The organism is Pseudomonas xanthosomatis (assembly GCF_019139835.1).
In the GTDB taxonomy this organism is placed as follows: domain Bacteria; phylum Pseudomonadota; class Gammaproteobacteria; order Pseudomonadales; family Pseudomonadaceae; genus Aquipseudomonas; species Aquipseudomonas fakonensis.
Window position 1 is genome coordinate 3,581,569 of the sequence record NZ_CP077075.1, and the last position, 115,343, is coordinate 3,696,911.

87 protein-coding genes and 2 pseudogenes (2 of these 89 only partly in view) are annotated in these 115,343 nt (G+C 64.9%); 47 read left to right on the top strand and 42 right to left on the bottom strand.

Going from position 1 to position 115,343, the window contains the following annotated elements:
• Both KSS93_RS16045 and KSS93_RS16050 read left to right on the top strand, forming a co-directional pair.
• On the top strand, positions 1-2,404 hold the 3' portion of the coding sequence (locus KSS93_RS16045) for a hypothetical protein (RefSeq protein WP_217884969.1). It extends 179 nt beyond the left edge of the window; 2,404 of the gene's 2,583 nt are visible here — the last part of the coding sequence; its start codon lies beyond the left edge, outside the window; the stop codon is at positions 2,402-2,404.
• Between the two features lie 122 nt (positions 2,405-2,526).
• A complete protein-coding gene (locus KSS93_RS16050) occupies positions 2,527-7,371 on the top strand; it encodes a SpvB/TcaC N-terminal domain-containing protein (protein WP_217884970.1) in 4,845 nt (1,614 codons plus the stop codon).
• Positions 7,372-7,747: 376 nt separating this feature from the next.
• Here KSS93_RS16050 and KSS93_RS16055 read toward each other — a convergent pair whose 3' ends face one another.
• The 3 genes from KSS93_RS16055 to xthA form a co-directional block, all read right to left on the bottom strand.
• Positions 7,748-10,693 carry an RHS repeat-associated core domain-containing protein gene (locus KSS93_RS16055; RefSeq protein ID WP_217884971.1) on the bottom strand — a complete coding sequence of 982 codons (2,946 nt, stop codon included), beginning with the start codon at positions 10,691-10,693 and terminating at the stop codon, positions 7,748-7,750.
• Positions 10,694-10,803: 110 nt separating this feature from the next.
• On the bottom strand, positions 10,804-11,121 hold the full coding sequence (locus tag KSS93_RS16060; protein ID WP_217884972.1) for a DUF2388 domain-containing protein: 318 nt from the start codon (positions 11,119-11,121) through the stop codon (positions 10,804-10,806).
• 81 nt (positions 11,122-11,202) lie between these two features.
• A complete protein-coding gene (gene xthA / locus KSS93_RS16065; protein WP_217884973.1) occupies positions 11,203-12,015 on the bottom strand; it encodes an exodeoxyribonuclease III in 813 nt (270 codons plus the stop codon).
• A gap of 163 nt (positions 12,016-12,178) precedes the next feature.
• Here xthA and KSS93_RS16070 point away from each other — a divergent pair, with 163 nt between their 5' ends.
• From KSS93_RS16070 to KSS93_RS16080, 3 genes are read left to right on the top strand one after another with little or no spacing between them, the layout of a single operon-like run.
• The gene (locus tag KSS93_RS16070) at positions 12,179-12,820 is read left to right on the top strand and encodes a GNAT family N-acetyltransferase (protein WP_217884974.1); all 642 of its coding nucleotides are present in this window, start codon (positions 12,179-12,181) and stop codon (positions 12,818-12,820) included.
• A 52-nt stretch (positions 12,821-12,872) separates the two neighbouring features.
• Entirely contained in the window at positions 12,873-14,615 is a 1,743-nt protein-coding gene (locus KSS93_RS16075; RefSeq protein ID WP_217884975.1) for an autotransporter assembly complex protein TamA, read from the top strand.
• Positions 14,612-18,286, top strand: a complete 3,675-nt coding sequence (locus KSS93_RS16080; protein ID WP_437182048.1) for a translocation/assembly module TamB domain-containing protein — start codon at positions 14,612-14,614, stop codon at positions 18,284-18,286. Before KSS93_RS16075 ends, KSS93_RS16080 begins: the two co-directional genes overlap by 4 nt.
• Before the next feature lie 86 nt (positions 18,287-18,372).
• Here the strand turns inward: KSS93_RS16080 and alkB are convergent, their stop codons facing one another.
• Positions 18,373-19,017 carry a DNA oxidative demethylase AlkB gene (gene alkB / locus KSS93_RS16085; protein ID WP_217884977.1) on the bottom strand — a complete coding sequence of 215 codons (645 nt, stop codon included), beginning with the start codon at positions 19,015-19,017 and terminating at the stop codon, positions 18,373-18,375.
• 104 nt (positions 19,018-19,121) lie between these two features.
• A complete protein-coding gene (locus tag KSS93_RS16090; protein ID WP_217884978.1) occupies positions 19,122-19,559 on the bottom strand; it encodes a carboxymuconolactone decarboxylase family protein in 438 nt (145 codons plus the stop codon).
• A gap of 209 nt (positions 19,560-19,768) precedes the next feature.
• Between KSS93_RS16090 and KSS93_RS16095 the strand changes: the two genes are divergently transcribed.
• A complete protein-coding gene (locus tag KSS93_RS16095; protein ID WP_217884979.1) occupies positions 19,769-20,227 on the top strand; it encodes a nucleoside deaminase in 459 nt (152 codons plus the stop codon).
• Positions 20,224-21,420: a CynX/NimT family MFS transporter gene (locus tag KSS93_RS16100; protein ID WP_217884980.1), complete on the top strand. Its 1,197-nt coding sequence runs from the start codon at positions 20,224-20,226 to the stop codon at positions 21,418-21,420. Before KSS93_RS16095 ends, KSS93_RS16100 begins: the two co-directional genes overlap by 4 nt.
• Here the strand turns inward: KSS93_RS16100 and pdxR are convergent.
• Together pdxR and KSS93_RS16110 are read right to left on the bottom strand one after the other, a co-directional pair.
• Positions 21,413-22,846, bottom strand: a pseudogene (pdxR, locus tag KSS93_RS16105) (MocR-like pyridoxine biosynthesis transcription factor PdxR). The gene KSS93_RS16100 and the pseudogene pdxR overlap by 8 nt on opposite strands.
• A gap of 164 nt (positions 22,847-23,010) precedes the next feature.
• Positions 23,011-23,334 (bottom strand): hypothetical protein, encoded by a 324-nt coding sequence (locus KSS93_RS16110; RefSeq protein WP_217884981.1) that lies wholly within the window; start codon positions 23,332-23,334, stop codon positions 23,011-23,013.
• A gap of 248 nt (positions 23,335-23,582) precedes the next feature.
• On the opposite strand from KSS93_RS16110, the gene KSS93_RS16115 reads away from it, so the two are divergent.
• The gene (locus KSS93_RS16115) at positions 23,583-24,164 is read left to right on the top strand and encodes a flavin reductase family protein (protein ID WP_217884982.1); all 582 of its coding nucleotides are present in this window, start codon (positions 23,583-23,585) and stop codon (positions 24,162-24,164) included.
• A gap of 6 nt (positions 24,165-24,170) precedes the next feature.
• Here KSS93_RS16115 and KSS93_RS16120 read toward each other — a convergent pair whose 3' ends face one another.
• The gene (locus KSS93_RS16120) at positions 24,171-24,893 is read right to left on the bottom strand and encodes a DUF899 domain-containing protein (protein WP_217884983.1); all 723 of its coding nucleotides are present in this window, start codon (positions 24,891-24,893) and stop codon (positions 24,171-24,173) included.
• A gap of 199 nt (positions 24,894-25,092) precedes the next feature.
• Complete coding sequence (locus tag KSS93_RS16125) at positions 25,093-25,752, bottom strand: HAD family hydrolase (protein ID WP_217884984.1); 660 nt, start codon at positions 25,750-25,752, stop codon at positions 25,093-25,095.
• Between the two features lie 102 nt (positions 25,753-25,854).
• Between KSS93_RS16125 and lexA the strand changes: the two genes are divergently transcribed.
• From lexA to KSS93_RS16145, 4 genes are read left to right on the top strand one after another with little or no spacing between them, the layout of a single operon-like run.
• On the top strand, positions 25,855-26,463 hold the full coding sequence (gene lexA, locus KSS93_RS16130; protein ID WP_496198604.1) for a transcriptional repressor LexA: 609 nt from the start codon (positions 25,855-25,857) through the stop codon (positions 26,461-26,463).
• On the top strand, positions 26,463-27,083 hold the full coding sequence (gene imuA, locus KSS93_RS16135; protein WP_217884986.1) for a translesion DNA synthesis-associated protein ImuA: 621 nt from the start codon (positions 26,463-26,465) through the stop codon (positions 27,081-27,083). The genes lexA and imuA overlap by 1 nt, the downstream gene beginning before the upstream one ends.
• Before the next feature lie 6 nt (positions 27,084-27,089).
• On the top strand, positions 27,090-28,508 hold the full coding sequence (locus KSS93_RS16140) for a Y-family DNA polymerase (RefSeq protein WP_217884988.1): 1,419 nt from the start codon (positions 27,090-27,092) through the stop codon (positions 28,506-28,508).
• Positions 28,505-31,585, top strand: coding sequence for an error-prone DNA polymerase (locus KSS93_RS16145; protein WP_217884989.1), 3,081 nt, complete (start codon positions 28,505-28,507; stop codon positions 31,583-31,585). The genes KSS93_RS16140 and KSS93_RS16145 overlap by 4 nt, the downstream gene beginning before the upstream one ends.
• Positions 31,586-31,609: 24 nt before the next feature.
• On the opposite strand, the gene KSS93_RS16150 is transcribed toward KSS93_RS16145, so the two are convergent.
• From KSS93_RS16150 to KSS93_RS16160, 3 genes are all read right to left on the bottom strand, one after another.
• Positions 31,610-32,167 carry a TetR/AcrR family transcriptional regulator gene (locus KSS93_RS16150; RefSeq protein WP_217884991.1) on the bottom strand — a complete coding sequence of 186 codons (558 nt, stop codon included), beginning with the start codon at positions 32,165-32,167 and terminating at the stop codon, positions 31,610-31,612.
• A 175-nt stretch (positions 32,168-32,342) separates the two neighbouring features.
• Complete coding sequence (locus KSS93_RS16155; protein ID WP_217884992.1) at positions 32,343-34,343, bottom strand: peptidase U32 family protein; 2,001 nt, start codon at positions 34,341-34,343, stop codon at positions 32,343-32,345.
• A gap of 144 nt (positions 34,344-34,487) precedes the next feature.
• Positions 34,488-34,868 (bottom strand): RidA family protein, encoded by a 381-nt coding sequence (locus tag KSS93_RS16160; RefSeq protein ID WP_217884994.1) that lies wholly within the window; start codon positions 34,866-34,868, stop codon positions 34,488-34,490.
• Between the two features lie 167 nt (positions 34,869-35,035).
• Here KSS93_RS16160 and KSS93_RS16165 point away from each other — a divergent pair, with 167 nt between their 5' ends.
• Positions 35,036-35,731, top strand: coding sequence for a tRNA (adenine(22)-N(1))-methyltransferase (locus KSS93_RS16165; protein ID WP_302474047.1), 696 nt, complete (start codon positions 35,036-35,038; stop codon positions 35,729-35,731).
• Positions 35,732-36,000: 269 nt separating this feature from the next.
• On the opposite strand, the gene KSS93_RS16170 is transcribed toward KSS93_RS16165, so the two are convergent.
• Positions 36,001-36,258, bottom strand: a complete 258-nt coding sequence (locus KSS93_RS16170) for a DUF2790 domain-containing protein (RefSeq protein ID WP_217884996.1) — start codon at positions 36,256-36,258, stop codon at positions 36,001-36,003.
• Positions 36,259-36,373: 115 nt separating this feature from the next.
• Here KSS93_RS16170 and KSS93_RS16175 point away from each other — a divergent pair, with 115 nt between their 5' ends.
• Both KSS93_RS16175 and KSS93_RS16180 read left to right on the top strand, forming a co-directional pair.
• Positions 36,374-37,306: a LysR family transcriptional regulator gene (locus KSS93_RS16175; RefSeq protein ID WP_217884998.1), complete on the top strand. Its 933-nt coding sequence runs from the start codon at positions 36,374-36,376 to the stop codon at positions 37,304-37,306.
• A gap of 83 nt (positions 37,307-37,389) precedes the next feature.
• The gene (locus KSS93_RS16180) at positions 37,390-38,106 is read left to right on the top strand and encodes a DNA-binding protein (RefSeq protein ID WP_217884999.1); all 717 of its coding nucleotides are present in this window, start codon (positions 37,390-37,392) and stop codon (positions 38,104-38,106) included.
• Positions 38,107-38,483: 377 nt separating this feature from the next.
• Here the strand turns inward: KSS93_RS16180 and KSS93_RS16185 are convergent, their stop codons facing one another.
• The 3 genes from KSS93_RS16185 to KSS93_RS16195 all read right to left on the bottom strand — a co-directional run bounded on the left by KSS93_RS16185 (position 38,484) and on the right by KSS93_RS16195 (position 40,833).
• Entirely contained in the window at positions 38,484-39,038 is a 555-nt protein-coding gene (locus tag KSS93_RS16185; protein WP_217885000.1) for a YbhB/YbcL family Raf kinase inhibitor-like protein, read from the bottom strand.
• Positions 39,039-39,084: 46 nt separating this feature from the next.
• Positions 39,085-39,411: a hypothetical protein gene (locus tag KSS93_RS16190; RefSeq protein WP_217885001.1), complete on the bottom strand. Its 327-nt coding sequence runs from the start codon at positions 39,409-39,411 to the stop codon at positions 39,085-39,087.
• A 111-nt stretch (positions 39,412-39,522) separates the two neighbouring features.
• Positions 39,523-40,833, bottom strand: coding sequence for an MFS transporter (locus tag KSS93_RS16195; RefSeq protein WP_217885002.1), 1,311 nt, complete (start codon positions 40,831-40,833; stop codon positions 39,523-39,525).
• Positions 40,834-41,634: 801 nt separating this feature from the next.
• Between KSS93_RS16195 and KSS93_RS16200 the strand changes: the two genes are divergently transcribed.
• Positions 41,635-43,311: an MFS transporter gene (locus KSS93_RS16200; RefSeq protein WP_217885003.1), complete on the top strand. Its 1,677-nt coding sequence runs from the start codon at positions 41,635-41,637 to the stop codon at positions 43,309-43,311.
• A 53-nt stretch (positions 43,312-43,364) separates the two neighbouring features.
• Here the strand turns inward: KSS93_RS16200 and KSS93_RS16205 are convergent, their stop codons facing one another.
• The 11 genes from KSS93_RS16205 to pnuC form a co-directional block, all read right to left on the bottom strand.
• Entirely contained in the window at positions 43,365-43,931 is a 567-nt protein-coding gene (locus KSS93_RS16205) for a hypothetical protein (protein ID WP_217885004.1), read from the bottom strand.
• Between the two features lie 84 nt (positions 43,932-44,015).
• Positions 44,016-44,402, bottom strand: coding sequence for a VOC family protein (locus tag KSS93_RS16210; protein ID WP_217885005.1), 387 nt, complete (start codon positions 44,400-44,402; stop codon positions 44,016-44,018).
• Between the two features lie 124 nt (positions 44,403-44,526).
• Positions 44,527-46,710 (bottom strand): LTA synthase family protein, encoded by a 2,184-nt coding sequence (locus KSS93_RS16215; RefSeq protein ID WP_437182127.1) that lies wholly within the window; start codon positions 46,708-46,710, stop codon positions 44,527-44,529.
• A 628-nt stretch (positions 46,711-47,338) separates the two neighbouring features.
• Positions 47,339-48,607 (bottom strand): fibril amyloid transporter FapF, encoded by a 1,269-nt coding sequence (gene fapF / locus KSS93_RS16220; protein WP_217885007.1) that lies wholly within the window; start codon positions 48,605-48,607, stop codon positions 47,339-47,341.
• A gap of 46 nt (positions 48,608-48,653) precedes the next feature.
• Positions 48,654-49,394 carry a fibril amyloid subunit FapE gene (gene fapE, locus KSS93_RS16225; RefSeq protein ID WP_217885008.1) on the bottom strand — a complete coding sequence of 247 codons (741 nt, stop codon included), beginning with the start codon at positions 49,392-49,394 and terminating at the stop codon, positions 48,654-48,656.
• 33 nt (positions 49,395-49,427) lie between these two features.
• Positions 49,428-50,117: a fibril amyloid maturation endopeptidase FapD gene (fapD, locus tag KSS93_RS16230; RefSeq protein ID WP_217885009.1), complete on the bottom strand. Its 690-nt coding sequence runs from the start codon at positions 50,115-50,117 to the stop codon at positions 49,428-49,430.
• 113 nt (positions 50,118-50,230) lie between these two features.
• On the bottom strand, positions 50,231-51,454 hold the full coding sequence (gene fapC / locus KSS93_RS16235; RefSeq protein ID WP_217885010.1) for an amyloid-like fimbrin subunit FapC: 1,224 nt from the start codon (positions 51,452-51,454) through the stop codon (positions 50,231-50,233).
• Positions 51,455-51,505: 51 nt separating this feature from the next.
• Positions 51,506-52,075: a fibril amyloid subunit FapB gene (gene fapB, locus KSS93_RS16240; RefSeq protein ID WP_217885011.1), complete on the bottom strand. Its 570-nt coding sequence runs from the start codon at positions 52,073-52,075 to the stop codon at positions 51,506-51,508.
• A gap of 1 nt (position 52,076) precedes the next feature.
• Complete coding sequence (fapA, locus tag KSS93_RS16245; RefSeq protein ID WP_217885012.1) at positions 52,077-52,529, bottom strand: functional amyloid chaperone FapA; 453 nt, start codon at positions 52,527-52,529, stop codon at positions 52,077-52,079.
• A gap of 288 nt (positions 52,530-52,817) precedes the next feature.
• Positions 52,818-53,369, bottom strand: a complete 552-nt coding sequence (locus tag KSS93_RS16250) for an AAA family ATPase (RefSeq protein ID WP_217885013.1) — start codon at positions 53,367-53,369, stop codon at positions 52,818-52,820.
• Entirely contained in the window at positions 53,366-53,932 is a 567-nt protein-coding gene (pnuC, locus tag KSS93_RS16255) for a nicotinamide riboside transporter PnuC (RefSeq protein ID WP_217885014.1), read from the bottom strand. Before pnuC ends, KSS93_RS16250 begins: the two co-directional genes overlap by 4 nt.
• Before the next feature lie 219 nt (positions 53,933-54,151).
• Between pnuC and KSS93_RS16260 the strand changes: the two genes are divergently transcribed.
• Complete coding sequence (locus KSS93_RS16260) at positions 54,152-55,420, top strand: DUF2599 domain-containing protein (RefSeq protein ID WP_217885015.1); 1,269 nt, start codon at positions 54,152-54,154, stop codon at positions 55,418-55,420.
• A gap of 249 nt (positions 55,421-55,669) precedes the next feature.
• Here the strand turns inward: KSS93_RS16260 and KSS93_RS26960 are convergent, their stop codons facing one another.
• Both KSS93_RS26960 and KSS93_RS26965 read right to left on the bottom strand, forming a co-directional pair.
• Entirely contained in the window at positions 55,670-56,404 is a 735-nt protein-coding gene (locus KSS93_RS26960; RefSeq protein ID WP_437182128.1) for a methyl-accepting chemotaxis protein, read from the bottom strand.
• Between the two features lie 138 nt (positions 56,405-56,542).
• Positions 56,543-57,304, bottom strand: a pseudogene (locus tag KSS93_RS26965) (cache domain-containing protein); the annotation flags it as partial.
• Between the two features lie 299 nt (positions 57,305-57,603).
• Between KSS93_RS26965 and KSS93_RS16270 the strand changes: the two are divergent.
• Both KSS93_RS16270 and KSS93_RS16275 read left to right on the top strand, forming a co-directional pair.
• Entirely contained in the window at positions 57,604-58,434 is an 831-nt protein-coding gene (locus tag KSS93_RS16270) for an undecaprenyl-diphosphate phosphatase (protein WP_217885017.1), read from the top strand.
• Positions 58,434-58,832 carry a DUF1294 domain-containing protein gene (locus KSS93_RS16275; protein WP_217888753.1) on the top strand — a complete coding sequence of 133 codons (399 nt, stop codon included), beginning with the start codon at positions 58,434-58,436 and terminating at the stop codon, positions 58,830-58,832. The genes KSS93_RS16270 and KSS93_RS16275 overlap by 1 nt, the downstream gene beginning before the upstream one ends.
• A 21-nt stretch (positions 58,833-58,853) precedes the next feature.
• Here KSS93_RS16275 and KSS93_RS16280 read toward each other — a convergent pair whose 3' ends face one another.
• Complete coding sequence (locus tag KSS93_RS16280; protein WP_217885018.1) at positions 58,854-60,386, bottom strand: FAD-dependent oxidoreductase; 1,533 nt, start codon at positions 60,384-60,386, stop codon at positions 58,854-58,856.
• A 179-nt stretch (positions 60,387-60,565) separates the two neighbouring features.
• On the opposite strand from KSS93_RS16280, the gene KSS93_RS16285 reads away from it, so the two are divergent.
• Complete coding sequence (locus KSS93_RS16285; protein WP_217885019.1) at positions 60,566-61,705, top strand: MexC family multidrug efflux RND transporter periplasmic adaptor subunit; 1,140 nt, start codon at positions 60,566-60,568, stop codon at positions 61,703-61,705.
• A gap of 9 nt (positions 61,706-61,714) precedes the next feature.
• Positions 61,715-64,840: a multidrug efflux RND transporter permease subunit gene (locus KSS93_RS16290; RefSeq protein WP_217885020.1), complete on the top strand. Its 3,126-nt coding sequence runs from the start codon at positions 61,715-61,717 to the stop codon at positions 64,838-64,840.
• Positions 64,841-64,933: 93 nt separating this feature from the next.
• Here the strand turns inward: KSS93_RS16290 and KSS93_RS16295 are convergent, their stop codons facing one another.
• Positions 64,934-65,755 carry an aldo/keto reductase gene (locus tag KSS93_RS16295; RefSeq protein WP_217885021.1) on the bottom strand — a complete coding sequence of 274 codons (822 nt, stop codon included), beginning with the start codon at positions 65,753-65,755 and terminating at the stop codon, positions 64,934-64,936.
• Positions 65,743-66,648, bottom strand: coding sequence for a LysR family transcriptional regulator (locus KSS93_RS16300; protein WP_217843438.1), 906 nt, complete (start codon positions 66,646-66,648; stop codon positions 65,743-65,745). The genes KSS93_RS16295 and KSS93_RS16300 overlap by 13 nt, the downstream gene beginning before the upstream one ends.
• Positions 66,649-66,768: 120 nt before the next feature.
• On the opposite strand from KSS93_RS16300, the gene KSS93_RS16305 reads away from it, so the two are divergent.
• The 3 genes from KSS93_RS16305 to KSS93_RS16315 all read left to right on the top strand — a co-directional run bounded on the left by KSS93_RS16305 (position 66,769) and on the right by KSS93_RS16315 (position 69,736).
• Positions 66,769-67,467: a CoA transferase subunit A gene (locus KSS93_RS16305; RefSeq protein ID WP_217885022.1), complete on the top strand. Its 699-nt coding sequence runs from the start codon at positions 66,769-66,771 to the stop codon at positions 67,465-67,467.
• Positions 67,468-67,504: 37 nt separating this feature from the next.
• Positions 67,505-68,161 (top strand): CoA transferase subunit B, encoded by a 657-nt coding sequence (locus KSS93_RS16310; protein ID WP_217885023.1) that lies wholly within the window; start codon positions 67,505-67,507, stop codon positions 68,159-68,161.
• 156 nt (positions 68,162-68,317) lie between these two features.
• Positions 68,318-69,736 carry a short-chain fatty acid transporter gene (locus tag KSS93_RS16315; RefSeq protein WP_217843441.1) on the top strand — a complete coding sequence of 473 codons (1,419 nt, stop codon included), beginning with the start codon at positions 68,318-68,320 and terminating at the stop codon, positions 69,734-69,736.
• A gap of 940 nt (positions 69,737-70,676) precedes the next feature.
• On the opposite strand, the gene mobA is transcribed toward KSS93_RS16315, so the two are convergent.
• The 3 genes from mobA to KSS93_RS16330 all read right to left on the bottom strand — a co-directional run bounded on the left by mobA (position 70,677) and on the right by KSS93_RS16330 (position 75,617).
• On the bottom strand, positions 70,677-71,252 hold the full coding sequence (gene mobA / locus KSS93_RS16320) for a molybdenum cofactor guanylyltransferase MobA (RefSeq protein WP_217885024.1): 576 nt from the start codon (positions 71,250-71,252) through the stop codon (positions 70,677-70,679).
• 61 nt (positions 71,253-71,313) lie between these two features.
• A complete protein-coding gene (locus tag KSS93_RS16325; protein ID WP_217885025.1) occupies positions 71,314-74,436 on the bottom strand; it encodes a multidrug efflux RND transporter permease subunit in 3,123 nt (1,040 codons plus the stop codon).
• 11 nt (positions 74,437-74,447) lie between these two features.
• Positions 74,448-75,617 carry an efflux RND transporter periplasmic adaptor subunit gene (locus KSS93_RS16330; RefSeq protein WP_217885026.1) on the bottom strand — a complete coding sequence of 390 codons (1,170 nt, stop codon included), beginning with the start codon at positions 75,615-75,617 and terminating at the stop codon, positions 74,448-74,450.
• 189 nt (positions 75,618-75,806) lie between these two features.
• Here KSS93_RS16330 and KSS93_RS16335 point away from each other — a divergent pair, with 189 nt between their 5' ends.
• The 5 genes from KSS93_RS16335 (at position 75,807) to yiaY (ending at position 81,646) form a co-directional block, all read left to right on the top strand.
• Positions 75,807-76,508: a response regulator gene (locus tag KSS93_RS16335; protein WP_217885027.1), complete on the top strand. Its 702-nt coding sequence runs from the start codon at positions 75,807-75,809 to the stop codon at positions 76,506-76,508.
• Between the two features lie 6 nt (positions 76,509-76,514).
• Positions 76,515-77,816, top strand: a complete 1,302-nt coding sequence (locus KSS93_RS16340) for an ATP-binding protein (protein WP_217885028.1) — start codon at positions 76,515-76,517, stop codon at positions 77,814-77,816.
• Between the two features lie 125 nt (positions 77,817-77,941).
• Complete coding sequence (locus KSS93_RS16345; protein WP_217885029.1) at positions 77,942-78,379, top strand: PACE efflux transporter; 438 nt, start codon at positions 77,942-77,944, stop codon at positions 78,377-78,379.
• A 183-nt stretch (positions 78,380-78,562) separates the two neighbouring features.
• Entirely contained in the window at positions 78,563-80,122 is a 1,560-nt protein-coding gene (ilvA, locus tag KSS93_RS16350) for a threonine ammonia-lyase, biosynthetic (protein WP_217885030.1), read from the top strand.
• A gap of 375 nt (positions 80,123-80,497) precedes the next feature.
• Entirely contained in the window at positions 80,498-81,646 is a 1,149-nt protein-coding gene (gene yiaY, locus KSS93_RS16355) for an L-threonine dehydrogenase (RefSeq protein WP_217885031.1), read from the top strand.
• 189 nt (positions 81,647-81,835) lie between these two features.
• On the opposite strand, the gene KSS93_RS16360 is transcribed toward yiaY, so the two are convergent.
• The 3 genes from KSS93_RS16360 to KSS93_RS16370 all read right to left on the bottom strand — a co-directional run bounded on the left by KSS93_RS16360 (position 81,836) and on the right by KSS93_RS16370 (position 86,630).
• A complete protein-coding gene (locus KSS93_RS16360; RefSeq protein WP_217885032.1) occupies positions 81,836-83,032 on the bottom strand; it encodes a DUF8534 domain-containing protein in 1,197 nt (398 codons plus the stop codon).
• Between the two features lie 64 nt (positions 83,033-83,096).
• On the bottom strand, positions 83,097-83,564 hold the full coding sequence (locus KSS93_RS16365) for a VOC family protein (RefSeq protein WP_217885033.1): 468 nt from the start codon (positions 83,562-83,564) through the stop codon (positions 83,097-83,099).
• A gap of 1,446 nt (positions 83,565-85,010) precedes the next feature.
• Entirely contained in the window at positions 85,011-86,630 is a 1,620-nt protein-coding gene (locus tag KSS93_RS16370) for an NADP-dependent glyceraldehyde-3-phosphate dehydrogenase (protein ID WP_217885034.1), read from the bottom strand.
• A gap of 139 nt (positions 86,631-86,769) precedes the next feature.
• On the opposite strand from KSS93_RS16370, the gene KSS93_RS16375 reads away from it, so the two are divergent.
• Positions 86,770-89,013 (top strand): putative bifunctional diguanylate cyclase/phosphodiesterase, encoded by a 2,244-nt coding sequence (locus KSS93_RS16375; RefSeq protein ID WP_217885035.1) that lies wholly within the window; start codon positions 86,770-86,772, stop codon positions 89,011-89,013.
• Positions 89,014-89,028: 15 nt separating this feature from the next.
• Here KSS93_RS16375 and KSS93_RS16380 read toward each other — a convergent pair whose 3' ends face one another.
• The gene (locus tag KSS93_RS16380) at positions 89,029-92,862 is read right to left on the bottom strand and encodes a dermonecrotic toxin domain-containing protein (protein ID WP_217885036.1); all 3,834 of its coding nucleotides are present in this window, start codon (positions 92,860-92,862) and stop codon (positions 89,029-89,031) included.
• Positions 92,863-93,138: 276 nt separating this feature from the next.
• Here KSS93_RS16380 and KSS93_RS16385 point away from each other — a divergent pair, with 276 nt between their 5' ends.
• The 7 genes from KSS93_RS16385 to KSS93_RS16415 all read left to right on the top strand — a co-directional run bounded on the left by KSS93_RS16385 (position 93,139) and on the right by KSS93_RS16415 (position 100,295).
• Positions 93,139-94,293 carry a GNAT family N-acetyltransferase gene (locus KSS93_RS16385; protein WP_217885037.1) on the top strand — a complete coding sequence of 385 codons (1,155 nt, stop codon included), beginning with the start codon at positions 93,139-93,141 and terminating at the stop codon, positions 94,291-94,293.
• Between the two features lie 28 nt (positions 94,294-94,321).
• Entirely contained in the window at positions 94,322-95,440 is a 1,119-nt protein-coding gene (locus KSS93_RS16390; protein ID WP_217885038.1) for a glycosyltransferase family 61 protein, read from the top strand.
• 366 nt (positions 95,441-95,806) lie between these two features.
• The gene (gene eppA / locus KSS93_RS16395; protein ID WP_217843468.1) at positions 95,807-95,983 is read left to right on the top strand and encodes an EPS-associated small membrane protein EppA; all 177 of its coding nucleotides are present in this window, start codon (positions 95,807-95,809) and stop codon (positions 95,981-95,983) included.
• Between the two features lie 219 nt (positions 95,984-96,202).
• A complete protein-coding gene (locus tag KSS93_RS16400; protein ID WP_217885039.1) occupies positions 96,203-96,748 on the top strand; it encodes a polysaccharide biosynthesis/export family protein in 546 nt (181 codons plus the stop codon).
• A gap of 27 nt (positions 96,749-96,775) precedes the next feature.
• Positions 96,776-97,891 (top strand): hypothetical protein, encoded by a 1,116-nt coding sequence (locus tag KSS93_RS16405; protein ID WP_217885040.1) that lies wholly within the window; start codon positions 96,776-96,778, stop codon positions 97,889-97,891.
• Between the two features lie 20 nt (positions 97,892-97,911).
• Positions 97,912-99,477, top strand: coding sequence for a GumC family protein (locus KSS93_RS16410; protein ID WP_217885041.1), 1,566 nt, complete (start codon positions 97,912-97,914; stop codon positions 99,475-99,477).
• Positions 99,478-99,488: 11 nt separating this feature from the next.
• Entirely contained in the window at positions 99,489-100,295 is an 807-nt protein-coding gene (locus KSS93_RS16415) for a CpsD/CapB family tyrosine-protein kinase (RefSeq protein ID WP_217885042.1), read from the top strand.
• A gap of 77 nt (positions 100,296-100,372) precedes the next feature.
• On the opposite strand, the gene galE is transcribed toward KSS93_RS16415, so the two are convergent.
• The 3 genes from galE to KSS93_RS16430 all read right to left on the bottom strand — a co-directional run bounded on the left by galE (position 100,373) and on the right by KSS93_RS16430 (position 105,685).
• Positions 100,373-101,371 carry a UDP-glucose 4-epimerase GalE gene (gene galE / locus KSS93_RS16420; RefSeq protein ID WP_217885043.1) on the bottom strand — a complete coding sequence of 333 codons (999 nt, stop codon included), beginning with the start codon at positions 101,369-101,371 and terminating at the stop codon, positions 100,373-100,375.
• 208 nt (positions 101,372-101,579) lie between these two features.
• Positions 101,580-104,153, bottom strand: a complete 2,574-nt coding sequence (locus KSS93_RS16425; RefSeq protein WP_217885044.1) for a cellulase family glycosylhydrolase — start codon at positions 104,151-104,153, stop codon at positions 101,580-101,582.
• Entirely contained in the window at positions 104,150-105,685 is a 1,536-nt protein-coding gene (locus KSS93_RS16430; RefSeq protein ID WP_217885045.1) for an O-antigen ligase family protein, read from the bottom strand. The genes KSS93_RS16425 and KSS93_RS16430 overlap by 4 nt, the downstream gene beginning before the upstream one ends.
• Before the next feature lie 199 nt (positions 105,686-105,884).
• On the opposite strand from KSS93_RS16430, the gene KSS93_RS16435 reads away from it, so the two are divergent.
• The 10 genes from KSS93_RS16435 to KSS93_RS16480 all read left to right on the top strand — a co-directional run.
• Positions 105,885-107,261 carry an oligosaccharide flippase family protein gene (locus KSS93_RS16435; RefSeq protein ID WP_217885046.1) on the top strand — a complete coding sequence of 459 codons (1,377 nt, stop codon included), beginning with the start codon at positions 105,885-105,887 and terminating at the stop codon, positions 107,259-107,261.
• 60 nt (positions 107,262-107,321) lie between these two features.
• The gene (locus KSS93_RS16440) at positions 107,322-107,534 is read left to right on the top strand and encodes a hypothetical protein (protein ID WP_225917200.1); all 213 of its coding nucleotides are present in this window, start codon (positions 107,322-107,324) and stop codon (positions 107,532-107,534) included.
• Positions 107,531-108,988: an FAD-dependent oxidoreductase gene (locus KSS93_RS16445; protein WP_217885047.1), complete on the top strand. Its 1,458-nt coding sequence runs from the start codon at positions 107,531-107,533 to the stop codon at positions 108,986-108,988. The genes KSS93_RS16440 and KSS93_RS16445 overlap by 4 nt, the downstream gene beginning before the upstream one ends.
• 106 nt (positions 108,989-109,094) lie before the next feature.
• Positions 109,095-109,712, top strand: a complete 618-nt coding sequence (locus tag KSS93_RS16450; RefSeq protein WP_217885048.1) for an acyltransferase — start codon at positions 109,095-109,097, stop codon at positions 109,710-109,712.
• On the top strand, positions 109,705-110,661 hold the full coding sequence (locus KSS93_RS16455; RefSeq protein ID WP_217885049.1) for a glycosyltransferase family 2 protein: 957 nt from the start codon (positions 109,705-109,707) through the stop codon (positions 110,659-110,661). Before KSS93_RS16450 ends, KSS93_RS16455 begins: the two co-directional genes overlap by 8 nt.
• Positions 110,662-110,670: 9 nt before the next feature.
• Positions 110,671-111,189, top strand: coding sequence for a serine O-acetyltransferase (locus KSS93_RS16460; RefSeq protein WP_217885050.1), 519 nt, complete (start codon positions 110,671-110,673; stop codon positions 111,187-111,189).
• 3 nt (positions 111,190-111,192) lie between these two features.
• On the top strand, positions 111,193-112,170 hold the full coding sequence (locus KSS93_RS16465) for a glycosyltransferase family 2 protein (protein ID WP_217885051.1): 978 nt from the start codon (positions 111,193-111,195) through the stop codon (positions 112,168-112,170).
• A 119-nt stretch (positions 112,171-112,289) separates the two neighbouring features.
• Entirely contained in the window at positions 112,290-113,264 is a 975-nt protein-coding gene (locus KSS93_RS16470; protein ID WP_217885052.1) for a DUF535 family protein, read from the top strand.
• Positions 113,265-113,297: 33 nt separating this feature from the next.
• Complete coding sequence (locus KSS93_RS16475) at positions 113,298-114,500, top strand: glycosyltransferase family 4 protein (protein WP_217885053.1); 1,203 nt, start codon at positions 113,298-113,300, stop codon at positions 114,498-114,500.
• On the top strand, positions 114,497-115,343 hold the 5' portion of the coding sequence (locus KSS93_RS16480) for a glycosyltransferase family 2 protein (RefSeq protein WP_217885054.1). 344 nt of this gene lie beyond the right edge of the window; 847 of the gene's 1,191 nt are visible here — the first part of the coding sequence; it begins with the start codon at positions 114,497-114,499; the stop codon falls past the right edge of the window. Before KSS93_RS16475 ends, KSS93_RS16480 begins: the two co-directional genes overlap by 4 nt.

The following is a 115,343-nucleotide window of genomic DNA, read 5'->3' on the forward strand; positions in this document are numbered from 1 at the left end:
CCAGCGTATCTGGCAGGATGTCGAGCTGCCGGTAGGTGGACCGGATGACGAGGAGGAGGCGGACTGCGTGCTGGGCGGCCGCTATAACGCCAGTTGGTTCGATGAATGTACCTTGACCGTCTACCAGCTCGAGGGCGACCAGGAACAGGCCGAACTGTACCGCAAGCCAATGCGTGGCAACCCGCCAGGCCCGCAGACGCCGATATTGGCGGACCCGACCTGGCACCAACTGACGCCGGAAGCGGTCGCGATTCCACCTGGTGTAAAGCGTATTCGTGTTGCCTTGGAAACTCCCGGCACACCCCAGGCGGCCTTGCTGTACGTGCGTGATGTGCGGCTGACCTGGCGCTTGCCGGCGTTCGGCAGTGCCGGTGGGTTACGCCTGATCGTCGACCCGCAGGGCGCCAATATCCAGCAGGACGCGCCTCCATTCAAATTGTTCCATGGCGCGACGCACCGGTTGGAGGCCAAAGTTTCGGCGGGTGATACCTGGGACGGGCAGAAGGCGAGCCTGCTCTGGCGTAGCGAAGGCGTCGGGCTTCCGGTCCAGTACGGGGTTGAAGCTGACCCTGTGCTGAACATCGATGATTCCGACCAGGAGGATCGCTACCAGGTGCTATCCAATGCGGCGCCTGCCACCTGGCAACTGCTTGCCGACAGTGACCCGCAGCTGTTGTCCGGGGCGCTGACTGTAGGCTTGGGCAGCTACTGGCATGCGCCGCTGCATGGCCTTGACTTGAGCATCGGCGATGGCCGGTATGAGGTGGCCAAGGTGGTATGGGATGGTGTTGTACCGATTATCGAACAGCAGAACACTACGGTGCTGACCGCCACCTTGAGCAACCCGTTCGCGCCTGCGCGGCTGCCGCAGGGCAGGGAGGTGGCCTGGCTGCTCGATGGCCGCGAGTACCAGCGCACCACAAGTAATGCCGACGGTGTGGCGCAGTTGCGGTATAGCCCGAAGGCAGGCGAGCAGGGGGCCGACAACCGGGTCGAGTTCACTGTGGCCTGTGTTGATGAGTTGGGGCAGAGAAGTCAGCAAGTGCTGAACTTCCCGGTGTTCGAAGAGACGCCGTGGCTTGAGGAATTGGAGGTATTGCTCGATGGCAGACCGCTTGCCGGACTCGAAGGGTCGCCATTGATCAATTTGTTCGCCGGTACCCACGATCTGCTGCTCAGGCCCAGGCGGCCCGACAGCTATTTCGATGGCAAGCCGATCAGGTTGCAGTGGCCTGATGACGGGGCTGCGCAACGGGGCATCAGCTTCACCCCAACGACCGAGCAGAGCATGACGGCGGGGGGCATTCACTGGACTCTGCAAAGTGGTAGCGAATGTGGAGATTTCCTGCTGGAAGCCGTGCAAGCGAGCTTGGGGACGCCGCTTTCGCTGGCAGGGGCGCAACTGTCGACCCAAATCGCAGATCATGTCGAACTGAGGCTCGATGATCTACCAGTGAAACCTGACGACTTGAAGGTTTTCCGGCGTCGCACGCCTCACAAGGTGCAGTTGATGCCCAAAGCTGAAAGCCCATTGGCGCAAGGCGGGTATGAGGCTTGGTTAACCTTCGTCGAGGACAGTTTTGCCGAGGACGGACTGAAGTCCGAGCCGGCTTATGGGCACAAACGTGCGCTGGACAGCCGTGGTCTTGAGTGGGTGCTGACCGGGCAGGAGATCAGTGGTGGGTTTACCTTGCAATGCCATGTTGAGCGTTTGAGAACGTCGCTTGCACTGACCGATAATGTGCTGCTGTCGCAAAATGCCAATGATGATTATGAATTTTGGTCGGATGATGGATCGCCCGGCAGATTTGAGGCGGGACGAATAAATCGAATTAAATTGGAGCCAAAACTATCGTACGTGGGCATGCCATTGTTTTCGAGTTTGTATTTTCTCCCCGGGAGTGTTACCAGTGCTAGTGCTTTTCCTAATTATGGTGTCCCGAATCATTCGTTGGCCTCATGGGTGGTAGAACCTTACGGTTACGGTACTTTCACTCTGCAAGCTGAAGTGCCGGGCTACGACGAGCGTGTAACCATGGCCTGTACGTCAGTATTGACAGGCCTGGAGGATGAGTTGGCGCTGACGTTTGATGGCATGTCGGTGGAACATCATGACTGGTTGAGGTTTACCAATGATCAGACGCACGAAGTGGCTATCGTAGCCCGCGAGGGAAGCGCGTTGGACGAGGCGAACTTGCTGATTGCACTGGAGTACCATGTCATGGACTCGCCTGGGGAGTTGCAAGTAACGATTACGCCATCAAGCGCCCGCGAGATGACGGCGGACGGGCTGAAGTGGTCTGTGAAGGCCAATGGGCAGGCGGGTACGCATTTAAAGTTAAGGTTTGTAGTTTCCGATGCCGGCCCTGCGTTGGAAGTTGATGCCGCCATCAGTAATACCTGACACCCGTTTTCGTTTCTTTATTTTAACCTGAGAGGCTTGTCAGTTGTGACGGCGTTGTCCTGTGCGCGCACATCGTTCAGCTGCGCCGTTCATGCTGCAGGGCATCTTGCGAGGATTTGTTCATGCCTGGAGATACGCCGTCATTTGATTCAAAACCCCAACCCACTCCGTCCTATGTCGCCCCGTCGCTTCCCAAAGGCGGCGGTACGGTGGCCATCAGCGGCGGCATGTTGTCCGCCGGCGGGCCCGATGGCGCCGCCGGCTGGCAGCTACCGCTGCCATCCCCGGTTGGCCGGGCCTTGTCCGCCAACCTTGAGCTTCAGTATTCCTCCGCCGGCGGTACCAGCGCGTTCGGCGTAGGCTGGGACTTCCCGCTGCCCGCTGTGGCGCGCATGACCCGTTTCGGCTTCCCGAACTATGATGCCAGTGACCGCCTGATGGGGCCGGCGGGTGAAGAAATTCTGCTGGCCGGACCCTCGCGACGGGCCATCGGGTTGCCCTTTTCGGGGGGGGAGCAGAGTTACACTGTTACCCCCTGGCGGGCGCGCCTGGGCAGCCTTGCCTATCGTCTGGAACATTGGGTGGCCGAAGGCGCGGCTGGCGAGCCGGGGTTCTGGTTGCACTTTCTGCCCGATGGCAGCCTTTCGCTGTACGGCTGGTCGGCTGCCGCCCGGTTGCATGACCCGGCCAACCCCGGCCACGTCGCGCATTGGTACCTCGAAGAAACCGTCTCTGCCCGCGGCGAACACTTGGTGTATCGCTATCGTGGCGAGGACGGCATTGGCTGCAGTGCCCAGGAGTTGGCAGACCACCCCCTGGTGGCCCATGTTTACCCGCAGGCGGTATACGCCATGAACACCTTGGCCTCAGAGGCGTTGCTGATTCCGCAAGGTGCGTTTCGTGAGGCCGATTTTCTCACCTTCACCCTGTTCGACTATGGCGAGCGGGGCGCCGACCCGTCCATGCCACCTGCGTTCGAGCCCATTCAGCAGTGGCCGGTGCGCAAGGACTGCTGTTCGTTCTGGCGCCTGGGTTTCGAGGTTCGCTTGCGCCGGTTATGCCGCGATGTGCTGCTGTGGCATCGCACGGCGCGCATGCAGGGGCTGGACGACGACACCCCCGAGTTGGTGTCGCGCCTGCACCTGGCTTATGACAGCAGCGAGGTAGCCAGTATTCTGGTATCGGCATCGCAAGTGACCCATGACCCTGCCACGGTCATGCCGCCCCTGGAGTTTGACCTGAGCCGCCCGGGCCGTGTTGCGCCCGGCTGGGAGCCGCTGGAAGCGCTGGAAGGTTTCTGGTCGCCGGCCTGGCAGATGGTCGACTTGTATGGCGAAGGGTTGCCGGGCTTGCTGTACCTGGATGACGGCGCCTGGCGCTATCGTGCCCCGCAGCGTCAACAGCCCCTCGACCCTCAGCAGCCGGATGCGGTGAACTGGGGCGAGCCTGCGCTGCTGCCGCTGCGCCCTGGTGATGCCAGCGGTGCGCTGGTCGACCTGGACGGCGATGGCCGGCCTGAATGGCTGGTGACCCGCAATGGCCTGCGCGGCAGTTTCACCCTGGCCCCGGATGGTAGTTGGGGCGGGTTGGTGCCGCTGTCGGCGCTGCCTGCCGAGTTCGAGCACCCGTTGGCACAACTGGTCGACCTGGGGGGCGATGGGCAGCAGGATGTGGTGCTGATAGGGGCCTCGGGTGCCGACAGCCTGCGCCTGTACCCCGCTGCCGGCCTTAAGGGCTGGCCCGCGGTAGTGACGCGCCAATACCAGGGGCGCGAGCCGTTGCCGTCGCTGGCCGAAGCGCAGCACCAACTGGTCACCTTCAACGACCCGTTCGGTAGCGGCCAGTCGCACTTGCTGCGCATTTGCGCCAGCGGGGTGACCGCGTGGCCATCGCTGGGGCACGGGCGTTTCGGCGAGGCGATCAGCATTGCAGGTTTTGCCGTCAAGGATTTTTCTGCCGCACGGGTGTTGCTGGCGGACACCGATGGCGCGGGCAGCATGGACATTCTCTACCTGCAGCCCGACGGCATCCGGGTGTTCGTCAGCCAATGCGGTAACCGCTATGCAGAGGGCCCGTTCATCCCGGCGCCGCCCGGGGTGGTGCTTGACAGCACGTGCCAGGTGCAGGTGGTGGATTTGCGCGGGCAGGGCACGGCGGACCTGCTGCTGACCGTGCCCCATGGCAAGCCGGGCAATGCGCCGCGCAGTTGGTCGTACCGTTTCAACGATACCCGGCCTTGGTTGTTGAACCGCATCACCGACAATGCGGGCAGTTGCACCACGCTTGAATACCGCAGCTCGGCCCAGGCCTGGCTCGACGAAAAGGCCGAGGTGCTGCGGCGCACCGGGCAAGTGCCGGTCAGTTACCTGCCGTTCCCTGTGCATACCCTCAACCGGGTCACCACGCTGAACCAGATCACCGGGCAGTGCCTGGGCAGCCAGACTAGCTATGCAGGAGGCGTCTGGGATGGCTGCGAGCGTGAGTTTGCCGGCTTTACCCGGCTGGTGCGCACCGATACCCACCAGCGAGCAGGGCAGAGCGCCGCCGAGCTTTCACCACCGGCGCGCACCTGCCTGTGGTTCCATTCGGGCGTCGAGGCGCACGACGGGCAGGCGCCAGGCGCTTTTACCGATATGGACCAGGGGTTCGTCGCAAGGCCTGTGCGCTTCACCCGCTGGACCGATGCCGGTGAGCAGCCGTTCGACCCCGAGCCTGCACTGCGCGCCTGGCTGTACCGCGCCCTGCGGGGCCAGCCACTGCGCAGCGAAGTGTACGGTGAGGATGGCCAGGCACTGGCCGGCGTGCCTTATCAGGTGACCCAGCCGCGACTGCAGGTGCGGGCCTACGCCAATGCCGACAGCCTGCGCCCTTCGGCGCTGGCCAGTGTCGCCGAGGCGTTGACCTTCGCCTCTGAGCGTATCGCCCAGGACCCGCTGGTGACGCAGAGCCTGGTGCTTGAGACAGACGGCTTTGGCAACACGCTGCAGAGCGTCGATGTTCATTACCCGCGCCAGTTGAGCCCACAGATACTAAGCCAGGAAGAGGGCGCGCGACGCATCTACCCCGAGGCCTTGCCAGCGGGCCTTATCGATGCGAGTTGCGACCCGCAGCAGTACGACTGCTGGGCCAGTCTGACCCGCACCACCGTGCATAACCTCGATAGCGGGGATGACTTCGTCATCGGCTTGCCAGCCACCGTACGCACCGACGCAATCCACTTCAGTGAGGCGCAAGTCCCCGAGGGAGGGTTCAGCGTTGAGGCATTGCTTGACGCGGGCTTGCCTTTGGATGAACCGGAGCGGGTTACCCTGGCAGGTTTCGAAAAAGTGATCTGGCGCGGCGTGGACGGTATCAGCGTGTCGCCCGTGCCGTCACGCCAGGCGCTGGTGGCCTGGACGCGTACGGCGATGCTGGACGATGCCTCGCTCGATGTGTTGCGCCATGGTTTTGAGCAGGCCCTCGGCGTGGTGGTCGAACGGGCCTTGAACGATCAGGTTGCGGACCTGCAGCTGTTGAGCCGGTTGCGCGGGCGTTTGCCCGCCCCCCCCAGCGCGGCCGCTCTCTATCAGGTGATAGATGCCCACCTGGAGGTGGCACCGCTGAATGAGGCAGGCTTTCAGGCGTTGTACGGTGAGTTGGAGCGCCCGGCGGCGCAGCCTATGTTATGGCGTGCGCTGTTGTGGGCTGTACGCCAGCCCGGAGTATGGCCTGCCGACCTCGAGGTATGGTTGGGCAGTGTACGTTCGTCACTCGAAGGGCGGCTGCAGGAGGAGTCGCTGCAAGCACTGCTGGCCCGTGGCGGTTATATCGGCATGCACCGTCCAGCCGATGCGCAGGAGTTGTCTGACCCCCATGACCCCGAGGGGCTGGGCGCGCCCGGGCTGCCCCACAGCCCTGTGATCGAACAGGTGTACGCGGGGCACCATGGCATCAGCCTGTATCAGGGGGCGGAGCACTTCTGGTTGCCCATGAGCGTGCAGCAAAGCACGCTCATGGGCCCCAGCCAGTTGCTGTACGGCCCCCATGACATCACTGTGCGTTGCGTCATCGATGCCGCCGGAACCGCCCTGAACGTCGAGGCCTGCGACTGGCGATTCCTGCAGCCGGTGCGGCTGGTCGATGGCAACGACAACGTCAGCGAAGTGGCACTGGATGCCTTGGGGCGCGTGCGGCATATGCGCTTTTACGGCAGCGAAACGCCGGCCGGCAGCGATACCCCGGTAATGACCGGCTACAGCCCGGATACGCCCTTCGAGCCACCTGCCACGGTCGAGCAGGCGTTGGCGCTCAATGAACACAAGGGCGTGCCGGTGGCCCAGGCCTTCACGGTGGTCGCCGACAGCTGGATGCCCCTGGCGCTGCGCGCCGACGGTAGCGTAGAGCCGGTGCGGCGCTGCGGCGAACTGGCCTGGAAGCGTGACGTGCAGCGCTTGCGCGCCGATGGCCTGGCTTTGCATGCAGGGATGGCTGGCCGTACGCCGCCGCATGTCATACAGGTATCGACCGACCGCTACGACAACGACCCGCAGCAGCAGGTGAAGGTGCAGGTGACCCTGACCGGTGGCGGGCAGTTACTGCAGGTGGCCACGCTCACCCCCCCCGGTGATGCGCTGGTACGCACCGAAGCGGGTGGGCTGAAAACCGATGATCAGGGCAGGGCGGTGGTAGAGTCTGCGCCGGTGCGCTGGGCGGTGAGCGGCAAGACCGAGTTCGATGACAAGGGGCAACCGGTACGCAGCTGGTTGCCGTTCTACCTTGACGACTGGCGCTGGGTGAGTGACGACAGCGCCCGGGAGGGCACCTATGCCGATACCTATGTGTACGATGCACTGGGGCGCCAGACCAAGGTTGTGCGGGCGGCAGGCGAGGAGGTCGACGGCAGGTGGGTCCATTATGAACAGCGGGTGCAGGTGTATCCCTGGTTCACCGTTATCGAGGATGAGAACGACACCTGGGAGTTGAAGTAAAGGCGCAATGGCCGCCGTCCGGTTGCAGTGACCTGTCTGCTGGCGACGGCCTGCTGTAGCAAGCAAGGCGCTGGCCGGCAGTGCGTTCAGAAAGAGGCGATCATGTTTGAACTAGGCTTTGTACGAAAAGTATGGTCATCCAACATTGTGCGAGCACCTGTCTTGCTCAATTTCTAATATCTGGCGCGATCCCTGTGGGAGCGGGCTTGCCCGCGAGCACGGGCGGAGCCCGTGCCACGCCGTGCGGTGCTTTCTGCGAGGGCAAACCCGCCCACATAACTTTTCGTACAAATTCTAATGCCAGTCAGTTAGCGCTTGGGCATCACTGTCGGGGCCGCATGGCGGCCCCGATCGTTTTTGACGAGCGGTAGTACGGTTAGGCTGCCTTTTGTTTGGCGGCTACCGAGCTTTGCTTGGCGAGATATAGATGCAGGGTGTGTAACGACTTGAGTTTGTCCCAAGCTTTGGCGTTTTGTTCGTTGAAGTGCTGCCGTGATTTGTTTTTTTGTTTGCCAGAAGCGCCATTGAGGGCGGTATTGCCTTGGCCGTCCGGGATCGCGCTGGACGTGTTGAAACCTCCATTGACATCATTATCCAGCCCCTGAAGCATCTGCCGCATGTCCTGGATGGCGATGCCCAGCTGCGTAATGACTTCGTCGTTCTCAATGAGTTTTGCATCGCGCATGTCCTCAACGAGATTGCTCATGGCCGTAATGGGGGGCGGGACTGGATTGCTGACTGAGAATATGAGGTTAAGGCTCAGGTTGACCCCTTCAGTCGCCACCGTGTCGAATGTCGCTGACGCGGTATTGTCTGCGCCGAATTGAGCCTTTACGAAATCTTTGGTTTTATCCCGTTTTCGTCTCGCCTCTGCGATTGTTTGGGTTCTGATGTCGGTATCGGGCATGAACTTGCTGTCCGGTATCAAACCACTGGCTACTGAAGCGGCTCCTGAGCCAATCGCCACCCCAGTGAGGTAACCGACAGCTGCACCAATGAACCCTCCGACTATCGTGCCTACGACCGGTGTGACCACCGTACCGACAGCTCCTCCTACCATTGCTCCTGCTTCTGCTCCCCCAATGCCAGCAACGGTGCCTACTGCCATGACCATTCCTTCCTTGGCGAGCCTTTCCTTCACCGCCTTGCGTATTACCTTATCCCTTTGCATGACGAACTCTGTGACTGATTCGCCTACCTTGTGCATGACCTTTGTTGCCTTCTTTGCCAGGCGATAATCACGGTCGTATTGGTTTTGCTTCTCGAGCCCTGTGGCGTCGCTGAGCGTCACCGGGTTGTTGTGCACCATCCGGTAGAGATTCAGGCCGTCCAGAGTTCCTGCCGGGTCGGCGTTAAGCCAGCGTCCGCTCCAGGGTTGGTAGTAGCGATGGCCGTAGTAGTAAAGGCCTGTGGCGTCCTGTTCCTTGCCGGCGTAGCGCACGGTCTTGAACGCAGCCTCCACCTGGCTGCGAGCCTGCCACACCGAAGTGCCGCCAAAGGGGTAGTACTCCTCCTGGCTGATGACCTGCCCCTGTGCGTCCAGCTCCAGGCCGCTGCTGTCGATCAAGTCGCCGTAGTTGTAGCGTGGCGCGCCGTTATCGAGGCCCTCAGGCAGCCCTGATTCCCAGTACAGCACGCGCACCTGGGCTCGCCCTGCTGCGGCGAAGCTCACCACATGCAGGGCTTGCTGTACGGTTTTGTCATTGAGCCAGGTGCGCACCTCCAGGCCTGGCAGGTACACCACCTGCTGGTGCAGCGTGCTGTTAGCAGCCAGGCGCCGGGCGGCTTTCTCGACGCGCTGGCCGCCGGCGTCGTAACGGTAGCGTTCGTGGTCGTCATCTGGTGCGCTGCGCGATACCAGAGTTACCTGCTGCAGCTCGTCGCGGGGCGTCCAGGCCAGGGCTTGGCCCGGTTGCAGTTGCCTCAAGTTGCCGGCGGCATCGAAGAAGCCATCGACCGCGTCCGGGTCTTCAGTCAGGTTGGCCGGTACGGCGCGGTTGCTGCGTTGCGAGACGGTCATGGTCACGCTGTGGCTGGCACCCGAGGCGGTGGCAGCATGGACGATGCGCGTCAGGTTGTCGGCGCGGTCGTAATGGTAGGTGCGGGCATAGGGCGTGAGACTGTTGTCGTTGGCGGGGAGTTGCAGGGCGGGTGGGCGTTTGCCGATGCCGTTGGCGAGGGCGGCCATTTCGCGGCCACTGGCAGCCACCAGCTGGTAAAGGCTGTCGTAGACATAGAGGTTTTCGGGCACCACCTTGCGGTTGCGCCAGAAGCGCGTCGCCTCGGCATCGTTGTGCACGCCGAGCACGTTGCCCACCGGGTCGTAGCGGTAGTGCAGGTCCTGCAGCACGCGGGCGCCGCTGGCGTGCCCGGCGGGGCGCTGCACATGGATACGCGCCAGGCGAGTGGTGCGCGGGTCGTAGCTGTAGGTGGTGACCACGCCATTACCCTGCTGCTCGCGCAGGGCCTGCCCGCTTGCACTGTAGGTGGCCGATTGCAGGATCACCTGCTCCACGCCGTTCTTGAGGGTAAGCCAGCTGCCGCACAGACGCCCGGCCAGGTCGTAGGCCATGCGCTGCGCATGGCCCAGGGCATCGCGCTGCAGAATCAGTGCGCCGGTGGCGTCTGTCAGGCTCTGGGTGGTGAAACGAGGCGCTGCCAACTGGGCTTGCCAGGCGCTGATGTCATCGCCCTGCCAGTGCGCTTCGCGGCCAGGCTGAAGCAAGGTTCGGCCTTGTTCCAGCACCGCGCCGGCAAGCCCGATGCTGAGGGTTTCAGCAAGGCCGGCAGTATCGAAATGGCTGGTGCATACCCCAGCCAGGTTACGCCCCCTGGCGGCAGCGCTGTTGTCGCCGTACAGCAAGCGCTCGGTGACTTGCGCGGTTGCGCCCGGGGGCTGTTGTTCCTGAGCGGTCAAGCGCCCGGCGAGCGGTGCCTGTTCATAGAGCCAGCGGCGCAGCACGCCGCTGGCACCGACCTTCGATAGCGGCCGGCCATTGATATCGTCGAGGGTATAGGTGGTGCCGGCATCCACGCTGTCGGTGCGCAGTACCTGCCCGGCAAGGCTTGGGTGGTAGGTGAAGTTCGGCGCGATGCCCGGCTGCGTTTGCTGGCGTTCATGCAGGCGCGGGTCGATGCTGCATACCAGCTGGCCGCGGGGGTCGAACTGATGGCGGGTGATACGTGGGTCGGTAACGGTGGGGGTGTCGGGGTGGCGATGGTAACGGACTTGCCGAATGGCCAGGCCGCGGTTGTCATTGATCGACACCGTGGGGGTGCCGCTGTGCAGTGAGCGGTGTAACGAATTGACGCGTGAGGTCATGCTGATGGTTCCTTGAGCATGCTGTGGTTGGGTTTACCTGAGGTTTTTGCAAACCTAGTGGCAAACCCTTGCGCAGCACACTCAAGGAACGACGGGTTGACGCCTTGGTATCAGTGGCCTGCCACCGCGTCGTCCTGCGACAGCAGCGCCCTGGCCAGCTCCTCGTCGCTCACCTGCATGCCAGGGTTGGCCTGGCGCGCCTGTTCCAGCGCCGACTCAAGGTAAGCACCGCGGATGGCGCCACCACTGGCAACGAAGGCACTCAGCTCGTCACGGGCAGGGATGATCCGTTTGTCGTCCTTGAAGGTCGAATACAGCGAGGCGGAAACACCTGCCGACGTGGCGACGTCACCGGCATCGACGCGAGCCAGCGCGGCACCGGCAGGGAGCAGGAGCAGTAACGACGGAACGAGCAGTAAGTGGCGCATGGTGTGACCTCCGGTAGGGTAATGCCCAAGGGAACTACTGCATGATGGTTGGAGCTGCATGCTGGCCCATGAGTTCCCTGTTCAGCTTAGCTCCAGCCAGATCGGTGCGTGGTCCGAAGGTTTTTCCATGCCGCGCAGCTCGTAGTCCACGCCAGCGGCCTTGACCCGTGGCAGCAGCCCTTGCGAGGCCATGATCAGGTCGATGCGCAGGCCGCGCTTGGGCTCGTCCTCAAAGCCCCGGCTGCGGTAGTCGAACCAGCTGAAGCGGTCAGCCACTTCCGGGTGCAGGTGGCGGAAGCTGTCCACCAGGCCCCAGCCCTTGAGGCGTTCCATCCATTCGCGCTCTTCGGGCAAAAAGCTGCACTTGCCGGTCTTCAACCAGCGCTTGGCGTTGTCGGCGCCAATGCCGATGTCGCAATCTTGCGGCGAGATGTTCACATCGCCCATCACCAGCAAAGGCTGGTCATTCTTGAATTGGCTTTCCAGCAGGGCCTGCAGGTCGGCGTAAAAGCGCTGCTTGGCCGGGAACTTGGTGGGGTGGTCGCGGCTTTCGCCTTGTGGGAAGTAACCGTTCATCACGGTAATGGGCGTGCCGTTGGCGTCGGCGAAGGTGCCCCAGATGAAGCGCCGCTGGGCATCTTCTTCATCGGTGCTGAACCCCTTGTGAATCTCCAGCGGCGCCTGACGCGACAGCAGAGCCACGCCGTAGTGGCCCTTCTGGCCGTGGTAGTGCACGTGGTAGCCCAGCGCCTGAACATCGGCGAGAGGGAACTGGTCGTCGCTGACCTTGGTTTCCTGCAGGCCGATCACGTCTGGCTGGTGCTTGTCGATCAGCGCCGCCAACTGATGCGGGCGTGCGCGCAGGCCGTTGATGTTGAAAGAGACGACTTTCATGCAAAGGCATTCCTGGTAAAAGCCACGGATGCTAGCCGACATCGGCCGTCGCGGCCAGCATGGCAGGCCAGGGAGGGCGCTGCTAACGTGCTGGAGGAGGTGAACGATACGCGGTGCGAAACCTCCAAGGCCCTGTATGCCCATTCCAGGAGGACTGCCTGCCATGCCCGACGCCCCGGCCCGTATCTGCCAGCTCGACGAGGGCTACGCCCGAGAAGCGCGTTCGCTGCTCTACCACGCCTACCGTCATGAGCCGACCTACGCCTGGCTGTTCGATGCCCAGCGCCCGGGCTATGAGCGGCGCCTGCGAGTAGTGATCCGCGAGTGGCTGCGCCAGCATTTCTATCTGCAGCTGCCCGCCATCGGCTTGCTGGTGGAGGACCGTCTGGTGGGCGTGGCTCTGATTGCGCCGCCGCTGCGCCGCCTGGGGGTGGCCGACAGCTGGGCCTGGCGCCTGCGCATGATCCTCGGCACCGGCTTGCGCTGCACCCGGCGCTACCTGGACTACCAGGCGGCAGTTGCCGGCTGCCTGCCCAGCGAAAAGGTGCATCTATTGCCGTTTCTGGCGGTGCACCCGCAGTTCCAGGGCCGTCACCATGGCGAACAGCTGTTGCAGGCGGTGCACGACTGGTGCGCCGACAGCCCGGATACCCAAGGCGTGGTGCTGGACACCGGCAACGAGCACTACCTGGCGTTCTACCAGCGCCAGGGCTACGAAGAAATCGGCGAAGTGGCCATAGGGCCTGTGCGGGAGCGTGTCTTCTTTCATCCCAACCCTTTGTCATCCAAGGTGACAACAGTGTGACCGAAGGTTCCGACGGCCCCCTGGGCCGCTTCGCTCTGGTAGCATGCGCGGCATGACGTACAAAGGACGACTTGGCTGGGGCCTGCTGTTACTGGCCGCCAGCTCCATGACATGGGCCCAGAGCGAACTGCTGGTGCGGGTAAAACCCGCCAACAAGGCACTCAAGGGCAATATCGAAAACTACATCGGCAGCCTTGGCGAGCGCGACGAGGACGCCTTGCTGCGCTTCAGTCGTGGCGCCGAGGAGCAGGCGCGCAAGGCTGCGCAGGCGCTGGGCTACTACCAGGCGCAGATCGAAACCCAGGTAAACCCGCCGGCCGAGGCGGGCAAGGCGCCGCAACTGGTGATTCGGGTCGAGCCCGGTGAGCCGGTGCGCCTGCGCAACGTCACCGTGCGCATCGACGGGCCGGCCAGCGAACTCAAGGCCTTCCGCATTCCCGACAGCCGCGCGCTACGCCCTGGCGAGCCGCTCAACCACGGCCACTACGAAGATGCCAAGCGGCTGATCCAGAACCAGGCCTCGCGCTATGGCTTCTTCAGCGGGCGTTTCGAGCGCCAGCGCCTGGCGGTTGACCCGCGTGCCGGTGTCGCCGATATCGAACTGGTCTACCAGAGCGGCCCGCGCTACACCCTGGGCGCGGTCAAGTTCGCTGGCGACACACCCCTGGACGACGACCTGCTGCAACGCATGGTGCAGTTCAAACCAGGCACCCCCTACGACTCGGAGCTGATCGCCGAGCTGAACAACGACTTGCAGTCCAGCGGCTATTTCGAAGGTGTGCGCGTGGACGCCGCGCCTACCGCCGCGGTGGCGCAGGTGATTCCGGTCGAGGTCCAGCTGGACACCCGCAAGCCGCGCACCATGGGCCTGGGTCTGGGTTTTTCCACCGACGTGGGGCCGCGGGCCAAGGCCAATTGGACCCGCCACTGGGTGAACGCCCAGGGCCACAGTTATGGCTGGGAAACCGAGCTGTCAGCGCCGCGGCAGAACGTCGGCCTGTGGTACGACATCCCGCTGGACCCACCGCTCACCGACAAGCTGCGTTTTGCCGGTGGCTACCAGAACGAGGACATCGCCGGCACTGATACCGTGAGCAAGCTGCTCACCGTGGGCCCCGAATGGCACAGCAAGTTACCCAGTGGCTGGCAGCGGGTGATCTCGCTCAAGTACCAGCGCGAGGAGTACCGCCTGGGCGATGACTCGGGCCTGAGCAACCTGCTGATGCCGGGGGTCAGCTTCAGCTACCTGCGCAGCGACAACCGCATCGACCCGCACCATGGCTACCGCCTGCAGTTCGACCTGCAGGCCGCAAAGGAGGGCCTGGGCTCGGACACCAACCTGATCCATGGCAATGTACTGCTCAAAGGCCTGACCACCCTGGGCGAGCGTCACCGCCTGCTGGGCCGGGTGCAGTTCGGCGGCAGCGCCACCAATGGCTACCAGCAGAACATCCCGCCGTCGCTGCGCTTCTTTGCCGGTGGCGACCAGAGCGTGCGCGGTTACGACTACCAGTCGCTGTCACCGGAAAACAACCAGGGCGACAAGATCGGCGGCCGCTACCTCGTGGCCGGCAGCGCCGAGTACCAGTACTCGGTTGCCGAAAAGTGGCGCGTGGCGACCTTCATCGACCAAGGCAACTCGTTCAACTCGCTGGAACTGCCCAGCCTCAAGACCGGCGTCGGTATCGGCGTGCGCTGGGTTTCGCCGGTGGGGCCGCTGCGTCTGGACCTGGCCCGGGCACTGGACGATGACGGCGGTTTTCGTTTGCACTTCTCCATGGGGCCCGAGCTGTGATGCGTGTGTTCAAATCGACCCTGCTTGGCCTGGGCGTGCTGCTGGTGTTCATCGCCCTGGCCTTGGCCTGGGTATTGGGTAGCCAGGCGGGCAGTCGCTGGGCTCTGGGGCTGGTGCCCGGGCTTGAAGTGAGCGACTTCAGTGGGCGCCTGGGCAGCAGTTGGCAAGCCAGCCAGTTACGCTGGCAAAGCGCAGAAGACCAGGTGGCGCTCGAGGCGCCGCAACTAAGCTGGTCACCTGCCTGCCTGCTGCGTGGCGCCTTGTGCATCGAGCGGTTGCAGGCCACCCGCATCGACATGGCTTTCGCCCCCGGCGAGCAGCCAGCAGATGACGCCCCGTTCAGCCTGCCGGCCATCGAACTGCCGTTGGCCATCGAGTTGGGCGAGGTCAAGGTCGGGCAATTTCGCCTGGACGGCAGCGACCTGCTGGGCGACCTGCAACTGGCGGCGCACTGGACGGCGTCCGGCCTGCAGGTGGACAACCTGCAACTGCGCCGGGACGATCTGCAACTGAGCCTGCAGGGCGAGCTGCAACCCCGGGGTGACTGGCCATTGCAGCTGAAAGGAACCCTGCAACTGCCTGAAGTGGACGGCCAGCCCTGGCAACTGGCGTTGGCTCTCGAGGGCGAGCTGCAGAAGACCCTCGTGCTGGATGCCACCAGCAGCGGTTACCTGGCGGCGCGGCTCAACGGTGAAGTACAGGCCCTTGCCGAGCACCTGCCGGCCAAGCTGAGCATCCGTGCAGAGGCGTTCAAGCCGGCGGCGAGCCTGCCGGATACCCTGCAACTGAATCAATTGCAACTGGACGCCCAAGGCGACCTGGCCGCAGGCTACCGCTTGACTGGCAACGCATCGCTGCCTGCCGAACAAGGGCCGGTCGCGCTGCAGCTGGCAGGCAAGGTCGATGCCAAGGGCGCGCGCCTGGACGCCCTGGACCTGACCGCCAGCGACACCCAGCGCCTGAAGCTGCAAGCCAGCGCCGACTGGCAACAGGGCCTGAGCGCCGAGGCCACGGCCGACTGGCTGGACTTCCCCTGGCTGCGCCTGTACCCCTTGCAGACGCCGCCGCAGGTGGTGCTCAAGCGCTTCGCCGCGCAGGTCAAATACCGCGATGGTAGTTACAGCGGCACCTTTGACGGTGATCTCGATGGCCCGGCCGGTGCATTCAAGCTGGCCAGCCCGTTCGACGGTGACCTCACCCAGGTGCGCTTGCCGCAACTGGCGTTGACCGCAGGGCAGGGCAAGGCCGCCGGCAGCGTGGCTCTGCGTTTTGCCGACACCCTGGCCTGGGATGTCGACCTGCAACTGTCGGCACTGGACCCGGCCTATTGGCTGGCCGAGCTACCCGGCACCCTGGCCGGGCCATTGCGCAGCCAGGGCGAATTGAAGAACGAACAGCTGCGGCTCAAGGCGCAGCTCGACCTGAAAGGCCGCTTGCGCGGCCAGCCGGCGATGCTCAAGGTGGATGCCGACGGTGCGGGTGAGAACTGGACCCTGGGCAGCCTGGCCGTGCAACTGGGCGACAACCGCATCAATGGCAGCGCCAGCCTGCAGCAGCGCCTGGCCGGGCGCGTCGACCTCGAGCTGCCGCGCCTCGGCCAATTGTGGCCGGGCCTGCGAGGCCAGGCCAAAGGCCGCCTGGACCTGGCCGGCACCCTTGCCGCGCCGCAGGGCACGTTGACTTTGCAAGGCCAGCAACTGGCCCAGGCTGACAACCGCGTGCAGCGCCTGGCCTTGGACGCACGCCTGGACAGCGCCCAGCGCGGTCAGCTCAAGCTCGACGCCAGTGGTATTCGCCTGGGCGACACCGCGCTGGGTGAGCTCAGCGTGCAGGGCCAGGGTGATATCCGCCAGCAGGCGGCAACTCTGGCACTCAATGGCCCGCAGTTGAAACTCGACCTGGCCGCGGACGGCACCCTGGGCAAAGGTGACTGGCGTGGCCGCCTGGCCCGCGGGCGCGTCCAGGCCGGTGGCCAGGACTGGCAGCTGCAGGCGCCGGCAAAGCTGCAGCGCCTGGCCAGCGGCCAGCTCGACTTCGGCGCCCATTGCTGGCGCTCAGGACAGGCCAGCCTGTGTGGCGAGGACCAGCGCCTGGCCCCCGAGCCGCGGCTGCGCTATCACCTCAAGCAGTTCCCGCTGGACAGCCTGTCGCAGTGGTTGCCCAAGGATTTCGCCTGGCAGGGCCTGCTCAGTGCCGACGTCAACCTGGATATCCCGGCCAGCGGGCCCAAGGGCAGCATCCGTGTCGATGCCAGCGGCGGCACGCTGCGCGTGCGTGACAACGGCCGCTGGGTCGACTTCCCTTACCAGGTGCTGCGCCTGGACAGCACGCTTGCGCCGCGTCGGGTCGATACCCGCCTGGATTTTCGCGGCGAGCGCCTGGGCGAGCTGGCCTTGAACACCCGCCTGGACCCGCTGGGCCGCAACAAGCCGTTGTCGGGTGATTTCCGCCTGGCCGGGCTGGACCTGTCCGTCGCCCGGCCGTTCCTGCCGATGGTCGAGCGCCTGGCTGGCCAGCTCAACGGCAGCGGGCGGCTTTCAGGCAGCCTGATGGCGCCCCAGGTTACCGGCAACCTCGCCCTCAGTGGCGGCGAGGTCAGTGGTGCAGAACTGCCGGTGAGCCTGCAGCAACTGGCCGTTCAGGCGCAGATCGACGGGGAACGGGTGCAACTGGCAGGTAACTGGCGAAGCGGCGACGCCGGCCGCGGGCAGTTGGCCGGGAGCCTGACCTGGGGCCAGGCACTGGCAATGGACCTGCGCCTGCAAGGGCAGCAGTTACCCGTTACCGTCGAGCCCTACGCCACCCTGGAGGTGGCGCCCGACCTGGTGATCCGTTTGCTGGATGACCGGCTGGCAGTGACCGGCAAGGTACTGGTGCCCAAGGGCAAGATCGTGGTGCGCGAGTTGCCACCCTCGACGGTCAAGGTGTCTGACGACACCGTGATCGTTGGCCAGCAGACCGAGGAGGGCAAGCCGCCCATGGCGGTGGCCATGGACATCGATGTCGAGGTAGGGCGAGAGAAACTGTCGTTCAGCGGCTTTGGCCTGACGGCCAACCTGCTCGGGCATGTACATATTGGCGACAACCTCGATACCCGTGGCGAGCTGAGCCTGGCCGACGGCCGTTACCGTGCCTACGGCCAGCGTCTGACCATCCGCCGTGCGCGCCTGCTGTTCGCCGGGCCCATCGACCAGCCCTACCTGGACATCGAGGCGATCCGCCAGGTGGACGATGTGATTGCCGGTATTCGCCTGAGCGGCAACGCCGAGCAACCCACTACCAAGGTGTTCTCGGAGCCAGCCATGAGCCAGGAGCAGGCGTTGTCGTACCTGGTGATGGGGCGGCCGCTGGGGGCCTCGGGCGAAGACAGCAACATGCTGGCCGAAGCCGCCCTGGGGCTGGGCCTGGCCGGTAGTGCCGGGCTGACTGGCAGCCTTGCGTCGAACCTGGGTATCGATGACTTCCAGCTCGATACCCAGGGCTCGGGTAACAGCACCAGTGTGGTGGCCAGCGGTAACCTGACCGAGCGCCTGAGTTTGCGTTACGGAGTGGGGGTGTTCGAGCCGGCCAACACCATTGCGTTGCGCTACAAGCTCAGCCGCAAGGTATACCTGGAGGCAGCCAGCGGGTTGGCCAGTTCGCTGGATATCTTCTACAAACGTGATTTCTGAGGGTATTCCCGGCTTGCCGGCGCCGGGGCTGCGGGAGCGGCAAATAGCTTGTGGCGCTGTTGTTCTGTGGGGTGAGGACGAAAAGATCACCCCGCCTTGCGCAAGGTAAGGTTGATCCGCCGCTCCCCCAAACGTGCATGCACGCCAGGCTTGATCGGCAGCACCCCATGGAACCGAAGCCTGTCCTCACCTCCCCAAACCAGCACATCAGCATGGTTCAGCGCTATACGCCGGGCAGGTTCACTGCGCTGCAAACCGCCAAGCAGGAACACTGCAGGCAACCCCAGCGAAACCGACACGATGGGCTGGCTGAAGTCCCGCTCATCGCGGTCCTGATGCAGGCTCAGGCGATCGCCGGGCCGGTAGTGGTTGACCAGGCAGGCATCCGGCACGAACCCCTCGAACCCGGCCAGCGCAGCCGCGCGGCTGGCCAGCGCCTGGAGCAGCAAGGGCATGGGCGGCCAGGGCTGGTTGCTCTGTGGGTCGAGCGCGGTGTAGCGATAGCCATGCTCGTCGCTGACCCAGCCCAGCGCCCCGCAGTTGCTCAGGGCCACGGCCATCGGCAAGCCGCCAGGGGTACGCATGTGCCGCAGCGGCGCCGCCTTGAGTGCCGGGCGCAGGGCGTCCAGCAGCGGTTCGACTTCGGCCAGGGCGAAGCCCGGCAGCAGCATCGTATGGGGGGCCAACTGCTGAGGTTCGGGGCCGAACAGGTCTAGGGGCGACTGGATCATAGGCCTATCCCTTTCAAGGTGTTTGGGTCAGGGCTGACAGGTGCTTGCCGCAACCCTTGCAGCGCCTGTCAGCCTACACGCAAACATCTTGAAAGGGATGGTGCTTAAGCCGGCACCATCGCAAAGCCCACACCAAAACGGTTCCAGGCATTGATGGTGGCGATGGCCAGGGTCAGGTTGGCCACTTCCTTGGCGTCGAAGTGCTCCAGCAATGCCTCGTATTCAGGCTGCGGGGCGCCACGCTCGGGCAGGCGGGTAAGGCTTTCGAGCCAGGCCAGGGCCGCACGCTCGCGCGGGGTGAAGTAGCGGGTCTCGCGCCAGACGCTCAGCGTCTGCAGGCGGGCCTCGGTTTCGCCGGCCTTACGCGCATCGTTGGCATGCAGGTTGACGCAGTAGGCGCAGCCGTTGATCTGCGAGGCACGCAGGCGCACCAGTTCGAGCAGCGAGTGCTCAAGGCCCGAGGCCAGCAAGGCCTGCTCCAGGCCGATCATGGCTTTGTACGCTTGCGGGGCGTGCTTGGCCCATTCGATACGTTCGTGCATGGTGCTTCTCCGGCGAATTCAAACTGTGAAATTGAGCGTGTGGCACTACCTTAGCGCCAGGCGGTCCCCAGCCGAATAGCCAATCCTGCGCTTTGCCAGGAGGCCAATACGCGTATTCAGGTGGCCACTGGGTTGCATCCAATCTCTTCATTTCTGCCATGGCAGGGCTGGCGGGATAATGGCCGGGTGTTTTGCAGAGAATCTCAGCCATGTCCCACGAACCATTCATGCGCGAAGCCCTTGAACTCGCCCGTGCCAATATTCACGCCGGTGGCCGGCCCTTCGGCGCGGTGCTGGTGTACCAGGGCCAGGTAGTCGCCCGCGCCGTCAACGAAATCCACAGCACCCAGGACCCGACCAGCCACGCCGAGATGCAGGCCATTCGCAAGGCCGCCCAGGCATTGGGCCGCCCACGACTGGACGGCGCCGAGATCTACGCCAGTGGCCACCCGTGCCCGATGTGCCTGGCGGCCATGCACCTGTGCGGTATCGAGCGGGCCTGGTTTGCCTACGACAACGCCGAAGGCGAGCCCTATGGGTTGTCCACTGCGGCGGTCTACGCGCAGATGGCGCGCCTGCCGCAGCAGCAAAGCCTGCCGCTGCGCCCGTTGAGGCCGGCCGGTGAAGCGGGTTTGTACGCCGAATGGAAGCAGGCTGGCCAGGCATGAGGGGGGCACTGAACCTGCTGCTGGTGGTGCTGCTGGCGCTGAACCTGCGGCCGATCCTCACCAGCATCGGGCCGTTGCTCGAGCCCATGCGCCAGAGCACCGGGCTGGGCTACCAGCAAGCGGCCTTGCTGACCGCCTTGCCGGTGCTGTGCATGGGGCTGGTGCCGTTGCTGCAACCTTGGCTGCGGCGCTGGCTGAGCGAGCATGGCGGCATGCTCGCCGGGCTCTTTGCGATTGCCCTGGCTTGCCTGTGGCGCCTGCAACTGGGCAGCGCCTGGGCATTGATTGCCAGTGCGGTGCTGGCCGGGCTGGGGGTGGCGGTGGTGCAGGGGATGATGCCGGGGCTGGTCAACCGCTGGTTCCCGGGGCGGCTGCCGGCAGCCATGGGCATCTATTCGGCGGCGCTGATGAGCGGCGGCGGCCTGGCGGCTTTGTTGGGGCCATCGATCAGCGCGCACTTCGGGCATTGGCAGGTGGGGCTTGGGGTATGGGCCGCCCCCGCACTGCTGGCCGTGCTGGCCTGGATGGCCCTGCGGCCGCGCCAGCCGGTGGCAACCCTTGCTGGTAGCGCCGGTGGCCACTGGTTCGGCAACCGCCGGGCATGGTTGCTGGCGTTGTATTTCGGGCTGATAAACGGCGGCTACACCAGCATGGTGGCCTGGCTGCCGGCCTACCACCTGGAACATGGCGGCACGGCTCAGGGTGGTGGTGAGCTGGTGGGCCTGATGACCGTGTTCCAGGTGGCCGGTGCGTTGGGGCTGCCACTGTTGTTGCGTGGCCTGACCGACCGGCGGCCGGGGCTATGGTTGGCGCTGCTGATCCAGTTGGGCGGCTTTAGCGGCCTGCTGCTAGCCCCCGCCAGCGCCATGGGCCTGTGGGTGGCGATGATCGGCCTGGGCCTTGGAGCGTGCTTCAGCATGAGCCTGACGCTGACCCTGGAGCACCTGCGCACGCCAGCCGAGGCGGGCAGCCTTGCGGCGTTCGTGCAGGGCGTGGGCTTTATCGTCACCGGCATAGTGCCCTACATCACCGGCTGGCTTCGGGATGTCAGTGGCGACTTTCAGGCGTCATGGACGCTGCTGGCCTGCACCGTGCTGGCCATGCTGGTGGTGACCGCGCGCTTTGCCCCGGGTGGTTATCGGCAAGCAATCGCCCGCCCAGGGCCACAGCGCGAACCGGCGCCTGTCAGCTGAGGCTTTGCAAGGTATCGGCGACCCGGTCCAGCGCCGGGTCTATGTCCAATAGCTCGATGGCGCCGAAGCCCAGCAGCAAGCCCGGTTGCAGCGGTGCTTCACTGAAGAACGGTGCCAGCGAGTAAAGGCCGACCTCAACCTTGCGCGCCAGGTTGATCAACTGCTCGACGTCCAGCCCCGGGCGGGCCAGGGCGCTCAAGTGAAAGCCGGCACTGGCCGGTACCGCGCTGAACCAGGGCGCCAGGTCGCCATCCAGGCGCGCCAGAATGCGTTCGCGCCGAGCACTGTAGACCTCGTGGCAGCGGCGGATGTGGCGGTTCAGGTGGCCTTCGCCGATGAACCGGGCAAGCGCCCACTGCTGCAGGCTCGGGCTGTGCCAGTCGGTCAGGTGCTTGGCCACGCAAGCCGCCTGCATCACCGCCGGTGGCAGCACCGCGTAGCCCAGGCGCAGTTCGGGCAACAGAGTCTTGGAGAAGGTCCCGACATAGGCCACCAGGCCGTGTCGGTCCAGGCGCTGCAAGGCCTCGGCGGCTGGCCCCTGGTAGCGGAACTCGCAGTCGTAGTCGTCCTCGATCACCAGAGCGCCCAGCTCGGCGGCGCGGGCCAGCAATGCCTGGCGACGAGCCTCGCTCATTGGCATGCCCAGCGGGAACTGGTGCGAAGGGGTGACATAGATCAGCCGGGTGCCGTCGGCGATCTGCTCAACGCACAGGCCCTGGCCATCCACCGGCACCGATTGCAACTGGGCGCCCAGGGCCAGGAACAACTGGCGGGCCGGCGGGTAGCCGGGGTCTTCCATGGCTACCTTGCTGCCAGGTTCCACCAATACCCGGGCGATCAGGTCCAGGGCCTGTTGGGCGCCGTTGCATACCAGCACATCGGCGCCGGTGCAGTGCACGCCACGGGCGTAGGCAATGTGATGGACGATGGCTTCACGCAGTTCGGGCAGGCCCTGCGGGGAGAACTGCCGGTCGGTGTGGCGCTGGCTGCGGCGCAACGCGTATTGCAGGCAGCTACGCCAGTGCTCGTAGGGGAACTGCGCCTTGCTCGAGGCGCCGCCGACGAAGTCTTAGCGCGAGGGCGCATCCAGTGCCCGGCGGCCCAGTACCGTGGCGCGCTGGTGCCAGCGCTCGAGGGATTCGGCGGCGGCCAGGGGGACGTTTTCGTTGGCGTTGTGCCGCACCGGCAGGCGTGGGGCGATGAACGTGCCACGGCCGACCTTGCCGCTGAGCAGGTTGTCGTAGGTCAGGCGTGAATAGGCCTCCGCCCCCGTCTTGCGTGACACACCCAGTTGCTCGGCCAGCAGGCGGGTGGGGGGCAGTTGGGTGCCAGCCGCCAGATGGCCGCTTTCAATGCCGGCGCGCAGTTGCTGGTAAAGCTGCTCGGCGAGGCCTTTGCGGCCTTCGAGGCGGATGTGCAGTTCCATGGGGCGGGTCCGGCGCGGCTGGGAGCTGCAAAGCTTCGAGGTTTGTGCCAGTGGGCGCAAGTGCGGCACGCGGGCTTGAAGCCTGCGCTGTACCTGTAGAAGCCGGCTTGCCGGCGATGAGGCCGGCACAGGCAGTACAAGGCTAACGCTCACACCAAGTCAGACTACAGCCTGGCAGTACTCACGGTGATGTAGCTTTTGTCGGGCAGGGCAATGCGGATCACGGTTTCGTCATCCGGGGCTTTGTGTCGTTGCTGAATGCTGACCCCTTCGATGGCGGCGGCGCGCATGCGTTCGGGCAGGGCGCGCCCGGTCGCATCGAACAGGGCCTCGCTGGCCAGCAGTTCGACCTGCTCGATCAGCACGCGGGTGGGTTCGTCGGTGGCGCAGAAAAAGCGCACGCCTGAAAGGTTGGGGTTGTTGTCTGGGTTGCTGAAATCGTGGGCCAGCAACTGGTGCAAGGTGGTACGCAGGGCAGTGGTGGGCATGCTGGGGCCTCGTCGGGTTGGGGCTGGCCGCTTGCGCGGCCGGACGACATCCAGGTCCGATCATGAAGCGCCGCGCCAGCGGCAAGGTGTAGGACGCATCCTGTTGCGTACTAGGAAGCTTCCTAAACTACCTAAACCGACCTGTTGGCTGCCTTGACCCGGGTCAGCCTGGCCGCACGCCTTGGCGCTGCGGCACAATGCTGATCTTTTCCAATCTGGCTAGGCCGCTGCCTGTATCGAGGTAACCCATGAACGAACACTTCCAGCCCGTGCCCTTGAACAAGGCTTATCGTCTGCTCAACCACGGCCCGACCGTGCTGGTGTCGGCCAGCCATGCCGGGGTCGACAACGTGATGGCGGCCGCCTGGGCCTGCGCCCTGGACTTCGACCCGCCCAAGGTCACGGTGGTGTTGGACAAGATTGCCCGCACCCGCCAACTGGTCGAGGGCAGCGGCTGGTTCGTGCTGCAGGTACCCAATGCCGCCCAGGCAAGGCTCACTCACCAGGTGGGCCATCACAGCCTGTTCGACCAGCCCGACAAGTTGGCGCGCCTCGGTGTGCAACTGGCCCGGGTGGAGGGTTTTGATGCGCCACTGGTCAACGGCTGTTCGGCCTGGCTGATGTGCCGGGTGATCGATGAGCCGCACAACCAGCAAACCTATGACCTGTTCATTGGCGAGGTGGTCGCCGCCTGGGCCGACGACCGCGTATTTTGCGACGGCCACTGGGCCTACGAACACGCCGGGCCCGACTGGCGCAGCCTGCACTATGTGGCGGGCGGGCACTTCTATGCCATCGGCGAGCCGCTGATGGTCGACCCGGACGCCTGAGCCGCTTCAGTCGCCGCAGCAGTGCGGTTTGGCGGCCGCCTCTTGGTAGCGGTCATGGTGGCGTACCCAGTCCATGGTCCCGCCCTCGTTACGCCCCAGCGGAGCCAGGTCGAGGAAGTTGTAAGTGTTGACCAGAATGTCCAGGCCGCGGGCGTAGGTGGAGTAGGTGTGGTAGAGGGCGCCGTCGCTATCGCGGTAGAAGGCGCTCAGGCCGGGCAGCTCGCTTTCCTCGCCTGCGTAGGGTTCGTAGTTGTATTCGCTGCGGCCATCGCTGGCGACGCTCACGCCGAAGTCTTCGTTGAAGCGGCTGCCATGGGACGAGTACCAAGGGAAGCGCCAGCCCATGCGCTGGCGGAAGGCCTGGAACTCATCGAAGGGCGCCCGTGATACCGCCACCAGGGATACATCGTGGTGGGCCAGGTGCAGGTTGGCGCCGTCGAAGTGGTCGGCCAGGAACGAGCAGCCCGGGCAGCCCTCCTGCCAGCCGTCGGCGAACATGAAGTGGTAGACCAAGAGCTGGCTACGGCCGGCGAAAAGCTCTGCCAGGGTCAGTTCGCCGTCAGGGCCGTGAAAGTGGTAGTTCTGTTCAACCCGCACCCAGGGCAGGGCGCGGCGTGCAGCGGCCAGTTCGTCGCGCTGGTGGGTGAAGGCTTTTTCGTGCAGCCAGAGCTGGCGGCGGGCGGTCAGCCATTGGTCGCGGGGGACGAGCGGGTGCTTGGGCGTGGTCATGGGGTGGACTCCGCGGGTAGGGGTTCAGCTAGTGGTCGGGTGGGGGAAGGCGGAATCGACAGGGGGAGTGGGTTGGCGATGAGTGGTTGGTGGCAAGAGGCTGGATTTGAGTTGCATTAAGGCTGCCGGGTGTTCGCCACAGCCCTTGCAGCCCATAAGAGTACCTTGAACGGGAAAGGCCCTTGGCAACTCCGAAAACCTACCCCTCCATCCCCCCAATCAACGCCCACAACCGCGGATCGTCAAAATCCTCGATCACCAGCTGCGCCCCCGCCTCATGCAAGCGCTCGGCACTTTGCGTGGTCGCAAGCCCCACGGTATAGATTCCAGCGCCACTGGCCGCCTGCACGCCCGGCAAGGAATCTTCGAAGGCCAGCGCCTGGGCGGCTTTGGCCCCCAGCTTCTGCAGCCCGGTGAGGTAAGGCAGCGGGTCGGGCTTGGGCCGGGCCAGCTCGTCGCTGACCAGCACATGGTCGAACCATTCGTTCAGGCCCATGGCCCCCAGCATGTGCTCGGCATTCAGCCGCGGCGCGTTGGTCACCACGCACATGCCGATGGCCTGCAGGCGTGCATGGTTGAGCAGGCGCAGCAAGCCGGGCAAGGGCTCGAGGGTGGGGGACAGCTCACGGAACAACGCCTCCTTGCGTTCGGCCAGGGCCTGGCGCTGGGCGGCGCTGGCGGCAGGGAACAGCTCGGCGAACAACAGGCCGTTGGAGCGCCCGCTGATCTGGCTGTTGAACTGCGCCTGGGTCAGTTCACGGCCGTCATGCTCGTGCAGCAGCTTGCGAAAGGCCTGCAGGTGCAAGGTGTCGGTGTCGGTAAGGGTTCCGTCGAGGTCGAACAGCAGGGCGGTGAGCATCGGGCATCCTGGCGTTGAAGAATCAATTCAGCAACATCATAGCCAAACACGACGATGAAGGGGGCTGTTCAGTGTTTCAGAAAAAGAGTACAAATGTGCTCCATGGACAACCTGACCCCCAAACGCCGCGCCATCCTCGAATTCATTCGCGAGCGCATCACCGAGCAAGGCCAGCCGCCGTCGCTGGCCGATATCGCCGGGCGCTTCGGTTTTGCCTCGCGCAGCGTGGCGCGCAAACACATCACCGCCCTGTGCCAGGCCGGCTACATCGACGTCACCCCCAACCAGGCGCGTGGCATTCGCCTCGCCGAACCGCTGCGCCGCCCCGAAATCCTCGAACTGCCGGTACTCGGCCAGGTAGCTGCCGGTGCGCCCATCGGCCCCGACCTGGGTATTCACGAGCAACTGCTGCTCGACCCCAGCCTGTTCCGCCGCACTCCCGACTACCTGCTCAAGGTGCGCGGCGACTCGATGGTCGACGACGGCATCTTCGACGGCGACCTGGTGGGTATTCGCCAGCAGGGCGATGCCCGTGACGGGCAGATCGTGGTGGCCCGGCTGGACGGCGATGTGACCATCAAGCGCCTGCAGCGTACCCGCGAGGGTTATCGCCTGCTGCCGCGCAACCCCAACTACCAACCCATCGACATTGGCCCGGAGCATGAGTTTTTCATCGAGGGCGTGTTCTGCGGCCTGCTGAGGCGTGACTGATGGGCGCTGTCGTCAGCCTCGATCGCCTGCTCGACCAGCGCCAGGTCTGGCGCGGGCGGCAGGTGCAATCTCGCCCGCTCGGCCTGCAGCCCAGCGGCCATGCCACGCTCGACCAGCGCTTGCCCGAAGGTGGCTGGCCGCCTGCGGCGCTCAGTGAGCTGCTGCTGGCCAGCCCAGGCTGTGGCGAGTTGCAACTGGTGTGGCCGACGCTTGCACGTTTGACTGCGGGGGGCGAACGGGTGGTGCTGGTGGCGCCGCCGTTCATTCCCTACGCGCCGGCATGGCAGGCGGCAGGTGTCGACCTGCGCTGGCTGGTCCAGGTGGATGCCGAGGCGGCTGACGCTTTGTGGGCCGCCGAACAATGCCTGCGCTCGGGCAGTTGCTCGGCGGTGCTGTGCTGGCCACAGCGGGCCGACGACCGCGCCCTGCGCCGCCTGCAGGTGGCGGCCGAAACCGGCGAGGCACTGGCCTTCGCCTGCCGCCCGCAGCAGGCTGCGCACAACCCGTCGCCAGCGGCCCTGCGTATCGCCATCGACGCGCGCCCGGCGCAGTGGCGCGTGCTCAAATGCCGTGGCGGCCTGCCGCCGGCCGCACCTATCGCCTGCACGGGCAGGGGCTGATGGCACATGCTCTGGGCCTGCATCCTGTTACCGCAGCTGGCGCTGGACAGCATCCTGCGCGAGCGTGACGACCCCGATACGCCCTTGGTGTTGATTGGCGGCCCGGTGCAGCGTCGTGTGCTGCAGGCGGTCAACCCCGCAGCGGCCAAGCTTGGGCTCAAGGCGGGGCAGGCACTCACCGCCGCCAGGGCGCTGGCTGACGGGTTCACCTGTATCGAGCCCGACCCTGCGCGTATCGAGCACCTGCAACAACTGCTGGCCGCCTGGGCCTACCGTTTCAGTGCCCAGGTCAGTGTGCATTACCCGCGGGCGCTGTTGATCGAAGTGGGGTCGAGCCTGCAATTGTTCGGGCCCTGGCCGTTGTTCCAGGCCCGTCTGCGCGAAGAGCTGGCCGGGCTGGGCTTGCGCAACCGCATTGTATTGGCCAGCAACCCGGTGGCGGCGCGAATGCTGGCCAATGCCCACGACGGGTTGGCTGCCAGCACGGTCGATGAAACCCGCGACGCCTTGCTCAACCTGCCCATCGAGCGTGCAGGGCTGCCACCAGACGCCTGCGAAGCCTTTTTACGCATGGGCCTGCGCAACCTCGGCCAGGTCAAGGCATTGCCGCGCGATGCGCTGGCCCGGCGTTTCAACGTGCAGGTGCAGTTGCACCTCGACCAGTTGTTCGGCCTGCGCTCGCTGGGGCTGGGCTACTACCAGCCGCCCGACCGCTTCGAGGCGCGGCTGGAGCTTAACTTCGACGTTGAATCGCACCAGGCGCTGTTGTTTCCGCTGCGCCGCCTGCTCAACGACCTGGCAGCCTTTCTTGCCGGGCGCGATTGCGGTGTGCAACGTTTTGCACTGCACCTGGAGCATGCCGAAGGCCCGGACACGGTGCTGACGGTCGGCCTGCTGGCAGCCGAACGGGATGCGGCGATGCTGTTCGAACTGGCCCGTGGGCGCCTGGAGCCGCTGCGCATTCCGGCGCCGGTGCGTAACCTGCGGCTGGTCGCCGCCGACCTGCCAGCGTTCGTGCCGCAACACCGCGCGCTGTTCGACCCGCGCGCGCAGCAGGCCCAGCCCTGGGAGCAACTGCGCGAGCGCCTGCGGGCCCGGCTGGGCGACGAGGCGGTCAAGGGCCTGCAGGCCGCAGACGACCATCGCCCGGAACGTGCCTGGCAAGGGGCGCCGCAGGGCGGGCCGGCGGCGATGCTGGTCGCCCCGGGCAGCCGCCCGGGGTGGTTGCTGGCAGAGCCGCTGGCGTTGCCTGAAACCGGCCTGCAGTGGCTCGGCCAGGCTGAGCGTATCGAGTCGGGGTGGTGGGACGGCGGCGATGTGCGCCGCGACTACTACCGTATCGAAACCCGCGACGGCCTGCATGGCTGGGCCTACCGTGACCTGGCCCAGCCCGGGCCGCTGTGGTTGCAAGGCTGGTTCGCATGAGCGCACCGCATTATGCCGAGCTGCACTGCCTGTCCAGCTTCAGCTTCCAGCGTGGCGCCTCCAGTGCCGATGAGCTGTTTCGCCGGGCCAGCGAGCAGGGCTACCAAGCATTGGCGATTACCGACGAATGCACCCTTGCCGGTATCGTGCGCGCCTGGCAGGCGGCCAAGGCGCACGGGCTGAAGCTTATAGTCGGCAGTGAGGTGCGCCTGCAACAAGGGCCGAAACTGGTTTTGCTGGTAGAAAACCTCACCGGCTACCAGAACCTCTGCGCCCTGATCACCAAAGGCCGAAGGCGAGCCGAGAAGGGCAGCTACCAACTGCTGACGCAGGACCTGGCCGACCATCACCAGGGGCTGCTGGCCTTGTGGGTGCCCGAGCCAGCCCTTGACCGCACCACCGGGGAGCGCTTGCTCGAGCTGTTCGGCAAGCGCCTTTGGCTTGCCGTGCACCTGCATCGTGGCGCCGATGATGCGGCGAAGCTGTCAGGGCTTCAGGCCCTGGGCGAAGAGCTGGGCATACCGCTGGTGGCTTGCGGCGATGTGCACATGCATGCCCGCGGGCGCCGGGCCCTGCAAGACTGCATGAGCGCCATCCGTGCGCATTGCAGCGTGGCCGAGGCCGGGCGCTACCTGTTCGCCAATGGCGAGCGCCACCTGCGCACGCGGGAGCAACTGGGCGAGCTGTACCCTGCGTCATTGCTGGCACAAACCCAGGTCATCGCCCAGCGCTGTACGTTCGACCTTGGTGAGCTCAACTACCAGTACCCACGTGAGCTGGTGCCCGAAGGCCATACCCCCGCCAGTTGGCTGCGGCATTTGTGCCAGTGCGGGCTGCCCAAGCGCTGGCCGCAGGGCCCGAGCGAGCAGGTACACGCGGTGCTGGCCAATGAGCTGGCGCTGATCGAGGAGTTGGGCTACGAGAGCTACTTCCTTACCGTGCACGACATCGTCGCTTTTGCCCGCAGCCAGCACATTCTCTGCCAAGGGCGGGGCTCTGCGGCCAATTCGGTGGTGTGCTTCGTGCTGGGCATCACCGAGCTGGACCCCATGCAGCACCGTTTGCTGTTCGAGCGCTTTTTGTCCCGCGAGCGCAACGAGCCGCCGGATATCGACGTGGACTTCGAGCACGAGCGCCGCGAAGAGGTGATCCAGTACGTGTTCCGCCGCTACGGCCGGCACCGCGCTGCGCTTACCGCCGTGGTCAGCAGCTACCACGCTGCCGGTGCGGTGCGCGATGTGGCCCGGGTGCTGGGGCTGCCGGCCGACCAGGTGGATGCCCTGGCCAAATGCTGCGGGCGCTGGAGCGACCGCATCCCCGACGCCGAGCGCCTGGCCGAGGCCGGTTTCGATGCGCAGAGCCCGTCGCTGCGGCGCATTCTGGTGCTGGCCGGCGAGCTGATCGGCTTCCCCCGGCACTTGTCGCAGCACCCGGGCGGCTTCGTCATCTCGCAGCAGCCGCTGCACGAACTGGTGCCGGTTGAAAACGCGGCCATGGCCGAGCGCACGGTGATCCAGTGGGATAAGGACGACCTGGACATGGTCGGCCTGCTCAAGGTCGATGTGCTGGCCTTGGGCATGCTCAGCGCCCTTAGGCGTTGTTTCGACCTGCTGGCTTTGCACCGAGGCCGCGCCCTGACCCTGGCCAGCATCCCCGCAGAGTGCCCTGCCACCTACGCGATGATCAGCCGCGCCGAAACCATGGGCGTGTTCCAGATCGAGTCGCGGGCGCAGATGGCCATGCTGCCCAGGCTCAAACCGGCCACGTTCTACGACCTGGTGATCGAGGTGGCGATCGTACGCCCAGGGCCGATCCAGGGCGACATGGTGCACCCGTACCTGCGCCGGCGAATGGAGCTTGAGCCGGTCACCTACCCGTCGGAAAAGCTCAAGGAGGTGTTCCAACGCACCCTGGGCGTGCCGCTGTTCCAGGAGCAGGTGATGGAACTGGCCATGGTGGCCGCCGACTACACCCCGGGCGAAGCCGACCAGCTGCGCCGCAGCATGGCGGCCTGGAAGCGCCACGGCGGCCTGGAGCCGCACCGGGTACGCCTGATCGACGGCATGCTGCGCAATGGCTACGAGCTGGCCTTTGCCGAGCGTATCTTCGAGCAGATCAAGGGCTTTGGCAGCTATGGCTTCCCTGAGTCGCATGCCGCCAGCTTCGCCCTGCTGTGCTACGCCAGCAGTTGGCTGAAGTGCCACGAGCCGGCGATTTTCACCTGTGCCCTGGTCAACAGCTGGCCAATGGGCTTCTACAGCCCTGACCAGCTACTGCAGGAGGCGCGCCGACAGGGCATCGAGGTGCGCCCGGTGGATGTGCTGCACAGCCAGTGGGATTGCACCCTGGAGCCGCTTGAAGGCGATAAGCTGGCCATCCGCCTGGGGCTGCGGCAGATCCGCGGCTTCAACGAGGCCGACGCCCTGCGCCTGGAGCAGGCCCGCGCGCAACGGCCCTGGCAGGATATAGAAGACCTGTGCCTGCGCGCCGCCCTGGACAGCCGTGCCCGGGCGAAACTGGCCGATGCCGGGGCCCTGCGTGGCTTGGCCCGTGACCGCCACCAGGCGCGCTGGCAAGTGGCTGCGGTGCAGGCGCAATTGCCGTTGTTCGCACAGGTGCAGCCAACAGCCGAGGCGTTTGTCGACCTGCCCGCCCCGACGGTGGGCGAGGACCTGTTGGCCGATTACCAAACCCTGGGCACCACGCTGGGCCCGCACCCATTGACCTTGCTGCGCTCGCGTTTACGCGCCCTTGGCTGTCGCAGTAGCGCCGAGCTGGCCGGTGTGGGGGATGGCGACAACATCGCGGTGGCCGGCATCGTGGTCGGCCGGCAGCGGCCGCAGACGGCCAGTGGCGTGACCTTCGTCACCCTGGAAGACGAACACGGCCTGCTCAATGTGGTGGTCTGGCGTGACCTGGCCGAACGCCAGCGCAAGGCATTGGTGGGGTCGCAGCTGCTCAAGGTGAGTGGCCGGCTGGAACAGAAGGACGGGGTGCGCCACCTGATTGCGCGGCGCCTGGAGGATGTGAGCGTGTTGTTGCAGGGGCTGGCTGTGCGGAGCCGGGATTTTCATTGAGGCCTGCCCGCTCCCTGGCGCTGATCAACTGTTCGCCCTGGCTCCGCTCAGGAACAACTGCTCCAGCGCCTGCGCCGAATTGGCGCTGGCGGCGCGGCCGCGGCGCTCGGCGTCGACCATGCCGTAGATCATGCTCAGGAACATTTCGGTGAATACCGCAGCGCTGATATCGATGCGCAGCACACCCGCCTGCTGGGCACCCAGGAAGAACGCGTCCATGGCCCGGGTGTAGGCCAGCCAGCGGCGGTCTTCGCTGTCACCCAGCAGGGTGTCGGGGCGGTACTGGAACATCAGGAACACCAGCATCTCGCGGTGCTTGAGGTGCTCGCCGATCAGGTGGCGTATGGCAGCCTGCGGCTCGGCACTGGCCAGGGCGGCGTTGTCGATGACCTGGTTGAGCACCCGTTCGCCATGCTGCTCGAGCATTGCCACCAGGTTGTCGCGGGTGCCGCAAAAACGGTGCAGGGTGGCCTTGCTGACGCCGGCGGCTTCGGCCAGCTCCTTGAGGGTGGCGCGCGGGTGGACCACGATGGCGTGGGCCAGGGCCTTGATCAGGCGTTCGTCGTGGGGCGTGGGTTGCATCTGAATGCCTCGCGTGGGTCGCATGCGGGGCATTGTGCAGGAAATGGTGGCAGGTGTCTCGTTTGAGACCTTTATGCTTCTGTGCCGACCCCTTCGCGGGTAAACCCGCTCCCACAGGTCATGCGAACCCTGTGGGAGCGGGTTTACCCGCGAAGCTATCAGTGCAGGCGCACGATCAATGCGGTGCGCGCGGAATGGTCTTGAGCAGGTCTTCGGGGCTGATGTGGCCAACCACCTGGGCCACCGCGCTGCCTGGGGTCGGCAGGTCGATGATATGACCCTTCATCTTGCCGATCACATGCATCTCGCACGGCTTGCAGTCGAACTTCAGGGTCAGCACTTCATCGCCCTGAATCAGTTGCATCGGCGCCACCTTGGTACGCACGCCGGTCACACCCTTGGCCTGTTTCGGGCACAGGTTGAACGAGAAGCGCAGGCAGTGCTTGGTGATCATCACCGGCACTTCGCCGTGCTCTTCGTGGGCCTCGTAGGCGGCGTCGATCAGTTGCACGCCATGGCGGTGGTAGAAGTCGCGGGCCTTCTGGTTGTACACGTTGGCCAGGAACGACAGGTGCGACTCGGGGTACACCGGCGCTGGTGTGGTTTCGGCCTTGCGGCTACCGCGCGGGTGGGCGGCGATGCGCGCTGCGGTGAGCGCCTCGATGGCTTCGCGGCGCAGGGCCTTGAGCTGCGAGTTGGGGATGAAGTACGCCTGCGGCGCGTCCAGCTCGATGGCGTTGGCGTGGTACATGGTGGTACCCAGCTGGCCGAGCAGGTCATGCAACTGCTCCAGCGCCTGCTGCGGCTTGTAGGCGGCGCCGAACGGGCCGTCCAGCGCCACTTGCACGCTGATGCCTTCTTCGCTGCTGGCGGTCAGCATCAGGCGCTGCTCGCGCAGCACAGCGTGCCATTCGATGCCCACCCGGCGCTCGGCCGAGGTGCGTTGCAGCGCCTGCTGCCAGTTGTGGTCGAGGTTGCGCGACAGCGGGTGGTTGGGGCGCAGCTTGTGCAGGCCCTCGGGCATCTCGTTGGGCTCGACGCGGTAGCGGTAGCGCTTCTGGCCGTCTTCTTCGGACTCGCTTTTGAGCTCGGCGATGTTGGCCCGGAAGCCCACCACTTCGCGCTTGACCAGCACGTTGAGGCCATCGCCGTTGGTCAGCGGCACCTCGGTGGCCACCAGCAGGTCGCGCTTGCCGACCTTTTCCACCACGCCCACCGGCAGGCCGGTAAAAGTTGGTGAGTCGAAGGCGCCGATGTCGATCTTGCGGTCGCTGACGAAGTAGTCAGTGCTGCCGCGGTGGAAGGTCTTGTCCGGGTCGGGCACGAAGAAGTGCTCGGTGCGGCCGCTGGAGGCGCGGGCCAGGGCCGGGCGGTCTTCGAGGATGGCATCGAGCTCTTTGCGGTAGTGGGCGGTGATGTTCTTCACATAACCCACATCCTTGTAGCGGCCCTCGATCTTGAACGAGCGCACGCCGGCGTCCACCAGGTCGCGCAGGTTGGCGGTCTGGTTGTTGTCCTTCATCGACAGCAGGTGCTTTTCGAACGCCACCACGCGGCCCTGGTCGTCCTTGAGGGTGTACGGCAGTCGGCAGGCCTGGGAGCAGTCGCCCCGGTTGGCGCTGCGGCCGGTCTGGGCGTGGGAGATGTTGCACTGGCCGGAGAACGCAACGCACAGCGCGCCATGGATGAAGAACTCGATGGCTGCGTCGGTTTCGGCGGCGATGGCGCGAATTTGCTGCAGGTTCAGCTCGCGGGCCAGCACCAGCTGGCTGAAGCCGGCCTGGTCGAGGAACTTGGCCCTTTCCAGGGTGCGGATGTCGGTCTGGGTGCTGGCGTGCAGCTCGATCGGCGGGATATCCAGCTCCATCACCCCCAGATCCTGCACGATCAGCGCGTCTACGCCGGCGTCGTACAGCTGGTGGATCAGCTTGCGCGCCGGCTCCAGCTCGTTGTCGTGCAGGATGGTGTTGATGGTGGTGAATACCCGGGCGTGGTAGCGCCGGGCGAACTCGACCAGCTCGGCGATATCGCCGACTTCGTTGCAGGCGTTGTGGCGCGCGCCGAAGCTCGGGCCGCCGATATAGATGGCGTCAGCGCCGTGCAGGATCGCCTCGCGGGCGATGCTCACGTCACGGGCAGGGCTGAGCAGTTCCAGGTGATTTTTTGGAAGGGACATGTCGTTATGGTTCGGGCGGTCACGGTAAGGCGGGCATTGTAGCGGTGAAATGGGTCTGGGGCACGCGCGGGGTGCCGGGAGGGCATTATCGCGAGGCAAGCATGGGGCGCTCCTTGGGAGCGGGCTTGCCCCGCGATGGCAATTTCAGCGTTTGGCCGCCATTGCGGTCACTTCCACACGCATGCCCTCAAACGCCAGCGACGCCACGCCCACCGCAGCACGCACCGGCCACGGCTTGCTGAAGAAGCGCTGATACACCTCGTTGAACACCGGCCGGTCGGCCATGTCGGTGAGGTAGATGGTCAGGTGCAGCACGCGGTCCATGCCGCTGCCGGCCTTTTCCAGGGCCACTTTCAGCGCTTGCAGGGTGGCTTCGCATTGGGTCTGGATGTCGCCCAGCTCCAGGCTGCCGTCGGCACGCACCGGGATCTGGGTGCTGACCAGGATGCCGTTGTACTCGGCCACGTCCGAGGAAATTGAGTCCGCGTCCGGGTCGGGGGTGTAGATGATGTCTGCGTTTGCCATGGGTGTTTTGCCTTGCTACGGAAGGAAAGCGCCAAGCCTACGCGAGCCGGCAGGGTGGGTCGAGCGGGGTGCCGGTCGTGCGAATTTGTAATACCCGACCGCGCCGGGCAGAATCGCGCCCCCAATCCGGCCGTAGCCGCCGGGCATGCAGCAGAACGAGGCAACCGTTGAACCAGAACACTTTATCCATGCGCCTGGAGCGGGTGGCGGCGCACATCCCGGCCGGCGCACGGCTGGCCGATATCGGCTCGGACCATGGCTACCTGCCGGTGGCGCTGCTGCGACGCGGGGCAATCAGCGCCGCGGTGGCCGGTGAAGTGGCGCTCACGCCGTTCCAGGCTGCCCAGCGCAGCGTGCGCGACAATGGCCTGGAGTTGCAGGCTAGCGTACGCCTGGCCAGTGGCCTGGCAGCCATACAGCCGGGCGATGGCATTACGGCGGTGAGCATCTGCGGCATGGGCGGCGAGACCATCCGCGACATCCTCGAAAGCGGCAAGGCGCACCTGGCCGGCCACGAGCGGCTGGTGTTGCAGCCCAACGGTGGCGAGCAGCCGCTGCGCCAGTGGCTGGCCGGCAACGGCTACCGGTTCGTGGCGGAAGAGGTGCTGCGGGAGAACCGTTTCGACTACGAAATCATCGTCGCCGAGCGGGGCGAAGGGCAGGGCTACAGCCCTGAGCAACTGTACTTCGGGCCATTGCTGATGGCCGAGCGCAGCCCGGCGTTCATGGTCAAGTGGCAGCGCATGCTGCGCCAGAAGCAGCAGGCGCTGGCCAATTTTGCGCGGGCCAAGGCAGCGGTACCGGTAGAGAAGGTTGAGGCATTCGAGCGCGAGGTCTGCTGGATCAACGCCGTCTTAGGTTAACGGCTACGCCTGTAGGAGATCACCCAGCCCTGCGGGCTGCGCTGTCGCGTAGAGAACTGGGCACGAGCCCGCCGCGGCCCCTGTGGGAGCGGGCTTGTCGGGGTGCCGAACCACCGCGAAGCAGGCGACGCGGTGTCTGGCACCGGCTTCGCCGGTGTTCGCGGGCAAGCCCGCTCCCACAGGTCCCTGCTAAATCAATGAGTTATGTGCAGTTCTATGAGAGCCGGCTTGCCGGCGATAGGTCCTGGCAGGGATACGCAACGGGCATTTTATTGCTGCGAGCAGGTGCCCATTTCACGGTAATCGATCGAATGCGTCTGGCCCTGATGGTCGACATAGACCATATGCGCCGTGCCCACCTGGCAGTCACGCCCGGGGCTGGCCGGGGTCAGCGAGATCACCTTGGCCACATCCAGCGGCATGCCGTACTGGTAGTCGACTTCAGCAGGTGCGGCGCCGCTGTCGGCAAAGGCACCGAACGAGGCGAGGGTGGCGGCGAGGGTGGCGAAAGCAATCGAACGTTTCATGGCAGGCTCCGGGTGTTTCAGGAATGCCTAATGATCCATTCATTTGTGTTTCACAATAAATGGGCTGCCCCGTGATAGATTCTTGCTTTTAATGTAGGAATGAGAGCGCCAGCCCATGGACATGCTGCATGCGATGCGTACCTTCGCCCGAGTGGTTGAATGCGGCAGCTTTGCCGCCGCCGCCAACGCCCTGGATATCTCGGCGGCGCAGGTGTCGCGGATTGTCGCGGAGCTTGAAAACCAGCTGCAGACCCGCCTGTTGCACCGCACCACCCGCCGCCTGCGCATGAGCGAGGCGGGCGAGCGCTTTCTGGAGCGTTCGCGGCAGATCATGCTGCTGACCACCGAAGCCATGGACGAGGCGCGCGGTGCGCACCTTACGCCGCGTGGCCGCCTGCGCCTGCACTGCACCCACGGCCTGGGCCTGCTGATGATGCCGCTGGTGGCGCGCTACAACGCCGCCTGCCCTGAGGTGGTGATGGAGCTGACGCTGTCGCAGCGCAACCCCGACCCGCTGGCCGAAGGGCATGACGTGGTGATCACCATCGGCCAGGGGCTGCCGGACTCGCAGCTGATCGCCATCCCCCTGGGCAGCATCCACAGCATTCTCTGCGCGTCCCCCGAGTACCTGGAGCGCCATGGTGTGCCCAAGCGCCCGCAAGATCTGCACCAGCATGTGTGCCTGCGCACCGTCGACCCGTTATTCGAAGAAGACTGGTCGTTCGGCGAGGCGCCGGACACCTGCGTGATCGTGCCCCAGGACACCTTCCTCACCAACGTCGCCGACGCCATGCTGCGGGCCACCGAGCTGGGCATGGGCGTGGGCCTGCTGCCTTACTATTCGGCCAGTCAGGCGATCCAAGAAGGGCGCCTGTGCCGCCTGCTGGCGCCGCACCGGCTGCGCCAGCGGGAGATCTACGCCATCTACCCGTCGCGGCATTATCTGGATGCCAAGGTGCGTACTTGGATCGACTACCTGAAAGAGCAACTGCCGCCGCTGTTTGCCGAGCACATGCAGGTGGTGGAGCAGACGGAGTACTGGCGCTAGGGGGCTTGTGCCTGCCTGGACAGCCTTGCACAATTGCCGCCATTTTTCGTGGTACATACCACGTGTCAACAGCGGAGCACAGCATGTCCCGGGCAGGTATCAGCAAAGAAGCAGTGCAGCAGGCAAGGGATGCGCTGGTGGCCCGCGGTGAGAACCCGAGCATCGATGCGGTACGTATCGAGTTGGGTAATACCGGCTCGAAATCGACCATCCACCGCCTGCTCAAGGAACTGGACCAGCCTGCGCCAACCCTGAACAACAAGGCCTGCCTGAGCGCCCCGCTGACGCGCCTGGTCGAGCAGTTGGCAACGCAGCTGCAGGCAGAGGCCCAGGCGCGGGTCGAGGCTGCTGAAGTGCTATTGGGTGAGCAGCGCGAGCAGCTGCAGGCCCAGTTGGAGCTGGCCCAGCGCGCACTGGCCGCGGCACACCAGCAGTACGAGGTGCAGGTGGCCGCCTTGCAAAGCCGCCTGGATGACAAGGCCGCGCAGATTCTTTCCATCGAGGCCCGCCACGAGCAGGAGCAACTGCGTCAGCAAAACCAGGTGCGCCAGTTGCAGGGCCAGTTGCACACGCTGCAACAGGGCGCTATCGCCCGTCAGGAAGAATCGACCCGGCTGAACCGCGAAAATGGCAGCTTGCTGGCCGAGCATCGCCAGGCGGTGGATGCACGCAAGTTGCTGGAAACCCAGCTCGAACAGCGTGATGCCCAGGTGCAGGGCCTGCGGGCCATGCTGGCCCAGGCGCAGGGGGCGGGGGATGAGCTACGCCGGCAGTTGGCCGGTATCAAGCCGGGTGCATGAGGCTTAGCTGCAGGGGCCGATGTTTGTGCTGTGGCGGATGGCCTCATCGCCGGCAAGCCGGCTTACAGAGAAGAGCGCTCCCCTGCAGGAGATCACCCAGCCCTTTCGGGCTGCGCTGTCGCGCAGAGAACTAGTCTCGCAGGTGTACCGCGGCCCCTGTGGGAAGCGGCCTTGCCGGGGCGCCGTCCGGTCGAGATGGGCTGCGCAGCAGCCCCGGCAATTTTGCATGAGGCTGAGGCCTTGGGGCCGCTTCGCGCCCCATCGCGACACAAGGCCGCTTCCCACGGGAGCCGTGTTAAATCAATGAGTTGTAGTTTGTTCTATGAGAGCCGGCTTGCCGGCGATTAGGCCGGTACAGCCTTTACAAAACCAGCGCCTCAATGCCCATACCGCCCCACCAGGCTCTGCGCACCCAGCGCATGCCCTTGCAAGGCCTCCATCAATTGCTGGCGGTCCAGGCCTTCGGCCAGGTTGCCCGGCGCCAGGTCGGTGGCGATCAGGGTCAGCGCGTAATGGTGTGGGTTGTCGCCAGCCGGCGGGCAGGGGCCACGGTATTGCAGCGTACCGCGGGAATTGCGCCCTACCTTGAGTAACTGGCTGCTCTGCCCGCCGGCGCCTTCATCCAGCCGGCCGCTGGCCGGGTCGATGTCGTAGGCCAGCCAGTGCACCACGCCCAGCCCTTTGCCACCGTCAGGGTCGAACATCACCAGCACGAGCGAACGGGTGCCTTGCGGCAGGTTCTTCCAGCTCACCTGCGGGGTCTTTTCTTCACCACTGCCGCAGGCCGGGTCGGGCCCGACCTGTTGCAGGGCGATCACGCCGCCGTCGGTGAACGATGACGAACTGATGGCCAGCGCCGGACTGTGGTTGACCTGCGCGGCGTGGACCGCGAAGGGCAGAAGAGCCATTAGCGGCCAGTACCTGAGCTTCATGGCAATCGATCCTTAGCCGTGTTTAACACAAGCGCTGGAGTCTGGCTCAACGGCTGTCCTGGTCCTCGGCGGTGCCGCCCGAAGCGCCGGCACCGGTGCCGGTGGCTTCACCGGTGCTGCCTGAACCGCCTGCAGGGCCGTCGGCCGCATCGGAGTTGGTACCGGTGTCGCTGCTGTCGTTATCCTTGGTACCACCTTGGCTGTTGACGCTGCTGCCTTCACCGGCAGTCTCGCCTTTGGGGTGGTCGCCCTTGGAATGTTCGGCTTTGGGCTGGCTGCCGGTGCTGTTCATGTCGGTGGCGGCATAGCTGCCAGCCGAGGCGAAGCCCAGTGCGAGGGCGAACAGCAAGGCGAGGGGGCGGGTGCTGACCATGGTCATTCTCCTGTTGGATGAACTGTCATGGTTTGGGCCGTGGCAGGCAGGCCGAGGTGCCCGTCGAGCGACGGGCGGTCGGCAGCGGGGCCGCGTGGCGGCCCCGAACGATCAGTCGAGTGGCGCCTGACGTGGGCCTGAGTGAGCGCTGGTGGACGGCTCCATGGCTTCCAGGGTCGGGTGTTCCTGGGCTGCGTGCATCAGGTCCTCGGTCACCCGCAGCTCTGCGCCGCTTGGAGAGAAGGTCGCAGTAGGGGCGAACGGTGCCGGGTGCTCCGGCGCCGGGCGCTTGCCGCGGCGCCACATGAAGAAGCCGACCATGGCCAGGTTGATCGCCGCGAAGGCCCAGAACAGGCCGACTTCACCATAAGAGGTCATCATCGGCGAGATGGCCAGCGGCGCCAGGGCCGAGCCCAGCGAGTTGATCAGCAGCAGGCCCTGGATCATCGGCACCAGCGCATCGGCCGGGGCGCGGTCGGCGGCGCTGCTGACCGCTACCGGGTACAGCGCGAACACGCCGCCGCCCAGCAGGAACAACAGCGCCGGCAGCACGATGGTATCCACCGGCAGTACCACGATCACCAGCGACAGCACGGTGCACATGGCCGCCAGGGCAATCAGCACGTCCTGGCGGTCCTTGCGGTCGGACCAGCGGCCCACCGGGTATTGCAGCAACATGGCGCCGAGGATCACCCAGGCCATCATGGTGCCGACTTCGCCCACATCCAGGCCTACACGCTGCAAGTACAGCGGCAGCAGCGCATAAATACCGGCAATGATGATCCCCGAGCCAAAGCAACCCACCAGCCCGGTAGGGGCCACACCCAGCAACTGGCGCGGCTTGAGCGGCTCTACCTGTTCCAGCAAGGGTGAGACCCGCGGCAGGATCACGATCGGCAGCACCGACAGGGTGGCGAGCATGCCGGCCAGCATGAACGGTGCGCTGTCGCCAAGGGCGGTGATTTCGCCCAGCGCGGCCTGGGCAATCACCCCGGCGCCGTAGAAGGCGATCATGTAAAGCGCCAGCAGGCGGCCGCGGATCTTCGCGTCACCGGCCAGCAGCAGCCAGCTTTCGATTACCAGAAACACACCCACTGCGGCCCAGCCGTTGATCAGGCGCAGCACCGACCACCAGGTGGTGTCGTAGAACAGGCCCTGCAGCAGGATGGTGGCGCCGATCAGTGCGGCGAAGCTGCTGTAGGCGCGAATATGGCCGATGCGCAGGATCAGCCGGTCGTTGAACACCGCACCCAGGGTCAGGCCGATGAAGTAGGCCGAGGAGACGATACCGATGGTGGTGGCCGATTCACCGGCCGCGCCCAGGCGCAGGGTGGTCAGCGACGACAAAAAGCCATTGCCCAGGGCAATGATGAACAAGCCGAGCAGGGGTGCCAGCGCCATCGCCAGCAAACGCGGAGACATACGTACCTCAAGGTTGGAAAAAGCGGGTATGCGCCTTTTCGTTTGCGCGGGGGTGTGCGCTGTGGCCTGGGGCGGGATGCGAGCTAGGCAAGAGTCAACCGCTGGGCCTGTTGCGGGAAGGCCGGGCGGGGGCGGTTGAGCCTGTTTGCACATGCGCGATGTGGCGAAAGGCACGGACGCTGTCTTTGCGCGAAGCTGGCCACCGGGTAGGGCGACGGGCGAAAAGGAAGCGCGATTTTACGGGCTGTGGCGGTTTTGCCAAGGGGGAGCGAGGTGCGACCAGAGGCCGCAGGGCGGGGTGAGGGTTTTGCAAGGTGGTTCCGACTGTTATTTTGATTTTAAGTTTGTGATTTAACTATTTGATAAATATAGAGTAATTGCTTTTCGAAATATTCATGTGTTTTCTTAAGGTAACTTCTAATAAAAAGTCATAACTACCTGATTTTAATGAGATTATTCGGGTCGACTGCAGCCGCGAACACCGGCGAAGCCGGTGCCAGACTCCGCGTCGCTTGCTTCGCGGTGGTGCGGCACTCCGGTAAACCCGCCCCCACGGAGTATGTGGCGCGCTTACGAATTCTGTTCTTTGCGCGACAGCGTGGGTGATCTCCTGCAGGCGATCAGCGCAATGCCGAGGGCCACTGGCTATCCCGGCAAAGCCGATTATGCTTTTTGTTACCTTGCCGCGATCCGAGGCCTGGCCTCGCCGTGCTTCGCCGCAACCTGATAGCCCTCGGGCTGGGTGCGTGCGTATGGATTCGCCTGGGGCACTCCGGTCCATCACCATGACGGAGGCGACCCATGGCGGTCCTCGACAGCAGCGCATCCACGGGCAATAGCGCGCCCCAACGCGGCATCACCAAGGAGGAGCGCAAGGTCATCTTCGCGTCCTCGCTGGGTACCGTGTTCGAATGGTACGACTTCTACCTCTACGGCTCGTTGGCGGCGATCATCGCCAAGCACTTTTTCGCCGGGGTCAATGAAACCACTGCCTTCATCTTCGCCTTGTTGGCGTTTGCCGCAGGCTTTGCCGTACGGCCGTTCGGCGCCATCGTGTTCGGCCGCCTGGGTGACATGATCGGGCGCAAGTACACCTTCCTCATCACCATCGTGATCATGGGGCTGTCCACTGCCGTGGTGGGCATGCTGCCTAGCTACGCCGCCATTGGCGTGGCGGCGCCGGTCATTCTCATCACCTTGCGCCTGCTGCAGGGTCTGGCTTTGGGCGGGGAGTACGGCGGTGCTGCCACCTACGTGGCCGAGCATGCGCCCAAGGGGCGGCGCGGGTTCTTCACTGCGTGGATCCAGACCACCGCCACCCTGGGCCTGTTCCTGTCGCTGCTGGTGATTCTGGCCTGCCGTACCGCCATGGGCACCGAGGCCTTCGAGGCCTGGGGCTGGCGTATACCGTTTCTGCTGTCGATCTTGCTGCTGGCCATTTCGGTGTACATCCGCATGCAGCTCAACGAGTCGCCGGTGTTCATGAAGATGAAGGCCGAGGGCAAGGCGTCCAAGGCGCCGCTGACCGAGTCGTTCGCCCGTTGGGACAACCTCAAGGTGGTGATCATGTCGCTGCTTGGCGGCACCGCCGGCCAGGCCGTGGTTTGGTACACCGGGCAGTTCTATGCGCTGTTCTTCCTGTTGCAGATGCTCAAGATCGACCCGCAAACCGCCAACCTGCTGATTGCCGGGTCGCTGATCATCGGCACGCCGTTCTTCATTCTGTTCGGCAGCCTGTCCGACCGCATCGGCCGCAAGCCGATCATCATGGCCGGCTGCATCCTCGCGGCGCTGACCTACTTTCCGATCTTCAAGGGGCTGACCGAGTACGGCAACCCAGACGTGTTCGTCGCCCAGGAGCAGAACCCGGTAGTGGTGGTGGCCGACCCCGGTCAGTGCGCGTTCCAGTTCGACCCGGTGGGCAAGGCGCGTTTCACCAGCTCCTGCGACATCGCCAAGAGCCTGTTGGCCAAGCGCGCCATCCCCTACGAAAATCAGGCCGCCGAGCCCGGCAGCGTGGCCCAGGTGCGCATCGGCGAGCGGGTGCTGCAAAGCTTCGATGGCAGCAGCCTGGCGGCCGCGGACTTCAAGGCGCAGAACGATGCCTTCACCGCCACCCTGGGCACGGCATTGAAAGAGGCTGGCTACCCGGAAAAGGCCGACCCGGCGAAAATCCACTACCCGATGGTATTGCTGCTGCTGAGCATCCTGGTGCTCTACGTCACCATGGTTTACGGCCCGATCGCTGCCTGGCTGGTGGAGCTGTTCCCGGCGCGCATCCGCTACACCTCCATGTCGCTGCCGTACCACATCGGCAACGGCTGGTTCGGTGGCTTCCTGCCTACTGTGGCGTTCGCCATGGTGGCGGCCACCGGGGATATCTACTACGGGCTGTGGTACCCGATCGTGATCGCGGTGATGACCGCTGTGCTGGGGATCTTCTTCCTGCCCGAAACCAAGGACCGCGACATCGCCTGAACCGGTAAACGCATCGCGGGGGCCCGTGGCAGCGGGCTTGCCCGCGACAGGTGTCAGTCGAAGTAACCGCGCAACGTGTACCGGTACCCCAGGTCTGCTTGCGCCCCTTGCTGCTGCCAGGTCTTCTTCAGCACGAATTCGAACGCCGGTTCGTACAACCCGTCACGCACCAGGGCGCCTGCCAGCACCTCTACCTCGTACCAGCCATTGTCCAGCTCGATGATCGGCCGCCCGGGCTCCTGATAGCGGGCCATCAGGTCGCCCAGGGTCTTGTTGGTGAAGTGCTGCAGGATGCGCCAGGTGAACAGCATCAGCGCGCGGTTTTCGACCCGCAGCCGGTAGCCGCCGCAGCGGTGCTTGAGCCGGCTGCCGGGCTCGAGCAGCGCCGGCGTGTGGCCGTCCAGGGTGAACAGGATGCGGTAGGGCAGGTTGTCGATGCCCGCCAGCGGCAAGACCACACCTTCGCGCACGGCCTGGTCGCCGCTGTCGCCGGTGGTGAACGCGCGGGCGAGGTCGTCGGGCAGGTCGTTTTCCTGTTTGAAGGTGTACAGCAGTTGAATGTCGCCGAGCAGAAAGTAGTCGATCAGGTCGTTGAGGACTTCACTGAATTCGTAGCGCATGGGTTTTCCTTGTTATGGCTGCGCTGGGGATGTCGGCAATTTAGCCCAGGTGCGCTGGGCTGTCTGCAGGGTGGGTGGTGCTGTTCAGTGGCGCTGGGCAATCTGGATGAGGTTGCCGCAGGTGTCGTCGAATACGGCTACGGTCACCGGCCCCATGTCGGTGGGGGGCTGGGTGAACTGCACGCCTGCGGCGCACAGCCGGGTGTATTCGGCCTGCACGTCGCGCACACCGAACGAGGTGGCGGGGATGCCATCTGCCTTGAGTGCGGCTTTGTAGGTTTTCGAAGCCGGGTGGGCGTCGGGCTCGAGCAGCAGCTCCACGCCATTGGGGTCGTTGGGGGAGGTGAAGGTCAGCCAGCGGTGCTTGCCCATGGCGATGTCGTGTTTGGGCTGAAAGCCCAGCACATGGTGGTAGAAGGCCTGGGCCTTGGCCTGGTCGTCGACGAGAATGCTGGTGATCACGATCTTCATCGGGCGTGCTCCGGTACGGGCTTGCTGTAAGCAAAGCACATCCGCGGCGCGTTGCTTGCCTGTTCAGGGCCTGTGATGGGTGAAGCGCTGCCGGCCTCTGCACAAGCCGGCAGCGTTTATGGCATCAGCCGGAATGGGCGATGGGGTGCTCTTCGTTGGCCTCTTCCTCGCCCGGCAGCGCGGTGATGACGCTGAAGTCGCTGACTTCCACCTCGCCGCCACCGTAGCCCAGCAGGTGGAAGGAGAATGCCTTGCGCTCGGAGGGGTTGTCGAAGTCGAACTCCATTTCCATGGGTTGGTCAGCGGTCACCAGCACCTCATCGGGCAGGCCCAGTTGCACGTCCTGCTCGAATTCCTTGGCCTTGAGGCGGATATAGGCCTCGTGCTGCGGGTCGAGGGCGCGCACCTTGATCCGTACCTTGGTGCGTGAGCCTTCGGGCATTTCCAGGTACTGGGCGCCGATCAGGTTGTCAGCCCAGTCGTCGCGAATGCGCTCGTGCAGGGCGATCGGCGACGGCCCGCCGAACTGGTAGCGCAGGTTGAGCGGGGTTTGCAGCAGCGATTGGTCGAGGGTGTTGGCCAGCAGATTCAGCTGTGGGCCGAGAGTGCTGTCGCCGCGCCCCAGGTAGCGCGCCTGGTCGGCGATAAAACCCTCGCTGGCGTAGCGCCGGCAGCGTTGCTGGAAATCACATTCGCTGAAGGTGCCCTGGCCGTCGTGGTAGCGCAGCACGCCGTTGGTGAACGAGATCATCTCGCGGCCGCTGTCATAGTCGCGGTACAGCGAACGCCCGCCCAGTGCGGCGGGAATCGGCAGGGCGAAGTAATCGAGCAGCGAGGTGGCCAGGTCGACATGGCCGTAGGTGCCGCGCTTGAGGGTTGGCAATTGCGCCTGGTCGGGAGCCAGGGTCAGGTTGAAGCCCCAGGACGAGGCCAGGCGCACGCCGTCGATGCCGTGGGATTCATCCGAGGTCACCACCACCAGGGTGTCTTCGAGCACGCCCTGGCGTTCGAGGTTGTCGAGAAAATCGCCCAGGGCGTCGTCCAGGTAGGCTACCGCCGCCTGTTTGGCGGTGTCGTAGCGTTGCAGATAGTCGTCTGGGGCCGAGTAGGGCTGGTGGGTGCCTACGGTCAGCAGGGTCAGCATCCACGGCTGCTTTTGCTTGCGCAACTCGCCCACGTACCCCAGCGCGCCTTCGAAGAAGGCGCGGTCGTCCTTGCCCCAGGGGAATTCCAGGTAGTTTGTGTTGTTGAACCATTCCAGGCCGTGCACCGACTCGAAACCGATATGCGGCATGATGCGGTCCTTGGCCATGAAGCGCAGCCCGGCGCCTTGCAGGTAGTGGGTGGTGAACCCGGCCTGGCGCAATTGCGCCGGCAGGCAGGCCTGGTTGCGTACATCTTGTGTGAGCAACTCGACGCCTTTGGGGGTGCCGTTGGCCAGCTTGTCGTAGTCGCCGCAGAGCATGGCGTACAGGCCGCGGATGGTCTGATGGGTGTGCAGCACGTAGTCAGGGGTGTTCATGCCGCGGTCGGCCCAGCGGCTAAGGCGCGGCATGAGATCCTGGTCGAAGCGGCTGCCCAGGGCTTGGCGGTTGGCGCGGATATAGGCCCCGGGGATGCCTTCTACGGTGATCAGCAGCAGGTTGCGGGCGTTGCCGGTACCCTTGAGCAGGCGCTGGCCGGCGAGGTCGGCCTGGGTCAGGCCGGCAGTTGGCAAGGGTTTGACCGTGGCTTCGCCGCTGACCAGAACCTGGGCGCGGTGCTGCAGTTCGCCACTGGCAGCGCTGAGTAACTGATGCGGCAAATTGTACTGGCGCCACTGATCGGCGTCAGACGGCGCGAGCTGCTGGCTACCCCAGTGTCCCGCCAGCAGCACCAGCGGCAAGGCCCAAGCCTTGCCCGGCAGCGCGGTACGGCGCTGGCCGCGGCCAAGCCAGCAACTGCCCAGCCAGGCTGCCAGGCCTGCGCCCAGCAACCCTGGCAGCCAAGGGTGTGAGAGGGCGCCGCCGGTTGAGTTTTCCATGAATTGCGGGTCGAACAAGTAGTGCAGGTCGGACGGGTTGGGCAGGCGGCCCACCGCGCTCACCAGCTCCGCCGAAGCGACCCACAGCCCGCCCCACGCGAGCAACAGCGGCAGTGCCAGCCACCAGACGCGGCGTTGCAACAGCAGTACCAGCAAGCTGCCGACGGCAAGGTCCGAGAGGTAGCCGAGCGGCGCAGACCAACCGAGCAGGGCGCGTGCGCCCAGGGGGATGGCCAGCACCAGAGTGCACAGGGCGACCAGTCGGGCACGGGGGTGGCCGAGCATGTGTTTCACGTAAGCGTTCCTTTTGCCATGAAGCTGTAACACAAATGTGCTGGATGATATCAGGCATCGGTTAGTTACGTAGTTCGTGACAACGGTGGTTACCAAATTCGCCGGGGCCATACCCCGCGATGGCCACACCACCGCAATCGCCGGCAAGCCGGCCCCTGCAGGAGCCGGCTTGCCGGCGATAGGGCCCGAACAAACAACACATCAACAACAATCAAACCAACATCCCAGCTCTTGATCTGGCTCTTGATCTGGCTCTTGATCTGGCTCTTGATCTGGCTCTTGATCTGGCTTCTAAGCGCGCGGAAGTTCAGGCAACACAAATCGCGACTTCAGGAGGCCGAGCGCAGGGATTGCGTAGCAGGGCGACCGGCATGGATGCCGGTCGAGCGCCGATCAGGCCAGGGACGGCCCGTCGGCGCGTACCTGCGGAGCAAGCCCGGAGCGAGGGAACCCCCGAAGCGCAGCGTAGGGGGCCGGATGATGGGAGCAGACGGCTTTGCCTACTTTGGCCACGACCAAAGTAGGCCGCCGTAAGGGCGGAAAGGTGACGAAAAGCCTCTATCGTCAACGAATGCGCATACATCTCCAAGCGCAACCCCCACAAACCCCAAACCTCAAATCAGAAGTAATAAGGGAACTTCAAACTAAACGAAAAATCCGGCGCATCATCGGTCAACCCAATCGCCAGGTTAGGCACAATCGTCAAATTCTCGGACGCCGCAAAGGTCAACCCAATGTTGAAGTTGGCCGCGTTGTAATCGCTGTTGGTAATCGACTGCCAATCCCCCCCGTCCTGCCTGATCTTGCTCTTGCGGGCAAACTGGTCGGTCACCGAGAACGACATGCTCATCTTCTCGTTCAGGGCAAAGGCAATCCCTGCGCCGATCTGCCACGAATCCCCCAGCTTCACATCCCCCGGCACCTTGCTGCCGGCTTCGGGGCTGATATCGCTGAACGAGTCCTGCATGTTGTAGGTGTAGGAAAGGCTGCCGAACAGCACCGCCGGGTCGAAGGTCTTGACCAGCGAAATGCCTGGGGTCACCGACCACACGCCGTTGCCGGTCGGCAGGCTCTCCGGCACCGCCAGGTTGTCGTTGCCAGCCACCTCGCGCAGCTTGATACCGTAAGGGTCCTTGCCGGTCGGGGCCTTGACCCGCAAGGTGAACACCGCATCCGGCAGGCTCTCGGACTCGTCGAGGAACTTGTAGGCCACGCCAACGTTGATGTCGCCCAAGGTCGGGTCGCGGGTCACGCTGGCCTCGGATTCGGACTGGCCAGAACCACCGGCCCCGCCGGACGAATAAGTCGAATCGCGATAGACGATCGGCACGTTTATATCGAACTGCCAGCGTTGCGCCACGTTGTAGCGGGCGGTCAGGTCCAGGGTCCAGTTATCGGCCTTGATCCGGTCGATGTTGATATCACCCAGGAAGATCGAATCCAGCGCCAGAAAGCCGTTGAGCACCAAGGCGCGGGTGTCGTAGTGGGTGTAGGTGAGGCCGGTCTCGACACTGAACTTGCCGCCGCCAAAGAAGCCGCTGGCCTCGTCGTACAGGTTGGACACGCTCTGCGCCGGTTCCGAGTTGTCCTTGAGCGACTGCCCATACGAGCTGCCCGACCCTGCCGCAGCCACCTGGCCACCCCTGGCGGGCTCGGCAGGAGACTTGACCAGGCGCTTGGGCTGCGGTGCCGGCGGCGCCTCTTCGACCTGGCGCAGGCGCTGTTCCAGCACCATCAGCGCGTTCTGCTGCGCTTCGTAACGTTGCTTCAATGCCAGCAATTCCTGCTTGAGCGCCTCGACCTGCGGGTCGGCGGCGGCCTGCAACAATGTGGCAGGCGCCAAGGTGGCCAGGCAGACTACAGCTCTGAACGTAAACGATCGATGCATGGGGGAGCCGTCCCTTCAGGCTTCAGATAATGCAACAGAGCGTAGATCAGTAACCCAGGGTGCGCAGGCCCTTGAGCTGGTCAAGGTTGTGGGTCAGCGCGCCACCCGACGGCATGTTGTCGCGCAGCACCACGTTGAGCGAGGTGATGTTGCTGACCTGGTTTCCATTGCCCAGCAGCGTGGTGTTCTGCATCAGGCCGCCCTGGGCCAGGCGCTGCGCGGTGCTGCCCTGGTTGTTGCCGGCGACGATGTTCAACTGCACACCGCCGTTGGTGGCGGAAACGCTCATGGAACCTGCGCCATTGGCGCCTACCAGCGTCGAGCCCGGGGCCAGTACCTGGCCCTGAGGCGTATCACCGCTGCCCTGGCTGCCCTTGCTGACCTTGATGTCGACGTTGTTCCACGCCGAGTTGTTGTCACCCGCGGCGCGTACCACCTGGGTCACGCCCGTGGTGTTGTTCAGGCCGCCACCGCCGGTAACGGTACCGGTACCTTGGTTGGTCGAGGTGCCGGTGCCTTTTTCGTCGATCATGGTCACGTAGAACTGCGGCTTGATCGTCGACTGCTGGATCTGCATCGTCGAGGTGGCGCCGATCACCTCGCCGTTGGCGTTCTGCCAGGTGCTGGTCATGACGATGCCGAAACTGACGATGCGCCCGGGCATTACGTAACGCCCGCGCAGGTTGGCCAGTTCCTGGTCCTTGAGTTCGATCGGCTGGAACGTCTGTGCCTGGATCGGCAGGCTGGCCGCCAGGCACATCAGGGTCAGCCAGGTTGGAGTCTTCATGGGATGCTCCCGGAGCCTCATGCCCCCTTTTAGTTAGAAGAAATCGCTGCGAATGAAGCCGAAGTCCATCAGTTCGGAATCCTTGACCGGTGCAAAGTTGTTGATGCGGTTCTTGGCGGTCAAGGGTTGTGGCGGGTCGAGCAGGGCGTTGGCCTTGTCGTAGCCCTGGCCGATGACGGCGAAGATGATGCCGTTCCAGCCCTTGACGAAGTCATCCACCGTGAAGCGCTTGTGGCCCAGCACCGGGTCGCCGATGTACACCCAGCCCCGGTCGACCTTCTGCAGCACCACGAAGTGCTTGTAGCCTCGGATATCCATCAGCACCACCACCGGAATGCGCACGTCGTGCAGGGTTTCCGGGGCCACCCGGTAGCCGCGGGCACGCATGCCGATGCTTTCCACGTAACGCTTCATGTCCAGCATCGAGAAGCCCTGGGTCCGCACCAGGTCCTGGTCGGCGTGGGCCAGCATGCCTTCGATGATGTCGTGCTCGCTGACATCCAGCCAGTAGGCCTGGCGCAGGATGGTCGCCAGCGCGGCGGCGCCACAGCTGAAATCGGTCTTCTGCTGCACCAGGTCGGCGAACTTGCGCTCGCGTACGCTCTGGATCGGCTTGAACACCACCGCGCCACCCGGAAGCACCGAAAGCGGCATCTGCGCCGCTTCGCTGGTGGTACTCAGGCTGGCCAGGCAAAACAGCATTGCCAGTGCAGGAATGCGCATGTGCTAACGCCTTCTGGTTGCGGCAGGGCATCGCCGGCCAGCCGGCTGCCGAATGCATCGGGAGCCTTCTGGCCGGCGATGGGGGCCGCAGGCGGCCCCTTGCTGCACTACGGTCAGAACGAGGTGTTGGAGATGGCCAGCGAGTTGCTTTGCTGGTTGCCCACACCGGAGGCCACGTTCACGCCCAGGTTGCCCGAGCTGCCACTGACCGAATTGTTCAGGGTGGCGGTGTTGTTGACCACGTTCGACCAGCCGTTAGGCGTCAGATGCTGGAACGAGACGGTGTTGCTCAGGTCCCAAGAAGTGGACTCGCTGTAGTTCTTGGTCACGTCCTTGCTCGAGCTCGAAGCGCTCTCGCCGGAGTTGGCGTAGTTGGAGTCGTAGGCTTTCTCGAACGACGAGTCGTAGGTGTGGCCCTTGGTGGTTTCGACGCTGCCGTTGAGCGAGGCGTTGAACGCATCGCTGGTGCTCACGCTGCGGGTACGGTCGCCGTTGCCGTTGTTGAAGGTGACCACATGCCCGGTGTTGAGCGAGCCGTCGGCGCTGGCAGTGAGGGTGGCGCTGCCAGTGGCGTTGGACTGCCCGGACTTCGAGCCGCTGGCGTCGAAGTGCGAAGTGCCGCTGTTGCTCCAGTTGGCCGAGGCCGACTTGTCCACGCTCAGCTCGGAGTTGTGGGTGAGCGAGGACGAGCCGCTCTTGGTGGTGGTCAGGGTCACGGTCTGCACGGTCATGTTGCGGTCGGCGTAGTTGTTGACCGTCAGGCCCGGGCTGTTCTGGTCGGCGCTTGCCGTGGCGGTGGAGCTGCCGCCGAGTGGCGAGCTGGCGTTGGCGATGGCCATGGTGTTTTTCTGCTGGTTCAGGTCGCCGCCGGCGACGTTGATGCCCATGTTGCCTGAGCCACCATTGCCCGAGCCGCTCATGATGGCCGACGAGGTGGTGTTGTAGTTGGTGACCTTGTTGTCGTTGCTGTACTGCTTGACCGTGGAGGTGGCATTGGCGCTGCCGAACACGAAGGCCCCGTCGATATCGGCGGCGCTGGCGTTGGCGATGGCGGCGGCGTTGTCCTGCTGGTTGCCGCTACCGGCCGCCACGTTGACGCCGACGTTGCCGCTGGCGCCGGTGGCCGAGCCGCTCATTTCGGCGCGGTTGATGGTGCCTTCGTTGAGGATGCGGTTGCCTGTGCTGTTTTGCACATCCGTGGCGTTAGCCGTTGCACTTACCGGAACGACGGGTGGGCCATGCCGGTCGCGCCGGTCGTTCTGCCCCGCCTGTGCAGCTACAGCCATGATCGCAGCAATTGCGAAAACCAGAGGCTTGATTGCCATCGAAGGTTTCATGGTGACTCTCCGTGCTATGTGTAGGTTAAGTGTTGTTGGTGACTGCCAGGGTCAGTTGGCGACCCGCACGCTCAGGGTGTTGGCCGTTCGGTTGCCCACCCCTGCGCTCTGGTTCAACTGGATCACCCCACGGCTACCGGTGAAGGCCTGGTCGCTGGTGCTGACCTGGCGATAGCCGGTTGAGGTGTCGGTTGCCCCGGAGTTGTTGACCAGCGTCACGTTCTGCTGCATGAGGACGCTGTCATCGAGACTGAGCGGTTGCGCACTGACACTCAGGCGCACCGCGTTGGCTTGCTGGTTGGCGGCACCGGCGCTCTGGTTGACGCCGAGGATGCCGTTGCCGCCGCTGAAGGCGTTGCCCTGGATGCTGGCACCGGCGGCCATCGACGGGTCGACCGTGGCTTGCACGTGCTGGCGTACCTGGGTGTTGGCGCTGGCGTCATGCCCCAGGGAGATGGCCCGGGCATTGGCCTGTTGTTGCTGGTCGCCGGCGGCCTGGTTGACCGACAGCACGCCCTGGTAGCGGGCGCCGGAGGCATCGATGGTGGAGGTATTGACCACCGGTGGCTGGGCGAAGGCGGGCAGGGCGAAGGCAGTGGCGAGGATCAGCACAGGCTTCATGTCATTTGCCCCCCGTCAAAACGTTCAGCCCGCTCATGCCGCGCTGCACGCTGGAGTTGACCATGTTGGCGATGCTGGCGCCGCTGCCACTGCCGCGGCCGCTGGCCATGTTCGGCAGTTGGGTCTGGCTGTTGATATTGCCGCCCAGGTTGCTGGTCTGCTGCAGCACCATCGCGTTGACCCCGGCGCCGCTGCTGATGCCGGCGAAGTCCCCATCGCTCAGTTCCCCGGTCTGGCGCACGATGGCTGCCGAGGGGTTGGCGTTGATGGCAAGCGGGTTGGGGTCGGGGATCAGCGGGGCGCGGGTAGCCATGCGTGGCTGTACATCACGCAGCACGATAATGCGCCCGTCGCCGGCATGGGCCGGCAGGCTCAGGGCCGAGCCCAGGGCGCAACCTGCCAGCAGCAGGTGGGTGAAGCGGGTGGCTTTGTCGAGTGTTCCCACGGTGGCCATTCCTTCTTCCGGGCGCTGTCCAGCGCAAGCGTTGCCGGATACATGGCAGAAGCCGTGCCAATTTTGTTTTTATTCGGGGAATCAACAACTTGTGGGAAAGTGCGGGGGCAGCAGCGGGCAAGGTGTATCAGCGCTGAGACGATCTACGCTTGAACCTGGCTGCAAGCCCCGGAATACGGCGGTTGTGAAAGGTTCGTGAAAACCTGTCTCAGGGCTGAGACAGGTTCCCCATTTCTGGCGTAGGCCCCAAGGAATGGGGGTTTTGCCAAACGCGGCTGTCTCAGCTGGTTAACACTCGGTGGCGCAGGCTGGCGGTTGGCCATCAAGCAGGCGGGCCACGGCGCCAAGCGCTGCCGCACTGCGCTGAGGCCAGTCGCCTTCGATGACCTGGAACGGCCGCTGGCGGCTTTGCAGCCAGTCAAGGCTGTCGTGGAAGAACCGCTGGCGCTCTTCCAGCCGGGGCTGGCAGCGCAGGCCGTCGCCAACCCAGTCCACGCCCTCGGGGCGCAGCAGCAGGTGCAGGTCGTAGCTGCGTGCGTCCAGGGCCTGTTCGACCCAGGCCGGACAGTCGCCAAACAGCGCGCGGCTCCACAGGATGTTGCTCAGCAGGTGGGTGTCGAGAATCAGCAGCGGCGGGGCCAGAAGGCGGCCCTGGTCTTCCCATTGCAACTGCCCGCGGGCAATGGCCGGGATGTCGGCGTAGCAGGTATCGCGCTGCTCGCGTTCCATGAAATGGCGCACGTATTCACCCACCACCACGCCGCCGAAGTGGGCCTGGATCTCGCCGCTCAGCCAGCTTTTGCCGCTGGACTCCGGGCCGCACAGCACCAGGGTCTTCATGCGCCGGCCAGCGCCGGGTCGCGGCGCCACTCCAGCCAGCCGCGCACGGCAATCAGGGTGAACAAGGCGTAAAGTGCGGCGGTGAGGTACAGGCCCTTGTACAGGAACAGGCCGACGAAAATCACGTCCAGCACCACCCACAGCGCCCAGCATTGCAGGCGCTTTTGCGCCATCCACAGCTGCGCCACCAGGCTGAAGCCGGTGAGTGCGGCATCCAGCCAGGGTTGTGCGGCATCGGTGTAGTGCGCCATGCCCGCGCCCAGCACCACGCTGGTCAGCAGGCCGGCGGCCAGGCCTTTGAGCTGCGCTGCCGGGGCCAGGCTGGTCACCTGGCGGGCGTCCTCGGCCCGGTCAGGGCGGGTCCATTGCCACCAGCCGTACAGTTGCAGCACGGCGTAGACCAGCTGCAGCAGCATGTCCGAATACAGCTTCACCTCGTAGAAGATCCAGCTGTACAGCACCACCATCACCAGCCCGATCGGCCAGCACCAGGGGTTCTGGCGCACGGTCAGCCAGACGGCGATGACGCCGAGCGCGGCGGCGAACAGTTCGAGGCCGGACATCGGCGATCCTTGGGCGGTTGGGAAGGCGAGGATGTTACCGCGAAGCGTGAGGAATGCCAGCACAAATGCATGTGCGTGCGGGGCAAGTGGCAATTGCGCGGGGACTTCTTGGCAATAGAACAGGCTGATGGTCGGAACTAGTAATTTTGCCAGTTGTGATGGCCCGGCAAACTCATAGTCTCGGGGGTGAAGTTAGTCCCGTGATCAAGAGGTGAGGCCATGAACGCATTCACAGGTAAACTGTTGCCCGCGATAATTGTTCCGTTGATTATATTTTCCAATTCGGCAATCAGTGCCGATAGTTGCGAGTCGGTGGTGCAGGACCTGACCAAGTGGTACAACAGCACGCCAAGCGATTGTGGCCTGGACCCGGCGGCGGATTGCTCCGGCATCATGATGCGCGCCACGCAGCGTGCGCCCAACGGGGAGTGGGACGTCTGGAACCCGAGCCCCAAATCCGAGGCCTCCGGCGGCGTATCGGTGTCGTGGATGCGCAGTGACCGGATCGGCTATGAAGACCCGGGCATGAACTCGAGCAATGGCATTATCTTTACCCCGCGACAATTCGTGAAAGAGCCGCAAAAGAAACTCGACATCTTTTGTGCCTTCCCCATCGATGCTTGGACTGATGACCGTGCTAATCGTGGTTGTGGCGATAACTCGGCCACCGCAGCAACAGAAAAAAGTTGCCAGGCTTTGGGTATAAAGGATCTGGCAGCCTGGCAAAAACAATATGCGGCACTGGCTGGAAGTGCGGATCGTAATGTCCGTCACCGGCTTCAGTGTGGCTTCGATATGGGCGGTGACCTGTCGCGGACCGAGCGGCGCGACGCCTTCAAGCAGTTCATTGCCGCACGCCAGGCAATTGCCAATACCCAGGAAGGGCGGCAGGTGCAGACCGAACTGCGGATGGTGGCCTGGAAAAAAGGCGAGGACGTTCCGGTCGCGGCGTTTTTCTACAGCAATCCCCAGGGGCTGAGCGACGCGCGGAAAAACCAGTTTGACTACTACCAGCGTACTGGCCGCTGGGTGCCGGTAGTGAAAATGGACTTCCCGGCCGACTCCAGCAAGAAAACTGCATTTTCCTGCGAGGCGAACGCCCAGCACCGTGACCTGCCGCGCCCGTATACCGCACCCCGGACAGCGTGCAAGCAGTACATCGACAAGGCCGAGTGGGTCCGGCGTGATGACCCGTTCCTGGGCAAGGGCACCTGGACGCTTGCGGTGACCCCTACCGAATGCGGGCGCAAGATCAAGGCCGATGAGACCGAAGCCATGTATGCGGAACTGGTTCGCAAATATGCCGATGACCCGCGTTGGAGCGGGGCAGGGTATGGCGCCGGGATGCGGCGCCAGCTGGTTTGCCACCTGGCCTATGTCGATCCCAAGGAAGGGCCGGTACGCAACAAACCGTCGTATAACCTTGAGCCGGCACGGCCGGACGTGAGTGATGAAGTATCAAAACAGAACGGCTGCAATCCGTATTAGTGCCCTGTCAAAGGAGAGGGTTTGCCGGCGCGGTGGATGGCACCGGCTGCGATTGCGCCAAGCTTGAGTCTGCCCTGTGGGAGCGGGTTTACCGGAGTGCCGGACCACCGCGAAGCAAGCGACGCGGAGTCTGGCACCGGCTTCGCCGGTGTTCGCGGTGGTCCGGCATCCCGGTAAACCCGCTCCCGCAGGTCCCTGCTAAATCAATGAGTTATGTGCAGTTCTATGAGGGCCAGCTTGCCCGCGAAGCTACACCTTGAACTGGCGCAGCAACTGCTCCAGGTCCTCGCTCAGCCGCGCCAGGGCACTACCGGCATCACTGGACTGACGCGCTGCCTCGGCCGTCTCCTGCGACAGGCCGGCGGTTTCGGTCACATTGCGGTTGATCTCTTCCACCACATGCGATTGCTGCAACGTTGCGCTGGCGATCGAGGCGTTGAGTGCACCGAGGGTGTTCAGTGCCTGGCTGATCGCATCCAGGCTGGTACCGGCCTCACGGGCCTGGGTGACGGTCTGGCGTGAGGCCTCGCTGCTGGTGTCGATGGCCCTGACCGCTGCCTCCGACTGCCCCTGCAGGTGCTCGATCATGGTCTGGATCTCGGCAGTGGACTGCGCGGTGCGCTGGGCCAACAGGCGTACTTCATCTGCCACCACCGCAAAACCGCGGCCCTGTTCACCGGCCCGGGCGGCCTCGATGGCGGCGTTCAGGGCCAACAGGTTGGTTTGCTCGGCAATGGCGCGGATCACCTCCAGCACGCCACCGATCTTCGTGCTGTGGCTGGCCAGTTCGCGAATCACCTGCACCGCCTGTTCGATGGTCGCCGAGAGCCGGTCGATCTGTTGCAAGCTGCCGTGGATGGCCTGCTGGCCGTGGTCCACCTGCTGCTGGGCATTGCGCATTTCGCCGGCCGCCTGCTCGGCATGCTTGGCTACGTCGTGCACGGCGTAGGTGACTTCGTTGATGGCCGTGGCCACCTGATCCATCTGCAGCGACTGCTGGGCACTGCGGGCCTGGGCGGAGCCTGCGTTGTCGCCGACATGCCCGGCTGACTCGGCCAGGGCATGGGCGGCGCCCTGCAACTGGCCGACCACGCCCTGCAACTTGCCGTTGAAACGGTTGAAGTGCTCGCCCAGGTGGCTGATCTCGTCACGCCCGTGGGTGTCCAGACGCCGGGTCAGGTCGCTCTCGCCGCTGGCGATGTTGCCCATGGCCTGCACCGCCTCCTGCAGCGGGCGGGCGATGCTGCGCGCGATCAGCATCACCACCAGGGCCATCAGCAGGGCGATGCCCAGGCCCACCAGGGATGCGTCGCGCAACTGGCGGGCGAACTCGGCCTGCACATCGTCGACATACACCCCCGACCCGATCACCCAGCCCCAAGGTTTGAACAACTGAATGTAGGAAGTCTTGGGCACCGGCTCGCTGGCGCCGGGCTTGGGCCAGCGGTAGTCCACCGGGCCTGCGCCCTGGCTGCGGGCCAGGGCGACCATTTCGTTGAATACGGCAAACCCGTCAGGGTCGCGGATGGCCGACAAGTCCTGGCCGTCGAGCTTGGGGTTGGTGGGGTGCATGACCATCTTCGGCTGCAGGTCATTGATCCAGAAATAGTCGTTCTGCTCATAGCGCAGCCCGCGTACCACCTGCAGCGCCTGCTGCTGGGCGGCTTCGCGGCTTAGGGTACCGGCGGCTTCCAGGCCCTGGTAGTAGGCCAGCACGCCAGCGGCAGTCTGCACCACGTGGCGGGTTTTCTCGGCCTTGGCCTGGTACAGGTCGCCATGGATCTGGCGCAGCATCAGCAAGCCCAGTATTACCAGCATGGCCACGGCGACCAGCAGGATCAGCCATAGGCGGCGGCTGATCGACATCGATCTCAGGGTCTTCATGATGCGTTACTCCGGTGTTGTTCTTTTTATCGAAGGCATCCAAGCACGCTTTGCCGCTGGCCCCCACTCGACCAACGGCTAATCTGGCGTATATGACATGTGATGTTGCAGGTAACACAGGTGTCTTAACGGTCCCTCTGATAGGATCTCGGCCGCGCCAGATGAAACCTTTAACGCGCTGAACTTTTCCGCTGGCATTGCACCCAAGGGTCGCTGTAAAACGGCGTCGCCGCGTGCGGTACACATTTGCAAATCAAAACAGAGAGGCCAGCCACCGGCTGCGCCTCCATGGGGGAATGATGGATTTTTGGAGTGCCTTGCAGGCAATCATCCTGGGTGTGGTCGAAGGCCTGACGGAGTTTTTGCCGATTTCAAGTACCGGGCACCAGATCATCGTCGCCGACCTGATCGGTTTCGGTGGCGAACGCGCCATGGCGTTCAACATCATTATCCAGTTGGGCGCCATCCTTGCGGTGGTGTGGGAGTTCCGCCGCAAGATCCTCGACGTGGTCATTGGCCTGCCGACCCAGGCACCGGCCCGGCGTTTTACCGCCAACCTGCTGATCGCCTTCATGCCGGCGGTGGTGCTGGGGGTGTTGTTCGCCGACCTGATCCACGAATACCTGTTCAACCCGATCACCGTGGCTGCGGCGCTGGTGGTGGGCGGGGTGATCATGCTGTGGGCCGAACGCCGCCAGCATCGGGTAGAGGTCGACCATGTCGACCAGATGAGCTGGCAGCATGCGCTGAAAATCGGTTTCGTGCAGTGCCTGGCGATGATTCCCGGCACTTCGCGATCGGGCTCGACCATTATCGGCGGCCTGTTGTTCGGCCTGTCGCGCAAGGCAGCCACCGAGTTTTCGTTCTTTCTGGCCATGCCGACCATGGTTGGTGCGGCGGTTTACTCCGGCTACAAGTACCGCGATCTGTTCCAGCCCGGTGACCTGCCGGTATTCGCCCTGGGCTTCGTGGTTTCGTTCATCTTCGCCATGATCGCCGTGCGTGCCTTGCTCAAGTTCATCGCCAACCACAGCTATGCGGTGTTTGCCTGGTACCGCATAGCCTTTGGCCTGCTGATCCTGGCCACCTGGGAGTTCGGTTGGGTCGACTGGTCGACGGCGCACGCTTGATGGCCCGGGCGCAAAGCGTAGAGCCAGGCGTGCACAATGCACGCCTGAAGCTGCTGGTGCTGGCCGCACTGTGCCTGCTGCCGCTTTTTGGCGGCTTGCAGATGGGCCTGAGCGGGCAGTCCTGGCTGGCGTTGGCGCTATACCCTTTGGCGAGCCTGGTCAGCGTGATGCTGTATTGGCAGGACAAGCAGCAAGCCCGCAGGCAAGGCTGGCGCACTCCAGAGAAAGTGCTGCATGCCAGCGAGCTGCTGGGGGGGTGGCCGGGGGCTCTGCTGGCCCAGCAGCTGTTTCGGCACAAGACCCGCAAGTTGTCATATCAGCTGGTGTTCTGGGCGATTGTGCTGGTGCACCAGGTGTTCTGGGTTGACCGGCTGTTTCTGCATTTGAGTGGGTTTTGAGGTGGGGCTGCGGGTAAACCTTCACCCCGGCCACGCGTCGATCAACTCCCGCGCCTCCCGGCTGTTCAATGGCCGCTTCATCCGTTGCGACAACACCGCCATGGCCCGCGCGTAGCCCACGGCAACCACCGCCTCAACCTGATCATCAACGCATTGCAAGGCAATGAAATCCTCAAGGCCTGGCTCGCCCACATATTCGATACGGTTCCACTGCCGCCCGTGCCCCAGCACTTCCAGGGTCTGCCCGTGCTGGTAGGTCCAGAAATACGGCACATCGTCATACCGGCGCCGTTCGCCCAGCATGTTGCACGCCGCAATCGCGCCCTGCTGCTGGGCCAACCGCCAGTGTTCGATGCGCGTGTGCCTGCCGGCGAGGGGAAAGGTGGCGATGTCGCCCGCCGCCCACAGGCCATCGGCCGCCTGGAAGTGCGCATCGACATTCAGTGAGCGGTCCGCCGCCAGCGCCAAACCCTGGACAAAGCCCGTCGCCGGGCTGACCCCGGTGCCCAGCAGCACCAGCCCGGTGGCGATGCGCTCGCCGTTGGCCAAGCGCACGGCCTCGACCCGCTCGGTACCCTCGAACCCTGCCACCTCCACAGGGCCATGAAACACCACACCCTTGCGCTCATGCAGCTCACGCAAGCTGCGGGCGATGCGTTCGCCCAGCTGGCCAACCAGCGCCAAGGCATGGCGCGTCACCACATGCACCTGCAAGCCATATTCACGCAGCGCCGCGGCAGCCTCCAGGCCAATGAAACCATCGCCAACCACCACCACGGGCTGCCCCGGTTCCGCCAGGTCGAGCAGGCGGGCAGCGTCATCCCGGGAGCGCAGCACGCAAATGCCGGGCAACTGCACACCCGGCAGGTCCGGGCGCTTGGCTTTGCCGCCGGTGGCCAGCAGGGCGGCGTCGTATTTCAGCTGCTGGCCGTCGGCCAGGGTCAGTTGGCGTTTGCCAGGGTCGAGGCTGCGCACCTTGCCGGCAAGCCGCTGCAACTGGCCACGGCGCAGGTCGTCGGGCTCCAGCAAGGCCGGGACTTCGTCGGGTGGCATCTGCCCGGCAATCACGAATTTGCTCAAGGCGGTACGGTCGTAGGCGGGCGCCTGCTCCTGATCGACCCACACCAGGCGCCCGGCAAAACCGTGCTCCAACAGGGTGGCGACTGCAGCGGCCCCGGCCGCGCCGGCACCGACCACCACGAATACCCGGGCGTCGCTGTGACGGGGGGCAGCAATATCTGGTAGCGGCTGGTCATCCGCCCACACCTGGCCGTCCTTGACCTGCACCGCATAGCGGCGCAGCCCGGTCAGCGCCGGCGGCTCGCACACCGCGCCTTCGTCCACGGCAAAGGCCGCCTTGTGCCAGGGGCACACCAGCAGCCCGGCGCAGACAGCACCTTCGTCAAGTGGCGCGCCGGCGTGGGGGCAGTTGCCCTGGTAGGCATGCACCTGGTCGCCCTGGCGCACCAGTACCAGCTCCTCGGTGCCGGCTTGGACCCGCAGCGGCCGGTGTGGGTCGAGTTGGTCGAGGGCTGCGACGGCATGCAAGGTCATAAGGGTTCTCCCGTGGGATAGAACCCATTTGACGCTTGGGCGCGGGTAGGGGTGCAGCCAGCCGACGATCGGCCAACGCTTACAATTATTCACACAAATACCGTATGAGACGAAATTGACTCATTAAAGGGCCAGTCGTACCATTCGCGCCGTTTTCAATCAAAGGCTCGGGTGAAGTCATGGGCAAGATGCGTGCAATTGGAGTGGCCGGTTGGCTGGTGGCAGCGGTGCTGCTGGCCGGCTGCGAGGCCGCGGATGATCCTCAGGCAGCGGCTGCGGCGCTGCCCGTGGACACCGTAACGGTGACCCACGAGGCCTTGGCCCTGGCCTCGACCCTGCCGGGCCGGGTCGAGCCGATGCGGGTGGCCGAAGTGCGCGCCCGGGTGGCCGGTATCGTGCTGCGCAAGGCCTTCGAGGAGGGCGCCGACGTCAAGGCCGGCGACCTGCTGTTCCAGATCGACCCGGCACCGTTCAAGGCGGCCCTGGCCCGCGCCGAAGGTGACTTGGCGCGTGCCCAGGCGGTGCAACACGAAGCCCAGGCGCGGCTGCGCCGCTACCAGCCGCTGGTGCAGATCCAGGCCATCAGCCAGCAGGACTTCGACACCGCCAGCGCCAATTCGCGCAGCGCCCAGGCCGCGGTGCTGTCGGCCCTGGCCGACGTGCAGACGGCGCGTCTGAACCTGGGCTACGCCACGGTCACCGCGCCGATCTCCGGGCGTATTGGCCGGGCGCTGGCCACCGAGGGCGCGCTGGTCGGGCAGGGCGACGCCACGCTGATGGCGCGCATCCAGCAACTCGACCCGATCTACGTTGACTTCACCCAGTCGGCCGCCGATGCCCTGCGCCTGCGTCAGGCGTTGCAGAGCGGCAGCTTGGCCAGCGGTGAAGAGCGCGCCCTGAGCGCCCAGGTAGAAGGCACCGAGTACCGGCGCCAGGGCGCATTGATGTTCACCGATGTGGCGGTGGACCACGGCACCGGCCAGGTCACCCTGCGCGGGCGCTTCGACAACGCCGACGGCATTCTGCTGCCGGGCATGTACGTGCGCGTGCACACCCCGCAGGGCGTTGACCGCCAGGCCATCCTGGTGCCGCAGCGTGCGGTGCAGCGCGCCAGTGACGGCCAGGCGCGGGTGATGGTGGTGGGCGCCGGCAACCTCGCTGAGGCGCGCCCGGTCAGCACCGGCGCCATGCATGGCGCGCGCTGGCAGATCACTCAAGGCCTGCAGGCCGGTGACCAGGTCATCGTCGGTAGCCCTGCTGGCCTGGCCGCCGGCATGCAGGTTACGCCGGCCCAGGCGCAACAGGCCCAGGCACGCTGAGGGGGCAACATGTCGAAGTTCTTCATCAACCGGCCCAATTTTGCCTGGGTCGTCGCCCTGTTCATTTCCCTGGCCGGCCTGCTGGTGATACCGCTGCTGCCGGTCGCCCAGTACCCCAGCGTCGCGCCGCCGCAAATCACCGTTACCGCCACCTACCCGGGCGCCTCGGCCAAGGTGCTGGTGGAGTCGGTCACCAGCGTCATCGAGGAATCGCTCAACGGCGCCAGGAACCTGCTGTATTTCGAGTCCACCAATAACTCCAACGGCATGGCCGAGGTGGTGGTCACCTTCGAGCCCGGCACCAACCCGGAGCTTGCCCAGGTGGATGTACAGAACCGCCTGAAGAAGGCCGAGGCGCGCATGCCCCAGGCGGTGATCACCCAGGGCCTGCAGGTGGAGCAGACCAGCGCGGGCTTTTTGCTGATCTACGCGCTCAGCTACAAGGATGGCTTCGAGCGGGCCGACACCACCCAGCTGGGCGACTATGCCGCGCGCAACATCAACAATGAACTGCGCCGCATCCCCGGGGTGGGCAAGCTGCAGTTCTTCTCGTCCGAAGCCGCCATGCGCGTGTGGGTCGCCCCGCAGAAGCTGGTGGGCTACGGGCTGTCCATCGATGATGTGGGCAACGCGATTCGCGGGCAGAACGTGCAGGTACCGGCCGGCGCCTTTGGCGCAACGCCCGGCAGCAGCGAACAGGAACTGACCGCCACCCTGGCCGTGCAGGGCACCCTGGACGACCCCGAGGCCTTCGGCCGGGTGGTCCTGCGGGCAAACCCCGACGGCTCGCTGGTGCGCCTGCAGGACGTTGCACGCCTGGAAATCGGCCTGGAAAGCTACAACTTCGATTCGCGCCTGAACGGCCGCCCGGCGGTGGCCGGCGCGGTGCAGCTGGCCCCGGGCGCCAATGCCCTGCAAACCGCCGAACGGGTCAAGCAGCGCCTGACCGAGCTGTCGGCGTACTTCCCCGAAGGCGTCGAGTTTTCGGTGCCCTACGACACCTCGCGGTTTGTCGACGTGGCCATCGAGAAGGTCATCCACACCCTGATCGAAGCCATGGTGCTGGTGTTTCTGGTGATGTTCCTGTTCCTGCAGAACATCCGCTACACCCTGATCCCCTCCATCGTGGTGCCGGTGTGTCTGCTGGGTACCCTGGCGGTGATGAAGCTGCTGGGCTTCTCGGTGAACATGATGACCATGTTCGGCATGGTGCTGGCCATCGGCATCCTGGTGGACGACGCCATCGTGGTGGTGGAGAACGTCGAGCGGCTGATGGCCGAGGAGGGGGTGTCCCCGGTGCAGGCCACCATCAAGGCCATGGGCCAGGTATCGGGGGCGATCATCGGCATCACTCTGGTGCTGTCGGCGGTGTTCCTGCCGCTGGCGTTCATGTCCGGCTCGGTGGGGGTGATCTACCAGCAGTTCTCGCTGTCGCTGGCGGTCTCGATCCTGTTCTCGGGCTTTTTGGCCCTGACCTTCACCCCGGCGTTGTGCGCCACGCTGCTCAAACCGGTACCCCAGGGGCATCATGAAAAACGCGGCTTCTTCGGCGCCTTCAACCGTGGCTTTGCCCGCCTGACCGAGCGCTACGCGCTGCTGAACAGCGCCCTGGTGCGCCGTGCCGGGCGCTGCATGCTGGTGTATGTCGGGCTGATCGCCATGCTCGGCTACTTCTACCTGCGCCTGCCGGAGTCGTTCGTGCCGGTGGAGGACCAAGGCTACGCCATCGTTGACGTGCAATTGCCGCCCGGTGCCAGCCGCGTGCGGACCGACGCCACCGGCCAGGCCTTGGAGCAGTTCCTGATGTCCCGCGAGGCGCTGGGCTCGGCGTTCGTGGTCAGTGGCTTCAGCTTCTCGGGCATGGGCGACAACGCCGCCCTGGCGTTCCCAACCTTCAAGGACTGGTCGCAGCGTGGCCCCGAGCAGTCGGCCGACGCCGAAGTGCAGGCGATCAACGCGCGCTTCGCCGCCCACGGCGATGGCAGCATCATGGCGGTCAACCCGCCGCCTATCGACGGGCTGGGCAACGCCGGCGGCTTCGCCCTGCGCCTGCTCGACCGCGGTGGCCTGGGCCGTGAAGCGCTGCTGGCGGCCCGTGACCAGTTGCTCGGCGCCGCCAACGGCAACCCGGTGATCCTTTACGCGATGATGGAAGGCCTGGCCGAGGCGCCGCAGTTGCGGGTACAGGTCGACCGCGAGAAGGCCCGCGCCCTGGGGGTGAGCTTCGAGAGCTTCAACAGCACCCTGGCCACCGCGTTCGGCTCGGCGGTGATCAACGACTTCACCAACGCTGGCCGCCAGCAGCGGGTGGTGGTGCAGGCCGAGCAGGCCGAGCGCATGACCCCGGAAAGCGTGCTGCGCCTGTACGCGCCCAATGCCAGCGGCGAGCAGGTGCCGTTCAGCGCCTTCGTCACCACCCGCTGGGAGGAGGGGCCGGTGCAGATCGTGCGCTACAACGGCTACCCGTCCATCCGCATTGCCGGCGACGCCGCGCCGGGCTACAGCACAGGCCAGGCCATGGCCGAGATGGAGCGCCTGGCCAGCCAGCTGCCGCCGGGTATCGGCTATGCCTGGACCGGCCTTTCGTACCAGGAAAAGGTCTCCAGCGGCCAGGCTTCGAGCCTGTTCGCCCTGGCCATTCTGGTGGTGTTCCTGCTGCTGGTGGCGCTGTACGAAAGCTGGGCGATCCCGCTGACGGTGATGCTGATCGTGCCGATTGGCGCGCTGGGCGCGGTGTTGGCGGTGATGGTGGCGGGCATGCCCAACGATGTGTACTTCAAGGTCGGGCTGATCACCATCATTGGCCTGGCGGCGAAAAACGCCATCCTTATCGTCGAGTTCGCCAAGGAGCTCTGGGAGAAGGGCTACAGCCGGGGCGACGCCGCGCTTGAGGCCGCGCGCCTGCGTTTGCGGCCGATCGTGATGACTTCCATGGCGTTCATTCTCGGCGTGGTGCCGCTGGCCATCGCCAGCGGGGCGGGTGCCGCCAGCCAGCGGGCCATCGGCACCGGGGTGATCGGCGGCATGCTCAGCGCCACGTTGCTGGGGGTGGTGTTCGTGCCGGTGTGTTTCGTCTGGGTGCTGTCGCGGCTCAAGCGCCGGCCGCAGGCGGCGGTGGCGCACGAGGCGCAGTGAGGCGCCTGGCAACGGCTCCTTTGGTTGGGTGATTCCAGCCGTTTGGCCCCTGGGTTTCGTGCCTGGGGGCCTTTTTTTGGCCTTATTCTGCCTTCAGACCATCGCCAGGCGCTGCTTGCGCGTCGGCGCCGGGAACGCGTGGTCAATCGCCTGCAGGTCGGCGTCGCTCAGTACCAGCCCGGCGGCTTGGGCGTTGAGCCGCACATGCTCGGGGCTCACCGCCTTGGGTATGGCAATCACCCCCGCGCCACGGGTCACCCAGGCCAGGCTTACCTGGGCCGGCGTGGCGCCATGGCGCTCGGCGATTTGCGTCAGCACCGGGTGGTGCAACAAGCGCCCGGCCTGGGCCAGGGGGCAGTAGGCCATGGTCGGCATGGGCTGCTTGCGGCTCCAGGGCAGCAGGTCGAACTCGATGCCGCGCTCGGCCGGGTTGTACAGCACCTGGTTGGTGGCGCAGGCGGGGTTGCCCAGCTCGCGCATGTCGTCCAGGTCGAAGTTGGACACCCCCCAGCGGCGAATCTTGCCTTGCTCGATCAAGCGCTCGAAGGCTTCGACGGTTTCTTCCAGCGGGTACTGCCCGCGCCAGTGCAGCAGGTACAGGTCGATGCAGTCGGTCCCCAGGCGCTGCAGGCTGCGCTCGCAGGCCGCTGGCACCCCACGCCGGCTGGCGTTGTGCGGGTACACCTTGCTGACCAGGAACACCTGCTCGCGGCGCCCGGCGATGGCCTGGCCGACCACCTGTTCGGCGCCGCCCTCGGCGTACATTTCGGCCGTATCGATGAGTGTCAGGCCCAGCTCGATGCCCTGTTGCAGGGCGGCCACTTCAGCCGCTTTGCGGCCGGGGTCCTCGCCCATGTACCAGGTGCCCTGGCCGATGGTCGGTACCGGGGTGCCCGCCAGATTCACGTAACGCATGTCACCTCCTGTGGATGGGTGTGCTTGAGCAACACGTCGAGCAGCGCTTCGGCCGCCTTCGACAGTTTGTGGTCGGCCAGGGCGATCACCCCGATGCGCCGCTCCACGCTGGGTTCTATCAGTGGTACGCAGCAGGCGCCGAGCTCTTGCATCTGCTCGATGCACAGCGCCGGCACCGCGCTCACCCCCAGGCCACTGGCGACCATGCGCCCGACCGTGGACAACTGGTGGCTTTCAAAGGCCACCGCCAGCTTGCCGTGGTCAGCCGCCACCTGCTGCTCCAGCAGCAGGCGCACCGCCGAAGGCCGTTGCAGGGCGACGAAGTCCTGGGCCAGCAGCTCTTGCCAGCGCACCTGGGGTTGCCGGGCCAGGGGCGAGCTTGCCGGCACCACGGCGACGAAACGGTCCATGTACAACGGGTGAAAGTGCAGGGCCGCGTTGCTGTCGGGCTCGAAGCCGATGCCCAGTTCGACGCGGCGGTGGCGCACCAGTTCCAGCACCTGTTCGTTGATCACGTCGTGCACGGTGACGTTGACCTTGGGGTAGCGCTGGCGAAACACCTTGAGCGCATCGGGCAACAGGTTGCCGGCGTAGGAGGGCATGGCCGCCACCGACACCCGCCCCAGTTGCAGGGTGAAGCGCTGGCGCAGCATTTCTTCGGTGTCGTCCCAGTCGCCCAGCAGGCGCCGGGCCAGGGGCAGCAGCACTTCGCCCTCGGGGGTCAGGCTGACGCTGCGGGTGGTGCGGGTCAGCAGGGCGCCGCCGAGGTTGTCCTCGAGCGCCTTGATGGTCAGGCTCAGGGCCGGTTGCGACACATGCAGGTGCTCGCCGGCCTGGGCGAAGCTCTGGTACTTGGCTACGGTGACAAAGGCACGCAGCTGCTTGACGTTCATGACGGGCTCGCGATTTGTTTTGTAAAAGTTATCAATCGATGACGAAAACAAAATTAACAAATCAGTCGGCTGCGGTGAAGATGACCGTACGGTTCCAACAACTATAAAAGGCGACTGAGCATGGCCGGACTGGACAAGCGTGTAGCAACCTACGAAGAGGCCCTGGCAGGCCTGACCGACGACATGACGGTACTGGCCGGTGGTTTTGGCCTGTGCGGCATCCCCGAAAACCTCATTGCCGAAATCAAGCGCCGCGGCGTCAAGGGCCTGACCGTGGTTTCCAACAACTGCGGCGTCGATGGCTTTGGCCTGGGCGTGCTGCTGGAAGACCGGCAGATCCGCAAGATGGTCGCCTCGTACGTAGGCGAAAACGCCGAATTCGAACGCCAGTTGCTCAGCGGCGAACTGGAAGTCGAGCTCACCCCGCAGGGCACCCTGGCGGAAAAAATGCGTGCCGGCGGTGCCGGTATTCCGGCCTTCTACACCGCCACCGGCTATGGAACCCCGGTTGCCGAGGGCAAGGAAGTACGCGAATTCAAGGGCCGCAAGTACATCCTCGAAGAGTCGATTACCGGCGACTTCGCCATCGTCAAGGGCTGGAAGGCCGACCACTACGGCAACGTGGTTTACCGCAATACCGCGCAAAACTTCAACCCGCTGGCCGCCACCGCCGGCAAGATCACCGTGGTCGAGGTTGAAGAAATCGTCGAGCCCGGCGTGCTGCTGCCCAGCGAGATCCACACCCCGGGCATCTTCGTCGACCGGGTGATTGTCGGCACCTTCGAAAAACGCATCGAAAAGCGCACCGTCAAGGCCTGAGCGCCGCCTCCCGAAGAACAACAAAGAGACCCAGACCATGGCACTGACCCGCGAACAGATGGCGCAACGCGTCGCCCGTGAACTCAAGGATGGCTACTACGTCAACCTTGGTATCGGCATCCCCACCCTGGTGGCCAACTACGTGCCGGCCGACATGGACGTGATGCTGCAATCGGAAAACGGCCTGCTTGGCATGGGCGAGTTCCCCACCGAAAGCACCCTCGACCCCGACATGATCAACGCAGGTAAGCAGACCGTCACCGCCAGGCGCGGCGCGTCGATCTTCGACTCGGCGCAGTCGTTTGCCATGATCCGTGGCGGCCACGTCGACCTCACCGTGCTGGGCGCCTTCGAGGTGGACGTGCAGGGCAACATCGCCTCATGGATGATCCCCGGCAAGCTGGTCAAGGGCATGGGCGGCGCCATGGACCTGGTGGCCGGTGCCGAGAACATCATCGTCACCATGACCCATGCCTCCAAGGACGGCGAATCCAAGCTGCTGAGCCAGTGCAGCCTGCCGCTGACCGGTGCCGGCTGCATCCGCAAGGTGCTGACGGACCTTGCCTACCTCGAGATCGACAACGGCGCGTTCATCCTGCGTGAGACCGCGCCGGGGGTGAGTGTCGAAGAGATCATCGCCAAGACCGCCGGCAAGCTGATCGTGGCGGACGATGTGAAGGAAATGATTTTTTAATCTAGCAGTGCCCCCTGTAGGAGCGGGCTTGCCCGCGATGGTGATCGATCAGGCAGCGGTATTGCCTGAACTGACGCTATCGCGGGCAAGCCCGCTCCTACAGGTATTTGCGTCGCTTCAGAACTGACCAATAAAACCAATAAAAGGAAGACTCACGTGGCCGCTGATATTCAAGACAGCCGCTCCGCCCGCTTTGCCCTGCGCTGCTCCAACTGGGCCGAACGCTGGTTCCCCGATTCCTGGGTGTTTGCCGCGCTGGCGGTGGTGCTGGTATGCCTGGGCGCCCTGGCCATGGGCGCCAAACCTACCGACACGGCCAAGGCTTTCGGTGACGGCTTCTGGAGCCTGATCCCGTTCACCATGCAAATGGCCTTCGTGGTCATTGGCGGTTATGTGGTGGCCAGTTCGCCACCCGCCGCGAAGCTGATCGACCGCCTGGCGCGCATCCCGAAAAACGGCCGTTCGGCGGTGTGCTGGGTGGCGCTGATCTCGATGCTCGCCTCGCTGCTCAACTGGGGCCTGTCGCTGGTGTTCGGCGGCCTGCTGGTGCGCGCCCTGGCACGGCGTACCGATTTGAAGATGGACTACCGCGCCGCCGGTGCCGCCGCCTACCTGGGGTTGGGTGCGGTGTGGGCGCTGGGGCTGTCGTCGTCGGCTGCGCAGTTGCAGGCCAACCCGGCCAGCCTGCCGCCGTCGATCCTGTCGATCACCGGGGTGATCCCGTTCACCCAGACCATTTTTCTCTGGCAGTCGGGGGTGATGCTGGCGGCTTTGGTGGTGGTTTCGCTGGTGGTTGCCTACGCCACCGCGCCAGGCCCCAACAGCGCGCGCAGCGCTGAAGACTGCGGCGTCGACCCCAGCTTCACCGCGCCACCGGCACCACAGCGCACCCGCCCGGGCGAGTGGCTTGAGCACAGCCCGATCCTGATCCTGCTGCTGGTGGCCCTGGCTGCCGGGTGGTTGTACCAGGAATTCGCCACCAAGCCTGCGATCACCGCGATCTCCGGGCTGAACACCTACAACCTGCTGTTCATCATGCTCGGTGCCTTGCTGCACTGGCGCCCGCGCAGCTTCCTCGACGCCGTGGCCCGGGCGGTACCGACCACCACGGGCGTGTTGATCCAGTTCCCGCTGTATGGCTCGATTGCGGCGATTCTGACCCAGGTCAAAGGCGCCGACGCCGAGACCCTGGCCCACCACATTTCGCTGTTCTTCACCCAGATTGCCACCCATGACACCTATGCGTTGCTGATGGGGGTGTACTCGGCGGTGCTGGGCTTCTTCATTCCGTCCGGTGGTGGCAAGTGGATCATCGAAGCCCCTTACGTGATGCTGGTGGCCAATGACCTGAAGTACCACCTGGGGTGGGCGGTGCAGATCTACAACGCGGCCGAGGCCTTGCCTAACCTGATCAACCCGTTTTACATGCTGCCGCTGCTGGGGGTGTTGGGGCTCAAGGCGCGGGATTTGATTGGTTTCTCGTTTGTGCAGTTGCTGGTGCATGTGCCGTTGGTGCTGGTGTTGCTTTGGGCGTTGGGGACGACCTTGGAGTATGTTGCGCCTGTGATGCCTTGATGGGGGGGCTGGCTGGCTGCGTTGGGATGGTTCGAGTTGGTTTGAGTTGGTTTTGGAAGTTGTATGCGCATTCATTATTTGTATTGACGCTTATTCACCTTTCCGCCCTTACGGCGGGTAACTTTTTGAAGGATCAAAAAGTCACCAAAAAATCCTCGCTCCATTCATACGGCCCCCTGCGCTGCGCTCCGGGGGTACCCTCACTCCGGGCTTGCTCCGGGGGTACGCGCCGACGGGCCGTCCCTGGCCCGATCGGCGCTCGACCGGCATCCATGCCGGTCGCCCCCCTACGCAATCCCTGCGTTCGGCCTCCTGAAGTCGCGAAGTTAGTGGCGGCGCCTGGGCTGGCGCAGCTAACCGCTAGTTGCATTTGTGGGACCTCAGGATTGCAATCGCCGGCAAGCCGGCTCCTACAGGGTTACGCGTTATCCAGAATCAATGCGTTATCCAAAATTAACTCGTTATCCGGAATTAACGAGATATCCAGAAAAACGCGTTCCACTGTAGGAGCCGGCTTGCCGGCGATAGGGCCCGAACAAAAAACACATCAATAACAACTAAAGCAATATCTCTGCTCTTGATCTGGCTCTTGATCTGGCTCTTGATCTTGCTTCTAAGCGCGCGGTAGTCCAGACAACACAAATCGCGACTTCAGGAGGCCGAGTGTAGGGATTGCGTAGGAGGGCGACCGGCATGGATGCCGGTCGAGCGCCGATCGGGCCAGGGACGGCCCGTCGGCGCGTACCTCCGGAGCAAGCCCGGAGCGAGGGAACCCCCGGAGCGCAGCGTAGGGGGCCGGATGATGGGAGCAGGGATTTTTTGGTGACTTTTTGATCCTTCAAAAAGTTACCCGCCGTAAGGGCGTAAAGGTGACGAAAAGCCTCTATCGTCAACGAATGCGCATACATCTCCCAAAGCAATCACCCTAAAGCCCTGAACACTAACCCCCAAGCCACTCCGGACTATTGAAATTCCCCAACCGCAAATCCCCCTCAGCACATTCCAACCCCTGCACCGGCCCCGCCAGCAAAGCCTTCTGCAAACTCCGCTCCCCCCCGCCCCAGGCCTGCTCCAGCAAAGGCAAGACCCGCCGCGGCACCACGCTGAACATCGGCTGCCAATACCCCCCCTGGCGCACCATCGCCGCACTGTCATGCTCACAGGCCAACGCCAGCAACCCCTCGACCAGCGCCTGGTCCACCAACGGCGCATCGCAGGCCAGCATCACCACCCAGTCATGCCGGGCCACTTTCAGCCCGGCGATAACCCCGGCCAGCGGCCCCGGGTAGTCCGCCTCGGCATCGCTCACCAACTGGTCGGCATAGGCGCCATACGCCTCAAGGTTGCGATTGCAGGAAATCACCACATCGTCCGACAACCCGCGCACCGCCCGCAGCACATGGGCCACCAGCGGTTCGCCGCGCCAGGGCACCAGGCCCTTGTCGCGCCCGCCCATGCGCATGCCGCGCCCGCCAGCGAGGATGAGGATGGAGCAGGGGGGCAGGGGGGCAGGCATGAAAAAGGGTTCCGGGCAGTCAATGCCGGGAACCCTCTCATTCAACGACGCCGCTGTCCAGTCAGCTATCGCTGGCCAGGTTCTCGGCTTGTTGCCTCTGGCGCCGCCCGGCCAGCTTCATCACCACCACGAAGAACACCGGCACGAACACCACGGCAATGGTCGCGCTGAGCATGCCGCCGATCACCCCCGTGCCAATGGCCTGCTGGCTGGCCGAACTGGCGCCGCTGGCGATGGCCAGCGGCACCACGCCGAGGATGAACGCCAGCGAAGTCATGACGATCGGCCGCAGGCGCAGGCGCGCAGCCTGGATGGCCGCTGCAGTGGCGTCCATGCCGTCATCGACCAGCGCCTTGGCGAACTCGATGATAAGGATGGCGTTCTTCGCCGACAGGCCGATCAGGGTGATCAGGCCGACCTTGAAGAACACATCGTTGGGCAGCCCGCGCAGGGTCACCGCCAGCACCGCGCCCAGCACTCCCAACGGCACCACCAGCAGCACCGCAGTGGGGATCGACCAGCTTTCGTACAGCGCCGCCAGGCACAGGAACACCACCAGCAGCGACAGCGCCATCAACAGCGGCGCCTGGCTGCCGGACAGGCGCTCCTGCAACGACAAACCGGTCCATTCAAGGCCCGCACCGCCTGGCAATTGCGCCACCAGGCGCTCGACCTCGGCCATCGCCTCGCCCGAGCTGTAGCCGGCCGCCGGCTCGCCAGAGATCGACACCGCCGGGTAGCCGTTGTAGCGGGTGAGCTGCACCGGGCCCGACTGCCATTGGGCGCTGACGAAGGCGCCCAGCGGTACCATCTTGCCGCTGGCGTTGCGCACGTGGATCTTCAACAGGTCCTCGACCTGGCTGCGCCGCTCGCCCTCGGCCTGCACCACCACCCGCTGCATGCGCCCCTGGTTGGGGAAGTCGTTGACGTAGTTGGAGCCAACTGCCGTGTCCAGCACCGCGCCAATGTCGGCGAACGACACGCCCAGCGCATTGGCCTGGCGGCGGTCGACCTCCAGCACCACCTGCGGGCTTTCGGCCAGCGAGGCTTCGCGCACGTTGACCAGCACCTTGCTGTTGCGCGCCTGTTCGAGCAACTGGTCGCGGGCCTGCATCAGCGCGCTGTAGCCCATGCCGCCACGGTCCTGCAGGCGGAACTCAAAACCGGTGGACTCGCCCAGGCCGTCCACCGGGGGCGGCAAAACGGCAAAGGCGATGGCGTCCTTGAGCCCGCTGAACGCCAGGTTGGCGCGGTCGGCGATGGCCTGGGCGCTGTCGTCGGCGCCGCGCTCGGCCCAGTCCTTCAGCGTGGTGAACGCCAGGGCGGCATTCTGCCCGCTGCCGGAAAAACTGAAGCCCAGGATCAGCGTGGTGTTGGCAACGCTGGCCTCATCACTGTTATGCGCCTCGATCTGCCGTGCCACCTCGATGGTGCGCGCCTGGCTGGCGCCCGGCGGCAGCTGGATATCGGTGATGGTATAGCCCTGGTCCTCGGTGGGCAGAAACGCCGTGGGCAACTGGCTGAAACCGTAACCCAGCACACCCAGCAGCGCCGCGTACAGCAGCAGGTAGCGGCCGCTGCGGGCCAGGGCATGGCCGACCCAGCGCTGGTAGCCGTCGCTCATGCGCTCGAAACCACGGTTGAACGCGCCAAAGAAGCCTTTACGCCCGTGCTGCTCGCCCTTGGCCACCGGCTTGAGCAGGGTGGCGCACAAGGCCGGGGTCAGGCTCAGGGCGAGAAACGCCGAGAACAGGATCGACACCGCCATCGACACCGAGAACTGCTGGTAGATGACGCCCACCGAGCCCTTCATGAACGCCATCGGCAGGAACACCGCCACCAGCACCAGGGTGATGCCGATGATCGCCCCGCTGATCTGGCCCATGGCCTTGCGCGTCGCCTGCTTGGGTGGCAGGCCCTCTTCGGCCATGATCCGCTCGACGTTCTCCACCACCACGATGGCATCGTCCACCAGAATGCCGATGGCCAGCACCATGCCGAACAGGGTCAGCACGTTGACCGAAAAGCCCAGCGCGCTCATCACCGCCAGGGTGCCCATCAGTGCCACGGGCACCACCAGGGTGGGGATCAGGGTGTAGCGAAGGTTCTGCAAGAACAGGAACATCACCGCAAACACCAGCACCATGGCCTCCAGCAGGGTGTTGATCACCTGCTGGATCGACACCTTGACGAACGGCGAGGTGTCGTAGGGGATGTCGATGCGCACGCCTTCGGGGAAGTAGTGCGACAACTCGTTGAGCTTGGCCTTGACCAGGGCTGCGGTTTGCATGGCGTTGGCCCCGGGCGACAGCTTGACGCTGAAGGCGCTGGTGGCCTTGCCGTTGAGGCGGGTGCCGTACTGGTAGTCCTGGGCGCCGACCTCGACCCGCGCCACATCACCGACGGTCACGCTGGAGCCATCGGCATTGGCCCGCAGCACGATGGCGGCGAACTCCTCAGGGGTGCTCAGCTGGCCCTTGACCACCACGTTGGCGGTGATCTCCTGGGTGGGCCGGGCCGGCAGGTCGCCGATGCTGCCCGGCGCCACCTGGGCGTTCTGCGCGGCAATCGCCACGGCCACATCGTTGGGGGTCAGGTTGAAGCCCACAAGCCTGGCCGGGTCGATCCAGATACGCATGGCCCGTTCCGAGCCATACAGCTGGGCCTTGCCCACGCCCTTGACCCGGCGTATCTCGTTCATCACGTTGCGCGCGAGGATATCCGACAGGGCGATCTCGTCCAGGCGGCCATCCTCGGAGGTGAGGGTGGCCAGCAGCAGAAAGCCGGTGGACACCTTCTCCACCTGCAAGCCCTGCTGGGTGACGGCGCGCGGCAGGCGCGACTCGACCACTTTCAGGCGGTTTTGCACATCGACCTGGGCCAGGTCCGGGTTGGTGCCCGGCTGGAAGCTGGCGGTGATGGTAGCGCTGCCAAGGCTGCTCTGCGACTCGAAGTACAAAAGGTTGTCGGCGCCATTGAGCTCCTGCTCGATGATGCTCACCACACTTTCGTCCAGGGTCGCCGCCGAGGCGCCCGGGTACACGGCGTAGATCTCCACCTGCGGCGGCGCCACGTCGGGGTACTGGGCCACCGGCAACTGCGGGATCGACAGCCCGCCAAGCAGCAGGATGAACAACGCGACCACCCAGGCGAACACCGGGCGCTCGATGAAAAATTGCGGCATGTATCAGGCCCTCACTGGCCGTGGCGGGCGACCGAGGCGCCCGGTTGTTCGTCGACCTGCACCGGGTCGCCGGCCTTGACGTGCTGCAGGCCCTCGACCACCACCCGCTCACCGGCGGCAAGGCCCTCGCTGACCACCCAACGGTTGCCCTGGGCACTGCCCAACTGGACCTGGCGCTCGGCCACCCGCTGCTTGGCGTCGACCACCAGCACCTTGGGTACCCCGGCGCTGTCGCGCAGGATGGCCCGTTGCGGCACGCTCAGGCCCTTGGGCTGCACGGCCTGGGCCAGGCGCACGCGCACGTAGCTGCCCGGCAGCAGGTCGAGGTCGGGGTTGGGGAACTCGCTGCGCAGGGTGATCTGGTTGGTGCTCGGGTCGACGCTGATGTCCGAGAACAGCAGCTTGCCGGGCAGCGGGTAGGCGCTGCCGTCGTCCTGCACCAGGGTGGCCTGCAACTGGCCATCGCCGGCCTGTTGCAACTCGCCGGCACGGATGGCCCGGCGCAAGGCATGGAACTCTCGGGTCGACTGGCTGACGTCGGCGTGGATCGGGTCCAGTTGCTGGATGGTCGCCAACGGCGTGGTTTCGTTCTGGCCAACCAGCGCGCCTTCGGTCACCAGCGCGCGGCCGATGCGCCCGGCAATCGGGGCGGTGACGGTGGCGTAGCCCAGGTTCAGGCGGGCACGTTCGAGCGCGGCCTTGGCCTCGGCCACGGCCGCGTCGGCTTGAAGGAACGCGGCTCGGGCGTTGTCGTATTCCTGGCGGCTGACGGCCTTGTCGTCCACCAGCTCGCGGTAGCGCTGCTCTTGCAGGCGCGCCTGGTACAAGGTGGCCTGGGCCTTGGCCAAGGTGGCGCGGGCGCTGTCGAGGTCGGCCTTGAACGGCGCCGGGTCGATCAAGAACAGCACATCGCCTTGCTTGACGTCGCTACCTTCGCGGTACACCCGCTTGAGCACCACGCCGGCCACCCGTGCGCGCACCTCGGCGGTGCGCGGGGCGAGCAGGCGGCCACTGAGCTCGGTGCTGATGGCCAGCGGTTGCAGTTGCAGGGTTTCTACCCGCACCTGGGCCGGGGGTTGTTGTTCTGCCTGCTCGGCGGCATCGTCGCAGGCGGCCAGGGGCAGGGTGATCAACGCCACCAGCGCCACACGGCGCAGGTGAGGGGGGAGTGTGAAAGGCATGCGGATCTTCCGATGATGACCGGGCGTATGCTACGGCAGGCGGCCCCTTGAGGGCTGTTAGCAGCTGTAGGATGTGTGTGAAAAAGTGTTAAGGGCAAGCCTTCGGGCCTGCAGGATTCTATATCCTTTCAACCCTGTGCCAGCCCCATCGCGGCGCATGGCCTCCCATCAACCCTTTGTGTTGCCCCTATGCCCAATATCCTCCTGGTCGAAGATGACAGCGCGCTGTCCGAACTGATCGCCAGCTACCTGCAACGCAATGACTTCCACGTTCGGGTGATCGCCCGTGGCGACCATGTACTGGATGCCTTTCGTCAGGACAAACCGGACCTGGTGATCCTCGACCTGATGCTGCCCGGGCTCGACGGCCTGCAGGTGTGCCGCCTGCTGCGCCAGGCCTCGCAGGGCCTGCCGATTCTCATGCTGACCGCGCGTGACGACAGCCACGACCAGGTGCTGGGGCTGGAGATGGGTGCCGACGACTACGTGACCAAACCCTGCGAGCCGCGGGTGCTGCTGGCCCGGGTGCGCACCCTGCTGCGCAGGAGCAGCATCAACGAGCCGCGCCTGGACACCGCGTTGATCCAGGTGGGCGGGCTGCGCATCGACCTGGCCGAGCGGGTGGTCAGCTGGCGCGGCGAGGAAGTGGAGCTGTCTAGTGGCGAGTACAACCTGCTGGTGGTGCTGGCGCGCAATGCCGGCGAAGTGCTGAGCCGCGACCGCATCCTGCAGCAGTTGCGCGGCATCGAGTTCAACGGCACCGACCGTTCGGTGGATGTGGCCATTTCCAAGCTGCGGCGCAAGTTCGACGACCACGCAGGCGAAGCGCGCAAGATCAAGACCGTGTGGGGCAAGGGCTACCTGTTCAGCCGTCTCGAGTGGGAGTTCTGAGCGGCCATGCTGAAGATCCTGGTACGCCTTTACCTGGTGATCATCGTCGCCTATGCCGGGGCTTTGCTGTTGATCCCCGACGCCATTGTCGGGGCGTTTCACGAGCGCTTCATGAACTACAACCTCGGCCAGGCCAAGGGCGTTCAGTCGCTGATCGTGCGCCAGTTCCGCCAGGCGCCCAGGGAGCAGTGGCCCGCAGTGGAGCAGGAGCTGGCAGCAACCTTCGCGCCCCTTGAGGTACGCCTGCTGCCTATGGCCGATGCCGATTTGCAGCCAGAAGAGCGCGCGCGGCTGGAACATGGCCTGTACGTGGTGCGTATCGCCGACTGGGGCTACTACGAAACCGTCCTGGCGCCGTTGGGCGACGGCTTGCTGGTGCGCCTGCATTCACCGCCCGACCCGCTGGACATCAACCTGCTGTCGTGGGGCGTGACGGTATTGATCGGCGCGGCCATGCTCGGCTGCCTGCTGCTTTGGGTGTGGCCGCACTGGCGCGACCTGGAGCGCCTGAAGGAGACCGCGCGGCGCCTGGGCCAAGGTAACATGGCCGAGCGCACGCAGATTTCGCCGCGCTCGAACATCGGCGAGCTGGCCGGGGTGTTCGACACCATGGCCGGCGACCTGGAGCGCCATGTCAACCAGCAGCGCGAGCTGCTCAATGCGGTGTCCCATGAACTGCGCACACCGCTCACCCGCCTGGATTTCGGCCTGGTGCTGCTGTACGACGAGGTGCCCCAGGCGGCCCGCAAGCGCCTGCTGGAGCTGGTGGGGCATGTACGCGAGCTGGATGAGCTGGTACTCGAGCTGCTGTCCTACAGCCGCCTGGAAAACGCCGAGCAGGGCCGCGAGCGGGTCGAGGTGTCGTTACTGGAGCTGGTCGACAGCGTGCTCGGTGCTTTTGCCGAGGAGCTGGACAGCCGCGGCATCCAGTGGGAGGTGCGCTGCGAGCGCGAGCTGCCGCGCTTTGTCCTCGACCCCCGGCTGACCGCCCGTGCAGTGCAGAACCTGGTGCGTAACGCCATGCGCTATTGCGACCAGAGCCTGCTGCTGCGCCTGGGGCTGGAGGAGGACGGCGCCTGCCTGCTGACGGTGGAGGACGATGGGATCGGCATCCCGGCAGAGGAACGCGAACGCATCTTCCAGCCGTTCTACCGGCTGGACCGCAGCCGTGACCGCAACACCGGCGGCTTTGGTCTGGGGCTTGCAATCAGCCGGCGGGCCATCGAGGGGCAGGGCGGCACCTTGAGCGTGGCGCAGTCGGCGCTGGGCGGGGCGCAGTTCAGAATTCGTTTGCCTGCAGGTGGGTAGGTAGCTTGCACCGGCCTCATGGCCGGCAAGCCGGCTCCTGCAGGGGGCGCAACAAGGCAACTTCGGACTTTCTCTTGGCACGCGCTTCGCGTAATTTTGCAGGCCGTTCTACCCAGGAGCTGCACATGCAAGGCAAGGCCCGCAAAGTCGTCCAGGCCATCCTCTACGAAACCATCGCCGTGGCCTGCGTGGCGCCGGCCCTGGAGCTGGCGTTCGGCGCCGGCATGGGGCAGTCGACGGTGCTGTCGATACTGATGTCGGCCATCGCCATGAGCTGGAACATGGCCTTCAACTGGGCCTTCGAGCGCTGGGAGGCGCGCCAGCAGCAGCGCAGCCGCACCTTCCTGCGCCGCCTGCTGCACGCGCTGGGCTTCGAGGGCGGGCTGGTGCTGATTTTGCTGCCGCTGGTGGCCGGGTGGCTGGGGATCAGCCTGTGGGCGGCGCTGGTCACCAACCTTGCGCTGTTCGTGTTCTTCTTCGTCTACGCCTTCGTGTTCCAGTGGGGCTTCGACAAGGTGTTCGATGTGCCGCTGTCGGCGCAGGAAGCCAGCAAAGGGTGTTGACTTCCTACAAGAGCGCAGGATAACTTCCCGGCCTATGAACACATTCCCGCACGTTAACGTCGCCATTATTATTACCGCCATTATCGGTTTGGCGGGCTAGCGCGTACGTGCACCGAACCCGCCCTGGAGGCGGGTTTCTTCTCTCTGACTCCTGGGCAAAACGACGAAAACCAGGAGTCATCGATGACCAGTCTGAGCCACCCGCGTACCGCCACCACGCCCCAGCAACTGCTGTCCGAGCAGGTGCGGCGCATTTTGTCTGCGCCGGTGTACGACCTGGCCATCGAAACCCCGCTACAGCCGGCCCCGGCGCTGTCTGCCGCCCTCGGCAACCCGGTGCTGCTCAAGCGCGAAGACCTGCAACCGACCTTCTCGTTCAAGATCCGCGGCGCCTATACCCTCCTGTCGCGGCTGAGCAGCGCCCAGCGCGAGCGCGGGGTAATCACCGCCTCAGCCGGCAACCACGCCCAGGGCGTCGCCCTGGCGGCGCGGCACTTAGGTATTTGCGCCACCATCGTCATGCCCACCACCACGCCCTCGCTCAAGGTCGAGGGCGTGCGTTCGCGTGGCGGCAACGTGGTGCTGCACGGCGAGAGCTTCCCGCATGCCTTGGCCCATGCGCTGGCCCTGGCCGACCGCGACGGCGCCACGTTCGTGCCGCCTTACGACGACCCGGACGTGATCTCGGGGCAGGGCACCGTGGCCATGGAAATCCTGCGCCAGCACCCAGGCCCGTTGCACGCGATCTTCGTGCCGGTGGGCGGCGGCGGCCTGGTGGCCGGCATCGCAGCCTACGTGAAGTACCTGCGCCCGGAGGTGAAGGTAATCGGCGTTGAGCCAGAAGACTCAAACTGCCTGCAGGCCGCCATGGCTGCCGGCGAACGGGTGATCCTGCCGCAGGTCGGCACCTTCGCCGACGGCGTGGCGGTTGCGCAGGTCGGCGCGCATTGCTTCGAGCTGTGCCGGCATTTTGTCGACGAGGTGATCACCGTCAGCAGTGACGAGCTGTGCGCGGCAATCAAGGACATCTACGACGACACCCGCTCGATCACCGAACCATCCGGTGCACTGGCGGTGGCCGGGATCAAGAAGTACGTGGCCCGCGAGGGCGTGCAGGGCCAGGCCATGGTGGCCATCGACTCCGGTGCCAACGTCAACTTCGACCGCCTGCGCCATGTGGCCGAGCGCGCCGAACTGGGCGAGCAGCGCGAGGCGATCATCGCCGTGACCATCCCCGAGCAGCCGGGCAGTTTTCGCGCCTTCTGCCAGGCCCTGGGCAAGCGCCAGATCACCGAGTTCAACTACCGCTACTACCCGGGCAAGGAGGCACGGCTGTTCGTCGGTGTGCAGACCCACCCGCAGCACGACCCGCGCGGCCGGTTGCTGGCCAGCCTGGGCGAACAGGGCTACCAGGTGCTGGACCTGACCGACAACGAGCTGGCCAAGCTGCACGTGCGCCACACCGTGGGCGGGCACGCAGCGCCGGGGGCCAACGAGCGGGTGCTGCGCTTCGAATTCCCCGAGCGCCCTGGCGCGCTGCTGGGCTTTCTCGAGCGGCTGGGCAAGCGTTGGAACATCAGCCTGTTCCATTACCGCAACCACGGCGCGGCCGAGGCACGGGTGTTCGCCGCGCTGGAGGTGCCGGACGACGAGTTGGCCGGGCTGCCCCAGGCGCTGCAAGCGATGGGCTACCGCTACTGGGACGAAACCGACAACCCGGCCTACCGCCTGTTCCTGGGCTGACACGTACCCTGTAGCCGGCTTGCCGGCTCTCATAGAACAAACTACAAGCTACTGATTTAACACGGTTCCTGTGGGAAACGGCCTTGTGTCGCGATGGGCCGCGAAGCGGCCCCAAGATCTCAGCTTTATGCAAAAAATGCCGGGGCTGCTGTGCAGCCCATCGCGACACAAGGCCGCTTCCCACAACGGCCGCGGCGCATCTGCGAGACTAGTTCTCTGCGCGACAGCGCAGCCCAAAAGGGCTGGGTGATCTCCTACAATTACGGCGCCTGACCCGGGCCCCGTTACCCGCAGGTAAGTTGTCCTGGATCAATGCCCTGCGGCCATTTGCGGCACATGCTCGAAGGCATACCGACAGCCTGAGAGGACCCGCCCATGAGCAGCACCTTCTTCATTCCCGCCGTCAACATCATGGGCATCGACTGCCTGGACGAGGCGATGACGGCGATTGCCGGCTACGGCTTGCGCAAGGCGCTGATCGTCACCGACCAGGGCCTGGCCCGGGCCGGGGTGGCCGAGCGCATCGCCGGCTTGCTTGCCGCGCGTGATATCGATTCGGTGGTGTTCGACGGCGCCAAGCCCAACCCGAGCATCGCCAACGTCGAGGCGGGCCTGGCCATGCTCAAGGCGCACCGGTGCGACTGCGTGGTCTCGCTGGGTGGCGGCTCGCCGCATGACTGCGCCAAGGGCATCGCCCTGTGCGCCACCAACGGCGGGCATATCAGCGACTACGAAGGCGTCGACCGTTCGGCCAAGCCGCAGCTGCCGCTGATTGCCATCAATACTACCGCCGGCACCGCCAGCGAGATGACCCGCTTCTGCATCATCACCGACGAGGTGCGCCACGTGAAAATGGCCATCGTCGATCGCAACGTCACGCCGATATTGTCGGTCAACGACCCGGCGCTGATGGTGGGCATGCCCAAGTCGCTGACCGCCGCCACCGGCATGGACGCTCTGACCCATGCCATCGAAGCCTATGTTTCGACCGCCGCCACGCCGATTACCGATGCCTGTGCGCTCAAGGCCATCAGCCTGATCAGTGCCAACCTGCGCCAGGCGGTGGCCGACGGCAACGACCTGCAGGCGCGGGAGAACATGGCCTATGCGCAGTTCCTGGCCGGCATGGCGTTCAACAATGCCTCGCTGGGTTACGTGCACGCCATGGCCCACCAGTTGGGCGGCTACTACGACTTGCCCCACGGGGTGTGCAACGCGGTGCTGCTGCCCCATGTGCAGCGCTTCAATGCTCGAGGCAGCGCGGCGCGCCTGCGCGATGTGGCCAAGGCCATGGGCGTGAAGGTGTGCGCACTGGATGCCGAGCAGGGCGCTGGGGCGGCGATTTCGGCCATCGAGCACCTGGCCGTGGCGGTGGGCATTCCGGCAGGGTTGGCCGAGCTTGGGGCGAAGGTTGAAGACGTGCCGGTGCTGGCGGCCAATGCGCTGAAGGACGCCTGCGGCCTGACCAACCCGCGGGTCGCCAGCCAGGCGGAGATCGAGGCGATTTTCAAGGCTGCGTTCTGAGGCCGAAGCTTATGCGATCCCTTTAGGCGATCACCCAGCCCTGTGGGAAGCGGCCTTGTGTCGCGATGGGCTGCGTAGCAGCCCCGGCAATTTCGCATGATGCAAAAATCCTGGGGCTGCTGCGCAGCCCATCGCGGCACAAGGCCGCTTCCCACGGGGATCGCGCGGGCTTTTAGCTCCGCGAGGCTATCAACGCTCGCGCATGAAGAACCCGGCCACATACTTGCGGAAGGTCTCCAGGCTCTTGAAGTCGGCGTAGCGCTTGAAGTTCTCGGTTTCAGGTTCTGGCCCGATCGGCTGCTCCAGCAGCGACACCGACAGCACCCGGTCACCGTCGGATGTGAGCACCAGTTCGTCCATCACCTGGCCCCCGATCACCGGGCGGCGCATCAGCACCTTCACGCCTTTGCCGGCCATCCAGTCGATCAGCGACACCAACGCCTTGAGCGGTTCGCGCTCCTCGTCGCGGTACACCGGGAACAGGTGCGCGCGCGACAGCACCGGCACGCTGGCCACATGGATCAGTTCATAGAAATGGCTGCCGGCGGTGGCTGGCGAGTACAGCGCCAGGGCCAGCAAGGGGCCTGCGGTGCGGTTGCCGCCCCAGTACTGGTGGTGGCCCTGGAAGTCGAAACCGTCATCGCCCCGGGCGGTCAGCACCTTGCGCCCCTTGACCTGCTCGATGCAGTCGAGCAACAGGCCGTGGCGGCGGTGGTTGCCGAACACCGTGGCATCGCGCAGGCGGGACTTGAGCATCATCATGTGCTTCATGTCCAGGCGGGTTTCCAGGTAATTGCTGGCCGGCACCCGCTCCAGCAGCGGGTAGCGGCCGGCCACACCGCGCAGTTCGGCAAACTGGGCAGTGAGGTCCTTTTTCAGGTGGGTGGCGTAGACATTCAGTCCGCTGGCCTCGATCCAGGTCAGCAGCAGCGACAGCAGGCGCTGCTGGTCGCGGCGCTCGCCAGGGTCGCGGCTGCCGGTGGCGGCGGTTTCGCCTTCGTTGGGGCGGCGGTAGTCGCCGATCAGGCGCAGCGGCGCATCGGGGGCCAGCCATGCGGCGGGTTGGGTAACCTCGGTGCTGCGCTCGCCGGCTTCGCGTTCATCCTTGCTGAACGGGCAGCCCGGGGCGTGCTCGGGAGTTTCGGGGTTGTTACGCAGGAACAGCGTGCCGGTATTGCCGTTGAGCGAGATATTCAGCACCGGCAAGGCGTCCTTGCGGCAATCACAGGCCAGCCACTGGTTGGCGCCGCGCACCTTCATCAGCCACTGGTTGGCCTGCAGCAGGCGCGGGCCGGCCAGGGCGCCGGTGGCGAAGGCGGCCAGCAGTTCTTCCTCGGCCGGCGTCAGGCTGCGCACCTGTACGCCGGATTTTTCGATGATACGCATTGAGAAGCAGCTCCAAGCTACGAGCTGCAAGCTTCAAGCAAAGTGCGGCGGCTTTCAACCTTGCTCAGCTGCCGGCGAACATCTTCGCGGCGCGGGCGCGGATTTCGTCCGGGGTCAGGTCCTCCTTGTGGGTGGAGACGAACCACAGATTGTTGAACGGGTCCTTCAGGGCGCCGCTGCGGTCGCCGTAGAACTGGTCCTTCGGTTCACTGACCTGCGTGGCGCCGGCGGCGAGGGCCTGGGCGTAGACCTTGTCGCAGTCCTCGACGTACAGGTGCAGGCCGACGCTGGGGTGCTCGATGCTCTGGCTGGCCTTCAGGCTGCCTTCCATGTCGCAGGGGTCGCCGAGCATCAACGAGGAGTCGCCGATTCTCAATTCTGCGTGGCCGACGCGCCCGTCAGGGCCCTCGAGGCGGAACATTTCAGAGGCGCCGAAGGCTTTCTTGTAGAACTCGATGGCCTGGGCAGCATCGCGGATGCCCAGATAGGGGGTAATGCTGTGCTGGCCTTCGGGGATGGGTTTGGCTGACATGGTGGTTTCTCCGCTTCACGGGTGGGGCTGCTTGATGAATCAGAGTCGTCCAGGCGCCGGGAAAATCGACGCAAGTGTTAGAACGATTACCTATATGGATGCGGGTTGGCTGTGCTTTGGGCGCAGTTCCCGTCGAGTTCGACGGCCAGAGCGCCGGCGCCACGCAGCCACTGGCAACACCTGGCGTTGATTGGCGAAGGCGGCGCCTCAAGTGTGCTGCTCGAGGGCAGGCCGAACCGGGGGTGAGCATGCACAGACAATTCGCCAGCAGATCCGTGACGTGATCAAGGCCGAGGTAATGAACAACGAGCCTGACGCCTTGCCGGACGGCGTCAATGATTCTGCGCGCTGTGGCTGCTTCATGCAGGCGGCGCGGCGGCTGAATCTCAAGCCGGTAGCGCCGTGCAAGCGCCTGGCGGTTGGGGCGGTTGGGGCGGCGTTTGCGGAACGTTGGGATTAGTTTGAGGGGGGATTGTGATGTATGTTGTTGAACTGTTGAACTGTTGAACTGTTGAACTGTTGAACTGTTGAACTGTTGAACTGTTGAGCCGTGATTGGTTGATTAGTTGGTTTGAAATTTGTATGTGCATTCATTATTTGTAGTGACGCTTATTCACCTTTCCGCCCTTACGGCGGCTCACTTTTTGAGGGATCAAAAAGTAAGCAAAAAATCCTCGCTCCATTCATACGGCCCCTGCGCTTCGCTCCGGGATTCCCTCACTCCGGGCTTGCTCCGGGGGTACGCGCCGACGGGCCGTCCCTGGCCCGATCGGCGCTCGACCGGCATCCATGCCGGTCGCCCCCCTACGCAATCCCTGCGTTCGGCCTCCTGAGGTCGCGAAGTTAGGGGCGGCGCCTGCACTGGCGCAGCTAACCGCTAGTTGCATTTGTGGGAACTCAGGATTTAATCGCGGGGCAAGCCCGCTCCCACGCTTGAGTTTGGTACGCACAACTAACGTGGGAGCGGGCTTGCCCCGCGATTGCGTCAGAACAAACATCACATCAATAACAATCAAACCAACATCCCAGCTCTTGATCTGGCTCTTGATCTGGCTCTTGATCTTGCTTCTAAGCGCGCGGTAGTTCAGACAACACAAATCGCGACTTCAGGAGGCCGAGCGCAGGGATTGCGTAGGAGGGCGACCGGCATGGATGCCGGTCGAGCGCCGATCGGGCCAGGGACGGCCCGTCGGCGCGTCCCTCCGGAGCAAGCCCGGAGCGAGGGAACCCCCGAAGCGCAGCGTAGGGGGCCGGATGATGGGAGCCAGCGTTTTTTGGTTACTTTTTGTCGCGTTTGACAAAAAGTGACCCGCCGTAAGGGCGGAAAGGTGACGAAAAGCGAATATCGTCAATGAATGCGCATACATCTCCCAAAGCAATAACCATAATCCCCGAACCCGAACCCGAACCCGAACCCGAACCCGAACCCGAACCCAAACCCCAAAATCAGAATATGTAATCCGTAGTCAAAAAACTCGACTGCCGATTACGAATAATCTCGCTGATCAACTCCTTGTTCGCCTCCTGGAACCGCGTAGCCACCAACGTGCGAATCGAAAACACCCGCAAAGCGTCATGCACCGACAAGGTCCCCTCGGCGCTGTTCTTGCGCCCGTTGAACGGGTAGGTGTCAGGCCCACGCTGGCACTGGGCGTTGAGGTTGATGCGCCCGACCTGGTTGGCGAACGTATCCACCAGCGCCCCCACCGTCTCTGGGTCATTCCCGAACAGGCTCAACTGCTGCCCGTAATCGGAGTCGAGCACGTAGTCGATCACTGTCTGCAGGTCGCGGTAGGGCACCACCGGCACTACCGGCCCGAACTGCTCCTCGTGGTAGACCCGCATGTCGCGGTTCACCGGGTACAGCAGTGCCGGGTAGAAGAACGAACCACGGCTCTGGCCGCCGCCTTCGTTCAACACCTGGGCGCCATGCGCCAGTGCATCTGCCACCAAGCCCTCGAGGTAGTCCAATTTGCCGGGCTCGGGCAGCGGCGTCAGCGCCACCCCGGCTTCCCACGGCATGCCCGGCTTCAACGCGGCGAGCTTGCGCTGGAACTTGTCGAGAAATGCCTCGACCACATCCTCGTGCACGAACAGGATCTTCAGCGCGGTGCAGCGCTGGCCGTTGAACGACAGCGCGCCGGTGACGGCTTCTTGCACCGCGTTGTCCAGGTCGACCTGGGGCAGTACGATGCCGGGGTTCTTGGCGTCCAGGCCCAGGGCTGCGCGCAGGCGGTGCGGGCGCGGGTGGAGCTTTTTAAGGTCGCTGGCGGCCTTGTGGGTGCCGATGAAGGCGAACACATCGACCTTGCCGCTGGCCATCAGCGCGCTGACCGTTTCGCGGCCACGGCCATAGATCACGTTGATCACCCCGGCCGGGAAGCTGTCGCGAAACGCCTCGAGCAACGGGCGGATCAGCAGCACACCGAACTTGGCCGGCTTGAACACCACGGTGTTGCCCATGATCAGCGCCGGAATCAACGTGGTGAAGGTTTCGTTGAGCGGGTAGTTGTACGGGCCCATGCACAACGCCACACCCAAGGGCGCACGGCGGATCTGGCCGAGGGTGCCCTGTTCCAGCTCGAAGCGGCTCGAACGCCGGTCCAGGTCCTTCAGGGCATTGATGGTGTCGACAATGTAGTCGCAGGTGCGGTCGAACTCCTTTTCGGAGTCCTGGAGGTTCTTGCCGATTTCCCACATCAGCAGCTTGACCACCGCGGTGCGTTGCTCGCGCATGCGCGCCAGGAAGGCCTCGACATGCTGGATACGCTCGGCCACGCGCATCGTCGGCCAGGCGCCGCGGCCCTTGTCGTAGGCCTGCACCGCGGCATCCAGCGCCTGCAGGGCGGTGTCGGCATCCAGCAGCGGTGCGCTGCCCAGGATCACCTGGCGTTCACCCTCAGCGTCCTTCAACCACACCGGGCTGCGTACCGTGGCCAAAGGGCCGTCCCAATGCCTGAGCTCACCGGCCACCAGGTAGTCGCGTTGCTCCAGCGGCTCACCCAGGCGCCAGGCCTCGGGAATGTCGGAAGGGGCGGGAAACAGCGAGTCGAGCAGACGGTCCATGAATACTGCACCTCTTGTGTTTGGCTGGGTGAAACGCTTCAGCTTCGGAGCATGCGCCCTGCGCTGGAAAAACACCAGTCTGGCTCAACATTGCCCTGGCTGCGCCGATACAGTGTGAATCGCCCCCGATCACAGGCTTATGACCAGCAGCATTTTCCCTCCTGTCGACGAACCGACACCGGCGTCGGGCGCTTTGCGCCGTGCGTTCAACCGCTTGCTGCCGGTGGCTTTTGCCGTGGTCGGCATCGGTTTGGCGACGGCGCTCGGTCACCTGGATGCACAGCGTGCGCAGAGCGAAGCGCAGGCCAACCTGGCGGCGCGGCTTTCGGGAATGCGCGCGGCACTCGAAGCGCAGTTGCGTGCGGCGTTCGCCGAGGCCGAAGGCATTGCCCAACTGATCGGCACCGACGGCAGCATCAGCGTGCCGCATTTTCAGGGCATGGCCCGCGACGCGCTGGCCTCGGTACCCTTCATGCGCAACATCGCCATGGCGCCGGCCGACGTGATCCACGACGTGTACCCGCTGGAGGGCAACGAGCGCATCATCGGCCTGGATTACCGCCGTCTGCCCGAGCAACTGCCGTTGTTGCAGTCGGCGCGCGAGCGCGGCGAGCCGGTACTGGCCGGCCCGTTGCAGTTGTACCAGGGCGGCCGCGCACTGGTTTACCGGCGCCCGGTGTTCGTCACCGGCAAGCGCGGGGTGAGCTTCTACTGGGGCAATGTCTCGGTGGTAGCCGATATCGACCGCCTGTTGCTGGCAGCCGGCCTGCAACCGGATGCCGACCTCGAACTGGCGGTGCGTGGCAGCGATGGCAAGGGCGCCGATGGCGAGCTGATCTGGGGCGATGCGCGGTTGTTCGACGCCCCCCAGGTGAAGCTCAGCGTGGAGGTGCCAGGCGGCTTTTGGCAACTGGTGGCCGCACCGCGCGGCGGTTGGGCGGCGCTGAACCTGTTCGCTTCGCCACTGTTCTGGGTGGCGTTAGGTTGCACCGGCCTGTTCAACCTGTTCGTCGCCCAGCTCAGTCGCAAGCAGCGCCTGCTGCAGCTGCGTAACGCCGAGCTACGCCAGTCACAGGCCCAGCTGGAGCGCCTGGCGCACTACGACACCATCACCGGGCTGCCCAACCGGGTGCTGTTCCAGCAGCAACTGGGCGAGGCGATCCGCAACGGCCATGGCCTGGCGGTGCTGATGCTGGATATCGACGGTTTCAAGCAGGTCAATGACAGCCTTGGCCACCCCATGGGCGACCTGCTGCTGCAACAGGCCACCGCACGCTTTTTACAGGAGCTGGACACCCAGGACCGGGTTTGCCGCCTTGGGGGCGACGAGTTCGTGTTCATGTTGCAGGGCACCCAAGGCCAGGTGAGCCACCAGGTACGCGCCTTGCTGCGCTGCCTGCAGCGGCCGTTCGACCTTAACGGCAATGCGGGCCTGGTGACCGGCAGCATCGGCCTGGCCTGGTCGCCGCAACACGGCGAAGACGCCGACAGCCTGCTGCGCCATGCCGACACCGCTATGTATGCGGCCAAGGAAAGCGGGCGCAACGCCTGGCGCCCTTACCACCCTGACATGACCGAACGGCTGCATCAGCGCCTGGAGCTTGAACGCAACCTGCGCCGCGCCCTGGAATACAACGAATTCGAGCTGTGGTACCAACCCAAGCTGGACCTGTTCAGCGGCCGCCTTGAGGGCGTCGAAGCGCTGTTGCGCTGGCGCGACCCGGAGCATGGCCTGGTGTCGCCCGGCGAGTTCATCCCGCTGGCCGAGCGCACCGGGCTGATCATCCCGCTGGGCGAGCGGGTGCTGGAGCTGGCTTGCGCCCAGCTTGCGCAGTGGCGCGCTGCCGATGCGCTGCCAGGCCCCATGGCGATCAACGTGGCAGCCCTGCAGATCGAGCGCAGCGACTATGTCACCAGCCTGGCTTGCGCCCTGGAGCTGCATGGCCTGCCGGCCAGCCTGCTCGAGGTGGAAATCACCGAGAGCCTGCTGATGGAAAGCCAGCAGCAGGCGTGCGGTGTACTGGCGCAGTTGCAGGCCATGGGGGTGGCCACTGCAGTGGACGACTTCGGCACCGGCTACTCGTCGCTGGCTTACCTGCGCGCCTTGCCCATCGACCACCTGAAGATCGACCGGGCGTTCATCAAGGACTTGCCCGGTGACGACGATGCCGTCGCCATTGCCCGGGCAATCATCGACCTGGGGCATGCCCTGGGCTTTCGCATCACCGCCGAAGGCATCGAAACCCAGGAGCAGTACGACTTTTTGCGCAACGCCGGTTGCGACCAGGGGCAGGGTTACTTGCTCGGGCGGCCGATGCCGGCAGAGGCGTTGCGCCACTGGCTGGCAGAGCATCACAACCCGCAGCGCCCGGCGGCGCATTAGCCGCCGGGCTGCGGTTTACATGGGCAGCTCCAGGAGGCGCCAGGCCGGTTGGCTGAGGGCGTAGTCGCGCATCAAAGGTTCGCTGTCGATGCGCGCCAGGCGGCGCCAGAACTCATTGAGCATGGCGGGTGGGTCTTGCATATAGCGGTCATTCACCAGCACTGTGCGCAGGCCTCGGCGGTAAGCCAGCGGCAGGCGCTGCCAGGCGGCCAGTTGTTGCTCGTGGGCGTTGTCCAGAAGTTCGTGGTAGTCATGCTCCGATACCAGCAGGTCGATGCCGTGTTGCTGGTAATAGCGCTCGATCTGTTGGTTGACCCGGGGTGTCAGCCAGTCGCTTTCCAGTTTCATCGCGCGGGCGACGTGCTCGGGCAGCTCGATGTCTTCAGGCAGCGCTTCGAACTGGTTATCAGACAGGTCCAGTACCTGCAGTTCGCCAAGTGCGGACAAACCTTCCGGCAGGCGTGTGAGGCTGGTGCCGTCCAGTTGCACGAACTGCAGGCCTGCCAGCCCGGCCAGGTCGGGCGCGTTGAGCAGCGGGTTCTCCGACAGGTCCAGATAACGCAGGTTGGCGGCCCGCTCCAGCTGCATCTGTGCTGTAGCGTCCCAGGTTATGCGGTTGTTCTGCAGGTCCAGTGTGCTCAGGCGCAAGGGCGCGGGCAGCGCCGGCAACGCCGCAAAGCGGCAGTCACGCAGATGCAGGCGGCGCAGGCGGCGAAAGCGCTTGATGAACTCAGGGTGTAGCCAGCTCAGCTGGATGTTCTGACTCAGCTCCAGCTCCTCGATATGCCGAAAGTCGTCCGGCAAGGCCAGGGTGGCCAGGTCGTGGTTGTCCAGCTCCAGGTCAGCCAGATCCAGCGACGGGACTCGCAGCTCATCACTGAGCTGATGGTACGAATCGCGGCGCCAGGCGCTGATGATACGGCTGACCGCACGTTGCCGGTGGGGCGCCTGTGCAGCCCAGTTGGCCAGATCGATGCGCAGTTGGCGCAGGCGGTCCTCCAGCCGGGTGAGTTCGATTTCAGCCGAGCGGGCTTGGCGCCGCCAACGCGACATGTTGGTGGCGAAGTCATCGTCACTGGCGCTGGGAAACAGCCGCTGGTAGCGTCCGCGCTGGCTGCTGCCCAGGGTGAACCGGGGATACACGCCGGTGGCGTCGCCGCCCCGCAGGCCGCCACCTTGCCAGCGTGCTGGGGGCGTTTGGCGCAGCAGGCGAGTCAACGCCGGGCGTTGGCTGCCGAGCAGCTCCAGCAGCCGCTGGCGCAAGCCATCGGCGCCTTTGGCCTGCCACCCCAACTGCCGGCGCTGTGCTGCCGGGAGGGATTCAAGTACGGCGCGGCACAGATCAAAGTCTTGACGCGCCGGGGCAGGGCGCTCGCCCAAGTGAGCTTCGTAACCTTCTGCCGCCTTGAGCACGACGCAGCGCTCGCCTGCCTCGGCAGCGCCGATCGCCTGCAGCAGCGGCCCTTGCGGGCTGGCAGCGCGCAGCTCCAGGCGCAAATCGGCAGGCCACCCGGTTAGCCGCTTGAGGCAGGCCCACAGCAGGCGCTCGCTGTCGGGGTTGGCCAGCTGCGGCATGCAAAGCCCCTCAATGGCACGGACCAGCGGCAGGTCGTTGGCGACCTGGCGTGCGGCGGTGTCCAACCAGGCGGGCAGTGGCTGTGCGGTGCTCAGCTGGCCTGCTTCGTCGGGGCTCAGGCGCGCTGCCAGGCGTCTGCACAGGGGGCGGCTCAGCGCCGGGTAGGCTTGTTGCAGGCGCTCGCCAATGGGGTCGGCAAGGCCCTCGGGGTCGTAATGCTGGTTGAACAAGGTGTCGTGGCTTTGCTCTGGCGACTGTTCAAGCTCGGCAAGGGTCAGGCGTTCGGCGTCCATGCGCGCCAGTGTGTCGGCCAGCAGCGCCGGAGTCGGTCGGCCTTGCAGATGAACCTGGCGCAGGGCGTCCTCGCCGATGCCGCACAAGCGCGCAGCCTGTTGCAACTGGTTGTCGTCGAAGTGCTCCAAGGCAGGGCCTAGCCTGCGCACCAAGGTAGCCAGCGGCCAGTGATGGGGGGCTTCGTGTTCGCCTCGCCAGGCGCCTTCGCCATTGTGTTCGAGCAACGGCTGGTAGGCGTCGGGGTCGCTTGGGTGCAGGATTTGCCAGCGTTTGCTGGCCGGGTCGAAGTGCTGCTCGTACAAATCGCCCTCGATACGGATGAAACAACGGCCCTGGTGCAGCAATTGCCCGGCAGAATTGGCGGCGAGCGTTTCAGGCAGCACCTGCGAGCTGCGGTAGGGCTCAAGGTCCGGGCGCCACAGGCGCCGGCTGCCGTCGGCCTTGGTCACGGGCTGCAACTGCTCCATCAGCGGGCTGCCGAGTACTTTTGGCAGTACCTTGCCTGCTGCATGCAGGCCACCGATCAGGGCCAGGTTCAGGCCCACGGCCTCAAGGTGGCCCAGCGCCGCATGGCGGTCGCCAACACTCCACGCCGCATAGCCTTCGTAGGCTTCGTCGAGCAACTGGCAGGCGGTGACCGCGAGCATCAGGCTGCCCACAGCCGGGATGAACAAACCAGCCACCATCAAGGCATCCAGGCCCAGGCTTTTCCATTCGGCCAGGCGCCGCTGGCGTGCCTGTTCATCGGCCTGGGCGGTGGGCACGGCCAGCAGCATGGCTTCTTGCTTGAGGCGCGCCACATGGCACTCGTGCAGGTGGGCAAACAGCTCGGCCGGGATGCGTTCGCGGGTCAGGCGCAAGTCGGCGTGCTCGGCGGCTTGCCAGGCTTGGTCGTCGGCGCTGTTGCCTTGTGCGTCGAGGTTTTGGTGCAGCAAGTCGAGCAGGCGCGCCCTTTGGTCGAGCGGCAGGTAACCGAGAAAGGCGCGGCGCCCTTGAGGCTCCAGCAACAGGGCCATCAAGGTGCTGTGAACTGCCTGAAAGTCCTCGCAGGCGTGCAGTGCGTGCTCATGGTCGGGGAGATAGAGCAGCAACCCGGCTTCACCGCTATCGATCAATACCAGTTCGTGCACGGTGAGCCCGAACAGCTGGAGTTGCCAGCAGGTAACGGCCTTGCCTGCCAACAGCGATTGCAATGCGTCATCGGCCGCGCCCGTGATGCCGTGACGCAGCCTGGCAAGGCTGGCAGCCAGGCGCAAGCGCCCACGGCGAACCTGGCTGGCCAGCTCGCTCAGTTGCTGACGGGCGTCGCCTTCGAACACCTCTTGCAGGTGAAGTTGGTAGCGCTGGCCCAGGTCCAGCGTGCGGCAGGTTTCGGCGAACTGCTCCGGGGTCAGCGGCAGCGGGGTCACCCGGTAGCTTTCGGAGGGCAAGCCGAAGGTGGCGGCAGGTACCTGGTAGCCGACAGGCGCACGGCCGGTGACGGTAATCGGCTGCACGTCGATGTCTTCAGCCCGCGCCACGGCGCTGTGGGTGGCAAAAGTTGCATCGTCACCGAAGTTCTGCAACGCAGCCTGCAACAGTGAATGCCGCTCGCTACGGTAGAGAAAGCAGGTGCCAAACCATGACCAGCTACGCTCGACGCGCAGCAGCTCCGCACCGCGTACCGGGGAGGATATGCCCAGGCCAGCCAGGGCCTGTTGCAACGGCGGCTCGCAGAATTCTGCGATTTGCTTCAGCCCTTTGAGGGCGCGGCCAAGTGCATGCTGGGCCTGCAGAAGGTTTGCCTGGTGCAGCAGCACGGCTTCGCGCAGCTCGGGCAGGGCGTTGGCGAACCAGTCCGCTTCGGCATCAGGCAGGCCTTGAGCGGGCATCAGGCCTTCGCCCAGGGTTTGCCAATGTTCCGGGGTGGCCTGGCCGGCCCAGGCTGGAAGTTGCTGTTCGAGCAGATGACGGTGCGGGTTTTCCTGGAATTGCTGCATGGTGTGAGTCCTTCGCTTGAGGGGCTTCAAGCAAAAGGCCTGACCAAGGGGCAGCGGTGTTAGATAGCTAGGGCACCGCACAATATCAGCGTCATGAAATCTTTGTCGGTGATATCACAAGGCCGCTTGCCAGCGCGTGCCACGCCATCTTTACTTGGTTTGGGTCGTGGCCCCGGCAGGGCGCCAGAGCGTGCAAGGCAATCGATGTGTTGAGTGATTCTAACGGGACTTCACCCGGCTTTTCGCAGCCCGATGACAAAGGATGTGGACAAAGACATGAAAGCACTGCTCAGCGCAGCTGGTCGCACCTTCATTTCCCCCTCGACGCGTTACCAACTGCGCACTGCTGCCAATGGCCTGCGCGACCTGCTCGGCCGAGCCTGCCTGTGGCGCTGGGAGGTGGCCCGCTTCAGGCTGCAGCAGGAAAGCCCCTACGAGATTCTCTACATCGGCCGCAAGCAGCAGCGGGCCATGGCCAAGTTGCTGATCGGCGGCAAGGACCGCCAGGGCCAACCGGAATTTGCCGTCGACGACACCCCCGCCACGCAGCGCCAGGTGGTGGTGATCAGCGAAGTGCCTACCGCCGGAGCCCTGTCGGTACCCCATTACCTGAGCGCGGTGGTGCCGCTGGGCCGCCCGCTGGAAGACATCACCGCGCGCTACGACAGCGAGCTGCGCCGCAGCATCCGCAAGCACCGGCCGCTGTACCAGATGCGCCAGACCCTGGATGACGCCGAGATCGCGATGGCCGACCGCGACCTGCTGCGCCCCTACGCCACCGCGCGCCAGGGTATCCATGCGGCGCAGTTCCCCAGCGATGACGTGTACCGCCTGGCCAAGGGCGCCGGGCGGCTCGATCTGATCACCTGCAACGGCGAGGTGGTGGCCTGCCACCTGGGTTGCGAGATCACCCGCAGCGGCAAGCGCTACTGGAGCACCCTGCGCTTCGGCTATTGCGAGGCAGTGTTCTCGGACGCGAAAAAGCTGCGCGAGGTCAACTCCATCACCACCTTCATGGCGCTGGAATGGGCCTTGGAAAATGGCTACGACTACTACGATATCGGCCTGTGCCTGGCCCGCCCGGACGACGGCTTGCTTAAGTGGAAACGCCGGCGCGGCGGCGACATTGACGGGCTGAACAACCATGCCTACCTGTTCGTGCGCTTGCCCAAGGCCGGCAGGGCTGGTTTTTTGTGGGACACACCGCTGTTTGCCGTGGAGGGTAACAAGTTGACCCTGCACCTGGGCGTGCCGGACGGGGCCAGCGATGAAGAGCTCGCCAGCCGCTACCAGGAAATGGTGTTCGGCGGCCTGCACAAGATCTACCTGTACGGCAGCCAGCGCTGTGGCGAGCAGTTTCTTGAAACCCTGCGCAGCCGTTATGCAGGTTTTGCCTCGCCGCCGACCATGGAGCGGGTGCTGTCGAACTGAACACCGAAGGCCCGGGGGAGGGCGTTGCATGGGAACCGATTTCTCAAGGCCGGGTACCGTACCGACGGCGCGCCGGCACAGCTGGTCGCTGGCCGCTTACCTGCACATGGCCAGAAAGCGCCTGGGCGGGCAGGCGGATATAGACATCAAGCAGGCTGCCGACAAGGCCTGGGATATCGCCCCGGGTGAGGTCACCGTGTCGCCACCGGCCGTTTTCCTGCCAGGGCAGCTGGAGCGGATAACCGGCTGGGAGGGCAAGCGCTTCTATCCCTATGTGCACCCTGGGCCGACCATGCAGGGCGGTATCCGCATGGAGCAGGGGCCGACCCGGGCTTACCTGGTTCGCAATGCCTGGTTGATCGACGGCGCGCTGTACAAGGGCAATGCCAGCCATTGGCTGTCGCTCAAGCCCCAGCGTTTCCCGCCGGTGAGGATAGAAAGCGAGATCGAGCGCGGCGCGATCTACTGCACGCAGAACGGCAACGCCTGGTTCGGCACCTGGCTGATGGAGGACTGCCCGACCTACGCCCTGGCCTGTGACGAAGGGGTTCCGGTCACCACCGCGCCTTCGGCCAGGTACCCGCTGTTCACCCAGGGCCCGGCCTATGAAGACTGGCTAGGCATGCACCCGCTGCGCTTGCGCACGGCGTTTTTTCACGAGCTGGTGCTGTTCGACGACATGAGCAACAACCGCAACCGCTACCAGCGCTACCGTGACATGGGCGACAAGCTGCTGGCCCACGTCGAGCACGCGCCGCACCCGGGGGTGTTCATTCTGCGCGGCAGTGATGGCGACTTGCGCCTGCTGCGCAACGAGCTGGAAATTGCCGAGCACCTGCGGGTGACCCGCGGCTTTCGGGTCATCAATCCGATGAAGCTCGATGTCCCGGCGATCGTCGCTGCCTGCGCAGGCGCCCGGGTGGTCATGGGCGTGGAGGGCAGCCAGTTGGTGCACGGAGTCAACGTACTGCAGCCAGGGGGCGCGGTGTTCGCCTTGCAGCCGCCGAATCGTTTCGTCAGCTACTACAAGTACCTGGCCGACCGTGACGAACAGCAGTTCGCGTTTGTAGTTGGCACCCCTGAGGGGGAGGGTTTTACCATTGATATCAATGAGGTAGAGCGCACGCTCGACTTGTTGGCGCAATAACGTCATTTTCCGCTGTGGTGAACAGAGCGATACGCATAACATTTCTCATTTCTGAAACACCCGCCAACGCTGCGGGTGTTTTTTTGATTGCGCTAAATAACCCGGCATAAACTGAATTTTTTCCAGAAATTCACGTATTTTTCATGCAGATTCTGCGCGCTGGGCACAAGTATAGGTGGCACTTTGCCATGCAGAATTTTGCTGACGGTATTTTGACTGCATTGGGCGGATACCATTGAATTTTATTATGGTGTCGGATCGTTGACGTAGTGTCACTCTGCCCATAAGCTCAAATCACCAGCCACGCAGTGCCGCGCTGAAACCCTTCCAGACCACGTTGTTCATCCTCTAGACCAGGAGGGCATCATGCGCTCGACACTTTTTATCAAGTCGATCTTCCTGTTGGTGCTCATGAGCGGCGCGGCCCGTGCTGCCGACTCCTATATCAGCCAGAACAACGTCATTCCGCTGGCCACCGCCGGTTGGTTGTTCGGTTTTGCGGTGATCGGTTTCGTGGCGGTAGCCAACCGCACCAAAGTGTAAAGGCAGCGGCTTTTCAAGGCCCTTGCCGGCTTGTCAATTCTGCAACCATTGCTATATTCCAGTTGCCAGCGGCCAGTGTATTGCCAGCCCCCTGGTGACGGGCCTCGAGGATGATCGGGGCTGTCGCGGCACCACTTAAGTGGCCGCGGCCGGAGCGAGAAGTCTTGTGCTGTTCTCATCAGTGCTCTTTTTGTATGCCGACCTGGCAGGAGGGACCCCATGGTGCGTTCAATGTTCGCCCTGCTGTGCGTGCTGATGGCGTGGTCCACTGTCGGTAGTGCCAGCGATTCCAATACCCCCTATCTGCTCAGCCCCGGTGACAAGGTGCTGGTTTCGGTGTGGCAGGAAGACACCCTGCGCCAGGAAACCACCGTGCTACCGGACGGCAGCATCACCTTCCCCCTGGCGGGCCGCATCGATGTGGCCGGCCTCGACGTCACGGCGGTTGCCAAGAAGATCACCACCGGGCTCAAGCCTTACCTGGCCGACCCCAACGTCAGCGTCGTGGTCACCGGCACCGCCGGCAACCTTGTGTACGTGCAGGGCAAAGTGGTCAAGCCAGGCCCGGTACCGATGGCTGGCCCCACCGCAGTGCTGCAGGCCTTGAGCATGTCGGGTGGGCTGGACAAGTTCGCCGATGAGGGCGGCATCAAGGTTTTGCGCGGCAATGACGTCAAACAGGTGCATTACAAGGACCTGGTGTCTGGCCGTGACATGTCCACCAATTACCAACTCCAGGCGGGCGATACGCTGATCGTGCCTTGAACCCGCCTTCTTTATTAAGACCGTACAGTGCCTATTCTTCGAACAACACGTATTGCAACGGCCGTCCTGATGTTGCCGTTCCCGGGGTTGGCTCTGGCCGCCCATTGGCAGTCTTCGGTGGTGGTACCCACTACCGTGGAATACGACAGCAACCCGCTGTTGCTGACCTCAGACGAAAAGGGTGTCATGCGCACACTCATCGAGCCCACCTACAACCTGGTCGGTACCTTCGACCGCGATCAGCTCACCTTGGGGCTGGGGGTGCACGTGCTGCATTCATCCGACACCTCGGTGCAGAAGAACCGCGAAGACCCCGACCTGAACCTGGGCTGGCGGCGCGACACCGAAACGGGCCACTTCGGCTTGCGTGCGCAGTACATCGAAAGCTCGACCCTGTCGGGCACGGTGCTGGATACCGGTGTGGTGACCACCGACGGCACGCAGAAGATGTCGATCTTGTCCGGCGACTTCAGCCATGCCCTGAGTGCGCGCACCACCTTCGACAACGAAACCCGGTACTCCCACGCCACCTACGACATCGCCACGCTGACCGGTTATGACGAGATGGCCAACATCTCCACCCTGACCTACGCCTGGAACGAGCGTACCGATGTGTTCGGCGGCTTGCGCATTCGCCGCTACGAGCCGGACCAGAGCGACACGGCGATAGCCTCGAACAGCTACACCCCGAGCGTGGGCGTCAAATACCAGATCACTGACAGCCTCACCGGCCGGGCGCATATCGGCGTCAACCAGGTTTCGGGCTCTGAAGGTGGTCGGCGCGGTGAGGGCGGGGTGCTGTTCGACTACCGTGGCACCCGCACCGACGCCAGCCTGAGCGCCGAGCGCACCACCGTGGCCAGCGCCGAAGGCGGCTTCGCCCAGCTCGACCTGGTGCACGGCATGTGGAGCTATGCGGTCAGTGAGCTGACCCGCGTGGGGCTGGATGCGCAGTGGCAGGACAGCAAGGGGCAGACCCCCAACACCCTGCAGACCTACAGCGCCTGGGCCAGCCGCGAGTTTTCGCCGTACTGGGACCTGCGCCTGTCGTTGATGTACAAGGAGCGCCAGCAGAGCGGCGCACCGGATGCGGCTGCAACCATCGTTGGCTTGACCTTGACCTATAAGTACCCCGACCTCTGACCTTCAGCCTGGTGACCGCCATGAAGTCTGAATACGAGCTCTCTCTCAAGGATTACATCGCGATCATCAAGGACCGGGCCCTGCTGTTGGGGGGGGTCATTGCGGTCGTTCTGGCAGGGACGGTGGCGGTGGCAGTCAGTGTGCCGCCGGTGTATCAGGCCATGGGTACCATCCTGGTGGAGTCGCAGCAGATTTCACCGGAGCTGGTGGGTACCAACAACCCCAGCGTGGCTGATGAGCGCATCGAGGTGATCCGCCAGCGGGTCATGACCCGGGACAACCTGCTGCGCATCATCGACAAGTACCAGCTGTTCACCGACAGCTCACGCCAGCTCAGCGAAGCAGACAAGGTCGACCTGATGCGCAACACCATCGGCGTCAATACCCTGAGCACCTTCGTCAAGGGGCGTGGCGATACCACGGTGGCCTTCACCGTCTCTTTCGACCACAAAAAACCGGAAGTGGCCAAGCAGGTGGCCGACGAGCTGGTCACGCTGTTTCTCAACGAGAACATGAAGCAGCGCACCGAGCGCGCCACCGAAACCACCGAATTCCTCACCCAGGAGGCCGACAAGTTAGGGGCCGAGCTGGCTGTGCAGGAAAACCAGCTGGCCGACTACAAGCAGGCCAACGCCAATTCGCTGCCCGAAAACCAGACCCTGCGCATGAACCAGCTGTCGCGCACGGAGCTGGAGTTCCGTGAGGTCGACCGCGACTACAAGAACGCCCAGGAAGAGCTGCGTTACCTGCAACTGGAGCTTTCGGCCGCCAATGCCGGCCTTGCCACACGCCCCGATGGCAGCCGCCCGACCGCCGCCGACCAGCCCCAGGACCTGGGCAGCCTCAAGGCCGAATACGCACGGCTTTTGACCCGCTACACCGAAGCGCACCCGGATGTAGTGGCGATCAAGCGCAAGATCCAGGCCCTGCAGGCCGGCGGCGCAGGCTCAGGCAGCGCAGCCGGGGTCAACCTCGATGTGGCCCGGGCGCAGGCCAAAATTGCCGCGGCCCAAGCCAATATCGCCTCGCTGGCCCAGCAAAAACGCGACCTGTCGCAGAAGATGGAAGCCACCGAAGCCGAAATCCTCGCAGCGCCCCAAGTCGAACGTGGCCTGGTTACCCTGATGCGTGACCACGACAACGCCCGCAAAAAGTATGAAGAGATCCGCGCCAAGGAAATGAGCGCCAAGATCAGCGAAAGCCTCGAGCAGGAAAACAAGGCCGACCGCTTTGTGCTGCTCGAGCCGCCACGCCTGCCGGAAAAACCGGTCAAGCCCAACCGCAAGAAAATCGTCGCCCTGGGCCTGGTGCTGGCCCCAGCCGCCGGTGGTGCGCTGGTGATGCTGCTGGAGATGCTCAACCAGCGCGTGCGTGGCGCCGGCGCCCTGGAGAGCGTGCTGGGCAAACGGGTGCTGGTGTCGGTGCCGTTCATCGCCACCCAGGCGGAGCTCGCCAGGCGCCGGCAATGGCGGGTGGGGCTGATCATTGCAGGCGTGCTGGGGGTGGGGGTGATGCTGCTGCTCATCCACCTGTTCTACATGCCGCTGGATCTTCTGCTATTTAGAACTATGGCTCGGTTTGAATAGGGAATGCAGTGATGGACAGGACTACGCCGGCAGTTGGCAAGAACATTCATCAGGTTTCACCCAGCAGCGGGGACACCCCGCAAACGCCGGCGCTGCTGGAGCAGCCTGGCGCCCTGGGCCAGTTCGACTATGTGCAGACCCAGGTGGTGCCGCTGAACGCCGAGCACCTGGAGCGCCAACGCATCGTCGCCTACAACAAGAACTCCAACATGAACTGGGCCTTCGACCTGCTGCGCACCCAGGTGCTGCAGATGATGGAGGAGAACGGCTGGCGCACCTTGGCGATCACCTCGCCCACGCCCGAGGCAGGCAAGACGGTGCTGGCGACCAACCTGGCCATGAGTATCGCCCATCACACCAACAAGACCGCGTTGCTGGTGGACTTCGACCTGCGCAGGCCACGGGTGGGCAAGGCGCTGGGGCTGCCAATGGGCAAGGCGCTGAACGAGTTGCTCGATGGCTCGGCGCAGCTTGGCGAGGTACTGGTCAACCCGACGTTGCCGCGCTTTGTGGTGTTGCCGACCCGTGAGCCGATCCCGCTGTCTACCGAGGTCTTGTCGTCGACCAGGGTCAGCAACTTGATCAGCGAGTTGCGTGACCGGTACGAGTCGCGCATCTGCATCTTCGATCTGCCGCCGCTGTTGAGTTCGGACGACGCGATCACCGTGTTGCCCAAGTTTGATTGCGTGTTGTTGGTAGTGGCCAATGGCAGCAACAGCAAGAAGGATATCGAGGATTGCTCGTATCACCTGGGGCAGTCGAATTTGCTGGGGACAGTGCTGAACAAGGCTGAGGTGGAGCCCAGGACTTATTATTGATTTTTGGGTTTTTTGGTGGTGTGAGGGTTTACAGGTGTTCGCCCCAGCCCTGAGGCGAACACCTTGAAATCGGCGATCTAAGACCCCAACACCCGCCCCAGCCCCTCAACCTCCCGCCCACAAAGCGTCAACTCCCACTGCCAGGCATGCCCGACAATCTCCTCCAAAGCCGCATACCGAGGCGCCCACCCCAGCACCTCCCGGGCCTTGCCGGCATCGGCCACCAGGCTCGGCGGGTCACCGGCCCGGCGTGGTGCCTCGCGCACCTCGATCAACCGCCCAGTCACCCGGCAAGCTGCATCGATCACCTGCTGCACCGAAAACCCCAATCCGTTGCCCAGGTTGAACACAGCGCTGTCACCCCCGCGCACCAAATAGTCCACCGCCAGGGCATGGGCCGAAGCCAGGTCGCACACATGCACGTAGTCACGAATACAGGTGCCATCGTCCGTGGCGTAGTCCCTGCCAAACACCGTGATGGCCGCCCGGCGGCCGCTCGCGGCTTGCAGAATCAGCGGGATCAGGTGGGTTTCCGGTTCGTGGCATTCGCCCAATTGCCCGCCAGGGTCTGCCCCGGCTGCATTGAAGTATCGCAGGCACACCGATTTCAGGCTGTACGCCCGGTCGTAATCCTGCAGAACCTGCTCGACCATCCACTTGCTGCGCCCGTAAGGGTTGATGGGGGCCTTGGGGTGGGCCTCGTCGATCGGGGTGTAGTGCGGGTCGCCATACACCGCGGCAGTAGAGGAGAACACCAGACGGCGAACACCGGCACGGAGCATGGCCTGCAGCAGGGTCAGGGTGGACGCGACATTGTTCTGATAGTAGCGCGCCGGGTCGCTGACCGATTCGCCCACCTGAATGAACGAGGCAAAATGGAACACCGCGTCAAAACGGTGCCGGGCAAACAGCGCATCCAGCTTGTGCCCGTCGGCGATATCCAGCTCGGCCCAGTGAATGCCGGGGAGGAGGGCGGGGGCAGTGTCGACCACTACCACTTCATGGCCGCTATCGTGCAAGTGCTTGACCATGTGCGAGCCGATATAGCCCGCACCACCGACGACCAGAAACTTCATCCCGTCCTCCTGGAATCCGTTGCCTAGGTAATCCTGCTGGACCGCATTGCAGCCCTTCGCGGGTAAACCCGCCCCCACAGTGGGCACTTGCAGCAGCCACTGCGCAACCCTGTAGGAGTGGGCTTGCCCCGCGATGGGCCGCACGCGGCCCCGATTGGCACAGCTGATGGCACCAGGCCGTCAGGCAGCTTTCTCAGACTCTAGATGGCTATTCGAGGAACAGCCAATTGGCCATCATGCTGGCGTCGAAGTTGACCCGGTAATAGCCATCGCTGTAGCTGGCAGGCAGCACCTGGGGCTGCCCGGCCCGGTCGCGGCGGGTCAGTTTCAGCCCCGGCGGCGCCTTGATGGCGAGGCTGCCCACGAACGGCTCGACATTGAACGGAATCTTGTCGTCAGCCTTGGGCACTGCCCGGGTACCCAGCGAAACGAGCATGCGCCGCGCCTGGCCCAACGGCTTGCCGTCGATGCTCTGTACCACCACGCTGGCATAAGGCGTACCGGCCTGCACCTCAACCGCCCCCAGGCTGATCGACTGGCCGCCAAGCCAGCCGGTCGCCGCCTGGGTCAGCGGCGTGTCGATGGTGTACAGCCCCTGGCGCCAGTTGCGCCGCAGTTCACCGGTATCGCTGCTGGCCTCGCTGGCATCAGCGGGCAGCAGCGACTGGTCGGGGTCAATTAGTACCTGGGCGCCTTTGGCCGGTACGCCTGGCTTGAGCCAGGGCAGTTGCGGCGTTGACGGCATTGCGATCTGCAGCCGGCCCTTGGCCAGGGCCGTGCGCAACAGCACGGAGCTTGCCGGGGTGATGGGCCGCTCGAACAGCATTTGCGCGGTCGGCGCGAACACATAGCGGGTAGTTGCCTCGCGCACATCGGCGCGCCGGTACAGCAGCGCCGCAGCAGGCAGGGTGGCGAGCATCGCCGGGTCGTTGTAGGCATGCCAGTTGTCCGCCGTGCTCCAGCCATTGAACGCCTGCTGGCTGTAGGCGTACTGCATGATCGCCGCCCAGCCCTGGTGGCCGGCGGTGGCGGCCACGTACAACGGCAGCGAATGGCGGTCGGGGGTGGGGAAGGGCTCGGCGTTCCACTCGGTGACGGTCGTCGGCAGGCCGACCACTTGCGCGGCGCCCAGCCAGTCCACCAGGCTGTCGCTGGTCAGCGGGTTGCGCTGCAGCTGGCCGGTGCCGCCATAGGCGTGGGCATCCACCACATCGCCGCTGGTCAAAGCCGGCAGCGCGCTCAGGCCATTGCCGCCCCAACTGCTGGTGGTGGCAATCGGCACCTTCACCCCCAGCTTGCGCAGGTGTTCGATCATGGCAACGTCGAAACGCTGCTCCAGGTCGTTCAGGAACAGCTTCGACGGGCCGTGCTCCCAGGCCCGCCAGGTGCGGTCGGCAGGCAGGTCATGGGCCTTGGCGAAGGCCTTGGCCTGTTCCATGTACCAGCTGCTGTGGCGGGGCACGTTCTTGTCCCCCAGCAGTGCGTTGCCGAAGTGCTGGGTCAGGTCGTTCTCGTTGGTCAGCAAAATGGCCGCCACCGCCGGGTCGTCCTTGTAGGCCAGCCCGGTGTAGGGGTTCACATGGGTCAGGTATTGCTCGGCAAAGCGCTGCATGGCCTGCTGGATGCTCGGGTTGACGTAGGCGTAGCCCTTGAGGCTCATGGCCCGGTCGCCACGGGCTACCTCGTCGAAGCCGTCGATACGGTCGGCAGCGGTCAGCGGGCGCTCCACGTGCAGGTCGAGCCACACGTAGATACCCTCGTCCTTGAGGCTCTTGATCCACAGGTCGATCTTGCGCTGCGACTCGGCGTCAATGCTTTGGGTGTTCTGCAAGCGGCTGATGTCGCCGAAAATGTTCGGGCTGACCCAAGGCGAGTCGTGGTGGTGCAGGCGCACCAGGTTGAAACCCAGCGCCGAGAGCCGCCGGGCCTGCTCCCTGATGGCCTCGTCCGGGCTTTTGAACAGCGCATAGGCGGTGACGTTGGTGCCCCAGAAGCGCACCGGGGTACCGTCGGCAAACTGCAGTTGTTCACCCACAGCCTTGACGAAACCGCGCTTGCCGGCCGGTTTTTCTGCGGCATTTAGAAACGACAGGTCCACCGGTGAGGTGCGCCAGTCCAGCTGGTCGTCCGGCCAAGTGGCTGGGTCTGCCAGGCCAAAGCGCTCGGTGACCGTCGGCGCCAGGGCGATGTCGCCGCTCAGGGTGAGGGTGGCCTTGACCTGCTGGTGGCCGGCCACGATCGGGTCCTGGTAGAAGAACCCGCGCACCTCGCGAATGTCCCCCGGCTCGAAGTACACCCTGGCCAAAGGCGGCTCGAAGCGCATCTCGATACGCCGGCCCTGCTTGCCCCAGGCCCAGCCGCGGTTGCCCGGCAGCAGCTCGGGGTCGCCCATTGGGCCGGCCACCAGCGCCGGAGCGAACTGAAAGCGCAGACCGCCACCTTTGACCCCCGACTGGCGGCTGTGGGCATCAAGGTCGAAAACCCAGCTCAGGCTGTGCGCGTCGGGCCGCTCGATGGTGGCCTTGAGATCGAAGTCCAGGTCCTTGTTCTTGCCGGTGAGGCTATAGCGCCACGGGCCCTCGACCTTGAACGCCGAGTAGAAGCCGGTCCAGCGCCAATCCTGCGCCCAGAAGTCGAACTTGGCGGTCATCGCCGGCCCGCCGCCCTGGGTCACGCTCGGCAGGCCGGTGGTTTCGTCCACCGACACTGCCCACTCAGATGCCTGGGCCAGGGGGGCCAGCAGGGCCAGCAGCAACCAGGCGCGCCGTGCGAATGCAGTCATGACGTGCGCCTCGGTTGCAGGCCGGGGTTGGCCAGGGCTTCGGGCTCGGCCTGGCGCAGCAGGCGCACGCGCTGGATATAAGCCACCCCCAGGCCGCCAACCGACCAGTAGACGATGGGGATCACCGTGATGCTGCTGACGGTGAAGATGATCACCAAAATGCCCAGCAAGGTCGCCAGCAGCGCACGGCCCAGCAGGCGCTCCTCGTGGTCCTTGTCGGGGAAGGCGCGCATGGCCTTGCGGATGCCCAGCAGCACGCTGGCAAAAAACGCCACGAACAACGCCAGCCCCACCAGGCCGACACGCAGTGCCAGGCTGATGTAGGTGTTGACGATGTCGATGATACCGTCGCCCTGGATCATCGACTGCATCTCGGGGGTGTTACGGAAATCGAACGAGCCGAACAACGGGTTGCGCTGGATGACGATCATCGAGTTGTCGATCAGCCGTTCGCGGTAGGTGATGTTCTCGTTTTCGATGGTGCCGATGAACGGCAGCAGGTTCAGCACCTTCTCGCCCCCTGGCACCACGCTCAGCAGCGGCAGCGCCAGCACCCCGGCCAGGGCCAGCAGCACCAGGCGCTTGGCTGCGTTGCGGCCGGTGGCGATGAAGGTTGCGATGATCACCCCGGCGCCGACCCACGGGCCGCGCGACAGCGGCGCGAACAGCCCGGCGCCCAGCAGCAGCGCGCCAAGCAAACGTTGCAGGCGGCTGCGCACGTAGCCCTGCAGGAACAGGTACATGCCAATGGCCACGGCAATCACGAAGCCCAGGGCGATGGCCTGCCCGGTGGTGGCGCTGGCCCGTAGCGAGCCGCCGCGGGACAGGTAGCCGGTCATGCTCCACTGCACGCCCATGGCGTCCATCAGCGCGTTGTACAGCAGCCAATGGCGCAGGGTTTCTGCCACGGCAATGGCCGACAGCAAAAAGGCCGCCAGCACGAAGGCCAGCAGCGCGTCCTTGAAATCGCCGAGTTCGCGCAGGCCGCGGCTGGCCACGTAGTAGGGCAGGTACACATCGACGTACAGGTAGAACGCCTGGCGCAGGGTGTCGGTGAGGGTGGTCTCGCGCAGGTACAGCACGCTCATCAGCACGATGCCGGCGGCCAGCAGGCGGTCCGGCCAGGTGCGCCCGAAGCGCAGGGTGCCAGGGCGCCGGCCTAGGGCCAGCGAGGCCGGCAACAGCACGCACAGGGCCAGCAGGCGGATGTGGTTGAGGTCGAGCACGTAGTTGATCACGCCAAAGCCTGGGATCTGCACCGACGCCGGGGGGATGACGAACAGCAGCATGTAGAACAGCGCCAAAGCGTTGCGCTCGCGTTTGCCCGCCATGCTCAACAGCACGGCCCCGGCAGCCGCGTAGACCCAGTAGCTGAACGAGAAGAACGCCAGCAGGGTAAGGGCCAGCCACAGGTTGCGCCGGCGCTTGAAGTCGCGCTCGGGGATCAGGTCGGCGGCCGCCCGCCGGGCCAGCATAAATACAACGCAGGCCAGGAACAGGATGACGACGAGTGCTCGCAGGTGTTCGGGCATGGGCTGTAGGCACCTTTGTGGTGGAACCGAAGTTCGGTTCGCGATCCTTCGCGGGCAAGCCCGCTGGTATGGGCAAATCACAAACCTATCGAGCTGACACGCTCCCACAGGGCGTGAGGCACTCCCTTCAACGGCCACTAGCATCATGGCTGATTGAAACTATAGTGACTTCTAGCCATTTCAATCAGAGATCCAGCCCATGCCGTCGATTGATGTGCAAGCAGCAGGAAGCCTGCGTCGGCGCGCGATAGGAGCGGGGGCCTGGAACCTGCTGTCGCTGTTGGCCTCACAGGGCATGCGCCTGGGCGGCAACCTGGTCATGGCGCGGCTGCTGGTGCCGGAGATGTTCGGCATCATGGTCATTGCCACCACCGTCTCGGTGCTGCTGCACCTGCTGTCTGACGTGGGCTTGCGGCAGAACATCGTGCAGAGCCCGCGCGGCGACGACCCCACCTTCCTCAATACCGCCTGGACCGTGCAGATCATTCGCGGTTTCAGCCTGTTCGGCATGACCTTGCTGCTGGCCCTGGCCGCGTGGTTGGCGCAACTGGCCCAGCTGTGGCCGGCCGACTCCACCTACGCCGACCCGCAACTGCCGCTGGTGCTGGCTGTGACCGGCCTCTCGGCGATCATCTACGGCCTGCAGTCGACCAAGCTGGACATCGCCGTACGCGCCTTGCAGCAAAAACGTGTGGTACTGGTGGACCTGGCTTCGCAGCTGGTCGGCCTGGTGGTGATGCTGGTGCTCGGCTATTTCACCCGCTCCATCTGGTCGCTGGTGATCGCCGGCCTTGCCGGGGCACTGACCGGTACGCTGCTCGGCCACCTGGCCATGCCAGGGCCGGCGAACCGCTTGCAGTGGGACCAGACGGCGCTGGCTGAACTGGTGCACTTCGGCCGCTGGATCCTGCTGTCGTCGATGGTCGGGGTGCTGGCCATGTACGGCGACCGCATGTGGTTCGGTGGCAGCATGACCGCGGCGCAGCTTGGGGTGTATTCCATCGCCGTGTTGATTCTGGGCTCGATCCAGACCGGGCTTTTGAAGGTGGTAGGTTCGGTGGCTCTGCCGGCCTTCAGCGAGGCGACCCGCGACGGTGACCCTGAGCGGCTGAAGAAGCTGTACTTGCGGTTCCGCCTGCTGGTGGATCTGGCCATGCTGTTTGCCTGCGGCGGTTTCCTCACCGCCAGCCCCTTGCTCATCGGCTGGATGTACGACGAGCGCTACGCCGGGGCAGGCACTATGCTGGCTATCCTGTCGCTGTCGTTTTTCACCTTGCGCTACACCCTGGCGCACCAGGTATGGATCGCCCTGGGGCATACCAAGTACCAAGCCATGGACAACATCATCCGCCTGGTGACGCTGTGGGCCGGGCTGCCGCTGCTGCTGGCCCTGGGCGGCACGCAATGGGCGATCTGGGGTGTGGCGCTGCATTCATTCCCGACCCTTGTGCTGATCGTGTACGTGAACTGCAAGCTGGGCATGTTCAGCCTCAAACGTGAACTGATCGTGCTGCCGGCGCTGGGCGTCGGGGCACTGTGCGGGGTATTGCTGACCGACTTCTTCAACTGGCTGTGATTGCAACGGTGGGGGCACGGCAGGCGCGGTACAGCGCTGCCGGGAGAAACGATCATTGGCATGGGGCTTGGGAAGATGGAGAAGCTGCAGTTCTGTTCCGGGCTGTCGGGCCGCAGGCTGTTCCTGCGCAACGCCGTGCTGCTGGGGGCCGGTGCTTGTGTGTTTGGCGCAGCGCCTGGCGTGCTGGCAAAGCCGCCTGCGGCCAAGGGCGGTTTCGTGGTGATCAATGGCTGGGTGCTGCCGTCCGGGTACTTTCGGGACGGCCAGCCATGATCAAGGATTACCAGACCCAAAAGGCCCTGCGCGGGCCCTATGATTTTTGCATCCTCGGCGCCGGCCCCGCCGGCATCACCCTGGCCCTGCGCCTGGCCAGGGCCGGGTGGCGGGTACTGCTGGCCGAAGGTGGCGGGCGCGAATACTCAGAGCGCTCGCAAGGGTTCTACCACTGCACCTCCAGCGGCCTTGAGATGTACGCCGGGGAGACTCGCCTGCGCTTCTTGGGTGGCACCTCCAACCACTGGGCCGGGCGTTGCCGGCCGTTCGATCCCTCGGACTTCGCGGCCGGCCCGCCGGTCGGCCTGCCAGGCTGGCCGATTGGCTATGGCGAAATCGAGCGCTACTTGCCCGAGGCCATGGCCATCGTCGATTTGCCCCAGGGCGCCGACTTCAAGGCCATGAATGCGGGCCTGGGCGGCGGCGACTTCGACGCCGACCGCTTCCTGCTCAGCCCGCCAACGCGTTTTGCCCAAAAATACGCCCAGGCCCTGGAAGATACCCCCGGGCTGGACGTATTCCTCAACTGCAACTGCGTCGACCTGGAATTCGACAAGGCCACAGGTAGCGTGGCCGCAGTGGTGGTGTCCGACTACGACCTGCACCGCGAACGGGTGCAGGCACGCCACTTCATCCTCGCCATGGGCGCCCTGGAAAATGCCCGGCAGTTGCTCAACAGCCAGTCGCTGCGCGAGGCCGGGGTGGTCACGGCCGACGGAATGGTCGGGCGTTGCTTCATGGACCACATGAACGTCGAGATGGGCACCTTCATTCTGAACAGCGGGCAGGGCACCGATACCCGCCAGTACTACACCACCGACGCCTTTGTCGCCGAATACCGGGCCGGCAAGGGCAATGTCTCGGCCTCGGTACTGGCGGACATCCAGACCTACGGCCGCACTGCCGAGGTCAAGCGCTTTCTCGAGAACCTGGCCTGCGACACCGGTGTAGCCAGCAAGATCAAGTTCATCGCCGACTTCAGCTGCCCAGGCGACGGCGTGCTCGGCACCATGATCGAGCAGTTCCCCAACCTGCAGAGCCGCCTGACCCTGCACCAGGACAAGGACGCTCTGGGGGTTGCCCGGGCGAACATGCACTGGGCGCTGAGCGATGCCGACCGCCACACCATCAAGTGCATCGGCAGCGAGCTGGCCAAGCAGTTCGCCGAGGCCGACATGGGCTTCGTCAAACTCAACGAATTCGTCTACGACACCACGCAACCGCTGAAAATCCAGCCCCACGCCCATCACATGGGCACCACGCGCATGGCCGAAACGCCGGCGCACGGGGTGGTGGACAGCGACTGCAAGGTGTTCGGCACCGGCAACCTGCACGTTGCCGGCAGCGGCATCTTCGCCACCGGCGGCGCCGCCAACCCGACCATGCCGCTGCTGCAGTTCGCGCTGCGCCTGGCCGACCACCTCAACCAGCAAATGAAGGCTACGACCGTCTGAAAGGGCCATGTGATGCAAACAGGGATTGAGTGCGACGCGGTCATGTTGCGCAATAGCCGACCCAACTCGCCTCAGGGACATTCCACGACCGTGCGAGGCAAGCAGCATGTTTGGATGGATACGCAAGGCACTGGCGAACCACGCCCAGCGCACCGGGCGTGGCGGCCCGGCCTACAAGAAATTCTGCAACCCCACGCCGCGGGCCTGGGGTGAGTACCAGACCAACTGGGGCACCTTCCATTCGGTGGGGGCGAATTTTCACATGAACACCGGCTGCAACGTCACCGACCCGCCGCTGACCCGCATCGGCAGCAATGTGGGGTTGTCGGACTGCACACTGATCGGCCACGACGGGGTGGTCGCGCTGATCGAGCTGGCCTATGGCAAACACCTGGATTCGGTAGGTTTCATCGACATTCGCGACAACTCGTTCGTCGGCCACGGCGCCATCGTCATGCCACGGGTCACCATCGGCCCCAATTCGATCGTGGCTGCCGGCGCCGTCGTGACCAAGGACGTGCCACCCAACACCGTTGTGGGCGGCAACCCGGCCAAGGTCATCTGCAGCACCGACGCGCTGGTCGAGCGCATCGAGGCGCGCTGCGCCGCCTACCCGTGGAACGACTTGCTCGAACAGCGCAAGGGTTCGTTCGACGCTGAGCTTGAGCCGTTGCTGGCCAGGCGCCGGCAGGAATACTTCTTCGGGGAGCCACGCAATGAGTGAAAAACCCGTGGATGTGATGGTGGTCAACTTCAACACCGCAGGCCTGTTGCAACCGATGTTCGACGCCCTGCGCCGCGCCGGCGGCGAGACCTTGGCCAGCTACCTGGTGGTGGACAACGCCTCGGCCGACGACTCGGTGGCGCGCATGGCCCAGGTGTGCCCCGATGCGCTGTTGCTCAGCAATACCCGCAACGTAGGGTTCGGCCGCGCCAACAACCAGTTGCTCGAGCACCTGCGCGGGCGCTATGCGCTGCTGCTCAACACCGATGCCTTCGTTGCCCCCGACAGCCTGGCCAAGACCCTCGACTACATGGATGCCCACCCCGAGTGCGGGGTGCTGGGGGTGCGCCTGGTTGGCCGCGACGGTGACCTGCAGCCGTCATGCCGGTATTTCCCCACGCCGCTGAACGTGTTCGCCAGCCGTACCGGGCTGGGGCGTTTTTTACCTGGCCTGAAGATGGTCGATGAAATGACCTGGGACCACGCCTCGGTGCGTGAATGCGACTGGCTGCCGGGCTGCTTCTACCTGGTGCGCCGCGAGGTGCTGGACCAGGTGGGCCTGTTCGACCCGCGCTATTTCCTCTACTACGAGGAAGTGGACCACTGCAAGCGGGTCAAGGCCGCCGGCTGGAAGGTGGTGTACTACCCGTACACCACGGTGGTGCATATCGGCGGCGAAAGCTCCAAGTCGGTGAGCGAGCTTGAGGCCGCCAGCCGGCAGATCTCGGCTTACCAGATCGAAAGCGAGCTGTTGTATTTCCGCAAGCACCACGGCGTGGCGGGGCTGGCCCTGCACATGCTGCTGGTGTGCCTGGGCGATGCTGTACTGGCACTCAAGGCGCTGCTCAAGGGGCGCGGTTGGCCGGCCATCCACGCCTGCTGGCGGCACACCAAGGCCACCTGGGGGCTGCTGTTCGCCACCCGTTTTGCCAGCCAACCCACACGCTGAGGTGATGCCATGTTCGACAACATCCGCGCCGACTTGCGCGCCCATGGCGGCGACTGGGGCGCCCAGGGCTTCTGGGTGCTGCTGGTGTACCGCTTTGGCCGCTGGCGCTACGGGGTGCGCCCGGCGCTGCTGCGCAAGCTGCTGTCGCTGGTCTACAAAGTGCTGTTCAAGCTGGTGCAGATACTCACCGGGGTGGAGCTGCCGTGCGAAGTGCAGATCGGCCGCAACTTCGTCATCGACCACTTCGGCGGCATCGTGGTCAGTGGCTATGCCCGCTTTGGCGACGACTGCCGCATCCGCAACGGCGTGGTGGTGGGCTTGAAGAACGTCAGCGACCCTTGCGCACCGGTGTTCGGCAACAACGTCGATATCGGCACCGGGGCGAAGATTCTCGGCAACATCCGCATTGGCGACAACGTAGTGATTGGCGCCAACGCCGTGGTGCTGGTGGATGTACCGGACAACTGCCTGGCGGCCGGGGTGCCGGCGGTAGTCAAGGCGCGCAAAACCCGTGAAGTGGCGGTGTAGCCCATGGCGACCGGCATTGGCGTGGTGGTGATCGGCCGCAACGAAGGCCAGCGCCTGCTGCGCTGCCTGGCGTCGTTGGCTGATGCGGCCGAGCAAATCGTCTATGTCGATTCCGGCTCCACCGACGGCTCGGTGCAGCAGGCCCAGGCCTTGGGCGTTGAGGTGTTGGCGCTGGACATGGCCCAGCCGTTCACCGCTGCCCGGGCCCGCAACGAAGGCTTCAACCGGCTGCGCCAGCTGTTGCCCGGCCTGCGCCTGGTGCAATTTGTCGACGGCGACTGCGAGGTGGTTCCGGGCTGGGTGGAGCGCGCCGCAGCGTTTCTTGACGCCCAGCCGCAGGTGGCAGTGGTGTGCGGGCGGCGCCGCGAGCGCCACCCGGAGCGTTCGGTCTATAACCTGTTGTGCGACCTGGAATGGGACACCCCCAGCGGCGAAGCCCGCGCCTGCGGTGGCGATGCGCTGATGCGTGCAGACGCCTTCAGCGCCGTGGGCGGTTACCGCGCCGGGCTGATTGCCGGTGAAGAGCCCGAGCTGTGTGTACGCCTGCGCGCAGCGGGCTGGAAGGTCTGGCGGCTGGATGCCGAGATGACCCTGCACGATGCGGCCATTACCCGCTTCGGCCAGTGGTGGCGGCGCAGCCAGCGCGCCGGTTATGCCTATGCCGAGGGCGCCGCGCTGCATGGCGCGCCGCCCGAGCGGCATTGGCTGCGCGAGTCGCGCCGGGCGTGGTTGTGGGGGTTGGGCATACCGGTGCTGATTGCGCTTGCGTGCATGGTCGTGGGCGCCTGGGGGCTGCTGTTGGCGCTGGTTTACCCGTTGCAGGCCGTGCGCCTGGCGCGCAAGGGCAGCCGCTCGAGGCGGGAGAACCGCTTGCAGGCGGTGTTTCTGGTACTGGGCAAGTTCCCCGAGATGCTTGGGCAGGCGAGGTATGTCTGGCGTCGTATGACTGCGGGTAAAGCGCAGTTGATCGAATACAAGTGATACAGGGCCGGCCTCATCGCCGGCAAGTACGGCGCAGGTTTGAAGGCTATGCGGTACTTGTGGGCGCGGTTTTAGCCGCGAAACAGGCAGCACGGTGCGGTCAGGTTCAAGGGAGGCCTATGTGGGCTAAAACGATCGTTAAAAGCGTGCTCACCCTGCAGCCAGGGTATTCGTTGCGCTCGCTCAAGGGCAGCCTGAGGCTGACCCGGCACATGGTCCGGCAATGGCCGGCGCTCAAACCGTTTTTGCAGCGCATGCACGCCGCGTTGGGCGAGCAGGGCTTCGAGCGGCTGGGCGTCGATTGCATCGGCGTGGTGCACTGGCCCTACATCAGCAAAGGCTGGGAGGCGCCCGAGCGGCTCGAGGCCATTGCCTCGCACTACGAAGTGGTGGCCCGGCAGTTCCCGCGGCTGTTGCTGCTGGGCCGGGAGGAGCGGCTGGTGCTGTGCGATCTTTCCGATTTGTGTGCCGGCAGTTCGCTGGTGCTGGACCGGGCGATCTGGTTCAAGCGTGAAGGGGAACTGGTACTCAACCTGTTTCAGGGTGATCTGCGGGTCGCCTCGCTGGCCTTCACCCTGCGCCAGGTCGATGAAGGCCTGTGCCTGTTCGTGGGCGCGGTGCAGGGCATTCACAAAGGCATCGACAGCGAAACCTCGCTGAACATCTACCGCGAGCTGACCAAGGACTTCGAAGGCCTGCGCCCCCGCAGCCTGTTGCTCGAAGTGCTCAAATGCCTGGCCAGGGCCCTGGGGGCTAGCCACTTGTACGTGGTGGCCGACCAGTACCGGCATCACCGCCACCCGTACTTCGGCCAGGAAAAGGCTCTGGACGTCGCGGCCAACTACGATGTGATCTGGGAAGAGAGCGGTGCGACTCCCTCGTGCCGGGAGGGCTTCTTCAGCCTGGCGCTGCCGGCTACGCAGCGAGCAGCAGAGGATATCCCGGCAAAAAAACGCGCCATGTACCGCCGCCGGCAAGCCTTGCTGGAGGAGGTTTTCGCAAGGCTGGAGGCGATGCTGCCGGGGGGCGGCAACGCGACGGGCAGCACTGCGCCCAGGCCGCTGGGTAGTGCCGTCAGCCTGCAAGGCGACTGAACAACAATCACAAGAACAAGGTGTCGGGGGCTTATGCGTATCGCTTACTTCATCAACCAGTACCCCAAGGTCAGCCACAGTTTCATCCGCCGGGAAATCCTCGCCCTGGAGCGCCAGGGCCTGCAGGTGCAGCGCTTTGCCCTGCGCGGCTGGGACGCCGAACTGCAAGACGCCGAAGACCTCAGCGAGCGTGAGCGCACCCGCTATGTGCTTCAGGGCGGCCTCAAGGGGCTGATGCGGCCCATGCTGCAGGTGCTGCGGGCCGCGCCCAAACGCTTCGGCACGGCACTGTGCCTGGCTTTGCGCGTGGGTTGGCGGGCAGACCGCCCGTGGCCTTACCACCTGGTCTACCTGGCCGAGGCTTGCCAATTGCTGCAGTGGTTGCAGGCGGCCGGCAGCGAGCATGTGCATGCGCATTTCGGCACCAACTCCGCTGAAGTGGTGATGCTGGCCAACGCCTTGGGCGGGCCTGGTTACAGCTTTACCGTGCATGGCCCCGAGGAGTTCGACAAACCACAGTTCCTGCACCTGGGCGAGAAGGTGCGCCGCGCCGCGTTCGTGGTGGCGGTCAGCGACTACGGGCGCAGCCAGCTGTACCGCTGGGTGGCCCACGAGCACTGGGCCAAGGTCAAGGTGGTGCATTGCGGGCTTGAGCGCAGCTTCCACGATGTGCCGCCGGTCCCGGTGCCGGATGTGCCCCGGCTGGTCTGCGTCGGGCGCCTGTGCGAGCAGAAGGGCCAGTTGCTGCTGCTGGAAGCTGCACGGCAGCTGGCGCAGCGTGGCCTGGGCTTTGAACTGGTTTTTGCCGGTGATGGTGAGCTGCGCGGGGCGATCGAGGCGCTGGTGGCCCGGCATGGCTTGCAGGCGCAGGTGCGGATTACCGGCTGGGTCAGCGGCGCGCGGGTGCGCGAGGAGTTTCTGGCTGCCCGCGCCCTGGTGCTGCCCAGCTTCGCCGAGGGGCTACCGGTGGTGATCATGGAGGCCATGGCCTTGCGTCGGCCGGTGCTGACCACCTACGTGGCGGGCATCCCCGAGCTGGTTCAGCCTGGCGAAAATGGCTGGTTGTTCCCGGCAGGCTCAGTCGAGGCGCTGGTCGAGGCGCTGGCCGCGTGCCTGGCGACGCCTGTGGCGAGGCTGCAGGCCATGGGCGAGGCGGCGCATGAGCGGGTGACCGAGCGCCACGCCATCGACACCGAAGCGGCCCGGCTGGCCCAGCTGTTCAGGGGATCGCCATGACGATGCTGCTGGCTTGGCTGTTGGCGGCACTGGCCCTGCTCATGCTGCTGCCGGTGTTGGTGCTGTTGGCCCAGGTACTGCTTGCCTGCCTGCCGATGCGCTCGCCGCCGCTTGCCCCGGGGGGGCGTGGCCCCTTGGCGGTGCTGGTGCCGGCGCATGACGAGGCGGCGGTGATCCGCGCGACGTTGGCCTGCATCCGCCTGCAACTGCTTGAGGGGGACCGCTTGCTGGTGGTGGCCGACAACTGCAGCGACGACACCGCGGCCCTGGCCCGGGCCTGTGGCGCCGAAGTGGTAGAGCGCAGCGATGCGCAGCACCGCGGCAAGGGCTATGCCCTGGACTACGGCGTACGCCACCTGGCAGCGGCACCGCCGCAGGTGCTGGTGATCATCGATGCTGATTGCCAGGTGGGCGAGGGCGCCATCGACCGTCTGGCGCGCAGCTGCCTGGCCAGCGAACGCCCGGTCCAGGCCTTGTACCTGATGCGTGCGCCGGCCGGCGCCGGGCTGAAGGTGCTGGTTGCCGAGTTCGCCTGGCGGGTAAAGAACCTGGTGCGGCCGCGGGGTTGGGCGCGGCTGGGCTTGCCCTGCCAGCTGATGGGCGCGGGCATGGCCTTTTTGTGGCGCGACCTGGCCAAGGTCGAGCTGGCCAGCGGGCACCTGGTCGAAGACCTCAAGTTGGGCCTGGACTTCTGCCGCCAGGGCAAGCCGCCGCTGTTCTGCCCCGAGGCGCTGGTCAGCAGCCAGTTCCCCGGCAGCGACGAGGGTCTGAGCAGCCAGCGCAAACGCTGGGAGCATGGCCACCTGGGGGTGGTACTGGCCGACGCGCCACGGCTGCTGGCAA

What these genes read in the sequence shown, in the direction of transcription:
- KSS93_RS16050 (WP_217884970.1), top strand. Translation starts at nt 2,527, where the DNA reads ATGCCTGGAGATACGCCGTCATTTGATTCAAAACCCCAACCCACTCCG.
- KSS93_RS16055 (WP_217884971.1), bottom strand. Translation starts at nt 10,693, where the DNA reads ATGACCTCACGCGTCAATTCGTTACACCGCTCACTGCACAGCGGCACC.
- KSS93_RS16060 (WP_217884972.1), bottom strand. Translation starts at nt 11,121, where the DNA reads ATGCGCCACTTACTGCTCGTTCCGTCGTTACTGCTCCTGCTCCCTGCC.
- xthA (WP_217884973.1), bottom strand. Translation starts at nt 12,015, where the DNA reads ATGAAAGTCGTCTCTTTCAACATCAACGGCCTGCGCGCACGCCCGCAT.
- KSS93_RS16070 (WP_217884974.1), top strand. Translation starts at nt 12,179, where the DNA reads ATGCCCGACGCCCCGGCCCGTATCTGCCAGCTCGACGAGGGCTACGCC.
- KSS93_RS16075 (WP_217884975.1), top strand. Translation starts at nt 12,873, where the DNA reads ATGACGTACAAAGGACGACTTGGCTGGGGCCTGCTGTTACTGGCCGCC.
- alkB (WP_217884977.1), bottom strand. Translation starts at nt 19,017, where the DNA reads ATGATCCAGTCGCCCCTAGACCTGTTCGGCCCCGAACCTCAGCAGTTG.
- KSS93_RS16090 (WP_217884978.1), bottom strand. Translation starts at nt 19,559, where the DNA reads ATGCACGAACGTATCGAATGGGCCAAGCACGCCCCGCAAGCGTACAAA.
- KSS93_RS16095 (WP_217884979.1), top strand. Translation starts at nt 19,769, where the DNA reads ATGTCCCACGAACCATTCATGCGCGAAGCCCTTGAACTCGCCCGTGCC.
- KSS93_RS16100 (WP_217884980.1), top strand. Translation starts at nt 20,224, where the DNA reads ATGAGGGGGGCACTGAACCTGCTGCTGGTGGTGCTGCTGGCGCTGAAC.
- KSS93_RS16110 (WP_217884981.1), bottom strand. Translation starts at nt 23,334, where the DNA reads ATGCCCACCACTGCCCTGCGTACCACCTTGCACCAGTTGCTGGCCCAC.
- KSS93_RS16115 (WP_217884982.1), top strand. Translation starts at nt 23,583, where the DNA reads ATGAACGAACACTTCCAGCCCGTGCCCTTGAACAAGGCTTATCGTCTG.
- KSS93_RS16120 (WP_217884983.1), bottom strand. Translation starts at nt 24,893, where the DNA reads ATGACCACGCCCAAGCACCCGCTCGTCCCCCGCGACCAATGGCTGACC.
- KSS93_RS16125 (WP_217884984.1), bottom strand. Translation starts at nt 25,752, where the DNA reads ATGCTCACCGCCCTGCTGTTCGACCTCGACGGAACCCTTACCGACACC.
- lexA (WP_496198604.1), top strand. Translation starts at nt 25,855, where the DNA reads ATGGACAACCTGACCCCCAAACGCCGCGCCATCCTCGAATTCATTCGC.
- imuA (WP_217884986.1), top strand. Translation starts at nt 26,463, where the DNA reads ATGGGCGCTGTCGTCAGCCTCGATCGCCTGCTCGACCAGCGCCAGGTC.
- KSS93_RS16140 (WP_217884988.1), top strand. Translation starts at nt 27,090, where the DNA reads ATGCTCTGGGCCTGCATCCTGTTACCGCAGCTGGCGCTGGACAGCATC.
- KSS93_RS16145 (WP_217884989.1), top strand. Translation starts at nt 28,505, where the DNA reads ATGAGCGCACCGCATTATGCCGAGCTGCACTGCCTGTCCAGCTTCAGC.
- KSS93_RS16150 (WP_217884991.1), bottom strand. Translation starts at nt 32,167, where the DNA reads ATGCAACCCACGCCCCACGACGAACGCCTGATCAAGGCCCTGGCCCAC.
- KSS93_RS16155 (WP_217884992.1), bottom strand. Translation starts at nt 34,343, where the DNA reads ATGTCCCTTCCAAAAAATCACCTGGAACTGCTCAGCCCTGCCCGTGAC.
- KSS93_RS16160 (WP_217884994.1), bottom strand. Translation starts at nt 34,868, where the DNA reads ATGGCAAACGCAGACATCATCTACACCCCCGACCCGGACGCGGACTCA.
- KSS93_RS16170 (WP_217884996.1), bottom strand. Translation starts at nt 36,258, where the DNA reads ATGAAACGTTCGATTGCTTTCGCCACCCTCGCCGCCACCCTCGCCTCG.
- KSS93_RS16175 (WP_217884998.1), top strand. Translation starts at nt 36,374, where the DNA reads ATGGACATGCTGCATGCGATGCGTACCTTCGCCCGAGTGGTTGAATGC.
- KSS93_RS16180 (WP_217884999.1), top strand. Translation starts at nt 37,390, where the DNA reads ATGTCCCGGGCAGGTATCAGCAAAGAAGCAGTGCAGCAGGCAAGGGAT.
- KSS93_RS16185 (WP_217885000.1), bottom strand. Translation starts at nt 39,038, where the DNA reads ATGAAGCTCAGGTACTGGCCGCTAATGGCTCTTCTGCCCTTCGCGGTC.
- KSS93_RS16190 (WP_217885001.1), bottom strand. Translation starts at nt 39,411, where the DNA reads ATGGTCAGCACCCGCCCCCTCGCCTTGCTGTTCGCCCTCGCACTGGGC.
- KSS93_RS16195 (WP_217885002.1), bottom strand. Translation starts at nt 40,833, where the DNA reads ATGTCTCCGCGTTTGCTGGCGATGGCGCTGGCACCCCTGCTCGGCTTG.
- KSS93_RS16200 (WP_217885003.1), top strand. Translation starts at nt 41,635, where the DNA reads ATGGCGGTCCTCGACAGCAGCGCATCCACGGGCAATAGCGCGCCCCAA.
- KSS93_RS16205 (WP_217885004.1), bottom strand. Translation starts at nt 43,931, where the DNA reads ATGCGCTACGAATTCAGTGAAGTCCTCAACGACCTGATCGACTACTTT.
- KSS93_RS16210 (WP_217885005.1), bottom strand. Translation starts at nt 44,402, where the DNA reads ATGAAGATCGTGATCACCAGCATTCTCGTCGACGACCAGGCCAAGGCC.
- KSS93_RS16215 (WP_437182127.1), bottom strand. Translation starts at nt 46,710, where the DNA reads ATGCTCGGCCACCCCCGTGCCCGACTGGTCGCCCTGTGCACTCTGGTG.
- fapF (WP_217885007.1), bottom strand. Translation starts at nt 48,607, where the DNA reads ATGCATCGATCGTTTACGTTCAGAGCTGTAGTCTGCCTGGCCACCTTG.
- fapE (WP_217885008.1), bottom strand. Translation starts at nt 49,394, where the DNA reads ATGAAGACTCCAACCTGGCTGACCCTGATGTGCCTGGCGGCCAGCCTG.
- fapD (WP_217885009.1), bottom strand. Translation starts at nt 50,117, where the DNA reads ATGCGCATTCCTGCACTGGCAATGCTGTTTTGCCTGGCCAGCCTGAGT.
- fapC (WP_217885010.1), bottom strand. Translation starts at nt 51,454, where the DNA reads ATGAAACCTTCGATGGCAATCAAGCCTCTGGTTTTCGCAATTGCTGCG.
- fapB (WP_217885011.1), bottom strand. Translation starts at nt 52,075, where the DNA reads ATGAAGCCTGTGCTGATCCTCGCCACTGCCTTCGCCCTGCCCGCCTTC.
- fapA (WP_217885012.1), bottom strand. Translation starts at nt 52,529, where the DNA reads ATGGCCACCGTGGGAACACTCGACAAAGCCACCCGCTTCACCCACCTG.
- KSS93_RS16250 (WP_217885013.1), bottom strand. Translation starts at nt 53,369, where the DNA reads ATGAAGACCCTGGTGCTGTGCGGCCCGGAGTCCAGCGGCAAAAGCTGG.
- pnuC (WP_217885014.1), bottom strand. Translation starts at nt 53,932, where the DNA reads ATGTCCGGCCTCGAACTGTTCGCCGCCGCGCTCGGCGTCATCGCCGTC.
- KSS93_RS16260 (WP_217885015.1), top strand. Translation starts at nt 54,152, where the DNA reads ATGAACGCATTCACAGGTAAACTGTTGCCCGCGATAATTGTTCCGTTG.
- KSS93_RS26960 (WP_437182128.1), bottom strand. Translation starts at nt 56,404, where the DNA reads ATGGATCAGGTGGCCACGGCCATCAACGAAGTCACCTACGCCGTGCAC.
- KSS93_RS16270 (WP_217885017.1), top strand. Translation starts at nt 57,604, where the DNA reads ATGGATTTTTGGAGTGCCTTGCAGGCAATCATCCTGGGTGTGGTCGAA.
- KSS93_RS16275 (WP_217888753.1), top strand. Translation starts at nt 58,434, where the DNA reads ATGGCCCGGGCGCAAAGCGTAGAGCCAGGCGTGCACAATGCACGCCTG.
- KSS93_RS16280 (WP_217885018.1), bottom strand. Translation starts at nt 60,386, where the DNA reads ATGACCTTGCATGCCGTCGCAGCCCTCGACCAACTCGACCCACACCGG.
- KSS93_RS16285 (WP_217885019.1), top strand. Translation starts at nt 60,566, where the DNA reads ATGGGCAAGATGCGTGCAATTGGAGTGGCCGGTTGGCTGGTGGCAGCG.
- KSS93_RS16290 (WP_217885020.1), top strand. Translation starts at nt 61,715, where the DNA reads ATGTCGAAGTTCTTCATCAACCGGCCCAATTTTGCCTGGGTCGTCGCC.
- KSS93_RS16295 (WP_217885021.1), bottom strand. Translation starts at nt 65,755, where the DNA reads ATGCGTTACGTGAATCTGGCGGGCACCCCGGTACCGACCATCGGCCAG.
- KSS93_RS16300 (WP_217843438.1), bottom strand. Translation starts at nt 66,648, where the DNA reads ATGAACGTCAAGCAGCTGCGTGCCTTTGTCACCGTAGCCAAGTACCAG.
- KSS93_RS16305 (WP_217885022.1), top strand. Translation starts at nt 66,769, where the DNA reads ATGGCCGGACTGGACAAGCGTGTAGCAACCTACGAAGAGGCCCTGGCA.
- KSS93_RS16310 (WP_217885023.1), top strand. Translation starts at nt 67,505, where the DNA reads ATGGCACTGACCCGCGAACAGATGGCGCAACGCGTCGCCCGTGAACTC.
- mobA (WP_217885024.1), bottom strand. Translation starts at nt 71,252, where the DNA reads ATGCCTGCCCCCCTGCCCCCCTGCTCCATCCTCATCCTCGCTGGCGGG.
- KSS93_RS16325 (WP_217885025.1), bottom strand. Translation starts at nt 74,436, where the DNA reads ATGCCGCAATTTTTCATCGAGCGCCCGGTGTTCGCCTGGGTGGTCGCG.
- KSS93_RS16330 (WP_217885026.1), bottom strand. Translation starts at nt 75,617, where the DNA reads ATGCCTTTCACACTCCCCCCTCACCTGCGCCGTGTGGCGCTGGTGGCG.
- KSS93_RS16335 (WP_217885027.1), top strand. Translation starts at nt 75,807, where the DNA reads ATGCCCAATATCCTCCTGGTCGAAGATGACAGCGCGCTGTCCGAACTG.
- KSS93_RS16340 (WP_217885028.1), top strand. Translation starts at nt 76,515, where the DNA reads ATGCTGAAGATCCTGGTACGCCTTTACCTGGTGATCATCGTCGCCTAT.
- KSS93_RS16345 (WP_217885029.1), top strand. Translation starts at nt 77,942, where the DNA reads ATGCAAGGCAAGGCCCGCAAAGTCGTCCAGGCCATCCTCTACGAAACC.
- ilvA (WP_217885030.1), top strand. Translation starts at nt 78,563, where the DNA reads ATGACCAGTCTGAGCCACCCGCGTACCGCCACCACGCCCCAGCAACTG.
- yiaY (WP_217885031.1), top strand. Translation starts at nt 80,498, where the DNA reads ATGAGCAGCACCTTCTTCATTCCCGCCGTCAACATCATGGGCATCGAC.
- KSS93_RS16360 (WP_217885032.1), bottom strand. Translation starts at nt 83,032, where the DNA reads ATGCGTATCATCGAAAAATCCGGCGTACAGGTGCGCAGCCTGACGCCG.
- KSS93_RS16365 (WP_217885033.1), bottom strand. Translation starts at nt 83,564, where the DNA reads ATGTCAGCCAAACCCATCCCCGAAGGCCAGCACAGCATTACCCCCTAT.
- KSS93_RS16370 (WP_217885034.1), bottom strand. Translation starts at nt 86,630, where the DNA reads ATGGACCGTCTGCTCGACTCGCTGTTTCCCGCCCCTTCCGACATTCCC.
- KSS93_RS16375 (WP_217885035.1), top strand. Translation starts at nt 86,770, where the DNA reads ATGACCAGCAGCATTTTCCCTCCTGTCGACGAACCGACACCGGCGTCG.
- KSS93_RS16380 (WP_217885036.1), bottom strand. Translation starts at nt 92,862, where the DNA reads ATGCAGCAATTCCAGGAAAACCCGCACCGTCATCTGCTCGAACAGCAA.
- KSS93_RS16385 (WP_217885037.1), top strand. Translation starts at nt 93,139, where the DNA reads ATGAAAGCACTGCTCAGCGCAGCTGGTCGCACCTTCATTTCCCCCTCG.
- KSS93_RS16390 (WP_217885038.1), top strand. Translation starts at nt 94,322, where the DNA reads ATGGGAACCGATTTCTCAAGGCCGGGTACCGTACCGACGGCGCGCCGG.
- eppA (WP_217843468.1), top strand. Translation starts at nt 95,807, where the DNA reads ATGCGCTCGACACTTTTTATCAAGTCGATCTTCCTGTTGGTGCTCATG.
- KSS93_RS16400 (WP_217885039.1), top strand. Translation starts at nt 96,203, where the DNA reads ATGGTGCGTTCAATGTTCGCCCTGCTGTGCGTGCTGATGGCGTGGTCC.
- KSS93_RS16410 (WP_217885041.1), top strand. Translation starts at nt 97,912, where the DNA reads ATGAAGTCTGAATACGAGCTCTCTCTCAAGGATTACATCGCGATCATC.
- KSS93_RS16415 (WP_217885042.1), top strand. Translation starts at nt 99,489, where the DNA reads ATGGACAGGACTACGCCGGCAGTTGGCAAGAACATTCATCAGGTTTCA.
- galE (WP_217885043.1), bottom strand. Translation starts at nt 101,371, where the DNA reads ATGAAGTTTCTGGTCGTCGGTGGTGCGGGCTATATCGGCTCGCACATG.
- KSS93_RS16425 (WP_217885044.1), bottom strand. Translation starts at nt 104,153, where the DNA reads ATGACTGCATTCGCACGGCGCGCCTGGTTGCTGCTGGCCCTGCTGGCC.
- KSS93_RS16430 (WP_217885045.1), bottom strand. Translation starts at nt 105,685, where the DNA reads ATGCCCGAACACCTGCGAGCACTCGTCGTCATCCTGTTCCTGGCCTGC.
- KSS93_RS16435 (WP_217885046.1), top strand. Translation starts at nt 105,885, where the DNA reads ATGCCGTCGATTGATGTGCAAGCAGCAGGAAGCCTGCGTCGGCGCGCG.
- KSS93_RS16440 (WP_225917200.1), top strand. Translation starts at nt 107,322, where the DNA reads ATGGGGCTTGGGAAGATGGAGAAGCTGCAGTTCTGTTCCGGGCTGTCG.
- KSS93_RS16445 (WP_217885047.1), top strand. Translation starts at nt 107,531, where the DNA reads ATGATCAAGGATTACCAGACCCAAAAGGCCCTGCGCGGGCCCTATGAT.
- KSS93_RS16450 (WP_217885048.1), top strand. Translation starts at nt 109,095, where the DNA reads ATGTTTGGATGGATACGCAAGGCACTGGCGAACCACGCCCAGCGCACC.
- KSS93_RS16455 (WP_217885049.1), top strand. Translation starts at nt 109,705, where the DNA reads ATGAGTGAAAAACCCGTGGATGTGATGGTGGTCAACTTCAACACCGCA.
- KSS93_RS16460 (WP_217885050.1), top strand. Translation starts at nt 110,671, where the DNA reads ATGTTCGACAACATCCGCGCCGACTTGCGCGCCCATGGCGGCGACTGG.
- KSS93_RS16465 (WP_217885051.1), top strand. Translation starts at nt 111,193, where the DNA reads ATGGCGACCGGCATTGGCGTGGTGGTGATCGGCCGCAACGAAGGCCAG.
- KSS93_RS16470 (WP_217885052.1), top strand. Translation starts at nt 112,290, where the DNA reads ATGTGGGCTAAAACGATCGTTAAAAGCGTGCTCACCCTGCAGCCAGGG.
- KSS93_RS16475 (WP_217885053.1), top strand. Translation starts at nt 113,298, where the DNA reads ATGCGTATCGCTTACTTCATCAACCAGTACCCCAAGGTCAGCCACAGT.